The 114,007-nt window shown below is 66.1% G+C and carries 102 protein-coding genes, 1 tRNA gene and 1 pseudogene (1 of these 104 cut by a window edge); 29 read left to right on the top strand and 75 right to left on the bottom strand.

Annotated elements, in window-relative coordinates:
* Nucleotides 1–964 carry the 3' portion of a DNA-binding protein YbiB gene (gene ybiB, locus AB4061_RS07315; protein ID WP_441632291.1) on the top strand. Its footprint begins 56 nt before the window's first position, so the window shows 964 of its 1,020 coding nt (coding positions 57–1,020); its start codon lies beyond the left edge, outside the window; it ends in the stop codon at nucleotides 962–964.
* 24 nt (nucleotides 965–988) lie between these two features.
* On the opposite strand, the gene AB4061_RS07310 is transcribed toward ybiB, so the two are convergent.
* Nucleotides 989–1,864: a pirin family protein gene (locus AB4061_RS07310; RefSeq protein WP_441632289.1), complete on the bottom strand. Its 876-nt coding sequence runs from the start codon at nucleotides 1,862–1,864 to the stop codon at nucleotides 989–991.
* Between the two features lie 397 nt (nucleotides 1,865–2,261).
* Between AB4061_RS07310 and rpoH the strand changes: the two genes are divergently transcribed.
* Complete coding sequence (rpoH, locus tag AB4061_RS07305) at nucleotides 2,262–3,158, top strand: RNA polymerase sigma factor RpoH (RefSeq protein WP_006159460.1); 897 nt, start codon at nucleotides 2,262–2,264, stop codon at nucleotides 3,156–3,158.
* Between the two features lie 89 nt (nucleotides 3,159–3,247).
* On the opposite strand, the gene AB4061_RS07300 is transcribed toward rpoH, so the two are convergent.
* From AB4061_RS07300 to AB4061_RS07280, 5 genes are all read right to left on the bottom strand, one after another.
* A complete protein-coding gene (locus AB4061_RS07300; RefSeq protein WP_441632286.1) occupies nucleotides 3,248–3,874 on the bottom strand; it encodes an SCO family protein in 627 nt (208 codons plus the stop codon).
* 148 nt (nucleotides 3,875–4,022) lie between these two features.
* Nucleotides 4,023–4,958: a heme o synthase gene (locus tag AB4061_RS07295; RefSeq protein WP_441632284.1), complete on the bottom strand. Its 936-nt coding sequence runs from the start codon at nucleotides 4,956–4,958 to the stop codon at nucleotides 4,023–4,025.
* Nucleotides 4,955–6,058: a COX15/CtaA family protein gene (locus tag AB4061_RS07290; RefSeq protein WP_441632282.1), complete on the bottom strand. Its 1,104-nt coding sequence runs from the start codon at nucleotides 6,056–6,058 to the stop codon at nucleotides 4,955–4,957. Before AB4061_RS07290 ends, AB4061_RS07295 begins: the two co-directional genes overlap by 4 nt.
* Nucleotides 6,059–6,065: 7 nt before the next feature.
* Entirely contained in the window at nucleotides 6,066–6,722 is a 657-nt protein-coding gene (locus tag AB4061_RS07285; RefSeq protein ID WP_441632280.1) for an SCO family protein, read from the bottom strand.
* 109 nt (nucleotides 6,723–6,831) lie between these two features.
* Entirely contained in the window at nucleotides 6,832–7,593 is a 762-nt protein-coding gene (locus AB4061_RS07280; protein ID WP_441632278.1) for an SURF1 family protein, read from the bottom strand.
* A 78-nt stretch (nucleotides 7,594–7,671) separates the two neighbouring features.
* Between AB4061_RS07280 and AB4061_RS07275 the strand changes: the two genes are divergently transcribed.
* Nucleotides 7,672–7,881 (top strand): twin transmembrane helix small protein, encoded by a 210-nt coding sequence (locus AB4061_RS07275; protein ID WP_006159466.1) that lies wholly within the window; start codon nucleotides 7,672–7,674, stop codon nucleotides 7,879–7,881.
* 156 nt (nucleotides 7,882–8,037) lie between these two features.
* Here the strand turns inward: AB4061_RS07275 and AB4061_RS07270 are convergent, their stop codons facing one another.
* From AB4061_RS07270 to AB4061_RS07235, 8 genes are all read right to left on the bottom strand, one after another.
* Complete coding sequence (locus tag AB4061_RS07270) at nucleotides 8,038–8,898, bottom strand: cytochrome c oxidase subunit 3 (RefSeq protein WP_441632276.1); 861 nt, start codon at nucleotides 8,896–8,898, stop codon at nucleotides 8,038–8,040.
* Between the two features lie 136 nt (nucleotides 8,899–9,034).
* Nucleotides 9,035–9,247, bottom strand: a complete 213-nt coding sequence (locus tag AB4061_RS07265; protein ID WP_441632274.1) for a DUF2970 domain-containing protein — start codon at nucleotides 9,245–9,247, stop codon at nucleotides 9,035–9,037.
* A 34-nt stretch (nucleotides 9,248–9,281) separates the two neighbouring features.
* Entirely contained in the window at nucleotides 9,282–9,896 is a 615-nt protein-coding gene (locus AB4061_RS07260) for a cytochrome c oxidase assembly protein (protein ID WP_441632272.1), read from the bottom strand.
* Nucleotides 9,897–9,913: 17 nt separating this feature from the next.
* The gene (locus AB4061_RS07255) at nucleotides 9,914–10,045 is read right to left on the bottom strand and encodes a cytochrome oxidase small assembly protein (RefSeq protein WP_006159470.1); all 132 of its coding nucleotides are present in this window, start codon (nucleotides 10,043–10,045) and stop codon (nucleotides 9,914–9,916) included.
* A gap of 77 nt (nucleotides 10,046–10,122) precedes the next feature.
* Nucleotides 10,123–11,727: a cytochrome c oxidase subunit I gene (gene ctaD, locus AB4061_RS07250; protein WP_006159471.1), complete on the bottom strand. Its 1,605-nt coding sequence runs from the start codon at nucleotides 11,725–11,727 to the stop codon at nucleotides 10,123–10,125.
* 23 nt (nucleotides 11,728–11,750) lie between these two features.
* Entirely contained in the window at nucleotides 11,751–13,013 is a 1,263-nt protein-coding gene (gene coxB / locus AB4061_RS07245; RefSeq protein ID WP_441632270.1) for a cytochrome c oxidase subunit II, read from the bottom strand.
* A gap of 57 nt (nucleotides 13,014–13,070) precedes the next feature.
* Nucleotides 13,071–13,580 (bottom strand): DUF2244 domain-containing protein, encoded by a 510-nt coding sequence (locus tag AB4061_RS07240; protein ID WP_253929796.1) that lies wholly within the window; start codon nucleotides 13,578–13,580, stop codon nucleotides 13,071–13,073.
* 265 nt (nucleotides 13,581–13,845) lie between these two features.
* Nucleotides 13,846–14,793: a methyltransferase domain-containing protein gene (locus AB4061_RS07235; protein ID WP_441632268.1), complete on the bottom strand. Its 948-nt coding sequence runs from the start codon at nucleotides 14,791–14,793 to the stop codon at nucleotides 13,846–13,848.
* 201 nt (nucleotides 14,794–14,994) lie between these two features.
* Between AB4061_RS07235 and AB4061_RS07230 the strand changes: the two genes are divergently transcribed.
* Both AB4061_RS07230 and trmL read left to right on the top strand, forming a co-directional pair.
* On the top strand, nucleotides 14,995–15,744 hold the full coding sequence (locus AB4061_RS07230) for a phosphoribosyltransferase family protein (protein ID WP_441632404.1): 750 nt from the start codon (nucleotides 14,995–14,997) through the stop codon (nucleotides 15,742–15,744).
* 92 nt (nucleotides 15,745–15,836) lie between these two features.
* Entirely contained in the window at nucleotides 15,837–16,307 is a 471-nt protein-coding gene (gene trmL / locus AB4061_RS07225; RefSeq protein ID WP_043343349.1) for a tRNA (uridine(34)/cytosine(34)/5-carboxymethylaminomethyluridine(34)-2'-O)-methyltransferase TrmL, read from the top strand.
* A 21-nt stretch (nucleotides 16,308–16,328) separates the two neighbouring features.
* Here trmL and AB4061_RS07220 read toward each other — a convergent pair whose 3' ends face one another.
* From AB4061_RS07220 to AB4061_RS07200, 5 genes are all read right to left on the bottom strand, one after another.
* Entirely contained in the window at nucleotides 16,329–17,321 is a 993-nt protein-coding gene (locus AB4061_RS07220; RefSeq protein WP_441632266.1) for a Bug family tripartite tricarboxylate transporter substrate binding protein, read from the bottom strand.
* 7 nt (nucleotides 17,322–17,328) lie between these two features.
* A complete protein-coding gene (locus AB4061_RS07215; RefSeq protein ID WP_441632264.1) occupies nucleotides 17,329–18,345 on the bottom strand; it encodes an NAD(P)H-dependent glycerol-3-phosphate dehydrogenase in 1,017 nt (338 codons plus the stop codon).
* A 117-nt stretch (nucleotides 18,346–18,462) separates the two neighbouring features.
* Complete coding sequence (gene secB / locus AB4061_RS07210; protein ID WP_043343340.1) at nucleotides 18,463–18,981, bottom strand: protein-export chaperone SecB; 519 nt, start codon at nucleotides 18,979–18,981, stop codon at nucleotides 18,463–18,465.
* Nucleotides 18,982–19,144: 163 nt separating this feature from the next.
* Nucleotides 19,145–19,402, bottom strand: coding sequence for a glutaredoxin 3 (gene grxC / locus AB4061_RS07205; protein ID WP_043343338.1), 258 nt, complete (start codon nucleotides 19,400–19,402; stop codon nucleotides 19,145–19,147).
* A gap of 105 nt (nucleotides 19,403–19,507) precedes the next feature.
* Nucleotides 19,508–19,921: a rhodanese-like domain-containing protein gene (locus AB4061_RS07200; protein WP_150989682.1), complete on the bottom strand. Its 414-nt coding sequence runs from the start codon at nucleotides 19,919–19,921 to the stop codon at nucleotides 19,508–19,510.
* 140 nt (nucleotides 19,922–20,061) lie between these two features.
* On the opposite strand from AB4061_RS07200, the gene gpmA reads away from it, so the two are divergent.
* From gpmA to AB4061_RS07185, 3 genes are all read left to right on the top strand, one after another.
* Nucleotides 20,062–20,808 carry a 2,3-diphosphoglycerate-dependent phosphoglycerate mutase gene (gene gpmA, locus AB4061_RS07195; protein ID WP_441632261.1) on the top strand — a complete coding sequence of 249 codons (747 nt, stop codon included), beginning with the start codon at nucleotides 20,062–20,064 and terminating at the stop codon, nucleotides 20,806–20,808.
* Nucleotides 20,809–20,969: 161 nt separating this feature from the next.
* Complete coding sequence (locus tag AB4061_RS07190) at nucleotides 20,970–22,559, top strand: S41 family peptidase (protein ID WP_441632259.1); 1,590 nt, start codon at nucleotides 20,970–20,972, stop codon at nucleotides 22,557–22,559.
* Between the two features lie 51 nt (nucleotides 22,560–22,610).
* Complete coding sequence (locus tag AB4061_RS07185; RefSeq protein WP_441632257.1) at nucleotides 22,611–23,378, top strand: HesA/MoeB/ThiF family protein; 768 nt, start codon at nucleotides 22,611–22,613, stop codon at nucleotides 23,376–23,378.
* 15 nt (nucleotides 23,379–23,393) lie between these two features.
* Here AB4061_RS07185 and mnmH read toward each other — a convergent pair whose 3' ends face one another.
* The 12 genes from mnmH to AB4061_RS07125 form a co-directional block, all read right to left on the bottom strand.
* Complete coding sequence (gene mnmH / locus AB4061_RS07180; protein WP_441632255.1) at nucleotides 23,394–24,530, bottom strand: tRNA 2-selenouridine(34) synthase MnmH; 1,137 nt, start codon at nucleotides 24,528–24,530, stop codon at nucleotides 23,394–23,396.
* Complete coding sequence (selD, locus tag AB4061_RS07175) at nucleotides 24,530–25,597, bottom strand: selenide, water dikinase SelD (RefSeq protein ID WP_441632253.1); 1,068 nt, start codon at nucleotides 25,595–25,597, stop codon at nucleotides 24,530–24,532. The genes mnmH and selD overlap by 1 nt, the downstream gene beginning before the upstream one ends.
* 265 nt (nucleotides 25,598–25,862) lie before the next feature.
* On the bottom strand, nucleotides 25,863–26,342 hold the full coding sequence (gene bfr / locus AB4061_RS07170) for a bacterioferritin (RefSeq protein WP_006159487.1): 480 nt from the start codon (nucleotides 26,340–26,342) through the stop codon (nucleotides 25,863–25,865).
* Between the two features lie 112 nt (nucleotides 26,343–26,454).
* Nucleotides 26,455–26,751: a (2Fe-2S)-binding protein gene (locus AB4061_RS07165; protein WP_082054783.1), complete on the bottom strand. Its 297-nt coding sequence runs from the start codon at nucleotides 26,749–26,751 to the stop codon at nucleotides 26,455–26,457.
* Between the two features lie 233 nt (nucleotides 26,752–26,984).
* Nucleotides 26,985–28,760 (bottom strand): phosphoenolpyruvate--protein phosphotransferase, encoded by a 1,776-nt coding sequence (gene ptsP, locus AB4061_RS07160; RefSeq protein ID WP_441632250.1) that lies wholly within the window; start codon nucleotides 28,758–28,760, stop codon nucleotides 26,985–26,987.
* A 137-nt stretch (nucleotides 28,761–28,897) separates the two neighbouring features.
* Nucleotides 28,898–29,167: an HPr family phosphocarrier protein gene (locus AB4061_RS07155; protein WP_035861002.1), complete on the bottom strand. Its 270-nt coding sequence runs from the start codon at nucleotides 29,165–29,167 to the stop codon at nucleotides 28,898–28,900.
* On the bottom strand, nucleotides 29,136–29,591 hold the full coding sequence (locus tag AB4061_RS07150) for a PTS sugar transporter subunit IIA (RefSeq protein WP_150989660.1): 456 nt from the start codon (nucleotides 29,589–29,591) through the stop codon (nucleotides 29,136–29,138). The genes AB4061_RS07155 and AB4061_RS07150 overlap by 32 nt, the downstream gene beginning before the upstream one ends.
* Before the next feature lie 52 nt (nucleotides 29,592–29,643).
* Nucleotides 29,644–30,597: a glutathione synthase gene (gshB, locus tag AB4061_RS07145; RefSeq protein ID WP_441632247.1), complete on the bottom strand. Its 954-nt coding sequence runs from the start codon at nucleotides 30,595–30,597 to the stop codon at nucleotides 29,644–29,646.
* A gap of 29 nt (nucleotides 30,598–30,626) precedes the next feature.
* Nucleotides 30,627–31,922 carry a glutamate--cysteine ligase gene (gshA, locus tag AB4061_RS07140; protein WP_174426580.1) on the bottom strand — a complete coding sequence of 432 codons (1,296 nt, stop codon included), beginning with the start codon at nucleotides 31,920–31,922 and terminating at the stop codon, nucleotides 30,627–30,629.
* Nucleotides 31,923–32,417: 495 nt separating this feature from the next.
* Nucleotides 32,418–33,962, bottom strand: coding sequence for an ammonium transporter (locus AB4061_RS07135; protein ID WP_441632245.1), 1,545 nt, complete (start codon nucleotides 33,960–33,962; stop codon nucleotides 32,418–32,420).
* 31 nt (nucleotides 33,963–33,993) lie between these two features.
* Nucleotides 33,994–34,332: a P-II family nitrogen regulator gene (locus tag AB4061_RS07130; RefSeq protein WP_006159494.1), complete on the bottom strand. Its 339-nt coding sequence runs from the start codon at nucleotides 34,330–34,332 to the stop codon at nucleotides 33,994–33,996.
* A gap of 65 nt (nucleotides 34,333–34,397) precedes the next feature.
* Entirely contained in the window at nucleotides 34,398–35,213 is an 816-nt protein-coding gene (locus AB4061_RS07125) for a TorF family putative porin (protein ID WP_441632242.1), read from the bottom strand.
* A gap of 378 nt (nucleotides 35,214–35,591) precedes the next feature.
* On the opposite strand from AB4061_RS07125, the gene AB4061_RS07120 reads away from it, so the two are divergent.
* Together AB4061_RS07120 and AB4061_RS07115 are read left to right on the top strand one after the other, a co-directional pair.
* Nucleotides 35,592–35,855: an accessory factor UbiK family protein gene (locus tag AB4061_RS07120; protein ID WP_441632240.1), complete on the top strand. Its 264-nt coding sequence runs from the start codon at nucleotides 35,592–35,594 to the stop codon at nucleotides 35,853–35,855.
* 128 nt (nucleotides 35,856–35,983) lie between these two features.
* Complete coding sequence (locus tag AB4061_RS07115) at nucleotides 35,984–37,528, top strand: YifB family Mg chelatase-like AAA ATPase (protein ID WP_441632238.1); 1,545 nt, start codon at nucleotides 35,984–35,986, stop codon at nucleotides 37,526–37,528.
* A 309-nt stretch (nucleotides 37,529–37,837) separates the two neighbouring features.
* On the opposite strand, the gene AB4061_RS07110 is transcribed toward AB4061_RS07115, so the two are convergent.
* Nucleotides 37,838–38,488, bottom strand: a complete 651-nt coding sequence (locus AB4061_RS07110) for a LysE family transporter (protein WP_441632236.1) — start codon at nucleotides 38,486–38,488, stop codon at nucleotides 37,838–37,840.
* A 59-nt stretch (nucleotides 38,489–38,547) separates the two neighbouring features.
* Nucleotides 38,548–39,156, bottom strand: coding sequence for a hypothetical protein (locus AB4061_RS07105; protein ID WP_441632235.1), 609 nt, complete (start codon nucleotides 39,154–39,156; stop codon nucleotides 38,548–38,550).
* A 150-nt stretch (nucleotides 39,157–39,306) separates the two neighbouring features.
* Between AB4061_RS07105 and AB4061_RS07100 the strand changes: the two genes are divergently transcribed.
* From AB4061_RS07100 to AB4061_RS07090, 3 genes are all read left to right on the top strand, one after another.
* On the top strand, nucleotides 39,307–39,762 hold the full coding sequence (locus AB4061_RS07100; RefSeq protein ID WP_441632402.1) for a thioredoxin: 456 nt from the start codon (nucleotides 39,307–39,309) through the stop codon (nucleotides 39,760–39,762).
* A 123-nt stretch (nucleotides 39,763–39,885) separates the two neighbouring features.
* Nucleotides 39,886–40,440 (top strand): TlpA disulfide reductase family protein, encoded by a 555-nt coding sequence (locus AB4061_RS07095; protein ID WP_441632233.1) that lies wholly within the window; start codon nucleotides 39,886–39,888, stop codon nucleotides 40,438–40,440.
* A gap of 322 nt (nucleotides 40,441–40,762) precedes the next feature.
* The gene (locus tag AB4061_RS07090; RefSeq protein ID WP_441632400.1) at nucleotides 40,763–42,763 is read left to right on the top strand and encodes an ATP-dependent helicase; all 2,001 of its coding nucleotides are present in this window, start codon (nucleotides 40,763–40,765) and stop codon (nucleotides 42,761–42,763) included.
* A gap of 22 nt (nucleotides 42,764–42,785) precedes the next feature.
* Here the strand turns inward: AB4061_RS07090 and cmdF are convergent, their stop codons facing one another.
* The 4 genes from cmdF to AB4061_RS07070 form a co-directional block, all read right to left on the bottom strand.
* Nucleotides 42,786–44,420: a tyrosine 2,3-aminomutase gene (gene cmdF / locus AB4061_RS07085; protein ID WP_441632231.1), complete on the bottom strand. Its 1,635-nt coding sequence runs from the start codon at nucleotides 44,418–44,420 to the stop codon at nucleotides 42,786–42,788.
* Nucleotides 44,421–44,534: 114 nt separating this feature from the next.
* A complete protein-coding gene (locus tag AB4061_RS07080; RefSeq protein WP_043343292.1) occupies nucleotides 44,535–45,851 on the bottom strand; it encodes a sigma-54-dependent transcriptional regulator in 1,317 nt (438 codons plus the stop codon).
* 8 nt (nucleotides 45,852–45,859) lie between these two features.
* Nucleotides 45,860–47,845, bottom strand: a complete 1,986-nt coding sequence (locus AB4061_RS07075) for a sensor histidine kinase (protein ID WP_441632229.1) — start codon at nucleotides 47,843–47,845, stop codon at nucleotides 45,860–45,862.
* 82 nt (nucleotides 47,846–47,927) lie between these two features.
* On the bottom strand, nucleotides 47,928–49,229 hold the full coding sequence (locus AB4061_RS07070) for a dicarboxylate/amino acid:cation symporter (RefSeq protein ID WP_441632398.1): 1,302 nt from the start codon (nucleotides 49,227–49,229) through the stop codon (nucleotides 47,928–47,930).
* 420 nt (nucleotides 49,230–49,649) lie between these two features.
* Between AB4061_RS07070 and AB4061_RS07065 the strand changes: the two genes are divergently transcribed.
* The 7 genes from AB4061_RS07065 (at nucleotide 49,650) to AB4061_RS07035 (ending at nucleotide 56,101) form a co-directional block, all read left to right on the top strand.
* A complete protein-coding gene (locus AB4061_RS07065; protein WP_267605322.1) occupies nucleotides 49,650–49,970 on the top strand; it encodes a (2Fe-2S) ferredoxin domain-containing protein in 321 nt (106 codons plus the stop codon).
* A 99-nt stretch (nucleotides 49,971–50,069) separates the two neighbouring features.
* Nucleotides 50,070–50,714: an alpha/beta hydrolase gene (locus AB4061_RS07060; RefSeq protein ID WP_441632226.1), complete on the top strand. Its 645-nt coding sequence runs from the start codon at nucleotides 50,070–50,072 to the stop codon at nucleotides 50,712–50,714.
* Nucleotides 50,715–50,786: 72 nt separating this feature from the next.
* Nucleotides 50,787–51,995 carry a D-alanyl-D-alanine carboxypeptidase family protein gene (locus AB4061_RS07055; protein ID WP_441632224.1) on the top strand — a complete coding sequence of 403 codons (1,209 nt, stop codon included), beginning with the start codon at nucleotides 50,787–50,789 and terminating at the stop codon, nucleotides 51,993–51,995.
* Between the two features lie 13 nt (nucleotides 51,996–52,008).
* Nucleotides 52,009–52,314: a YbeD family protein gene (locus AB4061_RS07050; RefSeq protein WP_183032022.1), complete on the top strand. Its 306-nt coding sequence runs from the start codon at nucleotides 52,009–52,011 to the stop codon at nucleotides 52,312–52,314.
* A gap of 245 nt (nucleotides 52,315–52,559) precedes the next feature.
* Nucleotides 52,560–53,753, top strand: coding sequence for a class I SAM-dependent rRNA methyltransferase (locus AB4061_RS07045; RefSeq protein ID WP_441632222.1), 1,194 nt, complete (start codon nucleotides 52,560–52,562; stop codon nucleotides 53,751–53,753).
* Nucleotides 53,754–54,647: 894 nt separating this feature from the next.
* Nucleotides 54,648–55,625 carry an NAD(P)H-dependent flavin oxidoreductase gene (locus tag AB4061_RS07040; protein ID WP_183032018.1) on the top strand — a complete coding sequence of 326 codons (978 nt, stop codon included), beginning with the start codon at nucleotides 54,648–54,650 and terminating at the stop codon, nucleotides 55,623–55,625.
* A 5-nt stretch (nucleotides 55,626–55,630) separates the two neighbouring features.
* Nucleotides 55,631–56,101, top strand: coding sequence for a YbaN family protein (locus AB4061_RS07035; protein WP_441632220.1), 471 nt, complete (start codon nucleotides 55,631–55,633; stop codon nucleotides 56,099–56,101).
* On the opposite strand, the gene AB4061_RS07030 is transcribed toward AB4061_RS07035, so the two are convergent.
* From AB4061_RS07030 to AB4061_RS07000, 7 genes are all read right to left on the bottom strand, one after another.
* Nucleotides 56,092–57,342, bottom strand: a complete 1,251-nt coding sequence (locus AB4061_RS07030; protein ID WP_441632218.1) for a phenylacetate--CoA ligase family protein — start codon at nucleotides 57,340–57,342, stop codon at nucleotides 56,092–56,094. The genes AB4061_RS07035 and AB4061_RS07030 overlap by 10 nt on opposite strands.
* A 153-nt stretch (nucleotides 57,343–57,495) precedes the next feature.
* Entirely contained in the window at nucleotides 57,496–58,311 is an 816-nt protein-coding gene (locus tag AB4061_RS07025; RefSeq protein WP_441630697.1) for an ABC transporter ATP-binding protein, read from the bottom strand.
* Nucleotides 58,312–58,413: 102 nt separating this feature from the next.
* Nucleotides 58,414–59,748, bottom strand: coding sequence for an ABC transporter substrate-binding protein (locus AB4061_RS07020; RefSeq protein ID WP_441632216.1), 1,335 nt, complete (start codon nucleotides 59,746–59,748; stop codon nucleotides 58,414–58,416).
* A gap of 87 nt (nucleotides 59,749–59,835) precedes the next feature.
* On the bottom strand, nucleotides 59,836–60,912 hold the full coding sequence (locus AB4061_RS07015) for a branched-chain amino acid ABC transporter permease (RefSeq protein WP_441632214.1): 1,077 nt from the start codon (nucleotides 60,910–60,912) through the stop codon (nucleotides 59,836–59,838).
* A 26-nt stretch (nucleotides 60,913–60,938) separates the two neighbouring features.
* Nucleotides 60,939–61,853, bottom strand: coding sequence for a branched-chain amino acid ABC transporter permease (locus tag AB4061_RS07010; RefSeq protein ID WP_006160142.1), 915 nt, complete (start codon nucleotides 61,851–61,853; stop codon nucleotides 60,939–60,941).
* 24 nt (nucleotides 61,854–61,877) lie between these two features.
* Nucleotides 61,878–62,783, bottom strand: a complete 906-nt coding sequence (locus AB4061_RS07005) for an ABC transporter ATP-binding protein (protein WP_441632211.1) — start codon at nucleotides 62,781–62,783, stop codon at nucleotides 61,878–61,880.
* A 14-nt stretch (nucleotides 62,784–62,797) separates the two neighbouring features.
* Entirely contained in the window at nucleotides 62,798–64,768 is a 1,971-nt protein-coding gene (locus tag AB4061_RS07000; RefSeq protein WP_441632209.1) for an AMP-dependent synthetase/ligase, read from the bottom strand.
* A 238-nt stretch (nucleotides 64,769–65,006) separates the two neighbouring features.
* On the opposite strand from AB4061_RS07000, the gene AB4061_RS06995 reads away from it, so the two are divergent.
* Nucleotides 65,007–65,675 carry a Crp/Fnr family transcriptional regulator gene (locus tag AB4061_RS06995; protein ID WP_441632207.1) on the top strand — a complete coding sequence of 223 codons (669 nt, stop codon included), beginning with the start codon at nucleotides 65,007–65,009 and terminating at the stop codon, nucleotides 65,673–65,675.
* A 58-nt stretch (nucleotides 65,676–65,733) separates the two neighbouring features.
* Here AB4061_RS06995 and AB4061_RS06990 read toward each other — a convergent pair whose 3' ends face one another.
* The 5 genes from AB4061_RS06990 to AB4061_RS06970 form a co-directional block, all read right to left on the bottom strand.
* Nucleotides 65,734–67,278, bottom strand: a complete 1,545-nt coding sequence (locus tag AB4061_RS06990; protein ID WP_441632205.1) for a methyl-accepting chemotaxis protein — start codon at nucleotides 67,276–67,278, stop codon at nucleotides 65,734–65,736.
* A gap of 411 nt (nucleotides 67,279–67,689) precedes the next feature.
* The gene (locus AB4061_RS06985) at nucleotides 67,690–68,544 is read right to left on the bottom strand and encodes a 3-hydroxybutyryl-CoA dehydrogenase (protein WP_150989583.1); all 855 of its coding nucleotides are present in this window, start codon (nucleotides 68,542–68,544) and stop codon (nucleotides 67,690–67,692) included.
* Nucleotides 68,545–68,616: 72 nt separating this feature from the next.
* A complete protein-coding gene (locus tag AB4061_RS06980; protein ID WP_441632202.1) occupies nucleotides 68,617–69,039 on the bottom strand; it encodes an HIT family protein in 423 nt (140 codons plus the stop codon).
* A 123-nt stretch (nucleotides 69,040–69,162) separates the two neighbouring features.
* Nucleotides 69,163–72,459, bottom strand: coding sequence for a fused isobutyryl-CoA mutase/GTPase IcmF (icmF, locus tag AB4061_RS06975; RefSeq protein WP_441632201.1), 3,297 nt, complete (start codon nucleotides 72,457–72,459; stop codon nucleotides 69,163–69,165).
* Nucleotides 72,460–72,831: 372 nt separating this feature from the next.
* Nucleotides 72,832–73,170 carry a DUF2917 domain-containing protein gene (locus AB4061_RS06970; RefSeq protein WP_441632199.1) on the bottom strand — a complete coding sequence of 113 codons (339 nt, stop codon included), beginning with the start codon at nucleotides 73,168–73,170 and terminating at the stop codon, nucleotides 72,832–72,834.
* Between the two features lie 183 nt (nucleotides 73,171–73,353).
* On the opposite strand from AB4061_RS06970, the gene AB4061_RS06965 reads away from it, so the two are divergent.
* Nucleotides 73,354–74,760, top strand: coding sequence for an aminotransferase-like domain-containing protein (locus tag AB4061_RS06965; protein WP_441632197.1), 1,407 nt, complete (start codon nucleotides 73,354–73,356; stop codon nucleotides 74,758–74,760).
* Nucleotides 74,761–74,772: 12 nt separating this feature from the next.
* On the opposite strand, the gene AB4061_RS06960 is transcribed toward AB4061_RS06965, so the two are convergent.
* From AB4061_RS06960 to AB4061_RS06950, 3 genes are all read right to left on the bottom strand, one after another.
* A complete protein-coding gene (locus AB4061_RS06960; RefSeq protein ID WP_441632195.1) occupies nucleotides 74,773–76,167 on the bottom strand; it encodes an amino acid permease in 1,395 nt (464 codons plus the stop codon).
* Nucleotides 76,168–77,396: 1,229 nt separating this feature from the next.
* Nucleotides 77,397–78,914 (bottom strand): CoA-acylating methylmalonate-semialdehyde dehydrogenase, encoded by a 1,518-nt coding sequence (locus tag AB4061_RS06955; RefSeq protein ID WP_441632193.1) that lies wholly within the window; start codon nucleotides 78,912–78,914, stop codon nucleotides 77,397–77,399.
* Between the two features lie 55 nt (nucleotides 78,915–78,969).
* Nucleotides 78,970–80,301 (bottom strand): aspartate aminotransferase family protein, encoded by a 1,332-nt coding sequence (locus tag AB4061_RS06950; protein WP_174428040.1) that lies wholly within the window; start codon nucleotides 80,299–80,301, stop codon nucleotides 78,970–78,972.
* 355 nt (nucleotides 80,302–80,656) lie between these two features.
* On the opposite strand from AB4061_RS06950, the gene AB4061_RS06945 reads away from it, so the two are divergent.
* Nucleotides 80,657–82,162, top strand: coding sequence for an aminotransferase-like domain-containing protein (locus tag AB4061_RS06945; RefSeq protein WP_441632396.1), 1,506 nt, complete (start codon nucleotides 80,657–80,659; stop codon nucleotides 82,160–82,162).
* A gap of 39 nt (nucleotides 82,163–82,201) precedes the next feature.
* Here the strand turns inward: AB4061_RS06945 and AB4061_RS06940 are convergent, their stop codons facing one another.
* The 9 genes from AB4061_RS06940 to AB4061_RS06900 all read right to left on the bottom strand — a co-directional run bounded on the left by AB4061_RS06940 (nucleotide 82,202) and on the right by AB4061_RS06900 (nucleotide 92,312).
* Nucleotides 82,202–82,780 (bottom strand): acyloxyacyl hydrolase, encoded by a 579-nt coding sequence (locus AB4061_RS06940; RefSeq protein WP_441632191.1) that lies wholly within the window; start codon nucleotides 82,778–82,780, stop codon nucleotides 82,202–82,204.
* 356 nt (nucleotides 82,781–83,136) lie between these two features.
* Nucleotides 83,137–84,945 (bottom strand): EAL domain-containing protein, encoded by a 1,809-nt coding sequence (locus AB4061_RS06935; protein ID WP_441632190.1) that lies wholly within the window; start codon nucleotides 84,943–84,945, stop codon nucleotides 83,137–83,139.
* A 207-nt stretch (nucleotides 84,946–85,152) separates the two neighbouring features.
* Nucleotides 85,153–86,343: a M24 family metallopeptidase gene (locus tag AB4061_RS06930; RefSeq protein ID WP_441632188.1), complete on the bottom strand. Its 1,191-nt coding sequence runs from the start codon at nucleotides 86,341–86,343 to the stop codon at nucleotides 85,153–85,155.
* 79 nt (nucleotides 86,344–86,422) lie between these two features.
* Entirely contained in the window at nucleotides 86,423–87,391 is a 969-nt protein-coding gene (locus tag AB4061_RS06925; RefSeq protein WP_441632186.1) for a Bug family tripartite tricarboxylate transporter substrate binding protein, read from the bottom strand.
* 131 nt (nucleotides 87,392–87,522) lie between these two features.
* Entirely contained in the window at nucleotides 87,523–88,185 is a 663-nt protein-coding gene (locus AB4061_RS06920) for a TetR family transcriptional regulator (RefSeq protein WP_441632184.1), read from the bottom strand.
* A gap of 88 nt (nucleotides 88,186–88,273) precedes the next feature.
* Nucleotides 88,274–89,158, bottom strand: a complete 885-nt coding sequence (locus tag AB4061_RS06915; protein WP_441632182.1) for an alpha/beta fold hydrolase — start codon at nucleotides 89,156–89,158, stop codon at nucleotides 88,274–88,276.
* 13 nt (nucleotides 89,159–89,171) lie between these two features.
* On the bottom strand, nucleotides 89,172–89,831 hold the full coding sequence (gene leuD / locus AB4061_RS06910) for a 3-isopropylmalate dehydratase small subunit (RefSeq protein ID WP_441632180.1): 660 nt from the start codon (nucleotides 89,829–89,831) through the stop codon (nucleotides 89,172–89,174).
* Nucleotides 89,824–91,242 (bottom strand): 3-isopropylmalate dehydratase large subunit, encoded by a 1,419-nt coding sequence (gene leuC, locus AB4061_RS06905; RefSeq protein ID WP_441632178.1) that lies wholly within the window; start codon nucleotides 91,240–91,242, stop codon nucleotides 89,824–89,826. The genes leuD and leuC overlap by 8 nt, the downstream gene beginning before the upstream one ends.
* A 59-nt stretch (nucleotides 91,243–91,301) precedes the next feature.
* Nucleotides 91,302–92,312, bottom strand: a complete 1,011-nt coding sequence (locus AB4061_RS06900; protein ID WP_441632176.1) for a tripartite tricarboxylate transporter substrate binding protein — start codon at nucleotides 92,310–92,312, stop codon at nucleotides 91,302–91,304.
* 164 nt (nucleotides 92,313–92,476) lie between these two features.
* Here AB4061_RS06900 and AB4061_RS06895 point away from each other — a divergent pair, with 164 nt between their 5' ends.
* Nucleotides 92,477–93,397 carry a LysR family transcriptional regulator gene (locus tag AB4061_RS06895; protein WP_441632175.1) on the top strand — a complete coding sequence of 307 codons (921 nt, stop codon included), beginning with the start codon at nucleotides 92,477–92,479 and terminating at the stop codon, nucleotides 93,395–93,397.
* Nucleotides 93,398–93,401: 4 nt separating this feature from the next.
* Here the strand turns inward: AB4061_RS06895 and chrA are convergent, their stop codons facing one another.
* The 6 genes and pseudogenes from chrA to AB4061_RS06865 all read right to left on the bottom strand — a co-directional run bounded on the left by chrA (nucleotide 93,402) and on the right by AB4061_RS06865 (nucleotide 97,814).
* Nucleotides 93,402–94,763: a chromate efflux transporter gene (gene chrA, locus AB4061_RS06890; protein ID WP_441632173.1), complete on the bottom strand. Its 1,362-nt coding sequence runs from the start codon at nucleotides 94,761–94,763 to the stop codon at nucleotides 93,402–93,404.
* 363 nt (nucleotides 94,764–95,126) lie between these two features.
* Nucleotides 95,127–95,324: pseudogene (locus AB4061_RS06885) on the bottom strand (flavin reductase family protein); the annotation flags it as partial.
* Nucleotides 95,325–95,353: 29 nt separating this feature from the next.
* Nucleotides 95,354–96,472 (bottom strand): bifunctional nicotinamide-nucleotide adenylyltransferase/Nudix hydroxylase, encoded by a 1,119-nt coding sequence (locus AB4061_RS06880; protein ID WP_441632171.1) that lies wholly within the window; start codon nucleotides 96,470–96,472, stop codon nucleotides 95,354–95,356.
* 22 nt (nucleotides 96,473–96,494) lie between these two features.
* Nucleotides 96,495–96,938, bottom strand: a complete 444-nt coding sequence (locus AB4061_RS06875; protein WP_441632169.1) for a GNAT family N-acetyltransferase — start codon at nucleotides 96,936–96,938, stop codon at nucleotides 96,495–96,497.
* Nucleotides 96,939–97,200: 262 nt separating this feature from the next.
* A tRNA-Cys gene (locus tag AB4061_RS06870) sits at nucleotides 97,201–97,275 on the bottom strand.
* 119 nt (nucleotides 97,276–97,394) lie between these two features.
* Nucleotides 97,395–97,814, bottom strand: coding sequence for a hotdog fold thioesterase (locus AB4061_RS06865; RefSeq protein ID WP_441632167.1), 420 nt, complete (start codon nucleotides 97,812–97,814; stop codon nucleotides 97,395–97,397).
* 321 nt (nucleotides 97,815–98,135) lie between these two features.
* Between AB4061_RS06865 and AB4061_RS06860 the strand changes: the two genes are divergently transcribed.
* Both AB4061_RS06860 and AB4061_RS06855 read left to right on the top strand, forming a co-directional pair.
* Nucleotides 98,136–99,917 carry a putative bifunctional diguanylate cyclase/phosphodiesterase gene (locus tag AB4061_RS06860; RefSeq protein ID WP_441632165.1) on the top strand — a complete coding sequence of 594 codons (1,782 nt, stop codon included), beginning with the start codon at nucleotides 98,136–98,138 and terminating at the stop codon, nucleotides 99,915–99,917.
* 8 nt (nucleotides 99,918–99,925) lie between these two features.
* On the top strand, nucleotides 99,926–101,368 hold the full coding sequence (locus AB4061_RS06855) for an HDOD domain-containing protein (protein ID WP_441632163.1): 1,443 nt from the start codon (nucleotides 99,926–99,928) through the stop codon (nucleotides 101,366–101,368).
* 100 nt (nucleotides 101,369–101,468) lie between these two features.
* Here the strand turns inward: AB4061_RS06855 and AB4061_RS06850 are convergent, their stop codons facing one another.
* From AB4061_RS06850 to glmU, 5 genes are all read right to left on the bottom strand, one after another.
* Nucleotides 101,469–101,789: a hypothetical protein gene (locus AB4061_RS06850; protein WP_441632161.1), complete on the bottom strand. Its 321-nt coding sequence runs from the start codon at nucleotides 101,787–101,789 to the stop codon at nucleotides 101,469–101,471.
* Nucleotides 101,790–102,017: 228 nt separating this feature from the next.
* Complete coding sequence (locus AB4061_RS06845) at nucleotides 102,018–102,806, bottom strand: response regulator transcription factor (RefSeq protein ID WP_441632159.1); 789 nt, start codon at nucleotides 102,804–102,806, stop codon at nucleotides 102,018–102,020.
* Nucleotides 102,803–104,770: a sensor histidine kinase gene (locus tag AB4061_RS06840; RefSeq protein WP_441632157.1), complete on the bottom strand. Its 1,968-nt coding sequence runs from the start codon at nucleotides 104,768–104,770 to the stop codon at nucleotides 102,803–102,805. Before AB4061_RS06840 ends, AB4061_RS06845 begins: the two co-directional genes overlap by 4 nt.
* 664 nt (nucleotides 104,771–105,434) lie before the next feature.
* Complete coding sequence (gene glmS, locus AB4061_RS06835) at nucleotides 105,435–107,273, bottom strand: glutamine--fructose-6-phosphate transaminase (isomerizing) (protein WP_441632156.1); 1,839 nt, start codon at nucleotides 107,271–107,273, stop codon at nucleotides 105,435–105,437.
* A gap of 120 nt (nucleotides 107,274–107,393) precedes the next feature.
* Entirely contained in the window at nucleotides 107,394–108,755 is a 1,362-nt protein-coding gene (gene glmU, locus AB4061_RS06830) for a bifunctional UDP-N-acetylglucosamine diphosphorylase/glucosamine-1-phosphate N-acetyltransferase GlmU (RefSeq protein WP_441632154.1), read from the bottom strand.
* A 257-nt stretch (nucleotides 108,756–109,012) separates the two neighbouring features.
* On the opposite strand from glmU, the gene AB4061_RS06825 reads away from it, so the two are divergent.
* Nucleotides 109,013–109,879 carry a DUF6279 family lipoprotein gene (locus AB4061_RS06825; protein ID WP_441632152.1) on the top strand — a complete coding sequence of 289 codons (867 nt, stop codon included), beginning with the start codon at nucleotides 109,013–109,015 and terminating at the stop codon, nucleotides 109,877–109,879.
* A 27-nt stretch (nucleotides 109,880–109,906) separates the two neighbouring features.
* On the opposite strand, the gene ttcA is transcribed toward AB4061_RS06825, so the two are convergent.
* The 3 genes from ttcA to AB4061_RS06810 all read right to left on the bottom strand — a co-directional run bounded on the left by ttcA (nucleotide 109,907) and on the right by AB4061_RS06810 (nucleotide 112,317).
* Nucleotides 109,907–110,848, bottom strand: a complete 942-nt coding sequence (gene ttcA, locus AB4061_RS06820) for a tRNA 2-thiocytidine(32) synthetase TtcA (protein WP_150992013.1) — start codon at nucleotides 110,846–110,848, stop codon at nucleotides 109,907–109,909.
* Between the two features lie 157 nt (nucleotides 110,849–111,005).
* Nucleotides 111,006–111,419 carry a dihydroneopterin aldolase gene (locus AB4061_RS06815; protein WP_150992011.1) on the bottom strand — a complete coding sequence of 138 codons (414 nt, stop codon included), beginning with the start codon at nucleotides 111,417–111,419 and terminating at the stop codon, nucleotides 111,006–111,008.
* A 70-nt stretch (nucleotides 111,420–111,489) separates the two neighbouring features.
* Nucleotides 111,490–112,317, bottom strand: a complete 828-nt coding sequence (locus tag AB4061_RS06810; RefSeq protein ID WP_082054778.1) for an SDR family oxidoreductase — start codon at nucleotides 112,315–112,317, stop codon at nucleotides 111,490–111,492.
* A 15-nt stretch (nucleotides 112,318–112,332) separates the two neighbouring features.
* Between AB4061_RS06810 and AB4061_RS06805 the strand changes: the two genes are divergently transcribed.
* Both AB4061_RS06805 and AB4061_RS06800 read left to right on the top strand, forming a co-directional pair.
* On the top strand, nucleotides 112,333–113,550 hold the full coding sequence (locus AB4061_RS06805; RefSeq protein WP_441632149.1) for a class I SAM-dependent methyltransferase: 1,218 nt from the start codon (nucleotides 112,333–112,335) through the stop codon (nucleotides 113,548–113,550).
* A 38-nt stretch (nucleotides 113,551–113,588) separates the two neighbouring features.
* Nucleotides 113,589–113,783: a DUF2905 domain-containing protein gene (locus AB4061_RS06800; RefSeq protein WP_150992005.1), complete on the top strand. Its 195-nt coding sequence runs from the start codon at nucleotides 113,589–113,591 to the stop codon at nucleotides 113,781–113,783.
* Nucleotides 113,784–114,007 lie beyond the last annotated feature (224 nt).

Raw genomic sequence — 114,007 nt, 5'->3', positions numbered from 1 at the left:
GAAGTACATCAAGGAAATCGGCCGGGGCGTCAATGGCGCCCGCGCGCTGCCGCGCGAAGATGCCCAGGCGCTGTTCGATGCCATGCTGGCAGGGCGCGTGGCCGATATCGAGCTGGGCGCGGTGCTGATGGCCTATCGCATCAAGGGCGAGGCCCCGCACGAGCTGGCCGGGATGCTCGATGCCGCGCACGCCCATTGCCTGCCGCTGGCCGGCCCGGCGGACCGCGTCGTGGTGTCAATCCCCAGCTATAACGGCGCGCGCAAGCAGCCTAACCTGGTGCCGCTGCTAGCGCTGCTGCTGGCGCGCGAGGGCATTCCGGTGCTGGTGCACGGCTCCCGCCAATTCAACGGGCGCGTCACCAGCATCTCGCTGTTCGAGGCGCTGGGCATCATGCCTTGCAGCTCCGTGGCGCAGGCCGAATCCCAGCTGCGCAGCAAGGATGCCCAGCCCGGCCCACTGGCGGTGCTGCCGATCGACGTGCTGTCGCCGGCGCTGGCCCGGATGCTGGACAAGCGCATGCAGATCGGCTTGCGCAACTCTGCGCATACGGTGGTCAAGATGCTGCAGCCTGTGGGCGCGCACAGCCCGGCCGAGGCGCTGCGGCTGTATAGCTACACCCACCCCGAGTACCGCGAAACCCTGACCGATTATTTCTCGCGCGAGCCCGCCAATGTGCTGCTGGCGCGAGGCACCGAGGGCGAGGTGGTCGCGGATGCCCGGCGCAACAGCCGCATCGACTGGCTGCACGACGGGCATCAACGCACCTTGGTCGACCCGACGTCGGGCTCCATCGTTGAAGTGCCGGAATTGCCGCCCGGCAGTGACGTGGACCAGACCGCGGCCTGGATCCGCCTCGTGCTGGACGGCAAGGCGCCTGTGCCTGCCCCGATCGCCACGCAGATCGACGCCATCCGCGACTGCCTGCAGCAAGGCACGCGCGTGGCCTGGGCCAGCCCGGTCTGAGCCTGGCCCGGCAAGCAGGGGCCTTTAGCGCTTGCGCGGTGGCAGCGGAATGCGGTCGCTCTCGCCCGGCACGCGCGGGAACTGGTCATCCTCCCAGCGTTTGGAGGCTGCTTCGATTGCTTCCTTGGTGCTGGCAACGAAATTCCAGAAGATGAAGCGATGGCCGTCGGTCGGGTCGCCGCCGAGCAGCATCACGCGCGACGCCACCTGCGCCGTCAACGTCACCGGCTGGCCCGGCACCAGCACTGCCAGGTGCCGCTCGGGCAACACTTCGCCGTCCAGGGCGATGGTGCCGTCCGCCGGGTAGATGCCGCGCTCGGCGTGTTCCGCCGGAATCTCCAGGCTGGCGCCCGCGTCGAGCTCAATGGCCACGTAGAGCGTGCGGCTGAACACCTTCACCGGCGCCTCGGCGCCAAACGCATCGCCCGCAATCACCGTCATGCGTACGCCAGGGCGCTCCAGCTTGGGCAGCGTCGCGGCCGGATGGTGATGAAAGGACGGCTCGACGTTCTCGTACTCCTTGGGCAGCGCCACCCAGGTCTGGATGCCGTGCAGGCGCGGCCCGGCATCGCGGGCGGACTGGGGCGAGCGCTCCGAGTGCGCGATGCCGCTGCCAGCCGTCATCCAGTTCACGTCGCCCGGCCTGATGACCTGTTTGCTGCCCAGGCTGTCGTGGTGAAGGATCTCACCCTCGAACAGGTAGGTGACCGTGGCCAGTCCGATGTGGGGATGCGGGCGCACATCGGCGCCTTCTCCGGGCGGCATGGCCACCGGGCCCATGTGGTCGAAAAAGATGAATGGGCCGACAGTCTGGGTTGCCGCGGCGGGCAGCAGACGGCTCACGGCAAAGTCGCCGAGGTCACGGGTGTGCGGCTTTAACAAGTGCTCGATAGCAGACATGATGTTCCCCGGTTTGGTCGATGCTGGCGCTCAGCACCACTGAGACAAATGAAAAGAGTGTAGCTGCTAGCGAAACACAGCATCTCAACTGGCGACAGAACCGGCAGGGCCAGTGGCCCTCTAATCATGGTCGGATCGTTCGCGCACCCGCGTGAGATAGTGGCCTCGTCACATTCCGCAAGATGTCGGATTAAAATACTATGTAGAATAACCATTCGATTACCAGGAACTATCAACCCTATTGGTACTCCAACTTAGCAGTCCCCCGGCTTGAGTGCTAATATGTGTTGCAATGCAGTGCGAGACCCCAAAAAGGGCCGCACAAGCGGGCAACCCACCCGCCGGATGCGAAAGGAGCAATCGAGTGAACGCAGTCCTATCTGCTGACCAAACCCAAATGACCAACCGTCTGCCTACGGTGCCGCAAGGCGCCGGGACGTTTGCGCTGACCTTTCCCGGAACGCTGGGAAATATCGACAGCTATATCCAGGCTGTCCACCGTATTCCCCTGCTTACCCCCGAGGAAGAGCAGCGGCTCGCGCGCGAGTTGCGCGAGCATGATTCCGTCGATGCTGCGCGCCGCATGGTGCTGTCGCACCTGCGCCTGGTGGTGTCCATCGCCCGCCAGTACCTCGGCTATGGCCTGCCCCACGCAGACCTGATTCAGGAAGGCAATATCGGCCTGATGAAGGCTGTGAAGCGCTTCGACCCGGATCAGGGCGTGCGGCTGGTGTCGTATGCGATGCACTGGATCAAGGCCGAGATCCACGAATACGTGCTGAAGAACTGGCGCATGGTCAAGGTGGCTACCACCAAGGCTCAGCGCAAGCTGTTCTTCAACCTGCGCAGCCACAAGCAGGGTGCCCATACCTTCACGCCGGAACAGATCGACGCGGTTGCGCGTGAGCTGAACGTCAAGCCGGAAGAAGTGATGGAGATGGAAACCCGCCTGTCGGGCGGCGACCTGGCGCTCGAAGGGCAGATCGACGATGGCGAAGAGGACTTCGCGCCCATCGCCTACCTGGCCGACAACCACAATGAGCCCACCCGCGTGATCGAGGCCCAGCGCCACGACCGCCTGCAGGTGCAAGGCCTGGAAGAAGCGCTGTCCAAGCTCGACGACCGTAGCCGCCGCATCATCGAGGCGCGCTGGCTGCAGGTCAACGACGACGGCTCGGGCGGCTCCACGCTGCACGAACTGGCTGACGAATTCGGCGTTTCCGCCGAACGCATCCGCCAGATCGAAACCGCGGCGATGAAGAAGATGAAGGGTGCGCTGCAGGCTTTTGCCTAAGACTTAAGCGCGCCAAAAGTAGAACAGGGCCGGTCGCGAGACCGGCCCTGTTTTATTTTGCCTGCCGGCTTCGCCGCCGGCGGCTCGCCTCAGGACAGCAGTTGCTTGAGGTCGTGCACGATCGGCTCCGGCCCCTGGCCGTGGCGGATAAACAGGCGCAGCTTGCCGCTCGGGTCGAACACATAGCTGCCCGCCGAGTGATCCATGGTGTAGTTGTTCGGGGACGTGCCCGGCACCTTGGCGTAGAACACCTTGAAGTCCTTGGCAACCTTCTGCAGCGCGGCATCGTCGGCCGGGCGCATGCCCAGGAAGCGCGGATCGAAGGCCGGCACATACTGCGCCAGCAGCGCCTGCGTATCGCGCTCCGGATCCACCGTCACGAACAGCACCTGCACCTTGTCGGCGTCCGGCCCCAATTGCTCCATCACCGCCTTGAGCTCGGCCATGGTGGTCGGGCACACGTCAGGGCAATGCGTATAGCCGAAGAACATCACTACCGCCTTGCCCTTGAAGTCGCCAATGGAACGCACCTTGCCGTTGTGGTCGGTGAGGACGAAGTCCTTGCCGAACTCACTGCCGCCGGTGATATCGACGTTCTTGAAGGAAGCCTTCTGCTGGCCGCATGCCGCCAGCAGCAGCGCGCACAGGGCCAGCAGGCAAAACCGGCGGAAGGTCGCGAAGGTGGGGAGGAAGCCTGAAGGGAAGTGGTTTGGCATGCGAGTTCGGGTGGTGTTGGCCAGCCGGCGCCGCCCGGCAGGCGGCTGGACGCGACAAGGTCACATTAACAGATGACACGCAGTATCGCCGATCGAGGCCGTCACGCGCGCAGGCCGCGACAAGATGCCGCAAGCCTGTGCGCCCCGCTCAGGCCTGCGGCAGGAACTTGAAGTAGTGATCGACCAGCAGCGCGGCGAACAGCAGCGAGAGATACAGGATCGAGAAGCGGAAGGTGCGTTGCGCCAGCGCATCCGAGTAGTTGCGATACATCTTCCACGAGTAGGCCAGGAACCCGCCCCCCAGGATCAGCGCGGCCGCCAGGTAGATATAGCCGCACATGCCGTACACAAAAGGCAGCAGCGTGGCCGCGATCATGATCAGCGTGTACAGCAGGATATGCAGCAGCGTGAAGCGCTCGCCGTGCGTCACCGGCAGCATCGGCAGGCCGGACTTGGCGTAGTCGGCACGGCGATACAGGGCCAGGGCCCAGAAGTGCGGCGGCGTCCACGTGAAGATAATCAGCACCAGGAACCAGGCTTCCGCCGGCAGCTCGCCCGCGACCGCAGCCCAGCCCAGCGCCGGCGGCATGGCGCCGGACAGGCCGCCGATGACGATGTTCTGCGGCGTGGCCGGCTTGAGCAGGATGGTGTACACCACGGCGTAGCCAACGAAGGTGGCCACGGTCAGCCACATGGTCAGGTCGTTGGTGTAGACGTGCAGCAGCCACATCCCCGCCCCGCCCAGCACGGCGGAGAACACCAGCGTCTGGATGGTGGTGATCTCGCCGGTGGCCGACGGGCGCCACGCGGTGCGGCGCATCAGCGCGTCGACCTTCTGCTCCACCAGGCAGTTAATGGCGAAAGCGGCACCTGCCAACAGCCAGATGCCGGCGGCACCCCCGATCAGCACCGGCCACGGCACCATGCCGGGTGTGGCGAGGAACATGCCGATGATGGCGCAGAAGACGGCAAGCTGCGTCACCCGCGGCTTGGTCAGGGCGGCGTACTGGCGGACCAGGTGGCGAACCCGTCCGAAGGGATGTGTGTGGGTAGCTGTAACCACTGGGGAGTTCTTGTCTTTCATGTGGCGCGCGCGGCGGCCGGCACGTCGGTAGCAATGTCAGCGGACCGGGCCGCGAGCCCTATATTGTAGTTGAGGCGAACCAGGAGCAGCAGCAAGACCGCCGCGCCGCCGTTATGCGCCACCGCGGCGCCCAGCGGCCAGTCGAACACGATGTTCGACAGGCCAGTGGCCAGTTGCAGCGCGAGAAAGCCCAGCAACCAGCCGGCACTGCGCGCAAGGCCGCCAAGGCGGCGTGCCTGCAGCCCGAACCAGGCCAGGAAAGCCAGCACGACGAAAGCGAAGCCGCGATGCACCCAATGGATCGCCACCAGGGCCGAATGCGGGATGTAGTCGCCGTCGGCGGTCATGCCGAGCTGGCGCCACAACGTGAAGCCGTGGCGGAAGTCCATGTCCGGCACGAGCTGGCCGTTGCACAGCGGAAAGTCGGTGCAGGCCAGCACGGCATAGTTAGTGCTCACCCAGCCGCCCAGGAAGATCTGCAGCACCAGCAAGGCCAGCGCGATGCGCGCCGGCCAGCGCAGCCCCACCGCCTGCGGCGCCACCCGCAAGGGCGGATCGTTGCGCGAGCCCAGCCAGATCAACGCGGCCAGCAGGCTCATGGCAAGCATCAGGTGCGTGACCACAATGATCGGCTGCAGCTTGAGCGTGACCGTAAGGGCCCCGAATGCGCCCTGCACGCACACCAGCAGCAGCACCCCGGTGGCGAACCAGGGCGACTGCTTGAGTTCGCGCCGCTTGACCCAGGCCAGCACCATCAGCGTGGTGATCAGCACGCCGACCGCCAGGGCGAAGTAACGGTGGACCATCTCGATCCACGCCTTGGTGATGCTCACGGGCCCGCTGGGCAAGGCCGTCTCGGCGGCGCGGATAGGCTCCTGTGCCGAGTGCGGGTTGGAGTGGCCATAGCAACCCGGCCAGTCAGGGCAGCCCAGGCCGGAGTCCGTCAGCCGCGTGAAGCTGCCGAACATGATCAGGTCCAGCGTCAGGAAGGCGGTGATCCAGACCAGCTTGCGGTACTTGTTGCGGTCCCCTTTGACCAGCACGTAGCTCAAGGGGAACAGCGCGATCAGGACGCCGATGATGGCGAGTTGGAGCAGCATGCGCGCCTCACCCGATGTGAGAGTACTTGAGCAGCTTCTTCAGGTCGGAGCTCATCTTCTTGGGGTCCGGCTCCTTGGGGAAGCGCATCATCAGGTTGCCCAGCGGGTCGATCAGGAACAAGCTGTCCTCGATCCGGGCACCCGGTTCCGCCGGCAGCCATTTCTGCATGGCCTCGCGGTTGGCGCGCAGGAAGCGCACGCCGGCATAGGGCTCGTTGTAGGCGGCCGACAGGCGGGAATCGATCGGGCCTTCGTCACTGATCAGCCACACCGGCACGATGCGCTCGCGGTCCTGGCCCTGCCCCGCGCGGATCTGGCGGATGGTGAACAGTTTCCTGGCGCAGGCTTCGTCGCACGCCGCGCCATCCGCCGTCACCAGCAGCCACTTGCCCTTGAAACTATCCAGCGGCACGGACTCGGCACGCTCGTTGCCGATCTGAATCGCGGGCATGGGGCGCTGCGGCTCGATCAGCGTCCCGTAGTTGGTGGAACCGCCCGCCGGCTTGAACACGTAGTACGTCAGGTAGGAAGCGATGACAGGCGAAGCGCACACCAGCAAAAGCAGCAGCATCTGGATGCGGCCGCGACGGGTGCGGGCGTCGATGCGCGAGTCTTGCGGCGCGGCGCGGGCGGCCTGGGCCGAAGCGGGATCTGGCTGTTGCATAGTGTTTCGTCTGTCTGTCGTCTGTCTGTCGTTAGGGGCGGTTGCGCTCATCTGACCGCAACGCGCCGCTGTGGTTCGTAGGTGATACGGGTGCCACCCGCGAGAATGCTCAAGCCGTCATGCGGGCAGCGCGCCGCCAGCTCAACGCCAGCAGCAGCACCAGGGTCAGCGCCGCCAGCCCGAACCACTGGAAGGCATAACCATAGTGGCGATCCGCGCCGATGTCCRCTGGCGCCCAGTCGCGCGCCAGCCCGTCGCCGTTGTCGTTGCGCTGTTCCAGCACAAAGGGTTGCAGGGGCACGCCAAGCTCCGTTGCGTAGGCAGCGAGATCGACATTCTGGCGGATCTTCTGGCCGGCTTCGGCATTCGCGCCACGGCCCAGGCTGAAGACCCTGGGCACGGTCGCCAGCGCGGTGCCGTCCAGCTCCACCTCGCCTTCCGGCGTCGGGAACGGCGCGATATGGGTGCGATCCTGCGCATCGCGCGGCAGCCAGCCGCGCAGCACCAGCACGGCCGGCGTGGCCGCATCGCCCCCGGCAACCCGCAGCGGCGTCAGTACCATGAATCCGGCACGGCTATCGGTGCCGTTGCCGTGGGGGCGATTGTCCAGCAAAACCGTGTGCGCTGCATCGAAGCGCCCGCGCACACGCACGTGCCGCTCCGCCATCGCGCCACTCACCAGGCTGCGCCCGATCTCCAGCGGCGGCTGGGCGGCCAGCGCCTCAAGGCGCGCGGCCCGCGCCACTTTTTCATGGGCGCGATTCAGCTGCCAGTTGCCCAAGGCACAGGTGACTGCAATCACCACCAGCGCGGCGATGGTGGGCAGCGGGCTCAGTGCGCGCCACAGCTTCACGTACGGCCTCCCTGGCATTTCCCGAGGGCGTTGCCACGCGCGCCGATGCGATAATGGCACTCTATCCCTAGCAGACCCCGCGCTTGCGGGCCCTCCATGCGCATCGTCATCCTCATCGCGTTCTTCCTCATCATCGGTAGCCTGGCCTCCGCCCTGTTCTTCATGATGCGCGACCGCGGCAGGACGCCAAACATGATGCGCTCGCTGATGTTCCGGGTCGGCTTCTCGGTGGCCCTGTTCGTCTTCATCCTGTTCTCGCACTGGATGGGATGGATACAGAGCACGGGCATCCGCATGGCGCCCTGAAGCCGGCGCGGCTACGCCAGGCTCAAACCACAAAAAACAAGCGCCGCAGGCTGGCTACTTCCCCTGCGGCGCTTGTTTTTTGTTGTTCCTCGCGAAGGAGGAGAACCTCCCCCGCGATGCCGCCGGCGTGGCCGGCGGGCACTGCAATCGGGTGTCTTACAGCCAGTACACCACGATGTAGAGGAACAGCCACACCACGTCAACGAAGTGCCAGTACCAGGCGGCGCCTTCGAATGCGAAGTGATGGTCGGGCGTCAACTGGCCCTTGAGCACGCGCACCAGCACCACTGTCAGCATGATCGCGCCAAGCGTCACGTGGAAACCGTGGAAGCCGGTCAGCAGGAAGAAGGTGGAACCGTAGATTCCCGAGGTCAGCTTGAGGTTCAGCTCCGAATACGCGTGGTGGTATTCGTACACCTGGAAGCACATGAAGATCGCGCCCAGCAGGATGGTCAGCACCAGGCCCTGGATCAGCTGGCTGCGCTTGTTGGCGAGCAGCGCATGGTGCGCCCAGGTCAGCGTCACGCCGGACATCAGCAGCAAGGCAGTGTTGATTGTGGGGATCGGCCACGGGCCCATGGTCTGGAAGCTCTCCACGACACCGGCCGGTCCGAGGTTCGGCCATACGGCGGCGAAGTCGGGCCACAGGATCTTGTTGTTCAGGTCGCCGAGCCACGGCATGGCGATGTTGCGGGCGTAGAACAGCGCGCCGAAGAACGCCGCGAAGAACATGACCTCGGAAAAGATGAACCAGCCCATCGACCAGCGGAAGGACAGGTCGATATTCTTGCCGTACTTGCCCGTCTCGGATTCGTTGATCGCCTCGCCGAACCAGCTCTTGAGCACGAACAGGAACCACAGCAGGCCCAGGCCGCACAGGTATGGCCCCCAGGTCTGCCCGTTTACCCAGCCAGCAGCACCCCCAGCCGTCAGCAGCAAGCCAAAGCTAGCCGTGATCGGATGGCGCGAGGGGCCCGGTACGAAGTAGTACGGAGCGTTTGCGCGGTTCGCACTCATTCTTTTTTCTCCAGCTCAGAGTCTCTGATTCAGTAATCGTTATCCGCACATCCAGCCCTGACGAGGCCGGCGGCATGCTTTTGCCCTGCTCTTTTTACTTACTCCTGCCCTGCCCCGTGCTTTGCGCTGCGTGGCCTCACCCTACCACCACACGCACGACCGTGATCAGCACCGCGATCAGGATGGCTACCCCGATCAGGCCGGCAATGATCACATGGACCGGGTTGAGCTGTGCCATGTCACGCTCATGCTCGCTGCCCTTGCGCAGGCCGATAAACGACCAGAACACCGCGCGCAGCGTCTGCACAAATGACAGCTTGCGCTTGACCGCGTCCTTCATCTCATCCACGGCTTTTCCCCTGCAACCCGCCTCGCCTGCAAACTCAAATGCCCTTGCCCGCGCCTGCTGGCTGCGCGTCGAGGGGACCTTGCGGCGCTTGCGCCACCGGCGTCCTGATCTCGAAGAAGGTATAGGACAGCGTAATGTTCTTCACGTCTTTCGGCAGGTCCGGATCGATCACGAACACCACCGGCATCTCGCGTGCTTCCTTCGCCTTGAGCGTCTGCTCCTTGAAGCAGAAACACTCGATCTTCTTGAAATACTGCGTGGCCAGCTTGGGCAGGTAGCTCGGGATGGCCTGCGCCGAGATATCGCGTGCCTGGCCGTTCGCCACTTCGTAGACGATGGTGGTCATCTCGCCCGGGTGCACTTCCATGCTGCTCTTGACCGGACGGAAGGCAAAGGGCCCGCGCGCGTTGGAGTCGAACTCGACCGTGATCGTACGGGTTTTGTCCACCTGCGTGTTCTTGACCTGGCCACCGTACAGGTCCCGCGTGGTCACCACGTTCAGGCCGGTGATCTCGCAGATCTTCTTGTACAGCGGCACCAGCGCATAGCCAAACGAGAACATCAACGCCACCACCACCAACAGCCGCAGCATCATCCCGCGGTTGAACTTCTTGTCGGTGGCATTGCTTGACTGCTGGTTCGCGCTCATCTCAATACCCTGCAGCTTCAGCCGAGAAAGATCATCTTGGCGAAGAAACCCAAAAAGAAAACCATCACGATCGAGAAAAGGATCAGGCCGAGACGACGATTGGAGGCCTTGCGGTCTGCCTGCGATGGACTTTTGTTTGGATCCTGCATAACACCTTGCTTGCGTGGCGCGGAAGGACGGGCACTGCCCATCCTTCCGTGCCTATTGCGGCTTACCTGACTGTGGCTTACTTGACTTGCGGCGGCACTTCAAAGGTGTGGAACGGGGCCGGCGACGGCACGGTCCATTCCAGGCCCTCGGCGCCATCCCAAGGCTTGTCCCCGGCTGCCTTGCCGCCACGGTAGGACGGCAGCACCACGAAGAAGAAGAAATACACCTGCATCAGGCCAAAGCCCAGTGCACCGATCGATGCAATCGCGTTGAAATCCGCGAACTGGGTCGGGTAGTCGGCATAGCGACGCGGCATGCCGGCCAGACCCAGGAAGTGCATCGGGAAGAAGGTGACGTTGAAGAAAATCATCGAGCCCCAGAAGTGGATCTGGCCGCGGGTTTCGTTGTACATGAAACCGCTCCACTTCGGACCCCAGTAGTAGAAGCCCGAGAACATCGCGAACAGCGAGCCCGCCACCAGCACATAGTGGAAGTGGGCAACGATGAAGTAGGTGTCCTGCAGCTGGATGTCGATCGGGGCTACCGCCGGCATCAGGCCGGTGAAGCCACCGATGGTGAACACGAAGATGAAGCCGATCGCGAACAGCATCGGGGTCTCGAAGGTCATCGAGCCGCGCCACATGGTAGCGATCCAGTTGAAGATCTTCACAGCCGTCGGCACCGCGATCAGCATGGTGGCGTACATGAAGAACAGCTGGCCGGTCACGGGCATGCCGGTCGTGAACATGTGGTGAGCCCACACGATGAACGACAGGATGGCGATCGAAGCGGTCGCGTAGACCATCGAGCTATAGCCGAACAGGCGCTTGCGGGCGAAGGTCGGCACGACGTGCGAGACGATCCCGAACGCCGGCAAGATCATGATGTAGACCTCGGGGTGGCCGAAGAACCAGAAGATGTGCTGGTACATCACCGGGTCGCCGCCGCCGGCAGCCGAGAAGAAGCTCGTGCCGAAGTGACGGTCGGTCAGCACCATGGTGATGGCGCCAGCCAGCACCGGCATCACGGCGATCAGCAGGTAGGCGGTGATCAGCCAGGTCCAGCAGAACATCGGCATCTTCATCAGCGTCATGCCGGGTGCGCGCATATTGAGCACCGTGACGATGATGTTGATCGAGCCCATGATCGACGACGCGCCCATGATGTGCATGGCGAAAATCGCCATGTCCATGCCGGGGCCCATCTGCACCGACAGCGGCGCGTACAGGGTCCAGCCGGCGGCGGTGGCGCCACCCGGTGCGAAGAACGACAGCACCAGCAGCAGCGCTGCCGGGGGCATCAGCCAGAAGCTGAAGTTGTTCATCCGCGCGAACGCCATGTCGGATGCGCCGATCTGCAGCGGGATCATCCAGTTGGCGAAGCCGACGAAGGCCGGCATGATCGCGCCGAACACCATGATCAGGCCGTGCATGGTGGTGAACTGGTTGAACAGTTCCGGGCGGAAGAACTGCAAGCCCGGCTCGAACAGCTCGAGACGGATCAGCAGTGCCAGCGCGCCGCCAGACAGCAGCATGGTGAACGAGAACAGCAGGTACAGCGTACCGATGTCCTTGTGGTTGGTGGCAAACAGCCAACGGCGCCAGCCATGCGGTTGATCGTGGTGATCGTCATGCGCGTGGTCGTGCGGGTGGGCGAGCGCGTCCGGGGTAGCAGTACTCATCGCGAAAACTCCTGAAATCCTGTTCAACCTGCGGCGCGGTCGCCCGCGGCGCTGGCCTGCTTGGCAGCGGGCTTGTCTTCCGTCTTGGGCGCGGCGTCGCCGCTCGCGCCAGGTGCGCCGCCGCCTTCGCGGAACTTGCCGGCACGCGCATTCACGAAATCGCTCGGTTGAATCACTTCACCCGTCTTGTTACCCCAGTTGTTGCGGGTGTAGGTCATGACGGCAGCGAGCTCGGTATCGGAGAGGTGCTTCCACACCGGCATGGCACCCTTGCCTTCCAGCAGGATATGCATCTGGCCGGCATCCGGGCCGTTGACGATCTTGGAGCCGTCGAGAGCCGGGAAGGCGCCGCCGCCCTTGCCGTTAGGCTGGTGGCAGACCGCGCAGTTGGCGGTGTAGACCTTCTCGCCACGGGCCTTGAGCTCGTCCAGGGTCCAGGTCTTGTTGGGATCGTCCGCCTTGGCGGCGAGCTCCTTCTTCTTGCCGTCGACCCACTTGGCGTAGTCGGCGTCGGAGACGACGCGCACGACGATCGGCATGAAGGCGTGTTCCTTGCCGCACAGCTCGGCGCACTGGCCACGGTACACGCCAACCTTCTCGGCCTTGAACCAGGTGTCGCGCACGAAGCCGGGGATGGCATCCTGCTTGACGCCGAAGGCCGGGATCATCCAGGCATGGATGACGTCATTGGCCGTCAGCACCATGCGGACCTTCTTGTTCACGGGCACCACCATCTCGTTGTCCACCTCCATCAGGTAGGTGTTCGACTTGGGGGCCTCGTTGTTGATCTGCTCGCGCGGGGTGGTCAGGGTGGACACGAAGGAAATCCCCTCGCCGTCGCCCTTCAGGTAGTCGTAGCCCCACTTCCACTGGTAGCCAGTGGCCTTGATGGTGATGTCGGCGTTGGTGGTGTCCTTCATCGCCACGACCGTCTTGGTGGCGGGCAGGGCCATGCCGATGACGATCAGGAAGGGGATGATGGTCCAGATCACCTCGACGGTGATGCTTTCGTGGAAGGAGGCTGACTTCGCGCCCTTGGACTTGCGGTGCGTGAACACGGAGTAGAACATCACCGCGAACACGCCGATGAAGATCACGGTGCACATGATCAGCATCATCCAGTTCAGCCAGTGAATCTGCTCGGCGATCTTGGTGACCGGCTCGGTCAGATTGAGCTGTCGCACGGCGGGGCCACCTGGCATGTCTTCCACTGCCAGGGCTGCATGGCTGGTGAGCAGGGACGCCCCCACCAGACACGCTGCGGATGCCTTCTTCCACATTTTCATTTGTTATCTACCCAATTTACAGATTCAAATCTGTGACTCGCCGGCCCCCGCCGCCTCTCAGAGGCAGCGCAAAGCCGATGCGAGCTCCTGCGCGAACTTTCGCCGCTTGTACGGGTCCAGAAAACACCCCACCCGCACAGCGCTCTTGCCCGAGCGCAGCAACACCAGCGCCCGTAATGATTCACCCGGTTCAACCCGCACCCATAGCGGGTTGAATTCATGCCGTGTCAGCTGCCCTGCACTGACCGAAACCACTACCAGCCTGCCGTCGACGAGGCTGACGCGCTCATAGTCCGACGCATGCCGCCCGTGCACCAGCAGGGCAATGCCCAGCCCCAGCAGTTCCAGCCCGGCAAACGGAAGCACGAGCCATGACCCTCGCCACGCGAAGAACAAAGCGATGGCGAGCGAAACACTGACGATGGAGAGGTAAAACCAGCCAACCTGGCGCGGAGACAGCGAACAATTCCGCTTCATCAGCCAGTCTTTGTCCGGCGGGCCAAATCCGTCGGAACTGCCGCCGGATTTGCCTTGCGCCGTCTGGAGTGCGATACCCAAGTCTTGCATCGCCAACCTTGCATCGCCAACTACTCTGCGCTGGATGCACGCCTGGACGATTGCGCCTGGGACGCACCATTGAAGTGCGATTTCGGGCAAATTGTGCCAGGGAGACCACTGCGACAAACTGGCGCATTATAGGGCGCTTCGCCTACTCGGACAAGGCCGCTACTTGACCAAGGGGCTAGCGCGCGACAAGTTTTTGTGCATCAGTACGGTGCTCGCCATCGGCCGCTTGACTGCGCCGCCGATGCGTGCAGCAGCGCCGCGGACGTTACTTGCGCTGCCGCGCGCGCCCGATCTTGTCGAGCGGAACCACGGCGTGGCCGAGCTCATCGACAGCCTGCTTGCCGCGCGGCGCCAGCTTCCAGGCATGGCCGTAGACGATCTCGAACGTGAGCGGGATCAGCCCCTCGGCATTGCGCTGGCGCTCCAGCGCGGCCAGCAGCGCTGCATGCCAGCGGCGCCCACGCAGCCCTCCCCGGCTCGCGCCAGCCGGCAGGCGCAGCCCGCCGAAGGCCTGCACTTCGCGCAGCAGGGTCCGCGGCGACTCATAGGTGATCGTCAGGGTCTCCATGTCCATCACGGGCGTGGACCAGCCGCTGTGCACCAGCATGTCCCCGATATCGTGCATGTCGACAAAGCGCAGCGTGTGGGTGTCGCCATCGACTTCGGCAAAGGCGGCGCGCAATTGCGCCAGCGTGTCGGGCCCGAACAGCGAGAACAGGACCAGGCCTTCGTCGCGGGTGACCCGGTGCCACTCCGGGAAGACCCGGTGCGGCTCGGGGTGCCAGTGCAGCGCCAGGTTGGACCACAACAGGTCGAAGCTGGCCGGGGCGAAGGGCAATGTGGCAAGATCGCCCTGTACCAGGTCAAAGGTCGGGCGCTTGCCAAGCAGGCGCCCCAGCCACCCGGCCTGGCGCTGGGGATCGCGCTGGGCGGCCTCGTGCAGCATGGCGCCGGAAATATCCATCCCGGCGATCTGCGCATCCGGGTACTGGGCGCGCAGCGCGGCCAGGCCGCGCCCGTGGCCGCAGCCGATATCGAGCGCGCGCGCCGGCGCCAGCCGGATCATCTGCATGCGCTCCTGCATGCGCTGGCCGATCTCGCCCAGCAGGAAGTCCAGTTGGCTGAATCCGGCGCTGCGCCGGTCGAAGGCGAGGCGGGTCAGCCGCGTGGGCGGCAAATAGGCATCGGGGGAGTCGGCGTCATGCAGGGACACGGTCAAACCAGGCAGCAAGGAACAAAGAATGAGGATGACGGCCGGCGCGAGGCGGCGGCCGGGCATGCGGTGCGCGCGCCAGCGGGCGCCGCAACAGGATCGCAAGTATACGCGCCCACCGCCAGGCCTGCCGCCGACGGCTCCGACGTGCCCCATGCGGCAGCTGCCCCCGCGCCCCCCGCGCCCCCCGTGCCGTACCGCCTGGCGCGCCCGGGCGAAGGCGTCCTGCGCCACCATGCGCGGCGCTTGCTGCGCACGCTCCTGCCAGCGGCCTGCGCACTTTGCGGCACGGTGCAGGACGAAACCGTCTGCGCAGGTTGCGCGCAAGAGTTGCTGACGCCGCTGCCGCGTTGCCGCTGCTGCGCCCTGCCGCTAGGGCGCACCGCCAGGCCAGGCGTAGCCTCGCTCTGTGCCCAGTGCCGCTACGAGCCGCCGCCGTTCGACGACGCGCTGGTGCTGGGTGACTACGCCAGCCCGCAAGACGGCTTGGTGCTGGCCTTGAAGTTCGGCGGCGTGCTGCCGCTGGCGGACTGGCTTGCGGGCGAGCTGGCACGCCGCTGGCATGCCGACGAGTCCGGCAGGCCCGGCCTGGCCCTGCCCGATGTGCTGGCGCCGATCCCGCTGTCCGCGCAGCGCCTTGCAGAGCGCGGCTTCAACCAGTCCTGGGAAATCGCCCGGCCCCTGGCACGCCGGCTGGGCGTGCGCGCCGCGCCGACGCTCCTGGCGAGGCTGCGCGATACACCGGCCCAAGCCACGCTGGACCTGCCCGCGCGGCAGGCCAACCTGCAGGATGCCTTCGGCCTCGGGTCCGGCCATGACGTTGCGGGCCAGCATATCGGCCTGGTCGACGATGTGATGACCAGCGGCGCCACCTTGGGCGAAGCGGCGCGGCTCCTGAAAGCCAGCGGCGCGGCGCGCGTGACGCTGGTGGTCGCCTTGCGCACGCCGTAGCGCAGCCCATGGGCCCGGCGTGACAGCCGGCCCCCGGCAGGGTAAGCTGCCCAGCGTTTCACGGCTGCGGCGCCCCTGGCCCGCCCCTCCACATGTTCAATGTCGTCCTGGTCGAACCCGAGATCCCGCCGAACACCGGCAATGTGATACGGCTGTGCGCCAACACCGGTGCGCGCCTGCACCTTGTCAAGCCGCTCGGCTTTCCGCTGGAAGACGCGCGCATGCGCCGCGCCGGCCTGGATTATCACGAGTACGCCAGCATGCGCGTGCACGAGAACTGGGACGCGCTGATGGAAAGCGAGCGGCCCGACCCGGCCCGCATGTTCGCGCTGACCACCCATGGCTCGACGCCCTTCGGCCAGGTCAGCTTCCAGCCCGGGGACTGGTTTGTGTTCGGCTCGGAAACGCGCGGGCTGGCGCCGGAGCGGCGCGAATGGTTTCCCACCGCGCAGCGCATCCGGCTGCCCATGCGGCCGGACAACCGCAGCCTCAACCTCTCCAATACCGTCGCGGTCGTGGTGTTCGAAGCCTGGCGCCAGAACGGCTTTGCCGGCGGGGCCTGAGGCCGCCGCTGGCGCACTTTCTTATTCCGGCTGCACCCCCGCCACGCGGATCACCTTGTCCCAGCGCACCTTCTCGCTCGCCATGGTCTGGCGCAGCGATTGCGGCGCGGTGCCGGCCGGCACGAAATACTGGGCGCGCATCTTGGCGCGCACGTCCTCGCTGCCGATGATGGCCACCAGCTCGCGATAGAGCCGGTCGATCACCGGCGCGGGCGTGCCCGCCGGGGCCAGCACCGCTTGCCATGAAATCGCCTCGAAGCCGGGATAGCCGGATTCCGCCACGGTTGGCACCGCGGGCAGCAGGCTGGTGCGCCCGCTGGTGGTGACCGCGATGATGCGCAGCTTGCCAGCGGTCACCAACGGCATGGCGATGGCCGGCACCATGAAACCGGCCTGCACCTGACCGCCGACCATGGCGGTGGTGATCTGCGCAAACCCCGGATAAGGGAYGTGCTGCAGGTCGATGCCGGCGGCCGCCTTGAGCTGCTCCATGGCCAGGTGGGCAGCGCTGCCGTTGCCGACCGACCCGTAGTTCAGCACACCCGGCCGGGAACGGGCGAGGGCCACGAACTCCCGCACGTCATGCACCGGCAGGCGGGCATCCACCACCAGCACATTGGGCGAAGTTGCCACCAGCGACACGGGGGCGAGCTGGCGCACCGGGTCGTAGCCGAGATGGCGCGACAAGGTGGGCGCGGTGACCAGCGGCCCATTGATCGTGAGCAGCAAGGTATAGCCGTCCGGAGCGGCCCTGGCCACCATGCCGGTACCGATATTGCCGCCCGCGCCCGGGCGGTTCTCCACCACGACCGCTTGTCCGAGCGCCGCGGCCAGCTTCTCGGTCAGCAGGCGCGCGATCAGGTCGGGCGAGGACCCGGCCGGGAACGGCACCATCATGCGGACCGGCTTTACCGGCCAGGGCTGGGCGGACGCGGGCGCAGCCAGCGCCGTGCCAGCCACGCCAGGCATGGCACAGGCGGCAAGGGCTTTCAGGATGCGGCGACGATCTTCCATCGCGCGCTCACTCATCGCGCGCATCGCGCTGGAGCAGCCGCGCCACCGCATCGGCGGCAGGCAGCCCCTCGAAAAGCACGGCGCATACCGCGCGCGTGATCGGCATCTCGACGCCCTTGGCCGCGGCCAGCGCCGCCACGGCCTGCGCGCAGCGCACGCCTTCGGCAACGTGGCCCAACTCGGCCAGGATCTGCGCCAGCGTCTTGCCCTCGGCCAGTTGCTGGCCGACCTTGCGATTGCGCGAGAGATCGCCCGTGGCGGTCAGGATCAGGTCGCCCATGCCCGCCAGGCCCATGAAGGTTTCGACGCGTCCGCCCAGCGCCATGCCGAGCCGGGTCATTTCGGCCAGGCCGCGCGTTACCAGCGCGGCGCGCGCGTTCAGGCCCAGGCCCAGGCCATCGCTGGCGCCGGTGGCGATCGCCAGCACGTTCTTGACCGCGCCCCCCACCTCGGCGCCGACCAGGTCGTCGCTGCCGTAGATGCGCATGGCATGGTGATGGAACGCCTGCTGAGCGAACTCGGAGAGTGCCGGCGAGGTGCCCGCCACGGTCAGCGCGCAGGGCAGGCCCAGCGCCACTTCACGGGCAAAACTCGGGCCGGTCAGCACGCCGTAGCTGGTGTCGGCGAGACGGCCGGCGGCAGTGAGTTCTTCGCGCACCATCTGGTGCGGCAAGGCATTGGTGCCGGCTTCGAAGCCCTTGCACAGCCAGAGCATGCGCAAACCCCCGGCCTGGCTCGCGGCCAGCCTGCGCGTCATTTCGCGCAGGCCCGAAACTGGCGTGGCGACGATCACCAGGCCATCGGGCTCGATATCGGCATGCGCCGCGGCCCGCTCGAAATCGGGTTCCACCAAGAGCCGCCCGGACAGCGGCACGCCCGGCAGGTAGGTAGCATTGACGCGGTCGGCGCCGATCGCGGCCAGCTGGGCGGCATCTCGCCCCCACAGCACCACATCGTGGGCCGCGGCGGCATGGCTGGCGAGCGCGGTGCCCCAGGCACCTGCACCGAAGACAGTGATTTTCATGACGGTTTGCCTCGCTTGTTCGGCCTCGAAACCTTAAGCCTTGCGCGCCACGAATGACGCGAACCGGAAAGACAAAACGGGGCCGAAGCCCCGTCTTTGCGACATCCTGCAGCAGGATCAGTGACGAGCCTGGCTGCCGTCGGGCATCACGATGCCGCTGTTGCCACCTTGTGCGGTTTCCGCTTCTTCCATCGCGGCCTGCAGGCGCTGTTCGTACAGGGCCTGGAAGTTGATTTCCGACAGATGAATGGCCTGGAAGCCGGCGCGGGTGATCACGTCGGCGATATTGCTACGCAGGTACGGGTAGAGAATGGTCGGGCAGGCAATGCCCAGCAGCGGGTCGAGCTGCTCCACCGGCACGTTGCGGATATCGAAGATGCCGGCCTGGTGGGCTTCCACCAGGAAGGCAACCTTGTCCTGCACCTTGGTGGTCACGGTACCGGTCACAACGACTTCGAAGATGCCTTCCTGGAGCTGCGAGGCACCCACGTTCACCTGCACTTCCACGGCCGGCGCTTCGGTTTCGAGGAAGATGCCGGGCGAATTCGGCTGCTCGAGCGACATGTCCTTCAGGTACACGCGCTGGATGTTGAAGAACGGCTGGTCTTCCTGCTGATTGTTCTGCTGGTCGCTCATGAAAGGCTTCCGGAAAAATGGGCGTTGGGGGCCAGGCGTGCGGGACATTGGCACCCTGGGCGGGATTGGCCCAGGGTCACGGCCCGGGTCGGCACCCGGTTGGAAAACGTATATGGTACATGACGCGGGTGGCGAATTCACCCGCAGCGAGGCAGGCGGCGCGTCAGGCTGCCAGCAGCGGCACCAGTCCGCCCTGGCGATCGAGCGCCGAGAGGTCGTCGAAGCCACCGACATGGGTCTCGTCGATGTAGATCTGCGGCACGGTGCGGCGACCGGTGCGGCTCATCATTTCCTCGCGCTTGCCGGGCTCGCGGTCGATCAGGATCTTCTCGATCGCCTCCACGCCCTTGGCCTTCAGAAGGCGCTCGGCCATCTGGCAATACGGACAAACTACCGTGCTGTACATTACAACGCGGGCCATGCGCATCTCCTTGAAAAACGGAATCCGGAAGTTGGTCGGGTGCTCGCAAGCCGGGGCAGCGGCGGCAACGGAGGACGTGCCCCCGGCGCCGCTTGCCTGCGCCGCTTACTTGACGACGGGCAGACCGGCTTGCTGCCAGGCGGCAAGGCCGCCTTCGAGCGAATAGATCTCACTGTAACCGGCTTCCTTCAGGGCTGCTTGACCCTTGCCCGAGCGCTGGCCGGTCTGGCACACGACGATGATGGGGACGGACTTGTCCTTTGCAAGGCTGGCGGCACGGCTTGCCAGGTCGGAAAGTGGCGCACTCTTGGCTTGCGGCAGGTGGCCCTTGGCGTATTCGGTGGCTTCCCGGATATCCACGACCACGGCATTGCGCTTGTTGATCAGCTGGGTAGCGGCGGCCGGGTTGACGGTCTTGCCGGAGGTTCCGCGCGAGATGGCGGGCCACGCCAGCAGGCCGCCCGACACGACGGCGAGGGCGATCAAGGCAAGGTTGTTGTAGTCGGCGAAGAAATTCACGTTGGCATTCCGGTGGGTTGAGTCGGCGGCATTATAAAATAGACGGTTTGGCGCCCGCGACCCGCTATTGTCTCCTAGTTGACACATGTGCGGCGGTATGTGGCAGGGCGCACACAGGTTTCTCACGCTTTGGAAGCAGCATGTACAAACTCGTTCTCATCCGCCACGGCGAATCCACGTGGAATCTCGAAAACCGCTTCACCGGCTGGGTCGACGTCGACCTCACCGACACCGGCGTGGCCCAGGCCAAGCTGGGCGGCAAGCTGCTGCGCGAGGCAGGGCTGGCCTTCGATGTAGCGTACACCTCGGTGCTCAAGCGTGCCATCCGCACGCTGTGGCACGTGCAGGACGAAATGGACCTGATGTGGATTCCGGTCCGGAACGAATGGCGCCTGAACGAACGCCACTATGGCGCGCTGTCCGGCCTGAACAAGGCCGAAACCGCCGCCAAGTTCGGCAACGAGCAGGTGCTGGTATGGCGCCGCAGCTACGACACCCCGCCGCCGGTGCTCGAAGTGGACGATCCGCGTGCGGCTTACGACGATCCGCGCTACGCGCAAGTGCCGCGCGAGCAGATTCCGCTGACCGAATGCCTGAAGGACACGGTCGAGCGCGTGCTGCCGCTATGGAACGAATCGATCGCCCCCGACATCAAAGCGGGGAAGCGCGTGGTAATCGCCGCCCATGGCAACAGCATCCGCGCGCTGGTGAAATACCTGGACCAGATCTCGGATGACGACATCGTTGGCATCAACATCCCCAATGGCACCCCGCTCGTGTACGAGCTGGACGCCGACTTGCGCCCGCTGCGTCATTACTACCTGGGCGACCAGGAAGCAATCGCAGCCTCCCTGGCCGCCGTGGCGAACCAAGGCAAGGCAAACTGAGGCCCAGGCCGGGCGCGCGCCGCGAGGCTCGCCCGGCCGCCTCAGGCAGTGGACCAGGCCTTTTTTGCCGCTCCCTCTTATACTGTCGGACAAATCCGGCCGGTGCGATGCGCCAGGCCGGCTCCGACACAGCACAATCCTCACACGTTCAGGCAGCCCTCATGCGTAAGACGCTCAAGAACATCAGTCTTGTTACTGCCGGACTCGTTGCCGGCGTGCTCGCCACGCTGCAACTATCGGCCACGGCGCAGAATTCGCCGGGGCCGCTGCCGCTGGAGCAGTTGCGCTTGATGGCCGACATCTTCGGCCAGATCAAGCGCGAATATGTCGAGCCGGTGGATGACAAGAAGCTGCTGACCGAAGCCATCAAAGGCATGGTCGCCAGCCTGGATCCGCATTCGGCCTATCTGGACGAGAAGGACTTCAAGGAACTGCAGGAAGGCACGCGCGGACGCTTCGCCGGCCTGGGGATCGAAATCTCGCAGGAAGAAGGGCTGGTCAAGGTGATCAACCCGATCGAAGACACCCCCGCCTTCCGCGCCGGCATCCAGCCCGGCGACCTGATCACCCGCATCGACGACAAGCCCGTGCGCGGCCTGCCGCTGGAGCAGGCCGTCAAGCGCATGCGCGGCGAGCCGGGCACCAAGGTCACGCTGACCATCTACCGCAAGAGCGACGAGCGCACCTTCCCGGTGTCGATCACGCGCGCGGAGATCCGCGTGCAGTCGGTCAAGGCCAAGCTGATCGACAATGACCGCCTCGCCTGGGTCCGCCTGACCAGCTTCCAGGAACGCACGGTGGCCGACCTGGGCAAGAAACTGGACGAACTGGCCCAGAAGAACCCCAACCTGAAGGGCGTGATCCTGGACCTGCGCAACAACGGCGGCGGCGTGCTGCAAGGCGCGGTCGGCGTGGCGGCAGCCTTCCTGCCCGACGACGTGACCGTGGTCTCGACCAATGGCCAGGTGCCCGATGCCAAGCGCGTCTACAAGACCACGTTCAACAACTACCGGCTGTCCTCGCTCGAGGACGATCCGCTCAAGGACCTGCCGGCGCTGTATAAAAAGATCCCGATGGTGGTGTTGACCAACGCCTACTCGGCGTCGGCCTCCGAAATCGTTGCCGGCGCGCTGCAAGACCACAAGCGCGCGCTGATCATGGGCAAGACCACGTTCGGCAAGGGCTCGGTGCAGACCGTGCGCCCGCTCACCAACGACACCGGCATCAAGCTGACCATCGCGTACTACTACACGCCGACGGGCAAGTCGATCCAGGCCAAGGGCATCCGCCCGGACATCCCGGTCGACCAGAACCCGGAAGGCGATCCTGACGACGCGCTGATCACCCGCGAGATCGACACCGAGCGCCACCTGCACAACAAGCAGGAATCGGAAGAGCCCGAGATGAACGAGCGCGAACAGCGCCGCGTCGAGGAACTGCGCCGCCTCGAGGAAGAAAACGCCAAGAAGACGCAGGAAGAGCGCGACAAGGAACGCAAGAAGAAGCCGATCGAGTTCGGCTCGGCCGAGGACTTCATGCTGCAGCAAGCCATTGCCCAGCTCGAAGGCCAGCCGGTCAAGCGCTCCAAGTCCAAGCTCGAAGCCGTGGCCACGTCGGACAAGCCGGCCAAGCCTGCGGCAGCCAAGGCGGCTACCCCGGCCAAGCCGGCCACCAAGGCACCAGCCGGCGCGCCGCCGGCCAGCGCCCCGATGGGCACGCCGCTGGGCACGCCGACCGGCAAGGCTCCCTGAAATCCTGATGAATAACAGCGGCCCTGCGGGGCCGCTTTTGCATTGCACGCCATGAACGACGATCAACTGCTGCGCTATTCGCGGCATATCCTGCTCGACGAACTCGGCATCGAGGGCCAGAGCCGGTTGCTCGCCAGCCACGCGCTGGTGATCGGCGCGGGCGGCCTGGGCGCTGCCGCCCTGCCCTACCTGGCCTCGGCCGGCGTGGGCACCATCACCGTGGTCGATGACGACGTGGTCGACCTGACCAACCTGCAGCGCCAGGTGATCCACACCACCGCCAATGTCGGACGCCCCAAGGTGGAATCGGCGCGGGAGGGCATGCTGCGCATCAACCCGGGCATCGACGTGCGCCTGGTGCAAGCGCGCGTAGGCGCCGCGGAGTTAGCGCGCCTGGTGGCTGATGCCGACGTGGTGCTCGATTGCTGCGACAACTTCGACACGCGCCAGGCCGTCAACCGCGCCTGCGTGCAGCACCGCGTGCCCCTGGTGTCCGGCGCGGCCCTGCGCTTCGACGGGCAGATCAGCGTGTTCGACCGCCGCCAGCCAGGCGCGCCCTGCTATGCCTGCCTGTTCCCGCCCTCGCAGCCGGCTCAGGAAGTGGCTTGCGCCACCATGGGCGTGTTCGCGCCGCTGGTGGGAATGGTGGGCACGGTGCAGGCGGCCGAGGCCCTCAAGCTGCTGATGGGCGTCGGCACCACCCTGGCCGGCCGCCTGCTGATGGTCGATGCGCTTGGCATGGAATGGACCACGATGCGCCTCGCGCGCGTGGCCGATTGCGAAGTCTGCGGTGGCGCGCACGCGCAAGCCGCCCCCTAGGCGGCCTGCGCGCGTTCAGGCGCGGGTGCGCTCACGCAGGAAAGCCAGCACCGCGGCGCGCTCGCCGCGGAACACGATCCTGGCCTCGCGCTGTTCGCGCTGGTAGGCGTACATCGGGTCGTAGTATTGCTGCAGCAGCAAGGCGATCCAGCCCAGATGCAGGTCGGTCTCGCCCGTTTCCTCCTGGCGCGCCAGCGCTTGGTCCAGCAAGGCCGAGAGCCGCTCGTAGCGCGTACCGCCGAGCCGCTTGGCAATGGCCGCCATGGCATCGCGCAGGCGCGCCGCGTAAGCGGCGAAACCCGCCTGCTCACCCAGCGCCGCCATGAACTCCCCCGACAGGCCAAGCACGTAGTCTTCCAGCACGCGGCGCACGCGCGCCTCGAAGGATTCCTCCAGCCAGACCAGTGGCGCTAGCTGAATCGCCTGGTAGAAGGCCTGCGGCAGGTTGCGCGCGCCGATGAAGCGCCCCTCGTCCTCGACCACCAGCGCCGGCAGCCCGGCCGCGCGATGGCGCAGCAGCGAAATCGCCAGGCCATTCTCGAAATCGATCTGCGTGGGCTGCGCTACCGTGCGCCGGCCAAAGCTGGACCCGCGGTGCCGAGCCAGGCCCTCCAGGTCGATGGCGGCGTCCCGGCTGCCGCTCGGGCCCGTGACCAGGTCGGCGATCAGCTCGGTGATCAGCTCAGTCTTGCCGCTCCCGGTCATACCGCCCAGCACCAGCAAGCTGCATTCAGCGGCGGCCGCATCGAGGGTCTCGATCAGGAAGCTGCGCATCGCCTTGTAGCCGCCCGTCACACGCGGATAAGCGATACCGGCGTCCTCGCGCAGCCATTGCTGCACGATCTGCGAGCGCAGGCCGCCGCGGAAGCAATACAGGTAGCCGTCGGGATGCGCCCGCGCAAAAGTCGCCCAGCCCGCGGTTCGCGCCGCGCGGATTTCGCCGGTCACCAACTGGTGGCCTAGCGCGAGCGCGGCCTGCGGCCCTTGCTCCTCATAGCACAAGCCAACCTGGTGCCGCTCGGCATCGTCCATCAGCGGCAGGTTAACCGCGCCTGGAAACGCGCCGCGCGCGAACTCCACCGGCGCGCGCGCATCGAGCAGCGGCGCACCGGACACAAAGAGCTGGCGAAAGTCGGCCGTGTCCTCGCGCATCAGATCACCTCGACGGCATACCGGCCCTGCTCGACGAACTCGCCGACCGGCGCCAGTGCCAGGCCAAACTCCGCGCAAGCGCCATGGAATGCGGCCTCGCCAGCAGGCTCGACCGCCACCAGCAAGCCTCCGCTGGTCTGCGGATCGCACAGCAAGGCGCGCTGCACCTCGCTCAACGCGCCACCCTGGTTGCCGATCCCCGCGCCAATTCGCGCGCCGTAGCTATCGAAGTTGCGCTGGGTGCCGCCTGGCACGCAACCGGCCTCGACGTAGCGCAGCACTTCCGGCAGCAACGGCACGGCGGCGTGGTCAAGACGCGCGGTGAGGCGGCTGCCGTCTGCCATCTCGACAAGGTGCCCGAGCAGGCCAAAGCCCGTGACATCCGTCATGGCCCGCACACCGGCCAGCTTGCCGAAGCGGCTGCCGGGACGATTGAGCACGCACATCCAGTCGCGCGCCAGGTGGATATCCTCGGCGCGCAGCTTGCCCTGCTTCTCGGCGGTGGTCAGCACGCCGATGCCCAGCGGCTTGGTCAGGTACAGCCGGCAGCCGGCGGTCGCGGTGTCGTTGCGTTTCAGGTGCGCGCGGTCGACCACGCCAGTCACCGCAAGCCCGAAGATAGGCTCCGGCGCATCGATGGAATGCCCGCCGGCAAGCGGGATGCCCGCTTCCTCGCAGGCGCGGCGCCCACCTGCCACCACCTCGCGCGCCACCTCGGGCGGCAGCAGCTTGACTGGCCAGCCGAGGATGGCGATGGCCAGCAGCGGATCGCCCCCCATGGCGTAGATGTCGCTGATGGCGTTGGTGGCGGCGATGCGTCCGAAGTCGAACGGGTCATCGACGATCGGCATGAAGAAATCGGTGGTGGACACCACGCCACGGCCCGCTTCCAGCCCATCCAGCGCATAAACCGCCGCATCGTCGCGCGAGGCATTGCCGACCCACAGGCGCGGATCGAGATGCTGGTTGCCGCTGCCGGCAAGGATCACGTCGAGCACCTGCGGCGAAATCTTGCATCCGCAGCCGGCACCATGGCTGTACTGCGTCAGGCGGATCGGGTCTGCCATGATGCTGGCTCCGGTCGTTTGGTTTGGTTTAGCGTGGTGTAGTGTGGTGCGATGCCGATTCGGCTCCCTTCTCCGCAGCATAGGCGTATCGCGCTCAAGCTGGCGCAAGCATCGGCCCTGGCAAGGGCGGTCAGGCTGAGGGAAGAATGGGAATCTGAATGATAAGGGTTACCGCCTGGATGCGGGCGGAACCGGCAGCACCGAGTGGCGCCGCGCGGTTGCGGCCACTGGGTTCTTGCGAACTTGCGGCCGGCTGCTGGGCGGATTATTGCTCGCCCGGCTCCATCTGCGATTGCAGATAGTTCGGCAGGCCAACCTTGTCGATCAGGTCGAGCTGCGTCTCGAGGAATTCGATGTGCTCTTCGGTATCGGTCAGGATCTCGACCAGGATCTCGCGGCTGACGTAGTCGCCCACCGATTCGCAATACGTAATGCCTTCCTTGACGGTGGCATGCGCGCCTTGCTCGAGCTTCAGGTCGCACTTGAGCATTTCCGGGGTGTCTTCGCCCAGCAGCAACTTGTTGAGGTCCTGCAGATTGGGCAGGCCGTCAAGCATCAGGATGCGATCGATCAGGCGATCGGCATGCTTCATCTCGCCAATGGATTCCTTGTACTCGATATCGCCGAGCTTCTTCAGGCCCCAGTGGCGGTACATGCGAGCGTGCAGGAAGTATTGGTTGATCGCGGTCAGCTCGTTCTTCAGCTGCGCGTTCAGATGCTGGATGACCTTCTTGTCACCTTTCATTGGTGGCTCCTTGTTGCAACGGGCCCCCGCAAAAACGCGAAGCGGCGCAAGGCGCGCCGCAGGCAGTCAAAACAAGCGAATACGCGCCGCAACCTGAAAGTTGCGGGCGAGTTTAAGCAACCAGCTCAGTGCGCTGGTCGTTCGCGACTGCCGGGTCCCGAGTGTCCATTATGGCACGTGGGCCCGATGACGAACAGGAAGAAATGGGCACGACCTGGATGGTGGAGACCTTGACGTTGCGTACCGCCGCGACGCCTTCACAAAGCACCTGTTGAGCGCATTCGCGACAGCGGCCACAGCACGTGCCAACACCCAGCGTTTCAGCCAGCTCGTCGAGCGTGGACACGCCTAGATGCGCAGCGCCATGAATTTCTCGGTCGGTAACCTGATTGCAGATGCAAACGTACACAAATCCCTCCTTGGGAGAGGGGTGACACCGGCATGTCACCCGCGATGTACGCCAGAATATCAGAGATCGAAAATGATAACAATTCCCATTAAGCCACAAAGGGTACATGCCAAGAACGCGGCACTTACCCCGGGGATTGCAGAGACAGGGAACGTCACAACCAGCAAAAAAGAGACCTGGAAACCATCTGCCGGCGTTGGATTTTCGTAAAAACCTTAACGCAGTCAGGGTTGTCAGAGCAGTTTCAACGCGCAGGCGAGCTCCTCCGGCTCGTAAGCGCTCAGCACCTGCTCCACCAGCCGCTCCAGTCTTTCGCAGTCGGCATGCAGGACTTCCTGCTTGACCCGCAGCAACTGCGAGGGATGCATCGAGAACTCGCGCAGCCCCATGCCCAGCAGCAGGCGCGTCATGGCGGGATCCCCGGCCATCTCCCCACACACCGCCACCGGCACGCCAGCGCGGTTGGCCTCGCGGATGGTGCGGGCGATCAGTTGCAGCACCGCGGGGTGCAGCGGGTCGTAGAGATGCGCGACGGCATTGTCGGCACGGTCGATGGCCAGCGTGTACTGGATCAGGTCATTGGTGCCGATGGAGAGAAAATCCATGCGCCGCAGGAACAGCGGCAGCATCAGCACCGCGGCCGGGATCTCGATCATCGCCCCGACCTTGATGTTGGGGTCGAACGCCTGGCCGCGCGCGTCGAGCTGGCGCTTGGCCTGCGCGATCAGGTCCAGCGTCTGGTCGATCTCGCGGGCATGAGCCAGCATCGGGATCAGGAGCCGGACCGGGCCAAAGGCCGAAGCACGCAGCAGCGCGCGCAACTGGGTCAGGAACATGGCCGGCTCGGACAGCGACCAGCGGATCGCGCGCAAGCCCAGCGCCGGATTGAGGGCCGTCTCGAAATCGTCGCCGCGGCCATCCCGGCCGTCGCGGCCATCCAGTGGCTTGTCGGCGCCGATGTCGATGGTGCGGATCGTGACCGGCAGCCCGTGCATGGCGTCCACGGCGCCGCGGTACGCCTCGAATTGCTCTTCCTCGTCGGGCAGCTCGCCGCGCCGGTTCATGAACAGGAATTCGGAGCGGAACAGGCCCACGCCAACCGCGCCCGCGGTCAGCGCCGCGGTGGCATCTTCCGCCATCTCGATATTGGCCAGCAGGTCGATCTCGAGCCCGTCCAGCGTCACCGCGGGCGTATGGCGCAGGCGCTGCAGGCGCTTCTTTTCCAGCGCGCGCTCGCTCTGCCGGTGGCGGTACTCCTCAAGGATGATCGCGGACGGATCCACGATGACCAGGCCCGCATCGCCGTCGATGATGACCCAATCGTCCTGGCGGATCAGCTCACTGGCGCTCTGCACGCCCACGGCGGCGGGGATGTCGAGGCTGCGCGCCACGATGGCGGTATGGGAAGTGCGTCCGCCAAGGTCGGTCACAAAGCCGTGGAACACGGTGTGGCGGAACTGCAGCATGTCGGCCGGCGAGATGTCGTGGGCGACCACGATCACGCCGGGCGCGGGCTCGCCGTCGGGAGCCAGAGAGGAAGGTGGCACCGGGGCCGGGGCCAGCACGGCCGCGCCGGCCAGCACCTTGAGGATGCGCTCGACCACCTGGCGGATGTCCGCCTTGCGTTCACGCAGGTATTCGTCCTCGATTTCGTCGAACTGGCGCATCAGCTCTTCGAGCCGCGTGGTCAGCGCCCATTCGGCGTTGTAGCGCCGGTTGCGGATCAGCGCCTCGGGCTCGCGCGCCAGCGCCTCGTCATCGAGGATCATGGCATGCACGTCGAGGAAGGCGCCCAGTTCTTCCGGCGCCTCGCGCGGCAGATCCCGCTTGAGCGTGACCAGCTCGGCCCGCACCGCCRCACGCGCCGAGCGCAAGCGCTCGACCTCGGCATCAAGCCGGTCTTCGTCGACCAGGTAATGGGAGACATCAAGCGCGGCAGGCGCCAGCAAATGCGCGCGCCCGATGGCGACGCCGCGCGAAACCGGGATGCCGTGCAGGGCAAATGGCATGTACCGCTCCGTCCGGAACGTTTAAAAAGTCTGGCCAGGGCCAGCCACCTTGGAAACGGCTTCAGGATGTGCGGCGATGCGGCCCCGGCCAGGCCCGCTGCGGCGTTCGGTGCCGCCGCCTTTCATCCCCCGGCCTCCTACTCCCCTTCGCCGAAGCGATTGGCGATGAGCGCCAGCAACGCGTCCATGGCCTCTTGCTCATCGGGCCCGTCGGTCTCGATGGTCACGGTGGAGCCGATGCCGGCGGCCAGCATCATCACACCCATGATGCTCTTGGCGTCGACCTGCCGACCATTGCGCGACATCTTGACCTGACTGACGAAGTTGCCCGCCAGTTGCGTCAGCTTGGCGGAAGCACGGGCATGCAGCCCAAGCTTATTGATTATGTTGGTGTCCCTCTGCAGCATATTTGTCGGGATGATTTGCGATCTGGTTCTGGACGGTGGTGGAGCCTACCTGCAGTACACCCTGCGAGCCCCCTGCCAACGCCTTGAGGGCGAGCTGGTCGAGTTTCTCGGCACGGTAGCAGATGGCGCGCACCAGCATGGGAAGATTGACGCCGGCAAGCACCTTGACGCGGCCCGGCTCGGCGAGGCGCGCGGCAATGTTGGCCGGCGTGGCGCCAAAGATGTCGGTCAACACCAGCGCGCCGTTGTCTTCGCAGACTTCGGCCAGGCGGCGCCGGGCCTCGGCCAGCACGGCGGCGGGCTCGGCGTCTGGCATGACGTCGATCGCCTCGAGCCGTTGGGGCTGGCCGCAGTAGACGTGGGCGGCGCACTCGCGCAATGCCGAAGCCAGCGGGGCGTGCGCGATGATCAGGATGCCTGCCATGGTGGTGAATCCGTTGGATTGACGCGATTGTAGCAGGCAGCCCGCCCGTGATTCAGCGCGAACGCGCCTGTACCGCGTGCTCGAGGGCGTCGATGAACATGGCAGCCACCTGGAACCCGGTCTGCTGCGTGATTTCCTGGAAGCACGTCGGGCTGGTCACATTGACCTCGGTCAGGTAGTCGCCGATCACGTCCAGCCCAACCAGCAGCAGGCCTTGTTCCCACAGGCCCGGGGCCAGCGCCTCGGCGATCTCGCGATCGCGCGCCGAGAGCGCCTGGGCGCGGCCGGTGCCGCCCGCCGCCAGGTTGCCGCGCACTTCGCCGTCCTTGGGAATACGCGCCAGCGAGTACGGCACGGGCACGCCGCCAATCAGCAGGATGCGCTTGTCGCCGTCTTTGATCTCGGGAATATAACGTTGCACCATCAGGGTGCGCGCACCGTTTTCCCCCAGCGTCTCGATGATGGCGCCAAGATTCAGGCCATCCGCGCCAACCCGGAAGATCCCCATCCCGCCCATGCCATCAAGAGGCTTTAAAATCACATCACGATGCTCGGCGTGGAACGCGCGAATACGATCCGCGTCACGGGTGACCAGGGTTGGCGTGATGTATTCGGGATAGCGGGCAATCGCCAGCTTTTCGGAATGGTCGCGGATCGCCTGCGGCTTGTTGAACACATTGGCGCCCTGCGACTCGGCCAGCTCCAGCAGCCAGGTGCTGGTCACGTACTCCATGTCGAAGGGCGGATCCTTGCGCATCACGATCGCATCGAAGCCGGTCAGTGGCTGCAGGCCGGGCTCGCCCGCACGGTACCAGTCATGGGCGTCGCCCGTCAGCTGCAGCGGGCGCACCACCGCCTCGACCTGATGGGCCGACAGCGACAGTTGCGACTGCAGGCAGGCAAACAACTCATGGCCGCGCTCGACCGCCTCCACCATCATGGCGTAGGTCGAATCCTTGTAGGTCTTGAAGGTGTCCAGCGGGTCGGTAATAAACAGAATGCGCATGTTGGCTCGTCCCGGTCGCAGCGTTTGTCTCAGAGAATCGGATTAGGGTCGGTCTTCTCGAGTTCCAGCGACGCCGCCAGCAAAGCCAGCCGCGCCACCACACCATACATATAGAAGCGGTTCGGCACGGCCGCGCCCGGTTTGGCATGGCTGTCCGGAATGCCGTTGGGCGCGAACGCCAGCGGCACGAAATGCGCGCCCGGCGCATTCAGGTTCTCGTCGTTGCCGCGACCTGTATGGACGCGGTAGAAGCCACCGACCACATAGCGGTCGATCATGTACACCACCGGCTCGGCCACCGCCTCGTTGACCTTCTCGAAGGTGTGCACGCCTTCCTGGATGATGACGTCGTTGACCTCAAGGCCTTCCTTGACGACACTCATCTTGTTGCGTTCCTTGCGGTTCAGCCCCTTGATCTCGGACGGATCCTTGATGGTCATGATGCCCATGCCATAAGTGCCGGCATCGGCCTTGACCACGACATACGGCGTTTCCTTGATGCCATACTCGCGGTATTTCTTGGCGATCTTCTTGAGCACGCCTTCGACCGAATCGGCCAGCGCCTCCTCGCCAATGCGCTCATGGAAATCGATGCCCCCGCACTTGGCGAAGTACGGGTTGACCATCCACGGATCCACGTCGATCAGCTTGGCGAACTTCTTGGCGACTTCGTCGTAGGCCGAGAAATGGCTCGACTTGCGGCGCGTGGACCAGCCCGCGTGCAGCGGCGGCAGCAGGTATTGCTCGTTGATGTTCTCCAGGATCGGGGGAATGCCGGCGGAGAGATCGTTGTTGAGCAGGATCGAGCAGGGATCGAAGTCCTTCAGGCCCAGGCGGCGGCCACGCGCGCCGAGGCGGGCCAGCGGCTCCACCACCAGCGTCTGGCCATCGGGAAGCTCGATCGGCGTGGGTTCGGTGATGTCTTCGGACAGCGAGCCCAGGCGGACGTTGAGGCCGGCCTGGCGCATGATCAGCGACAGCCGCGCCACGTTCTGCAGGTAGAACATGTTGCGGGTGTGGCGCTCGGGGATCAGCAGCAGGTTCTTGGCGTCGGGGCAGATCTTCTCGATCGCCGCCATCGCCGCCTGGACTGCCAGGGGCAGCATYTCCGGCGCCAGGTTGTTGAACCCGCCCGGGAACAGGTTGGTATCGACCGGGGCCAGCTTGAARCCGGCGTTGCGCAGGTCGACCGAACAGTAGAACGGAGGCGTATGTTCCTGCCATTCCAGCCTGAACCAGCGCTCGATGGACGGCGTCGCATCCAGGATCTTTTTTTCCAGCTCGAGCAGCGGACCGTTCAGCGCGGTGATGAGATGCGGGACCATAAACATCCTATTGATCGTCTTTATCGTTCGCCCAGATTGTAGAGGAACGGCCAATTGGCTGCTGGCGCCGCCTGAATAAGCATATGCGAGCGCCGGCATAAGGGATAAGGGATACGGATATGGGGATGGGGGCCCGGAATAAAAGGGGGAGGCCCGAAGAGGGATCCAAAGCACTTCCGGGCGGTCTGCCAGCCGGGCCGGGAGGCAAAAAAAAGCGCGGCAGGAGCCGCGCTTTCAAATGGCCTGACAGATACGGGGAGCGTTCTGCAGGTGGAGGAAACTGCCTCACTGGCACTGTATGTGCGGCCCCCCTCAAAAACAATTGAAGCTTTTTAAGATCGGATTTAAGCACTTTACGAAAAAGCCGCCGGCTCCGCTTCCCGCCTGGGCAGCCGCCCGCGGCGGACGCCTGCAATGAAAAAAGCCCGGCACAAGGCCGGGCGAAACTCCTGAGAGAAGATTCCCAATCAGCTCTCCAGCACAACACCTTTACGATCAGGCTTCATACGCGGTCTCGCCGTGCGAGGTGATGTCCAGGCCCTCGCGCTCTTCTTCTTCCGGCACCCGCAGGCCGATCAGCATATCCACCAGCTTGAAGGCGACGAAAGCCACCACACCCGACCACACGATGGTGGTGAGCACGCCTTCGAACTGGATCCACACCTGGCCCACGATCGAATAATCGTCCGAGACCTTGTTGGCCACGTAGTCATAGACACCCGTGCCGCCGAGGCTCGGCGCGGCGAACACGCCGGTCAGCAGCGCACCCAGGATGCCGCCCACGCCGTGCACGCCGAAGACGTCGAGCGAGTCGTCCATGCCCAGCAGCTTCTTCAGGCCGGTTACGCCCCACAGGCACAGCAGGCCGGCGGCGATGCCGATCACGATCGAACCCATCGGGCCGACGAAGCCGGCCGCCGGGGTGATGGCCACCAGGCCAGCCACAGCGCCCGAAGCGCCGCCCAGCATCGAGGGCTTGCCCTTGCTGATCCATTCGCCGAAGGTCCAGGACAGCACGGCGGCGCAGGTCGCCAGCAGGGTGTTGACGAAGGCCAGTGCGGCCGAGCCGTTGGCTTCCAGCGCCGAGCCGGCGTTGAAGCCGAACCAGCCGAACCACAGCAGCGAGGCGCCCACCATGGTGAAGGTCAGGCTGTGCGGACGCAGGGCCTCACGGCCAAAGCCGATCCGCTTGCCGAACATGAAGGCACCCACCAGGCCAGCCACGGCTGCGTTGATGTGCACCACCGTGCCGCCAGCGAAGTCGAGCGCGCCCTTCTGGAACAGCCAGCCGCCCTTGGCCGTGGCTGCCGCGCCGGCTGCCGCGTCGGTGTACAGGTCAGGACCAGGCCAGAACCAGACCATGTGGGCCATCGGGATGTACGAGAAGGTGAACCACAGCACCACGAAGACCAGCACCGCCGAAAACTTGGCGCGTTCGGCGAAAGCGCCGATGATCAGGCCGCAGGTAATGGCTGCGAAGGCGCACTGGAAGGCGAAGTAAGCCAGTTCCGGCACCACCACGCCCTTGGAGAAGGTGGCAGCCACGGCATCGACATTGAGCCCCTTCATGAAGAGCCGGTCGGTGCCGCCAAAGAAGGCGTTACCCTCGGTGAAGGCGAAGCTGTAGCCGTAGATGGCCCACAGCAGCGACACCAGCGAGAAGATCACCAGGCACTGCATCAGCACCGACAGCATGTTCTTCGAGCGGACCAGGCCGCCGTAGAACAGCGCCAGGCCAGGCAGCGTCATCAGGATCACGAAGGCGGTGGAAACCAGCAGCCAGGCGGTATCGCCCTTGTTGGGCACCGGTGCGGGCGCTGCGGCAGGGGCGGCAGTCTCCGCAGGCGCAGCTGCCGCTGCCGCGGGAGCGGAGGCAGTTGCAGGCGCGGCAGTTGCAGGTGCGGTGGTGGCCGCCGGCGCGGAGGCTTCGGCCGCAGGCTTGTCCTGCGCCACGGCGTGGGTGGACAGGCCGATGCCGGCCGTGCCCAGGGCCAGCGCCATGGCGCCGGTTGTCAGGATGCGCTTGAACCAGGATTTCATTGTGATTAACCTCTTGTCGTTGGGCTGTGCGTCACAGCGCATCGCCGCCGGTTTCGCCGGTGCGGATGCGGATGACCTGCTCGATCGGTGCGACAAAGATCTTGCCGTCGCCAATCTTGCCGGTGCGCGCCGATTTCTCGATCGCCTCGATGGCCCGGTCGACCACGTCGTCCGGGACGGCCACTTCGATCTTCACCTTGGGCAGGAAATCCACGATGTACTCCGCGCCCCGGTACAGCTCGGTATGGCCCTTCTGGCGGCCGAAGCCCTTGACTTCAGTCACGGTGATGCCGGACACGCCCACGTCCGAGAGCGCTTCGCGCACCTCGTCGAGCTTGAACGGCTTGATGACGGCGATGATCAGTTTCATCCGATTTCTCCTCTGAGCGGGACGGCCCGGCCTCGCGTCCGGCGTCCGCTCAACCTGATGCGTGTTTAGAAAGTCTTGGTGATCGAAGCCCAGGCTGTGGCCTTGCCGACGTAGCGGCCCGGTACATTGGTATAGGCCGATTTGTGCGCATTGGTGTCGATATAAGCGATCGCCAGTGCGAAGCCCTTGCCCAGGTCCTTGGTCAGCCCGAGCTTCCAGTCGGTGTAGGAGGCACTGTTCACGTGCTTCACGTTCTGGTAGCCGACGTGGGCATTGAGCGTCAGGTCCCAGAAGTTCAGCGGCACATTGGCCGACAGGTCGGCGTAGTAGCTGTACTTGCTGTCAGCGAAGCCGAACAGGTTGGTCAGCGCCTGCGAGTACTTGAAGAACACCGGGCCAGCGCCAGCGCCGACATACAGTTCCGTGGTGTACGGGCGGGTGAAGCCGTTCGGGTAATCGCCCGGGTAGTAGTACTGCAGCACGCCTGCGTCATAGTTCCACTCGAGGCCGGCCAGCGTCACCGTGTTCTTGAAGCCGCCGTAGAAGTCCATCTCGATCGGTGCCGAGACTTTCGAATTGCTGTCGCCGAGCCAGCTGATGCTCGAGTTCCAGTTACCCACATAGAAGCCGCTCGAATGCGAGTAGTCGAACCCGCCCTGGATCGCCGGGCGGCGGTTGGTCTGCATCAAGCCGCGATAGCGATACTCACTGGCCAAGGTCACGTTGGCGGTGAAGGTGTGCGGCGAAGCCTCGGCGGCGGCGGCGGCGGCGGCGTCGGTAGGTGCACCGCCCTCCTGCGCATTGCTTTGGGCGAAGGCGGCGGGGGCGAGCCCGCAAAGCACAACTGCACTGGCGCTGACTGCAAGGGCCAACTTCTTCATGGGTGTGTTCTCCTTTTCCTCTGGCTCGGTACTCGTGTGTTTGAAAGTAGTTTGTAGAACGAGGCTCCTGTCACCATTACTGCAACTGCCGTGCCAGGAAGGAACCGTGGCGTGAGAGCGTCATTTTGTGCGCAAAAAGACATCGAATTGGACCAGGCCGACTGCCTCCCAGCGAACTGACTGACGTTAAAAGGTGTTACCAGCCCGCGCTGGCGCTTTCCCGGGGACGCTTGAAGCGCGATAATCGGCCCATGCCGGCGGCAAGTGCCGTGCACGCACCGCGTTTGCCCACACCCCGTTTCGGTGCACCGCGATGCAGCATGCCGAATCCCGCCCACCCAGTTATCCGCACCAAGGCGGTGCAACAGGAGAACCAGTATGAAACCCACCGATCTCTTCAACGATTTCCAGGCCAAGATCAGCGAAGCCCTGCGCAATTCGCCGGCCAAGGACATCGAAAAAAACGTCCGCAGCATGATGACGCAGGGGTTTTCCAAGCTCGACCTGGTCACCCGCGAGGAATTCGACGTCCAGTCCCAGGTGCTRGCGCGCACCCGCGCGCGCCTGGAGGAACTGGAAGCCCGTGTGCAGGCGCTGGAAAGCCGCTCGGCAGGTGGCTCCGACGCGCCTGTTTCGGGTTGAAACCGTTGCCGGGTCCCGTGTTTGCCCCGGGGGGCCGATGACCCGGGCGCAGCCCTCGACCGCCAGAATGGCCGCCGTACTCCGGCGGCCATTTTCGTTAACACTTCCTTGATGCTTTTTGGAGTGAGATGAGCCTCGCCCTCCTGCGTAGCCGGGCGCTGACCGGACTCGAGGCACCGCTGGTGTCGGTCGAGGTGCACCTGGCCAACGGCCTGCCCGCCTTCAATATCGTCGGGCTGGCCGATACCGAAGTGCGCGAGAGCCGCGAGCGGGTGCGCGCGGCGATCCTCAACAGCCGGCTGGAATTTCCCAGCCGGCGCATTACGGTGAATCTGGCGCCGGCCGACCTGCCCAAGGAAAGCGGGCGCTTCGACCTGCCGATCGCGCTCGGCATCCTGGCCGCAAGCGGGCAAGTCCCGCTGGATGGCCTGGATGCCAGCGAGTTCGCCGGCGAGCTGTCGCTGTCCGGCGAATTGCGCCCGGTGCGCGGGGCACTGGCCATGGCCATGGGCCTGGGGCGCGACAACGCGGCACGGCAAGCCGCTGGCGAAGGCCCGGCGCGCAGCTTCGTGGTCGCGGCGGCAAACGCGCCCGAGGCGGCCCTGATCGACGGCGTCACGGTATATGCGGCGCACTCCCTGCTGGAAGTCTGCGCTCACCTTGGCCCCCTGCCGGCGGACCGCCTGGCGCGTGCGGAGCCGCTGGTCGAGATCGCCGGAGGCGACCCGGCCGGCCCGGACATGCGTGACGTGCGGGGCCAGACGCAAGCGCGCCGCGCCATGGAGATCGCGGCGGCGGGCCAGCATTCGGCACTGCTGGTCGGTCCGCCCGGCACCGGCAAGTCCATGCTGGCGCAGCGCTTTGCCAGCCTGCTGCCCCCCATGACCCTGGACGAAGCGCTGGAATCCGCCGCGGTGCAGAGCCTGACCGCCGCCGGCTTCCATCCCGCCCGCTGGCGTGAGCGGCCCTACCGCTCGCCGCATCACACTGCGTCGGCAGCGGCGCTGGTGGGCGGCGGCAGCAATCCCCGGCCGGGCGAAATCTCGCTGGCCCACCAAGGTGTGTTGTTCCTGGACGAGTTGCCTGAATTTGACCGCAAGGTGCTGGAAGTCCTGCGCGAACCCCTGGAATCGGGCCGCGTCACCATCTCGCGCGCCATGCGGCAGGCCGACTTCCCGGCGCGCTTCCAGTTCATTGCCGCGATGAACCCCTGTCCTTGCGGCTATCAGGGACACCCTTCCCGTCCTTGCCGTTGCACGCCTGACCAGGTGCTGCGCTACCAGTCCAGGCTGTCGGGACCGTTGCTCGACCGGATCGACCTACAGGTGGAAGTGCCGGCGCAGGATCATCAGGAAATGCTCGACGGCCCGCCCGGAGAGCCCAGCGCCGACGTGCGCCAGCGCGTGCTGGCCGCCCGGGCCGTGCAGCAGGCCCGCCAGGGCAAGCCCAACGCCGCCCTGTCCGGTCGCGAGATCGACGAACATTGCCCGCTCGCGCCCGAGGCGCAGGCATTGCTGCGCGGCGCCATGGCCAAGCTGGCCTGGTCGGCGCGCGCCTATTTCCGCGTATTGAAGATCGCCCGCACCATTGCCGACCTGGCGGGCGCCGAGCAATTGCAGCCCAGCCATGTGGGCGAGGCTATCCAGTACCGGCGCGCCTTGCGCACACCGTAGCCATTCACGCCCGGCGCGGCGGCGCGGCCACAGGCGGCTCCGATGGCGGCGGTGGCTCTTCGATCGGAGGAAGGTCGGGCGGCACGCCCGGGGGCAGCGGATCCTCGGCCGGCGGCACGGTGTGGACCGGCCGCGCATGCAATGGAGCCTGCTGGGGGGAAGAGCTTCGCATTGCTTACCTCCGCTTGGGTCGTCTTCGTCTTACCTTCTTACCTTATTGAAGCAAACGCACTCGTGGGAAGCCAGCGATAGATAGGTATATGGATGGATCAGGACGGATCGGACCGGCGCGGAGCCGGCCCTGAGTCTTCACGCCGGATGGCGCCTGACGAAGAACAACGCCGCGCCCACGGCCACCAGCACGCTGCCGAAGATCCGGTTCTGCCAGCGCACCGCGCGCGCGTTGCGGAACAGGCCGCGCATGCGCGAGGCCAGCAGCGCGTAGCCGTGCATCACCACCAGGTCCACGCCGCACATGGTCGCGGCCAGGATGGCAAGCTGGGGCCCAAGCGCATGGGCGGGATCGATGAACTGCGGCAATACCGCGACCATGAAGATGATGCCCTTGGGGTTGGTCACATTGGTCAGCAAGCCCGTGGCAAAACGCCGGCGCGGACTCAGCGCGGCCACGCGCGGCGCTTGCGCGCCCTGCGCGGCATCGTCCTGGCTGCTGTCCACCCGCGCACGCCATTGCTGCACGCCGATGTAGATCAGGTAAAGCGCACCAATCGTCTTGACCACGGCAAAGGCGTGCTCGGAGGCCACCAGCAGCGCGCCCAGGCCACCGCCGGCCACCAGCAGGATGATGACCAGCCCGGTCTGCAAGCCAAAAATCGTGGTGGTGGTCTTGCGCAGCCCATAGGACAGGCCATGGCTCATCGACAGCACCGCGCCGGAACCCGGCGACACGGCAATCACCCAACAGGCCGCGAAATAGGCCAGCCAAACATCCCAACGCATTGCGTTACTCCTTGAAAATAAACTGTCTTGAATCTGCCTTGAAGCTTGGAGCGCCCAGGTCAGAACGGATGGAAGCCCGTCAGGAACTGGTCTATCTGTTCCGCCTGGCGCTGGTCGCGCGCGGCCTCTCCCGCCTCCAGCACGACCGCCTGGTAGACGTGCACGCCCGATGCCACCAGCCGCGCGGTCAGCCTGCGTGGCGACTGGTCCTGCGGCGATACCGCAGCCACCTGCAGCTCCACGCCCTCGAGCGCCACGGCCGGCGATGCGGCCGACATCACCGTCACCTTGCGGGTCTTGACCGCGTCGGCAGGATGCGGCCCGAGGTTGCCGAGCAAGCCCTTCTGCATGGAATCCAGCGCCGCCTGCCGCAACTCGGCGTCATCGGCGGGCAAGGTCACCACGCCCACGGCGAACAAGGTCTCGTCGACCCGGGCCGCGTCCATCGTCATGGGCAGCTTGCGCCCGGCAATCGCCACCTCGCGCGCAGCGCCGGATGGCTTGCCGGGATAAAGCGCCGCGTAGGCGCCTTCGTTGGACTGGATGGTGCGCCAGTCATAGCGGGGCGAACAGGCGATCAGCCCGGCGCCGAGCGCGCCCAGGACGATGGCTTTGGCAAGCGGGGACTGCGGCAAGCGGAAAAACCGTGGAAACCAGGCGTGGGGCATCAGGGCGGCGAATGCGGAGATAAGCCGCTATTATCGTGGAACCCGCGTGCCAGCGCTCATTCACATTGCCCGCCAATGCAAACCCAGCCATCGATCCGGCCAATGCCGCCATCCCCCCGGGGTGTTTTTGGCACCGCGCGCCGTGCTGGCATGGCGATGCTCGGCGCCATGCTGGTCGCGGCAGGCACGAGCGCCCTGGCCGCCACGGCCCACCTGCCCCCCGCCAACGATCTCGCCACCCAGGCCGCCGCTGCGGCCAGCCGGGGCGAGCCCCTGGTGGTGCTGGTAACACTGCCCGGCTGCGTGTACTGCGAAACGGTGCGCCGCAACTATCTCGGCCCGCAAGCCGCGGCGGGCGAAATCGAGGCGCGCGAGCTCGACATGACCGCCGACACGCCCCTGCGCAACGCCGATGGCAGCATGACCACCGCACGCGAATGGGCGCGCAGCCGCAATGTGGCGGTAGCGCCCACGGTGCTCTTCCTCGACGCGCGCGGCCGCTCGCTGGCCACGCCGCTGCGTGGCATGCAGCCCGATTTCTATGGCGCCTACCTTGAGCAGGCGCTGGACCAGGCCCGCTCGGCCTTGGCAAGCAAGGCGCATTGAGGCGCACGATGGCGCACCCGGCTGCGGCCAATCGTCGCATCCGCGGCGGCTCGGTGAATGCAGCCGGCAGCGCCTCGGCAGCGGCAGTAGAATAGTGGCTTGTCTGACCTGTCGGCGAGCATCATGACGACCTCCGCTTCCCCCACCGCACCCACCCCGGCAAGCACCGCCTCGCGCAAGCGGTGGCCTGTGATCGCCGCCGTGCTGCTGGTTGCCGTGCTGGGCTGGTTCGGCTATCGCGCCGTCGCCCCCGCCAATGCGGCGCCGCCCGCCACGTTCACGCTGCTGTCGGGCGAGAAGATCAGCACCGCCGATCTCAAGGGCAAGGTCTACCTGGTCAACTTCTGGGCCACCAGCTGCGTCACCTGCGTCAAGGAAATGCCGGACATGGTCCGCACCTATGACAAGTTCAAGGGCAAGGGCCTGGAGTTCGTCGCCGTGGCAATGAGCTATGACCCGCCCATGTACGTGATGAACTATGCGCAAACGCGCAAGCTGCCGTTCAAGGTGGCGATGGATTCCGACGGCGCGGCCGCCAAGGCATTCGGCGAAGTGCAGCTGACCCCGACCACCTTCGTGATCGACAAGGACGGCCGCATCCTCAAGCGCTATGTGGGCGAGCCCGAGTGGGACGCGCTGCACAAGCTGCTCGACGGCGCGCTCGCCAAGGCAGCCTGAGCCACCGCCTGGCTCACCGCCTCCGCCCAGAAAGGTGCCTTCCATGGCACCTTTTTTATTGCCAGGGCGCGGTCGGGCAATGCCCGGCTTGCGCAGCCCGGCTGTATGGATATACAGTTGCCAGCAGCTTTCCCCGCCCATGCTGGCGAGCGCACTTGCGCCCGGCATCCCCTAAGGCCCCCGCTCCGTGTTACTCGATCCCGATCCCAGCGCCGTGCTTTGCGACGCACCCGCCGTCAAGCAGCCCGATACCGTGGATGCCTGCGCCCCCGACACGCCGGCCTACCTGTCCACCCTGAACCCGGAACAGCGCGCGGCCGTGATGCATGAGTCAGCCGCGCCGCTGCTGATCATCGCCGGTGCCGGCTCGGGCAAGACCAACACGCTGGCCCACCGCGTCGCCCATCTGGTGCTGGGCGGCGCAGACCCGCGCCGCATCCTGCTGCTGACTTTCTCGCGCCGCGCGGCGTCGGAGATGGGGCGGCGGGTCGAGCGCATCGTCGACCAGGCGCTGGGCATGCAAGCCTCCGGGGCGGGGCGCGCGGCACTCACATGGTCAGGCACCTTCCACGCCATCGGCGCACGCCTGCTGCGCGAGTACGCGGAAACGCTTGGCCTGTCGCCCAGCTTCACCATCTGCGATCGCGGCGACGCCGCCGACCTGATGAACGTGGTGCGGCACGACCTGGGCCTGTCGGCCCAGGCTTCGCGGTTCCCCCGCAAGGAAACCTGCCTGTCGATCTACTCGCGCGTGGTCAACACCCAGGCGCCGCTCGAAGACGTGCTCAAGCAATGGTTCCCGCGCTATGCCATGTGGACGGATGCGCTGCGCGGACTATTTGCCGGCTATGTGCAAGCCAAGCAGAAGCAGCAGGTGCTCGACTACGACGACCTGCTGCTCTACTGGGCGCAGGCACTGGCCGAGCCCGCGCTGGCGCAGGACATGGGCGCGCGCTTCGACCACGTGCTGGTGGACGAATACCAGGACACCAATGCGCTGCAGGCTGCCATCCTGCTCGCGCTCAAGCCCGACGGGCGCGGCCTGACGGTGGTGGGCGACGATGCACAGTCGATCTACGCCTTCCGTGGCGCCACGGTGCGCAACATCCTCGATTTCCCCGCGCAGTTCACGCCGGCCGCGGACATGGTCACGCTGTCGCAGAACTACCGCTCCACCCAGCCCATCCTGGCTGCCGCCAACGCGGTGATCGGGCTGGCGGCCGAGCGCTATACCAAGGACCTGTGGTCGGAGCGCGGCTCGGCCGAGAAGCCGGAGATCGTGGTGGTCAACGACGAGGCGGACCAGGCCCGCTATGTGGTCGAGCAGATCCTGGCGCGGCGCGAGGCCGGGCTGGCGCTGCTGTCGCAGGCGGTGCTGTTCCGCGCCGCCGACCACAGCGCGCAGCTGGAGATCGAGCTGGTCCGGCGCAACATCCCGTTCGTGAAGTTCGGCGGCTTGAAGTTCCTGGAATCCACGCACGTGAAGGATGTGCTGGCGGTGGTGCGCTGGCTGGAAAATCCGCGCGACCGCATGGCGGGCTTCCGCAGCCTGCAGCTGCTGCCTGGCGTGGGGCCCAAGACTGCTGCTCGTGTGCTCGATGCCGTGGAAATCGCCACCGAGCCGCTATTTGCCCTGGAGTCCTTTGAGGCGCCGCCAGCCGCCGCCGAGGCCTGGCCCGACCTGCTGGCGCTGGCGCGCAGCCTGATGGCCCCGGCCGCGCCGTGGCCCTCCGCCTTCGAGCAGGTGGTGGCGTGGTACCAGCCGCACCTTGAGCGCCTGCACGACGACGCTCCCGCACGCGCGGCTGACCTGCAGCAACTGGAGCGCATCGCCGCCACCTACGCGTCGCGCGAGCGCTTCCTGACGGAACTCACGCTCGACCCGCCGGACGCATCGAGCGACGAATCCGGCGTGCCGCTGCGCGACGAGGATTACCTGATCCTGTCCACCATCCACTCGGCCAAGGGCCAGGAATGGAAGGCCGTCTATGTGCTCAATGCCGTCGACGGCTGCATGCCGTCGGACCTGGCCACCGGCACCACCGAGGAAATCGAGGAAGAGCGCCGGCTGCTATACGTAGCCATGACCCGCGCCCGCGACCACCTCGACATCGTGGTGCCGCAGCGTTTCTATGTGCACCAGCAGACCGCCTATGGCGACCGCCATGTCTACGCCTCGCGCACGCGCTTTCTGCCCAACCGCGTGATGCCGCTGTTCCACAGCCGGTCCTGGCCGCCGCCCCCGCCGGTGGCGGATGCGCCGGCCAAGGCGCCGCTGCCCAGGCTGGACCTGGCCGGCCGCATGCGCGATATGTGGAAATGAGGCTGCGCGGCCAGGGCGCGTGTCAGTTGACCGCCGCGCCTGCCGCGCGCACCACCTCCACCAGCGCGCCGGCGCGCAGTTGCGCGGCAATGGCTTCGATGTCGTCGGTCATGTAGCGATCCATCGCCAGGAACGGCACGCGCTCGCGCACAAAGGCAAAGACCGCGCGGCCCGCCGGCGACAGGCTCTCCACCGCGCCTGCCAGCTCGGCGGCCTGGCAGGCTGCGAGCAGTTCCACGGCGAGGATGTACTGGTTGTTGTCGATGATGCGGCGTGCATTGCGCGCGCCGATCAGGCCCATGCTCACCACGTCCTGGTTGTCGCCGTTGGACGGCACGCTCTGGATGCTGGCCGGGCTGCAGATGGTGCGGTTCTCGGCGATCAGCGCGGTGGCCGGATACTGGGCGCCGGCAAACCCGCAGCTCAGGCCCTCGTTGGCGGCCGCCAGGAAAGCCGGCAAGCCGTTATTCAGGTGCGGGCTGAGCAGGCGGTTGAGGCGGCGCTCCGACACCACGCCAAGCTGCGTGGCCGCGATGGCGAGGAAGTCCATGGCGAACGCGACTTGCTGGCCGTGGAAATTGCCGCCGTGGAACAGCTCGCCGTCGTCGAAGAACAGTGGATTGTCGTTGGACGAATTCAGCTCGCGCTCGACCACGGTGGCGCAGTGGCCCAGCGTGTCGCGCACCGCGCCCAGCACCTGCGGAATGCAGCGCAGCGTGTAGGCCTTTTGGATAAACACGCCGGTGCCGGTGTTCTTCTCGTCGCCCGCGCGGGTCTTCATTTCCCCCGCCAGCTGGCCATGCCCTGAGAGGCGCGTGGAACCCGCCAGCAGCGCGCGCAGGTTGGCCGCCGATTGCACCTGGCCCGGATGCGGCTTGGCAATATCGTGGCCGTGGGTCATGAAGGCGTCGGCCGAGGCGTTCAGCCCTTCCAGCGCCAGCGCCGCGATGATCTCGGCCTGCGTCACCTGGGCGCGCATGGTTTCCAGCAGCAGGCATGCCATGCCGGTCATGGCCGAGGTGCCGTTGATCAGCGCCAGCCCTTCCTTGTGGGACAGCTTGATCGGCTCGATGCCATGCTCGCGCAATACCTGCGCGGTGGGCGCGGTGGTGCCGTCGGCCAGCAGCAGCTTGCCTTCGCCAATCAGTGTGATGGCGATATGCGAGAGCGGCGCGAGGTCCCCGCTGGCGCCGAGCGAGCCCACCTGCGGCACGGCGGGCGTGATGCCCGCCTCGACATAACGCAGCAATTGCTCGATCACCAGCGGGCGTACCGCCGAATAGCCCCGCGCCAGCGCATTGGCGCGCGCGACCATCATCGCGCGCACCTCTTCGCGCCCGAACAGCGGGCCCACGCCGGCGCAGTGGCTGCGCAACAGGTTTTCCTGCAGGGCGCCGGCATGCTCGATATCCACCCAGTTATGGACCAGCTCGCCAAAGCCGGTGGAAACGCCGTAGATGGGGATATTGGACGAGGCAAGTTCCTCGAAACGCGCACGCGCATCCGCCACATGGGCACGCGCGGCCTGGTCCAGGCTGGCCTGGCGACGGCCTTGCGCCACCTGCGCCAGCGCCGCGGCGGTGAGTTGCTGGCCATCGACCTCGACGGCCGTGCCGCCCAGGCGGCTGGATGCGTGCTGGCTGGATACCTCGTTCATTGCGTGTTCCGGGTGAGCTGTTCGGGCCCGCGAGTGTATCAAGAGATGTCGACTCGCAGCGCACAGCGCCCGGTTGGCCCGGTTAGCCCGGAAACGCCCGAAGCGCCCGAAGCGCTACAGCCCGTAGCGCTTGATCTTGTCGTACAGCGTGGCCTTGCCCACCTGCAGCAGATCCGCCGCCTGGCTGACCGCGCCGCCGGTGCGCGCCAGCGTATCGGCAATGACGGCGCGCTCGTAGTGCTCCATGCGCTCCTTGAGCGGCGTGGAGTCGTCGAGCGCATCGGCGCGCGTGCCGCCCTCGGGCACGCCCAGCACCAGGCGGTCGGCGGCGTTGCGCAGCTCGCGCACGTTGCCGGGCCACGCGCGCTGCATCAGCGCCTGGCGCTGCAGCTCGGAGAGGATGGGCACGGGGCGCTGGTAGCGCACCGCCGCCACCAGCATGAAATGCTCGAACAGCGCAACGATGTCCTCGCGCCGCTCGCGCAGCGGGGGCAACGGGATGGTGACCACGTTGAGCCGGTAGTACAAATCCTCGCGGAACGTGCCTTGCGCCACCAGCGTCTCCATATCGCCCTTGGCCGCGGCCACGATGCGCACGTCGATGGCGATGGAGGCATTGGAGCCGAGCCGCTCCAGCGTGCCCTCCTGCAGCACCCGCAGCAGCTTGACCTGCAGCGCTAGCGGCATGCTCTCGATCTCGTCGAGGAACAGCGTGCCGCCCGAGGCGTGCTCGAGCTTGCCCACGCGGCGCTTGCCGGCGCCGGTAAACGCGCCGGCCTCGTGGCCGAACATCTCGCTCTCGAAGATGGCCTCGGGCACTGCGCCGCAGTTCAGCGCGACGAAGGGCGCTTGGTGGCGCGGCGACAAAGCATGCAGGCTGCGCGCCACCAGCTCCTTGCCGGTACCGGTCTCGCCGTTGATCATCACGGGGACATCCGTGGCGGCCACGTTGGCCACCAGCGTGCGCACCTGCTCGATGGCCGGCGAGCGCCCGATGATGCGCGTGCCCGCGGCCGGGCCGGCCAGCTCGCGCCGCAGCGCGCGGTTCTCCAGCTCCAGCGCGCGCCGCTCCAGCGCGCGGCGCACGGTCTCAGTCAGGCGGTCGGCGCCAAAGGGCTTCTCGATGAAATCGTAGGCGCCTTCGCGCATGGCCTGTACCGCCATGGTGATATCGCCGTGGCCGGTGACCAGGATCACCGGCACGCCCGGCGCCGCGTTGCGGCAGTGCTGCAGCAGGTCCAGCCCGCTGGCGCCGGTGAGGCGCACGTCCGTCACCAGCACGCCGGGAAACTCCGGCGACAGGTGCGGCATGGCGGCCTCGGCCGAGGGCAGCGCCAGCACGGAGAAGCCAGCCAGCTCCAGGCTCTGCGCGGTGGCCTGGCGCACCAGGGGYTCGTCTTCGACGAACAGGACACGCAATCCGTCTTGCATGGCAATGCTCACTCAGTATGGGTGGGAGAGATGGAAGTGGTGGCGGCGCGGGGCGCGGCACCTTCGGGCGCGGGCGCGCGCCGCAGCATCACCACGAATTCCGCGCCGCCGCCGGGCCGGTCGGCCGCGCTCAACTGCCCGCCGAACTCGCGCACGATGGACGACGAAATGGCCAGGCCCAGGCCGAGCCCCTGGCCGATCTCCTTGGTGGTGAAGAAGGGTTCGAACAATCGTGGCAAGGCGTCGGCGGCGATGCCGGTGCCATTGTCGCGCACCGCGATGCTGACCGTGCCGCCGTGCTCGCTCACCGCCACTTCCACGCAGGGCGCGCGCGGCGCCGCGGTGGCCAGCGCATCGAGGGCATTGCCGATCAGGTTGAGCAGCACCTGCTCGAGCTTGAGCTCATCGGCCCACACCGCCGGCCCGGGCGGCTGGGACAAGCCCTCCACCTTCAGCGCGACATGGGCCAGGCGCGGGGCCATGAGCGCCAGCACGTGGTCCAGCGCGGCGCGCACATGCACCGCGTGCCGCCGCTGGCGCGCCTTGCCGGCGAACAGCTTGAGCTGCCCGGTGATCTTGCCCATGCGGGTGGTGAGGTCGGCGATGGCGACGAGGTTGCCGGCGGCCGCATCGAGCTGCCCGCGCTCGAGCAGCACGCGGGTGTTGTCGGAAAACGTGCGCAGGGCCGCCAGCGGCTGGTTCAGCTCATGCGTGATGCCGGCTGCCATCTGGCCCAACGCCGCCAGCTTGCTGGCCTGCACCAGCTCATCCTGCGCCGCGCGCAGCTCGCTCTCGGCGCGGGTGCGCTCCGCGACCTCGGCTTCCAGCTGCTCGTTGATGGCCATCAGGTCGGCGGTGCGCGCCTCCACCCGGCGCTCCAGCTCATCGTAGGCGGCTTCGAGCAGGCGCCTGCCGTATTCGATATCGCGCGCGCGCTGCCGGCGCTGGCGCCAGTTGAACAGCAGCAGGCACATGCAGGCATAGGCCAGCGCCGCCCCGACGGTGGCATTGCGCGCGCTGGCCAGCACCGGGTCCAGCGCGGCCATCACCTGCATGGTCCAGTCGGCGGGGCCCACCTTGCGGCTGATCTCGAGGTAGCGCTCGGCGTTGCTGCCGGTACCAATGCGCACCAGCCGCGCGCCCTCGCCCAGCACGGTCCGGCCCAGCCATTGCGTAACGGGAGACTGCAGCGCCTCCAGCGGCAGCGGCCTGACCTCCTGGTCATGGTACTGGCGCGTGCGGTCCAGCTCGGTCTGCAGCTCGCTTGGCAGCGGCTGCAAGGTGCGGTACTGCCAGGCCGGCACCGAGGAAAGGAAGATCACGCCATGCTCGTCGCTAACCATCACCGGCTCGGCGCCGCCGGCGCCAGCGCGCTGGAACCACTCCAGGTTGAGCTTGACCACGGTCACGCCCACCACGCGCCCCCCCACCTTCACGGGCTGCGCAATGTAGTAGCCGGGCTCATCGCTGGTGATGCCGATGGCGTAGAAGCGCCCGATCTCCCCGCGCGATGCGCTCTGGAAGTAAGGGCGGAAGCGGTAGTCGGTGCCGACAAAGCTGCCCGGCTCGTCATGGTTGCTGGCGGCCAGCGCGAGGCCGTTGGCGGCAATGACATAGGTGGCCGAAGCCCGCGCGCGGCGGTTGACTTCGGACAGGTAGCGGTTGGCCGCCGCCACGCGCACGGGATCGCCTGGCGCGGCCAGCAGGTCATGGACAAAGGGATGGAGCGAGACCAGCGCGGGGAGGAACTCGTAGCGGTCGAGCGTGCTTTCCAGCGTGGCCGCGTAACGATCGGCGCGGGTGGCCGTGGCTTGCTGCAGCCCGTCGATGCCGCGCTGCATCGAAACCAGCCAGGTCAGCGAGCACAGGACGACCAGGCCGACGGCTAGCGCCGCGGCAAAGCCCCGCCAGGTTCCGCCGCCATCGCCTGGCGCATGCACCAGGCGGGCGGAAGCGGGATCATGCACGGCGAGGAAATCGTCGGAATGTGGCATCGGCGCATGCGAAGGGACACGCGCCGATGATACCCGCTGGCGGGCGGCGCCGGCTGGCGCCGCCGCTCCGGACGCCGGGACCTCAGCGGACGCCGGGGCCGGCTTCGGCAAGTTCGGCCGTTTCATCGCCGCCACGGCGCAGCATGCGGTCAAGCTGCGCGCGGTCGAGTTCGTGCTCCCACGCCGACATCACCACCGTCGCCACGCCATTGCCGATGATGTTGGTCAGCGCGCGGCATTCGCTCATGAAGCGGTCGATGCCGAGGATCAGCACCATGCCCGCCACCGGAATGTCCGGCACCACCGCCAGCGTGGCGGCCAGCGTGATGAAGCCGGAGCCGGTCACGCCGCTGGCGCCCTTGGAGGTGATCATCGCCACGCCCAGCACGGTGAGCTGCTGCAGCAGCGTGAGCTCGATGCCGGTGGCCTGGGCGATGAAAAGCACCGCCATGGTCATGTAGATGTTGGTGCCATCCAGGTTGAAGGAGTAGCCCGTGGGCACCACCAGCCCCACCACCGATTTGGAGCAGCCCAGCTTTTCCAGCTTTTCCATCAGGTGCGGCAGCGCCGCCTCCGACGAGCTGGTGCCCAGCACGATCAGCAGTTCCTCCTTGATGTAGGAGATGAAACGGAAGATGTTGAAGCCCGTCAGGCGTGCCACCGCGCCCAGCACCACTACCACGAAGACGATCGCGGTGAAGTAGAAGGTGCCGATCAGCTTGAGCAGCGGCACCAGCGAGCCCAGGCCGTACTTGCCGATGGTGAAGGCCATCGCGCCGAACGCGCCCAGCGGGGCCACCTTGGTGATCACGTGAACGATGTGGAAGAACACCTTGGAGACCTGCTCGACGAAGTCGAACACGATCTGCGAGCGGTCACCCATGGCCGCCAGCGCCGAGCCGAAGAGCAGGGAAATCAGCAGGATCTGCAGGATGTCGCCATTGGCGAACGCGCTGACCATCGTGTCCGGGATGATGTGCATGAAGAACTCGACCGTGCTCTGGCCATGCGCCTGCGTCACGTACTGCGAGATCGACTTGGTGTCGAGCGTGGCCGGATCGATGTTGAAGCCCGCGCCCGGCTTGAGCAGGTGCGCGGACAGCAGGCCGATCAGCAGCGCGAAGGTGGAGATCACCTCGAAGTAGAGCAGCGCCTTGCCGCCGACCCGGCCCACCTTCTTCATGTCGCGCATGCCGGCGATGCCGGACACCACGGTACAGAAGATGATCGGGCCGATGATCATCTTGATCAGCTTGATGAAGCCATCCCCCAGCGGTTTCATGGCTACGCCCGTAGCGGGCCAGAAATGCCCGAGCACGATGCCCACCGCGATGGCGAACAGCACCTGCACGTACAGGATCTTGTAAAAGGGTTTCCTCATGATGTCGTCCTCGGTATTTGACCGTGCCCGCCGCCGCACAGCGGCAGATTCGCGCGCCCTGCAAATGGAGCGCGTCTGCCTTAAGCCTCGCAACCGCCGTGCCAGGCCGGCCGGCGCCGCCAAGTGACTGATTTCAAAAGGAAGCTGGCAAAGCGCACGACCGTTCACTCCGATTTTCCGGAATTCTGGAAATCGGCCGTCCAGAGATCCGGACGATCCGGCCAGCCTGGGTGCGCGCTACGCCACCCGTGGCCGCGGCGCAGTGCGCGCGGCACACGCGCGGCATCGAAGCGGGTTCCCAAAGCGTCGAACCGCCCCCCATGACGCCGTATAATTCAGCCCTTCCACCCATTCCTGGCGACCGGCGCGCGCCCCGGGCACTCATTGCCTCCCGCGTTGCCGCCGCCGATACGCCCACCACGCATGCGCAGCCACTACCAGCACCACGTTTTCTTCTGCCTCAACCAGCGCGAGGACGGCGGCGCCTGCTGTGGTGCGCATAACGCCCAGGCCATGCAGGAATACGCCAAGAAGCGCTGCAAGGCGCTTGGCATCTCCGGCGGCGAAGGCCGCGTGCGCATCAACAAGGCTGGCTGCCTGAACCGCTGTGAACTCGGGCCGGTGCTGGTGGTCTATCCCGAGGCCGTCTGGTACACCTTCGTCGACGAGCAGGACATCGACGAGATCATCGAGAGCCATCTGGTGGGCGGCAAGCCGGTCGAACGCCTGATGGTCGATCACTGATTGACCTCAGTGACCTCAGCCCCGGCCTCGGCTGAAACGCTGAATCACCGAAACCACGGCGCCACGGCGCCAAAGCCAGCCACCCTGCTTCCTGTTCCCATGAACGCGCATACCCAGGTACTTACCGTCGCCGGCCCCGTCGGCGCCATCGACGTTTCAGTCGACCTGCCGCAGGCCGGCGCCCCGCGCGGGCTCGCGCTGGTGGCCCACCCGCATCCGCTGTTCGGCGGCACCAAGGACAACAAGGTAGCGCAGACGCTGGCACGCAGTTTCGTGCAGCTTGGCTACGCCACCGTGCGCCCGAACTTCCGTGGCGTCGGCGGCACAGCCGGCAGCCACGACAACGGCGTGGGCGAGCAGGACGACCTGCTGGCTGTCATCGACTGGATGCGTACCCAGTCCGCGTGGTCGCCGGATGCCGCCACGCTGCCGCTGGCGCTGGCCGGCTTCTCGTTTGGCAGCTTCGTGGCCAGCCACGTCGCCCGGCGCCTGGCCGAAGCAGGCACGCCGGTGCAGCGCCTGGCCATGGTGGGCACTGCCGCCAGCCGCTGGGAAGTCGCCCACGTGCCGGCCGACACCATCGTCATCCACGGCGAGCAGGACGATACCGTGCCGCTGGCGAGCGTGTTCGACTGGGCCCGCCCGCAGGAGCTGCCGGTGATCGTGATCCCCGGCGCCGACCACTTCTTTCATCGCAAGCTGCACCTGATCAAGCAGCTCGTCGTCAATGCGTGGGACCAGTGACGGGGGCGGCGCGCCGCCCCGCCATGTCACCGGATGCACTCCCCGCCCCTTTTTTTTGCCGGAAACTGAAACATGTTGAATAGAGCCACGCCGCTTTTCGCGTCCGCCAACACATCCGCCCTGGTCACCGCAGCCATCGTCGGCGCCGCCGTCGTGCTTGCCCCGGCTCCCGTGCGCGCCCAGGGCGTGCCGATGCCGCAGGTGGCGGCCAAGTCCTGGATGCTGTATGACGTCACCAGCGGCCAGGCCCTGGCTTCGCAGAACGCCGATGTGCGCATCGAGCCAGCTTCGCTGACCAAGCTGATGACCGCCTACCTGGCGTTCGCCGCACTCAAGGAAAAGCGCCTCACGCTGGACCAGACCGTAGTGCCGACCACGATCGTGCAGAAGGTCAAGAGCGACGAATCCCGCATGTTCCTGGAAGCCAACAAGCCGGTCAGCGTGCAGGACCTGTTGCTGGGCTTGATCGTGCAATCGGGCAATGACGCGGCGCTGGCGCTGGCCGAAGCCGTGGGCGGCTCGGAAGAAGGCTTCGTGGCGATGATGAATCGCGAGGCCCAGCGGATGGGCATGAAGAACACCCACTTCAGCAACACCGACGGCATCCCCGACCCGAACCACTACACCACGGCCATGGACCTGGCCACGCTGACCACGCGGATCATCAAGGACTTCCCCGAGTACTACAGCATGTACTCGCAGAAGGAATTCACCTACAACAAGATCCGCCAGCCCAACCGCAACCGCCTGCTTTACATCGACCCCACCGTGGACGGCCTCAAGACCGGCCACACCAAGTCGGCCGGCTATTGCCTGATCTCCTCGGCCAAGCGTCCGCTGGCCAATGTGCCTAACGGTTCGCGCCGCCTGGTCTCGATCGTGATCGGCACCACCACCGAAGCGGTCCGCACCCAGGAAAGCCTGAAGATCCTGAACTACGGCTTCCAGTTCTTCGACACGCTGCGCCTGTACGACCGCGGCCAGGTGCTGGCCACGCCCGACATCTACAAGGGCAAGGAATCCACCGTCAAGATCGGCGTCAAGGACGAGACTTACATCACCGTGCCCAAGGGCACGGGCGGGCGCATCAAGCCGGTGCTGGAGCGCCAGGAACTGCTGGTGGCGCCGCTCACCGCCGGCCAGCAGGTCGGCACGGTCAAGCTGATGGACGGTGCCACCAAGGTGGCCGAGTTCCCGGTGGTGGCGCTGGAAGACGTGCCCGAGGCCGGCTTCTTCGGCCGCCTGTGGGATACCATCCGCTTGTGGTTCAAGCGCAAGTAAGGAGGGCATTGAAATGAGCGCCGACAATTCCGACCAGGGCAAGCCGGGCGACATCCCGCCGGCCGAGTCGCTGATCGAGTACCCCAGCCATTTCCCCATCAAGGTGATGGGCAGCATGCAGGATGGCTTTGCCGAAGCCATCGTGACGCTGGTGCAGGGCTTCGATCCCGACTTCCACGCCGGCAAGATGGAGATGCGCCCTTCCGCCAAGGGCAACTACCTCGGCCTGACCGTCACGGTATGGGTCACCAGCCGCGAACAGCTCGACGAGCTGTACCGCGCGCTGACGTCGCACCCGATGGTGAAGGTAGTGCTGTAGCCGGTTGAGCGGTGTAGCGGGCCGGCGAGCTTGCCGTAATCCTCCCGCCATGCGGGAGAAGGGTGAGCGTATCCAGTGCTGCAGTGCTGGACAGAAACAATGGCTCCGCTTGTTGTGGCTCCTAGCTAAGCCACCCCTCTCCCCGCCCCTCTCCCCGTGAGGGGAGAGGGAGTAACAACAATCAGGCACTTCGGACCGGGCTGGCCTGTTCGCTCGGCTTCGTCTGGCGCCTAAAACAACAAATCATGAACACCATCACCCTCAAGCCCGGCAAGGAAAAATCCTTGCTGCGCCGCCACCCCTGGGTCTACGCCACCGGCGTGGATACCGTCGAAGGCCGCTGCGAGCCCGGCAGCACCGTGATCGTGCGCGCCGCCGACGGCCGCTTCCTGGCGCGCGGGGCGTACAGCCCCTCTTCCCAGATTCGCGTGCGGGTGTGGAGCTTCGACGAGAACGAGCCGGTCGATCACGCCATGTTCAAGCGGCGCGTGTCCGCCGCCCTCGCGCATCGCAAGCAGTGGGTGAAAGACAGCGACGCCGTGCGCCTGATCTTCGGTGAATCCGACCGCCTGCCGGGCCTGATCGTCGACTACTACGGCAGCGGCGCCAACGGCCAGCTGGTGTGCCAGTTCAATGCGGCCGGGGTCGAAGCCTGGAAGGACGCCCTGGTGCAGGCGCTCGTCAAGGAAACCGGCTGCCCGAACGTGTACGAGCGCTCCGACGCCGCCGTGCGCGAGCGCGAAGGCTTGCCGCTGGTGACCGGCGTGCTGGCCGGCGCCGAGCCCGACCCCGAGCTCAGCGTGACCGAGCACGGTGTGCGCTACTACGTGGACGTGAGGAGCGGCCACAAGACCGGCTTCTATGTCGACCAGCGCGACAACCGCAAGCTGGTGGGTGACCTGGCCAACGGCCGCGAAGTGCTCAACTGCTTCTGCTACACCGGCGGCTTCTCGCTGGCGGCGCTGCGCGGCGGCGCCACCTCGGTGACCTCGATCGACTCCTCCGGCGAGGCGCTCAAGACCGCCGCGGGCAACGTCACCCTCAACGGCTTCGACCCCGAGCGCGCGACCTGGCTCGACGCCGATGTGTTCAAGTCGCTGCGCCAGTTCCGCGCCGACGGCCGCCAGTTCGACCTGATCGTGCTGGACCCGCCCAAGTTCGCGCCATCGGCCCAGCATATCGACCGCGCCGCGCGCGCCTACAAGGAGATCAACCTGGTCGGCCTGCAGTTGCTGCGCCCGGGTGGCCTGCTGTTCACCTACTCATGCTCCGGCGCGATCAGCATGGAACTGTTCCAGAAGATCGTGGCGGGCGCGGCGACCGATGCCCGCGCCGATGCGCGCATCCTGCGACGCCTCTCGGCCGGCACCGATCACCCGATGCTGGCGGCCTTCCCCGAAGGCGAGTACCTCAAGGGCCTGCTGCTGGAAAAGATCTGACAACCAAGGGCATTGGCCGAAGCCGCCGAACGGGCCAAAGCCGCACGCCATGACGACGGCTGTCTCTCCCTCGCCCCTCAGGGGGAGAGGGCCGGGGAGAGGGGGGGCTTAGCTAGGAGCCACTTCAAGCAAAGCCCGTGGTGTTGTCCGGCACGACGCCGCAACGAGCGCCCGCCCTCTCCCCGGACCCTCACCCGCTAGAGGGAAGCAAATCGGCCATTTCGCAGGATTACGGCCGTCATCCCGTCTTCACGCGAGCGCCTTCAGTCCGTCATAAACGCCGCCTATAGTCCGCTGTGCGGATGCGGCATTGGCAGGTGCCCTCCCGCCTCTTCCTATCAGTCTTCGTGGTAGTTGCCCCGCGGCGTAGCGGGGTTTTTTTTGTTCGCCGTTCCGCCCGAGGACGTCTACAGCGTGCGCGGTGAAGGCAAGGACGACACGCTCGGCCTGCGGGCAGCCGATGTCACCGCTGGCAGCGAACACGGCCCTTCGCATCGGGCTGGCGTTATGCGGAATACCGGGTCGACAAGACGCTTGCCGAGCAAGCCATTCGGGATGATGGCGGACAGGTCAAGCAGTGCCTTGAAGGATTTGGGAGCGTGTTGGAAGTACGGGAGACGGATGGTATGGGTCATGGCTTGGCCTTTTGGCGCGGGCTCGCGAGATCGAGTGAAATCGAGTGAGATCTCGTGGGACCGCTGTTACTTGCAGCCGGCGCGGGTTCCGGCGCAGACTCGGCTCAAAGACTGTCCCCGCAGCTGGCCCCGGTGGCTGGCGCAGGTAGACAGCCCCTTCTAACGCCCGTCTAACGCCCGTCAGCCGAAACTCCCTATAATCGAACGATCGTTCATATCCAGGGCGCCACTGGCGCCCGTTCGTGGTCCAGGAGACGCCATGCCCGCCGCCAAACAATTGCCCCAGGTCCTGCAAAACCTGGCGCTGCCCGTGATTTCCTCGCCGATGTTCATCGTCAGCTACCCCGAGCTGGTGCTGGCGCAGTGCAAGGCCGGCATCGTCGGCTCCTTCCCCGCGCTGAACGCGCGCCCTGCCGAGATGCTGGGCGACTGGCTCACCCAGATGGAAGACGATCTCGCCGCCTTCCGCGCCGCCAACCCGGGCAAGCCGGTCGGCCCGATCGCCGTCAACCAGATCGTGCACACCTCCAATGTGCGCCTGGAGCACGACATCAAGGTGTGCGTGGACCACAAGGTACCCATCTTCATCACCTCGCTGCGCGCGCCGCCCAAGGAGATGATCGACGCCGTGCACAGCTATGGCGGCATCGTGCTGCACGATGTGATCAGCATCCGCCACGCCGAGAAGGCGATCGAAGCCGGCGTGGACGGGCTGATCCTGGTGGCAGCCGGCGCCGGCGGCCATGCCGGCACGCTGTCGCCGTTCGCGCTGGTGGGCGAAGTGCGCAAGATCTTCGACGGCGTGATCGCGCTGTCGGGCTCGATTGCCACTGGCGAGTCCGTGCTGGCCGCACAGGCCATGGGCGCGGACTTCGCTTACGTCGGCACCCGCTTCATCGCCTCGCAGGAAGCGCACGCCAGCGAGTCCTACAAGCAGTCGATCACCACCTCCGCCGCGGCCGACATCATCTACACCAACCTGTTTACCGGCGTGCACGGCAATTACATCCGCGAGAGCATCGAGGCCTCGGGGCTGGATCCCGCCAACCTGCCGCAGGCGGACAAGACCAAGATGGACTTTTCCAGCGGCGCGTCCAAGGCCAAGGCATGGAAGGATGTCTGGGGCGCCGGCCAGGGCGTGGGCCAGATCCACGACATCCCCACCGCCGGCGAAATCGTGGCGCGCATGAAAGCCGAGTACAACGACGCGCGCGCCCGCCTGGGGCTTGCGGTCTGAGCGCATTGCCATCCTTTACGCCCACCCCACCCACCCCTCCCGCCGTGCGCAGCCGCAGGCAACGCGCGCTGCGCGCGCTGTGGGTGGCGCTCGGCGTGCTCAGCCTGCTGCTGGGCGTGATCGGCATCTTCCTGCCGGTGCTGCCCACCACGCCTTTCGTCTTGCTGGCCGCCGCGTGCTTCGCGCGCGGCTCGGAGCGTTTCCATGCGCGGCTGACTGCGCATCCGCGCTTCGGCCCGCTGGTGCGTGACTGGCAGGCCCACCGCAGCATTCCCTTGCGCGCCAAGCAATTGGCCATCGGCATGATGTGGCTGTCGATGGGCACCACCGCATGGCTGATGCGCGAGCGCCCGCTGGCTTCGCTGACGCTGGTCGCCATCGCGGCGGCCGTCAGCGCATGGCTGCTGTGGCTGCCGACGCGCCCCGCCGGCGGCCATGCGGCACCGTCCACGGGCCGCGACCGCGCTCAGTCGTAACGCCGCGCGTCCTCGATCACCTTGCCATCCTGCGGCAGCGAGCCCGCTGCCACGAAGCGCACCTCGCCGCGCAGGCGCATCACCTCGCGCAGCGATTCGCCGATGGCCTGCGCCAGCGCCGCATCGTCGCGCGTGGCATCGCAGTGCAGGGTCATCACGTCGGCGCCTACGCTGCCTGTCACCACCAGGCGCGCGGCGCGCACCTCGGGATGGCGCCGCACCACCTCGCCCACCTGCCCGGGATGCACGAACATGCCCTTGACCTTGGTGGTCTGGTCGGCACGGCCCAGCCAGCCCTTGAGCCGCTGGTTGGTGCGCCCGCACGGGCTGGCGCGCTCGTCCGAGCCGGCCACGAACGCCGACAGGTCGCCCGTGCCGAAGCGAACCAGCGGATAGTCTCCATTGCCCAGCACCGTGACCACCACCTCGCCGGTCTCGCCATCAGGCATGGGCTGCGTGCCGCCCGGCTCGACGATCTCCACCAGCACGTTCTCGTCCACCACCCAGCCGTCGCCGCCCTGCGTCTCGTAGGCGATCAGGCCCACGTCGGCGCTCCCGTACATCTGCTGCACGCGGATGCCGCGCTCGGTGAACCAGGCGCGCAGCGATGGCGGCAATGCCTCGCCAGACACCAGCGCCTTGCTCAGGCTCCGGCATGGCTGGCCGATCTCGTCGCCTTTTTCCAGCAGCAGCTTGAGAAAGGATGGGGTGCCCGCGTAGGCCGCCGGCTGCAGGCTCGCCATCGCCTGCACCTGAGATTCGGTCTGTCCCACGCCCGCCGGGAACACACAGCAGCCCAGCCGATGGGCGCCGGTTTCCATCATCATGCCGGCCGGCGTGAAGTGGTAGGAAAAGGTGTTGTAGACGAGATCGCCCGAGCGGAAGCCCGCCGCGAACATCGCGCGCGCGATCCGCCACCAGTCGGCGCCGTGCCCGTCGGGCTCGTGGATCGGGCCGGGCGACTGGAAGATGTGGCGCAGGCCGCCCAGCGGCGTCGCATTCAGCCCGCCCAGCGGCGGCATGGTCTTCTGCCGCGCCGTCAGCTCGGACTTGCGCGTCACCGGCAGCGCCGCCAATGCGGCGCGTGAGTCCAGCGCGCGCGGATCCACGTCGCGCAGCACCTCCGCAAAATAAGGCGCATGCGCCTTGGCATGCGCAACCTGGCGCGACAATGCGTCCAGCAAGGCCTGCAAGCGGACGGCCGGGGCGCGCGTTTCAAGCGAATCGAAGTATTCAGGCATGGTGCGTAGTTCGCGTAGGTAGTCGCGTGATGAACCGTACTGTTTAAACCCGGACGCGCATCGAGAAGGGCGAAGACGCCGTAGCGAGCGGCCCGTGGCGGATTGGCCGAGCGCAGCCGTGCACGGGCCGAGCGGCAGGCTTGTCCGCGCTGCTCAGGCGAGCCAGCGCTTGCGCCGGCGATAGCTCTTTACGTCGCGGAAGGAGCTTCTCCCGCCGCCCTCTCCATCGTTCGCGGCGACGCCCAGGTAGAACTCCTTCACATCCTCATTGGTGCGCAGCGCCTCGGCCGCGCCATCCATCACCACACGGCCGTTCTCCAGGATGTAGCCGTAGTCCGCATAGCGCAGCGCCACCATGGTGTTCTGCTCGGCCAGCAGGAAGCTGACCTTTTCGCGCTGGTTCAGGTCGCGCACGATCTCGAAGATCTCCTCCACGATCTGCGGCGCCAACCCCATCGATGGCTCATCGAGCAGGATCATGCTGGGCTTGGCCATCATGGCCCGGCCGATCGCGCACATCTGCTGCTCGCCGCCCGAGGTGTAGCCCGCCTGCGATTTGCGGCGCGTCTTCAGGCGCGGGAAGTAGGCGTAGATGCGCTCCAGCGCATCGCGTGTTTCACTGCGCGACAAGCCGCGCGTGTAGGCGCCGGTCAGCAGGTTTTCCTCGAGCGTCAGGTGGGCGAAGCAATGCCGCCCCTCCATCACCTGGATCACCCCGCGCTTGACCAGTTCATTGGGCGTGAGCCGGTCGACCCGGTTGCCGCGGTACTCGATCGAGCCCTTGGTGACGTCCCCGCGCTCGGCGTGCAGCAGGTTGGAGATGGCCTTGAGCGTGGTGGTCTTGCCCGCGCCGTTGGCGCCCAGCAGCGCCACGATCCGCCCCTCGGGCACATCGAGGGAAACGCCCTTGAGCACCAGGATGACGTGGTCGTAGATGACTTCGATATTGTTGACGGACAACAGGCTCATGGTGCGGCTCGGTTGGTGGTTCCTGGCTGGCTTCATCTCCGCTCGCCCGCATGCGGGCGAGCGGAGTCGACAACAATCAACAAACGCCTTGCGGCGCCCGGATCAAGACTTCATGCACGCAGGCGAGATGCCCTTTTCTTTCGCGAACTGCGCGGCACTCGCCTTGAACAGCGGATGGATCAGGTTCTTGTTGCCTTCGATCCAATCCGACACCACGACCCACTTGGTGCCGTCCCACTGCTGGATCTTCACCTTGCCCGAGCCTTCGTGGTTGTCGCAGCTGGTCTTGATCTCCGGCAGCAAACCGGTGGCGCCCAGCTGCTGCAGGCGCGCATTGTTCACGTTCAGGTTCTCGAATGCCCAGCGCATGTCTTCGCCGCTCATGACCTTGCCCTTGCCATACTTGGCCTGCGCCACGCGGATCGCCTCCACCGTCACCACGGCCGCGGACACGCCACGGTTGTAGAGCACCGAGCCAACCTTGTTGCGGTCCTGCATATTGCCCTTGCCGGCGCCGTAGACGACCTTGTCGATATCGGCAATCAGCGGCACGCCCTTGCCCGCCACGTTCCAGGTTGCGCTCATATAGCCCTTGGCGGCATCGCCGGCGGGCACGGTGTCTTCTTCCGAACCTGCCCACCACGAGCCAATCATCTTGTCGCGCGCGAAGCCCACCTTCTGCGCCGCCTTGAGCGCGGTCTGGTTCATCACGCCCCAGCCCCAGAAGATCACGTAGTCAGGATTCTCCTGGCGGATCTTCAGCCACTGTGCGCCCTGCTCGTTGCCGGGGTGCGCCACCGGGATCTCGACCAGGTTGAACTTGCCGAGCTTGGCTTCGGCTTCCAGCGCCACGATCGGCTCCTTGCCATAGGCGGAGTCGTGATACAGGTAGACAATCTTCTTGCCGGCCAGCGAGCCGCCGTTCTTGCCCGCCAGGAACTTGACGATGGCCGAGACCTGCATCTGGTAGGTGGTGACGAGCGGGAAGGCATAGGGGAAGACCGAACCGTCAACCGCATCGGTGCGGCCATAGCCCATCATCACCAGCGGCACCTTGTCGGCCGCGGTCTTGTCCACCAGCGCGTAGGAGATGCCGGTCGACATGGTGTGGTACGCGGTGCCCTTGCTGGCCGGGCTCTTGCCCTTGAGCCGCTCGTAGCACTCCACGCCCTTGGCGTTGTTGTACTCCGTCTCGCACTCTTCCCACGACAGCTTGACGCCGTTCACGCCCCCGTCCTTGAGGTTGACGTAGTTCAGGTAGTCGACGAAGCCGCCATAAAAGGACTGTCCGTTGGCGCCATAAGGGCCGACGCGATAGCTGGGCAGCGCGACGAACTGCTCGCCGCTTTGCGCCTGCACCGCCAGCGGCGCCAGCAGCGCGGCCGACGCACCCACCGCCAGGGCTATACGCTGCAGATTGCGAATCAGGATGGTCATGACAGTCTCCTTCACCTTGGCAGGTGTGTTTGTTATGGAATACCCGTTTCTCTTGTTCCGAACCAAAAAACATCGATGCGATGAGACTCAGTGTGGGAATGGCCAGAGCCGCAGCTTCTCCTTCGCGATCTGCCACAGCCGTGCCAGGCCATGCGGCTCCACCACCAGGAAAAAGATGATCAGCCCGCCGAACACCATCAACTGGATATGCGACACGGCGGCGTTGGTAAAGGGCAGGTGCAGCAACGCGGCCAGCGGCGGCAGCGCGATGTCCAGGAAGATCGGCAGCAGCAAGATGAACGCCGCGCCCAGGAACGAGCCAAGGATGCTGCCCACGCCGCCGATGATGATCATGAACAGCACGCGGAAGGAAAGGTCAAGCGAGAAGCCGTCCGGCTCGACCGAGCCCAGGTAGCAGAACGCATAGAGCGCGCCCGCCACGCCGCAGTAGAACGAGCTGACGGCAAAGGCCAGCAACTTGGTGCGCATCAGCGGAATGCCGATCACTTCCGCCGCCACGTCCATGTCGCGCACCGACATCCAGGCGCGCCCGGTCGAGGAGCGCACCAGGTTCTTGGCCACGATGGCCAGCACCGTCACCAGCATCAGCACGAAGAGGTACTTCTTCACCGGCGTATCGATGACGATGCCAAACAGGTTCAACTGCTGCGCGGTGATCACGCCCGATGAGCTGTTGTTGGAGAACCAGGGAAACTTGGTCAGCGCCCACACCACGAAGAACTGCGCGGCCAGCGTCGCCACCGCAAGGTAGAAGCCCTTGATGCGCAGCGACGGCAGGCCGAACGCCACCCCCACCAGCGCCGCCGACAGTCCGGCGAGGATAAAGGTCAGCAGCACCGGCAGGCCCTCGATGCGCAGCTGGAAGTTGTAGGCCGCGTAGGCGCCCACCGCCATGAAGGCCGCGGTGCCAAGCGAGAGCTGCCCCGCGTAGCCCGTGAGGATATTGAGCCCGAGCGCGGCCAGCGCGAAGATCAGGAACGGGATCAGGATGGCCGAGAACCAGTACTCCGAACCCAGCAGCGGAATCGCCACGAAGGCCACCGCCATCAGCACCGCAAAGCCGATGCGGTCCTGACGGATGGGGAAGATCTGGCTATCGGCAACGTAGGTGGTCTTGAACTGGCCGGATTCACGGTAGAACATGTTTTCTCTCCTGTGGCGCGGGCCGCTCAGACACGATCGATGTGTTTCTCGCCGAACAGCCCCTCTGGCCGCACCAGCAGGAACAACAGCGCAAACACATAGGGGAACCAGCCTTCGATACCACCGAAGTTGCCGCCAAACGCGGACTGGAACACAGGCGGGATATAGATCTCGGCCAGCTTCTCCGAGGCCCCGATGATCAGCCCGCCGACGATGGCGCCGGGCACCGAGGTAAAGCCGCCCAGGATCAGCACCGGCAGCGCCTTCAACGCAGTCAGTGTCAGCGCGAACTGCACGCCATTGCGCGAGCCCCACAGCATGCCCGCCACCAGCGCCACGAAGCCCGCCACGCCCCAGACAATGGCCCAGATATGCTGCAGCGGAATCCCCAGCGACAGCGCGGCCTGGTGATCGTCCGCCACCGCGCGCAATGCGCGGCCCACCTTGGTGTACTGGAAGAACAGCGCCAGCGTGCCCACCAGGATGCCGGCGATGCCCGCCGCCGCCAGGTCGAACTTGGATACCACGATATTGAAGCGCGTCAGGATGGCTTCGATGGGCTCGTCGACGATGCCGAGGTTGATCGGGCGCACTTCATTGCCGAACAACAGCGGCCCCAGCCCTTCGAGGAAGAAGGACAGCCCGATGGTGGCCATGAACAGCGTGATGGGTGGCTGGTTCACCAGCTTGCGCAGCACCAGCCGTTCGGTGCTGATGCCGACCACCACCATCACGCCAAACGCGCCGATCACGGCCGCCCACATCGGCAGTCCCTTGTCCATCAGCCCCACCACCGCCAGCGCGGCAAAGTACACCATCGCGCCCTGCGCGAAGTTGAACACGCCCGACGCCTTGTAGATCAGCACGAACCCCAGTGCCACCAGCGAGTACATCAACCCCGACAATAAGCCGCCGATCAGGATTTCAAAGAAGAACGTCATGGTTGTCCTTGTCTTGCAGCTGCATCAGTGACCAGCGCCCAGGTAGGCGCGAATCACATCCGGGTTGGCCTTCACCGCTTCGGGCGTACCGTCGCCGATCTTCTTGCCGTAGTCCAGCACCACCACACGGTCGGAGATGTCCATCACCACGCCCATGTCGTGCTCGATCAGCACGATGGTGGTGCCGAACTGATGGTTCACGTCCAGGATGAAGCGGCACATGTCCTGCTTCTCTTCCACGTTCATGCCGGCCATCGGTTCGTCGAGCAGCAGCATCGAAGGCTCGGCCGCCAGCGCGCGCGCCAGCTCCACGCGCTTTTGCAAGCCGTAGGGCAGGCGCCCCACCGGCGTCTTGCGGATCGCCTGGATCTCGAGGAAATCGATCACCTCCTCGACCTTGCGCCGGTGCTGCATTTCCTCGTTGCGCGCCGGGCCCCACCACAGCGCATTGGCCAGCAGGCCGCTGCGGAACCTGGTGTTGCGCCCGGTCATGATGTTGTCGAGCACGGTCATGCCCTTGAACAGCGCGATATTCTGGAAGGTGCGTGCGATGCCCTGGCGCGCCGCGGCGGTGGGATGCATCTTGCGCCGCTCCTCGCCACGAAACACGATGCGGCCTTGCTGCGGGTGGTAGACCCCGTTGATCACATTGAGCATCGAGCTCTTGCCCGCGCCGTTGGGGCCGATGATGGCGCGGATCTCATGCTCGCGCACGTCAAACGAGATATCGGTCAGCGCCTTCACGCCGCCGAAAGCCAACGAGATATTCTGCAGGTCGAGTATCACGTCGCCGGCCTGCCGCACCTGCGCATGCTCCATCTGAACCCCGCCGAGCGCTTGCGCTGTTGCCCCCGCACCCGCGGACGCGCCGCTCCACACCGGCTGGCCATCGCCGCCGCGCTCCACGCCTTGCCATGCCATTTGCGTCATCCCCCTGCCCCCGCTCATGCCGCGCGCTTCGCACCGGCGGTGGCCGGCGAGAAGCGCTTTACATCGACCAGCTTCAACGTGGCCGAGACGCTGCCTTCACGCCCGTCCTCGAACTTCACGCGCGTCTCGATGAACTGCTCCGGCTTGCCGGCGTACAGCGCTTCGATCAGCGACGCGTATTTCTCGGCGATATAGCCACGCCGCACCTTGCGCGTGCGGGTGAGCTCATCGTCGTCCGGATCGAGTTCCTTGTGCAGGATCAGGAAGCGCGAGACCTGCGAGCCAGCCAGCATGGCATCGGCGGCGAGGTCGGCATTCACCTGCTCGACGCACTCGCCGATCATGGCGATCACCTCTGGCTGCGCCGCCAGGTCGATGTAGCCCGCGTAGGCCAGGTGGCGCCGCTCGGCCCAGTTGCCCACGGCTTCGAAATCGATGTTGATGAACGCGCAGACGCTGTCGCGGCCGGTGCCGAACGCCACCGCTTCCTTGATATAGGGAAAGAACTTGAGCTTGTTCTCGATGTACTTGGGCGCGAACATGGCGCCGTCGGACAGCTTGCCCACGTCCTTCGCGCGATCGATGATCTTGAGGTGGCCATCGGCGTCGATCACGCCGGCGTCGCCGGTCATGAAATAGCCTTGGTCGTTGAGCGCCTCGCGGGTGGCATCGTCGCGCTTGTAGTAGGCCTTCAACAAGCCCACGCCGCGCACCAGCACTTCGCCGTTCTCGGCAATGCGGATCTCCATGCCCGGCGCGGCGGGCCCTACCGAATCGAACTTGACCTTGCCATCCGGCTGCAGGCAGACATAGGCGCAAGTTTCGGTCTGGCCGTAGAACTGCTTGAGGTTGACGCCGATCGAGCGATAGAAGCGGAACAGGTCCGGGCCAATCGCTTCGCCCGCCGTGTAGCCCACGCGGATGCGGCTCATGCCGAGCACATTGCGCAGCGGCCCGAAGATCAGCGCCTCGCCGGCCACGTAGCGCAAGCGGTCGGCCAGCGGCACCGGATTGCCGTCGAGGATGTCGGTGCCGCAGCGGCGCGCCACGCCCATGGCCCAGTGAAAGAGCTTGCGCTTGATCCAGCCCGCATCTTCCATGCGGATCATCACCTGCGTGAGCAGGTTTTCATAGATGCGCGGTGGCGCGAAGTAATAGGTGGGACCGATCTCGCGCAGGTCGGTCATCACCGTCTCGCGTGATTCCGGGCAGTTCACGGTGAAGCCCGCCACCATGGCCTGCGCATACGAGAACAGGTTGTCGCCCACCCATGCCATCGGCAGGTAGGACAGCACGTCGTCCTTCGCGGTCAGGCCATCGAACGCGCAGCCGTTGCGCGCCGCGCCGATCAGGCCGCGATGCGAGTGGCACACACCCTTGGGCTTGCCGGTGGTGCCGGAGGTGTAGAGGATGATGGCGGTATCCTCGGGCTCGCCCGCGGCAACGGCCGCATCGAAGTATCCGGGATTGGCGCGATCGAACTCGCGGCCGATTTCCTGCAGGCGCTGGTAAGGCATCAACGCCGGATGATCGTAGTCGCGCAGCCCGCGCGGGTCTTCATAGATGATATGGCGCACCTTGCGGCCCTGCGCGGCAAGCTGCTCCTCCACCTCCAGCAGCTTGTCCACCTGCTCCTGGTCCTCCACGATGGCGAAGTCGATCTCGGCATCGTTCAGCACATAGATCATCTCGCCGGCAATGGCATCCTGGTAAAGCGGCACCGGCACGCCGCCCATGGCCTGCGCTGCACTCATGGCCCAGTACAGGCGCGGACGGTTGTCGCCGATCACCGCCAGGTTCATGCCGCGGGAAAAGCCCAGCGCAGCCAGGCCGCACGCGAGCGCGCGCACCTCCTGCGCGGTCTGCGCCCAGCTAAAGGTTTGCCAGATCCCGAGATCCTTCTCACGGTAAGCCGGGCTTCCCGGCCGCTGCTGCGCATGCGCAAGCAACAAGCGCGGGAAGGTCGTCGCCGACGGTTCCTGCATGGATGTCTCCTGTCCCTCCGGCGCGGGGGTCCGCCACCGGTGCCAAGCCTGCTGCCGCTGGTTATACTTGGCCTGTTTTGCCCGGCGGCGCTTCTGCCGCAACGCAACAAGCCCGCCGCGCCTGTCCTGGCGCGCATTTGCGGTTCGTGGTGATCGTAAGATAGTCCATGCCATTTCCCCCGGTTGTCACGCCGATGACAATTCCGGGTTAATCCCTACGGGGGAGGTTCTCCAGGTCATGCTCAACGATTTCGTCGACCGCTGCGTGTGGGCAGCCGAGCTCAGCGAAGAACAACGCGACACTGTCCGCCGCGCCATGTGCGTGCGCGAGTATAGCCAGGGCGACTATGTCTGCCATAAAGGCGATATGGCGGAGCACTGGATGGGCGTGCTGGAAGGGATCGTCAAGATCACTACCGTATCGCCGTCCGGTAAGTCGGTCACATTCACCGGTGTGCCTACGGGGGGCTGGTTTGGCGAAGGTGCCGTGCTCAAGGGCGAAATCCGCAAATACGATGTGATGGCGCTGCGGCGCTCGCGCATTGCGTTCCTGCCGCGCGAGACTTTTCAGTGGTTGCTGGATACCAGCTTGCCATTCACCCGGTTCCTGCTGACGCAGTTCAATGAGCGGCTGGGGCAGTTCATTGCCGCCGTGGAATACGAACGGCTGCTCGATATCGATTCGCGGGTGGCGCGCGCGGTGTCGTCGCTGTTCAATGAGCACCTGTACCCTGGCCTGGGGACCACGCTGGAGATCTCGCAGGAAGAAATCGGACTGCTGGCGGGCATATCGCGGCAGCGGGCCAACCAGGCGCTAAAGGTGCTGGAGCAGCAGGGACTGGTGAAGGTCGACTACGGCGTGATCGAGGTACTGGACCTGGAGGGGCTGCGGCAGTACGGCGAGTAGGGCCGCCAGGCCCCTCGCGGCCACCTTGCGGCTTGGCCCGATGCGGCGTGGCGCGCAGTCAACGGAATACGCCGACCGCTTCCACCAGCCGGTTGGCCTGCTGTTTCAGGCTCTGTGCGGCGGCCGCGCTCTGCTCCACCAGCGCCGCGTTCTGCTGGGTGATGCGGTCGAGGTCGCCGATGGCATCGCCAACCTGGCTGATGCCCGCGCTCTGCTCGGACGTAGCCAGGCTGATCTCGGCAATCAGGTCGGAGACGCGCCTGACCTGGGCCACGATGTTGTCCATGGTCTGGCCGGCGTCATTGACCAGCTGGGCCCCCGAATCGACCTTGTCCACGCTGGCGCCGATCAGCGCCTTGATCTCCTTGGCCGCGCTGGCGCTGCGCTGCGCGAGCCCCCGCACCTCACCGGCCACCACCGCGAAGCCCCTGCCCTGTTCCCCGGCCCGCGCGGCTTCCACCGCGGCATTCAGCGCGAGGATATTGGTCTGGAACGCGATGCCGTCGATSACGCTGATGATGTCGGCGATCCGCTTCGAGCTGCTGCTGATTTCCTCCATGGTCGCCACCACCTGCGACATTGCCTCGCCACCCTTGGCGGCCTCGCTGCTGGCGGAGCCGGACAACGCGTTTGCCTGGGCCGCGGTTTCGGCATTGCTCCTGACCGTGGCCGTCATCTGCGTCATCGACGACGCCGTATCCTGTACGTTGGATGCCGCCTGCTCGGTACGCAAGCTCAGGTCGCTATTGCCCTGCGCGATCTCGCTGCTTGCGCCTTGCACGTTCAGCACCTGCTCGCTCACGTCATCGATCAGCCAGCGGAACATCAGGCCAAGCTGGCTGATCGTGCGCAGCGTCATGCCGATCTCGTCCACGCGGTCCATATGCTCGACCTGCTGGCTTTCGCCGGACGCCACGCGCAGGGCCTGTTCCATGACCCGCTCCAGCGGCCGCGAGATCTGCGCCTCCAGCCAGCCGGAGACCAGCATCAGCATGGCGGCGACGATGCCGCCCAGGCCGGCCAGCGGCATCCCGCCCATGCCAAGCGTAGCCGCGCCAATGACCGAGGCCGGCAGCAAGGTCGCCAGTGCGCCGCGGATGCGCCAGCGCACCGGCATGGTCTTGAAGGCCGACGCCCACCGCTTCCAGCCGCCCTGAATGATCAGGCCCTTGTGAAAACGCCGCTGGCCGGCACTACCCTCGCGGAAGTCCTGGTAAAGCCGCCCGGCGGCGTCAATTTCCTCGCGCGAGGGCTTGGTGCGCACCGACATGTATCCCACCGGCTTGCCGTTGCGCACAAGCGGCATGGCGTTGGCGCGTACCCAGTAATGGTCGCCGTCCTTGCGCCGGTTCTTCACCAGCGCCGTCCAGGGCTCGCCGCTCTTGAGCGTGGCCCACATATCGGCGAACGCCTCGGCCGGCATATCCGGGTGCCGCACGATATTGTGGGGCTGGCCCTGGATTTCCTCGCGTGTGAAACCACTGACATCGACGAAGGCCGCGTTGGCATAGGCAATGCGGCTTTCGGTGTCGGTGGTCGACATCAGCGTCGCATTCTCAGGCAGTTCGTATTCGCGCTGCGAGACGGGTTGGTTGTTGCGCATAAAGATTCCCCATCGGTTTTCCAAAGCACGCGCGACGCACAGGCAGTGCCACGACTGCGGCGGCGCGTAGTGCATATCCGCGTTTACGGGAATATCCTTACAAAGCTTTAGCGATTAGGGATCAATGAAGCCATTCAACCGGTTTTACTGGAATCAAAACTGATTTCTCTCAGCCGCCACCGATTTTTTATCCTCACAGGCTTGACAATATTTTTTAATACGATCGTTCCAAAAAATAATTAATGATATCGATTCTTATTTATTGGGTGAGAAAACAGCAAATACCCGGGAGCCAAAACGAGCGTGCCGCGAGCGAAAAAAAAGCTGGCGGCGGATCGCTCCGTAGCCAGCTCTTCTAGCATCCCCCTCCCCGCGGGAGAGGAGGACTTTGCCTCTTTGACTGCGTCAATATTACTTGCTGTAGACGTACACACCGCGGCCCGTCTTGCGGCCGAGATAGCCCGCCGCCACCATTTCGCGCATCAGCATGGCCGGGCGGTATTTCGGGTCGGCAAATTCGGTGTACAGCACCTCCATCACCGCCAGCATCGTATCCAGGCCGATCATGTCAGCCAGCGCCAGCGGGCCGATCGGGTGGTTGCAACCCAGCTTCATGCCTTCGTCAATTTCTTCCGGCGACGCCAGGCCTTCGCCCAGTACGCAGAACGCCTCATTGATCATCGGGCAGAGAATCCGGTTGACCACAAAGCCCGGATTGTTCTTCACGGTGATGGGGTACTTGCCGAGGTTCTTCGACAGTTCTTCCACCAGCGCGTGCGTGGCATCGCTGGTCTGCAGGCCGCGGATCAGCTCCACCAGGGCCATCATCGGCACCGGGTTGAAGAAGTGCATGCCGATGAAGTTGCCCGGGCGGCTGGTGACGGCGGCCAGCTTGGTGATCGAGATCGACGAGGTGTTGGACGCGACGATCACGTTGTCGCCGACGATGCTATCGATCTGCTTGAGGATCTTGACCTTGAGGTCGAAGTTCTCGGTGGCGGCTTCGATCACGATGTCGGCGGCCTTGAGCGCGTCATAAGACGTGGAGCCCTTGATGCGCGCGAGTGCGGCGTCCTTGTCGGCTTCGCTGATCTTGTCTTTCTTGATCAGGCGATCCAGGCTGCTGCCCACGGTGGCGATGCCCTTGTTCACCGCTGCGTCGCTGATGTCCACCATCACTACGTCCAGGCCCACCACCGCGCACGCTTGCGCGATGCCGTTGCCCATGGTACCGGCGCCTACGATGCCAACTGTCCTGATTCCCATCTTGTCTTCCTTGTTGCTGGTTGCTTGATTCTGGCGTGGCGCGCTGCGGTCACGGCGCACCGAGGTATCTGCTCAGGCTTCGCCCAGCGCGGCGATGATGCGCTCGGCGTGCTGGCTGAGGATTTCCGGATCCTGCATGTCGCTGCCGTGGCCGCGCAGGGTGCGCTCGGCGTAGCGCGGCACGATGTGGAAATGCACGTGCGGCACGGTCTGGCCCGCGGCGGCGCCGTTGAACTGGCCGATCGAGATACCGTCCGGCGAGAAGGCGGCGCGCACCGCGCGGGCGACGCGCTTGGTGGTGCGGATGGCGGCTTCGGCACCAGCGTCGGAAAGGTCGAACAGCTCGGCGGCGGGTTCCTTGGTCACCACCAGTACGTGGCCGTCCGACTGCGGCATGATGTCCATGAAGGCGATGGTGTCGGCGTCTTCATACACCTTGTTGCAAGGCAATTCGCCACGCAGGATGCGGGCGAAGATATTGTTGGGATCGTACACGGTACTCCTGATTGGTCTTGGTCTTGATCTTCGCTGGCGCTCGCTGTCCGCAAGGCGACGCGGCTGGCGCAAACGTCAAGTTTAACGCAGGGGCCTCGCACGAGACAGCCCCTGGCTCACGGATCACATATTGCGGCGGTACTGGCCTCCCACCTCAAACAATGCATGCGTGACCTGCCCGAGCGAGCACACGCGCACCGCGTCCATCAGCACCGCAAACACGTTGTCGTTGTCGATCACGGCCTGGCGCAGCCGCTGCAGCATGGCCGGCGCCGCATCCGCGTGACGGGCGTGAAAGTCCGCCAGCCGCGCAAGCTGCCCCTGCTTCTCCTCTTCGCTGGAACGCGCCAGTTCGAGCGATCGCGGCGTCGCGTCGCCATCGGGATTGCGGAACGTATTGACGCCGATGATGGGCAGCGTGCCGTCATGCTTGCGCTGCTCGTAGTACAGCGATTCGTCCTGGATCTTGCCTCGCTGGTAGCCCGTCTCCATCGCGCCAAGCACTCCGCCGCGCTCGGCGATGCGCTCGAACTCCTGCATCACCGCTTCTTCCACCAGGTCGGTCAGCTCATCGATCAGGAAGCTGCCCTGGTTGGGGTTCTCGCATTTGGCCACGCCCCACTCGCGGTTGATGATGAGCTGGATCGCCAGCGCGCGGCGCACCGATTCGCCGGTGGGCGTGGTGATGGCTTCGTCGTACGCGTTGGTGTGCAGCGAATTGCAGTTGTCGTAGATGGCGATCAACGCCTGCAGCGTGGTGCGGATATCGTTGAAGTCGATCTCCTGCGCGTGCAGCGAGCGGCCGGAAGTCTGGATGTGGTACTTGAGCTTCTGGCTGCGTTCGTTGGCGCCGTACTTGTCGCGCAGCGTCACCGCCCAGATGCGGCGCGCCACGCGGCCCAGCACGCTGTATTCCGGGTCCATGCCGTTGGAGAAGAAGAACGACAGGTTAGGCGCGAAGTCATCGATATGCATGCCGCGCGCCAGGTACGCCTCCACATAGGTGAAGCCGTTGGACAACGTAAACGCCAGCTGCGAGATCGGGTTCGCCCCGGCCTCCGCGATGTGATAGCCGGAGATCGACACCGAGTAGAAATTGCGCACCTGGTGATGGACGAAGTACGCCTGGATATCGCCCATCACCTTGAGCGAGAACTCGGTCGAGAAGATGCAGGTATTCTGGCCCTGGTCTTCCTTGAGGATATCGGCCTGCACCGTGCCGCGCACGTTCTGCAGCACCCACGCGCGGATCTTGGCTTCCTCGTCGGCGGTGGGCTCGCGGCTGTTATCGGCGCGGAACTTGTCGAGCTGCTGGTCGATGGCGGTGTTCATGAACATCGCCAGGATGGTGGGCGCGGGCCCGTTGATGGTCATCGACACCGAGGTCGACGGACTGGTGAGATCGAAGCCGTCGTACAGCACCTTCATGTCGTCGAGCGTGGCGATCGACACGCCCGAGTTGCCGACCTTGCCGTAGATGTCCGGGCGTGTGTGCGGGTCCTCGCCGTACAGCGTGACCGAATCGAAGGCGGTGGACAGGCGCTTGGCGTCCATGCCCTCGGAGACCAGCTTGAAGCGGCGGTTGGTGCGAAAGGCATCGCCCTCGCCGGCAAACATGCGGGTGGGGTCTTCGTTCTCGCGCTTGAAGGCGAACACGCCTGCGGTGTAGGGGAAGCTGCCAGGCACGTTCTCGCGCAGCAGCCACTTGAGCACTTCGCCATCGTCCTCGAAGCGTGGCAGCACCACCTTGCGCACCGTGGTGCCGGACATGGTAGTGGTGGTGAGCGTGGTGCGGATTTCCTTGTCGCGGATCTTCACCACGTATTCGTCGCCGCTGTAGGCCTTGCGCATCTCCGGCCACATCGCCAGCAGCTTGCGCTCCTGCGCGCCGAGCGCGGCGTCGCGTTCGGCGGCGAGCGCCTGCAGCGCTTCGCCCTGGTCTTCTTGCCCGGAGGCCGCCAGCAGCATGCGGCGCGCCTCGCGCAGTTGCTGGCGCTCGCGCGCCAGCCGGCTTTGCGCATCCACGCGGCGATGATAAGCGCGCACCGTGTCGGCGATCTCGGCCAGGTAGCGGTTGCGCGCCGGCGGGACGATCACGTTCTGGCCGGTGGAGACGCGCCCGCTCAACTGCGGCAGCACACCGGCCGGCGCACGCATGCCGCGCGCGCACAGCGCTTCGCGCAGGCCCTGGTAGAGCATGGTTATGCCGTCGTCGTTGAAGCGCGACGCCTGGGTGCCGTACACCGGCATCTCCTCGGGCCTGGCATGCCACTGCTCGCGGTTACGCTGCACCTGCTTGGCCACATCGCGCCACGCGTCCTGCGCGCCCTTGCGGTCGAACTTGTTGATGGCGACAAAATCCGCGAAGTCCAGCATGTCGATCTTCTCGAGCTGGCTGGCGGCGCCGAACTCGGGCGTCATCACGTAGAGCGACAGGTCCACGTGCGCAACGATGGCGGCGTCTCCCTGCCCGATGCCCGAGGTCTCGACGATGATCAGGTCGAAGCCGGCCACCTTGCAGGCCGCCAGCACATCGGGCAGCGCCCGCGAGATCTCCGAGCCGGCCTCGCGCGTGGCCAGCGAGCGCATGAAGATGTGCGGGTGGTTGATCGCGTTCATGCGGATGCGGTCGCCCAGCAGCGCGCCGCCGGACTTGCGGCGCGACGGGTCGATCGAGATCACCGCAATGGACAGCGCATCGCGCTGGTCCAGCCGGATGCGGCGGATCAGCTCATCGGTCAGCGAGGATTTGCCCGCGCCGCCAGTGCCGGTGATGCCGAGCACGGGCGTCTTCACCTTGGCAGCCTCGGCGCGCAGCGCGTCGGCCAGCGCGGGATCCGCCTTGCCGTTTTCCAGTGCCGTGATCAGCTGCGCGAGCGCGCGGCGGTCGCCGCCCTTCATCGCATCGAGCGTGGTGGGGGCATAGCGCGCCAGGTCGATATCGCAGCGCTGCACCATGTCGGCGATCATGCCGGCCAGGCCCAGGCGCTGGCCGTCTTCCGGGCTGAAGATCCGCGCCACGCCGTAGGCTTGCAACTCGCGGATCTCGTCCGCCACGATCACGCCGCCGCCGCCGCCGAACAACTGGATGTGCTCGCCGCCGCGCTGGCGCAGCAGGTCCACCATGTACTTGAAATACTCGACGTGGCCGCCCTGGTAACTAGAGATGGCGATGCCCTGCACGTCTTCCTGCAAGGCCGCGCTGACCACCTCGTCCACTGAGCGGTTATGCCCGAGATGGATCACCTCGCAGCCCGAGGACTGCAAGATGCGCCGCATGATGTTGATGGAAGCGTCGTGGCCGTCGAACAGCGAGGCTGCGGTGACGAAGCGCACCTTGTTGACGGGCCCTTTCGGTCCCTGCGCCTGATGGGGAGCGCCGGGTTGAGCGCCCTTCTGCACATCGGAAAGATCGGTCATTGTCTCCACCACGTTCGGTGTTCTGGCTGGCCGCATGACGTCCATGGCTGCCGCTCTGGAGGCGGCTCGGATCTAACACGCGAGCGGTCTGGCTAGTGCCGGCGCAACGGCTTGATTATATGACGTTTACGTTAACGGCAATCAATCCACGGCGGCGCCGATTGCCGCTCGGCGCGGCGCGGCCAGCCACATGAACATCCTCGCATAGTTGGCGCGACGATGTGGAGGGAGGGAGCGAGGCATCGGGGGAGTTCGATGCCGGCAAACGGCATTCTGGCGAGCGCATGACCAGACACTTGGCCAGGCTTCTACCAATACGGATGGGAGCGGGATGACCGGACACGCGCTGCGCGCGGTCCGGCCGGGATCCTCTCAGAGGCCCGGTTCCGGGCACTGGCCGGCACCTGAGCCACGGCGCTCGCCAAAGCGGCGCTTCAGCGCACTCGCCAGCCCGCCCAGCCAGCGCCACGACGACGGGGCCGGCGTCTCGGCCAGCGTGAAGCGCGCGCCCTCGCTTTCGCCGGACAACCATACCCGGGCGCCGGCAGGCAGCGCAAAGACGGCTCCCGGCAGCAGCCAGATATCCGCGTGGTGGCCTTCCACCGTGAGCCAAAGGCGGCCTTCGACCGCCTTCACGCGCTGGCCTTCGCGGGCGCGCCAGCTCACCGGCTGGCCCAGTTCATCGAATTCGAAGATCCTTAGTTCGCGCATTTCATCACTCCTGTTCTGCATTGCGGCCATGTCTCTCGTGCCCGCCGGCCCGGCCAGTGCCGGCACTTCTGCCGCATGCCTTCCATTATTCACAGCGCAAACTACAATCCCATGAACAGTTGCGAACAGTTTGACATGAACTGTTCAGTAGTTTTTCCTGACACTTCCCCCTGCACCCTGCCGATGAAGCTGACCCTCGTTCCCGCCACCGGCGTGCCCCTGACCGACCAGATCGTCAACGAGGTCAAGGCCTGGATCAGCGCGCGCGAGGTGCGCCCCGGCGCGCGCCTGCCGTCGATCCGGCAGCTCGCGGCGGAGCATGGCATCAGCCGTTTTCCGGTGATCGAGGCCTATGACCGGCTGGTTTCGCAGGGCCTGCTCGATTCCCGCCACGGGTCGGGCTTCTTCGTCGCGGACAGCCCGCTGCTGGCGCGCGGCGCCAATGGCTGGTCGGACCCGCGTCTGGCGGAGGATTTGTCGGACCATATCCTGGAGCAGTTCAACCATCCCAGCGCCACGCTCAAGCTGGCGGGCGGCTTCGTGCCCGAGAGCTGGCGCGACGTGGAGGGGCTGACCCAGGCCATCCGCCAAGTCTCGCGCAACGACATCAACAGCGTGATCCACTACGCCACGCCGATGGGCAGCCCGGAGCTGCGCCAGCATGTGCTGACCCGCGTGCGGCAGCTCGGCATCGCAGCGGAGCTGCCGCAGGTGCTGATCACCACGGGCGCCAGCCAGGCGCTGGACCTGGTGGTGCGGCGCCTGCTCAAGCCGGGCGATACGGTGTTCGTGGAGGATCCTGGCTACTACAACCTGTTCGGCCTGCTGCGCCTGCACGGGGTGCGGCTGGTGGGGGTGCCGCAAACCCGCAACGGGCCCGACCCGGACGCCGCCGAAGCGCTGCTGCGCGAGCACAAGCCTAAGCTGTTCTTCACCAACAGCGTGCTGCAGAACCCGACCGGCTCGACCCTCTCGCCGCCGGTGGCGTTCCGCCTGCTGGAGCTGGCGCGCCGGCACGGCTTCCGTTTTGTCGAGGACGATATCTTCTCGGACTTCCAGACCAACTACACGGACCGGCTGGCCACGCTGGACCAGCTCGAGCACGTGATCTACATCGGCGGTTTTTCCAAGACGGTGTCGGCCTCGCTGCGCGTGGGCTACCTTGTGGCCGACAAGGCGCTGGTGAAGGACCTGGTGGATGTGAAGGTGCTAACCAGCGTAGCGGGCTCGCATTTCGCGGAGAGCGTGACGGCGGCGCTGCTGGAGCGCGGCGCCTACCGCAAATACATGGAGCGGCTGCGGCTGCGGGTGCGCCAGGCCACCGCGCGCGCGGTGCAGCACCTGGGCGACGCCGGCTGGGAAGTGTATTGCGAGCCAGCGGGCGGCAATTTCCTGTGGGCTCGTACGCGCGGGATCGAGGATTCGCGCGAGCTGGTGACCCTGGCCGAGCGGCATGGGGTGACGCTGGCGCCTGGCAATTACTTCCGGCCGGGCGGCGAGGGCTCGGCCTGGATCCGCATCAACTCCGCCTTTGTCGAGGAGCCACGCGCGCTGGCCTTCCTGCAAGAAGCCGGCGCGCGCGAAGGGTAACCGCAGGCGGCGTCAGGCGCCGCCGTGCAGCACCGCGTTGCGGCGCGCGTAGAGGAAGTAGATCGCCAGGCCAATCGCCAGCCACGCCAGGAAGGCCACCCAGGTCAGCGGCTGCAGGTGGGCCATCAGGAACAGGCAAAAGCCCACCGACAGCAGTGGCACCACCGGCACGCCCGGGCAGCGGAAGGCGCGTGGCAGGTCCGGCCGTGTCTTGCGCAGCACCAGCACCGCCACCGAGATCAGCGTGAAGGCGGACAGCGTGCCGATATTGATCAGCTCCGCCAGCACATTGAGCGGCACGAAAGCCGCGATGAAGGCAAACACGATGCCCACCGTCCACGTGGCGAAGAACGGCGTGGCATGCACCGGATGCACCTTCGACAGCCGCTCCGGCAGCAGCCCGTCGCGCGACATGGCAAAGATGATGCGGGTCTGGCCGAAGGTCATCACCAGGATCACCGTGGTCATGCCCAGGATGGCGCCAAGATCCACGAATCCCGCCACCCAGTTCTCGCCCGCGTACTGCAGCGCCAGCGATACCGGATGATCGATGCCCGCGAACTTGGCGAAGGGCACGATGCCGGTCATGATGGCCGCCACCGTCACGTACAGCACGGTGCAGACCGCCAGCGAGCCAATGATGCCGATCGGCAAGTCGCGGCGCGGGTTGCGCACTTCCTCTGCGGCCGAAGTCACTGCGTCGAAGCCGATAAAGGCGAAGAACACCAGCGCGGCCGCATTGAAGACGCCTTCCAGCCCAAACGGCGCGAACGGATGCCAGTTGGCCGGCTTGACGTGCCACACGCCCACCCCGATGAAGAGCAGCACCACCGCAATCTTGATGGCCACCATCACGTTGTTCAGGCGCGCCGACTCGCGCACGCCGTAGGACACGACCCAGGTGATCAGCAGCATGATCGCGGCAGCCGGCAGGTTGAACAGCGTCTGCACACCCGGCACGGCACCGGGTGCGGCGGTGAGCATGACCGGCAGGTGAATGCCGAAGCCCGCTATCAGCGACTGGAAATAGCCCGACCAGCCCACCGACACGGCCGAGGTCGCAAGGCCGTACTCAAGCAGCAGGTCCCAGCCGATCATCCACGCCACGATCTCGCCGAGCGTGGCGTAGCTGTAGGTGTAGATGGAGCCGGAGACGGGGATCGCGGACGCGAACTCGGCGTAGCAGAGCGCGGCAAACCCGCAGGCCAGTGCCGCGATCACGAAGGAGACAGTCAGCGCCGGGCCCGCCGTGAGCGCGCCGGTGCCCGTCAGCACGAAGATGCCGGTGCCGATGATGGCGCCGATGCCCATCAGGATCAGGTCGACGGGACCGAGCACCTTTTTCAGGCCATCATCGCGGGCGGCGGCCAGCATGGCCTCGATGTTCTTGGTGCGGAACAGACTCATCGGCGGGTACTCCTGGCGCGCTGGGCGGCTTTGAAAAGCGGCGTATTTTAGCGTGATGGGGTGGGCGGATTCGTCACTTTCGGGATGGTCCGTGTTTCTTTGGGCGGCGATGGTTTTTGCACCCAAGTGCCATACGACATCGTCCTGCGGGGTTGGTCGCTGTTTTTTTGATCGGCGATGGCGTTTGCACCCAAGTGCCATACGACATCGTCCTGCAGGGTTGGTCGCTGTTTTTTTGATCGGCGATGGTTTTTGCACCCAAGTGCCATACGACATCGTCCTGCGGGGTTGGTCGCTGTTTTTTTGATCGGCGATGGCGTTTGCACCCAAGTGCCCTACGACATCCCCCTGCGGGGGCTGCCGGTCACTTTTCTTTGACCGGCAAAGAAAACTAACGAAAAGAAAGCCGCCCTGCCGGGAGCAGAGCAATCAGGCTGTTTTTGCCTCGGTGGTTGCGTCGTATGGCCCGGAGTGTTGGCTGGCGTGCCTTACCGGCCCGAAGGGCATCGTAATTTCATGACCCGATGGTCACGTGGTGGTGCCCCTCATCGCTTTGCTCGGTGAGCGTTCGGGCATCTGCCGTTCGCGGTGCGTAGCACCACGATCCTGCCTGCTTTAGTGGTTTCGTGGTTTTGTCTCTGGCGGCTAGCACCGGGGTATTTGATGCCCTGCCGCACCGGCGCGGGCGGCACCTTGCTATCGCCCCCTGGTTTCGTGGTGGGCACCGTGGCCCGTYMGCGGGGGCCGCGCTCGCACCTCACRGCGCTYGYCCTCCGAGACAAAACCACGAAACCAGCCACACCCGAAACGGCGCAGCACTTCGCCCCGCGAACGGCAGATGYGGGAAYGGTCACCGCAWRCGAGGTCAGGGGCYGCACSACGTAACCAATGGGTCATGCCGTAGCGATGTCCTTTGGGCCGGTAGAATCCGCTAGCCAACACTCCGGGCCGTACGACGCAACCACAGACGCCCAAACAGCCTTATTGCTCTGCTCCCGGCAGGGCGGCTTTCTTTTCGTTAGTTTTCTTTGCCGGTCAAAGAAAAGTGACCGGCAGCCCCCGCAGGGGGATGTCGTATGGCTCTTGGGTTCAAAAACCAACGCCGCTCAAAGAGACAGCGACCAACCCCGCAGGGCAACGTCGTATGGCCCTTGGGTACAAAAACCAACACCGCCCAAAGAAACTAGCAACAACCCAAACACCCCATCATCAATCCGCCCCCAATACCCTCACTTAGCCACCGGCATCGTAAACTCCGCCCCCTTCCCAATGCTGTCAGGCCAGCGCTGCATGATGCTCTTGTACCGCGTGTAGAACCGAATACCTTCCTCCCCATAAGCATGATGATCGCCAAACAGCGAGCGCTTCCACCCGCCGAACGAGTGCCATGCCATCGGCACCGGGATCGGCACGTTGATGCCCACCATGCCTACCTGGATCTGGCGCGAGAACGCACGTGCCACGCCGCCGTCGCTGGTGTAGCAGGACACGCCGTTGCCGTACTCGTGGCCGTTGATCAGGTCCACCGCTTCGGCCAGGTCATGCACGCGCACCACCGACAGCACCGGGCCGAAGATCTCTTCCTTGTAGATGCTCATGTCCGGCGTGACGTTGTCGAACAGCGTGCCGCCCACGTAAAAACCGTCTTCGTGACCCTCGACCTTGTGGCCGCGGCCGTCGGTCACCAGCTTGGCGCCCTCTTCCACGCCCTTGGCGATATAGCCCTCTACCTTGGCCTTGTGCGCGGCGGTCACCAGCGGGCCCATCTCGGCATCGTCTTCCATGCCGTTGCGGATCTTCAGCGCGCGCGCGCGTTCGGCCAGGCGCGGCACCAGCTTGTCGGCGACATCGCCCACCGCCACGGCKACCGAGATGGCCATGCAGCGYTCGCCSGCCGAGCCRTAGSCRGMGCCGATCAGCGCGTCSACGGCCTGGTCGAGGTCGGCGTCGGGCATCACSAYCAKGTGGTTCTTGGCRCCGCCCAGGGCCTGCACGCGCTTGCCGCGCTTGGTGCCTTCGGTGTAGATGTACTCGGCGATCGGCGTGGAGCCGACGAAGGACAGCGCCTGCACGTCCTTGTGCGCCAGTAGCGCATCGACAGCTTCCTTGCCGCCTTGCACCACATTGAACACGCCATCCGGCAGGCCGGCCTGCTTGAGCAGATCTGCGATCAGCAGCGAGGGCGAAGGATCGCGCTCGGACGGCTTGAGCACGAAGGTATTGCCGCAGGCCAGCGCCACCGGGAACATCCACATCGGCACCATCACCGGGAAGTTGAACGGCGTGATGCCGGCCACCACGCCCAGCGGCTGGCGCAGGTTCCAGTTGTCGATGCCGCCGCCGATGTTGTCGGTGAAGTCGGTCTTGAGCAGGTTGGGAATGCCGCAGGCAAACTCGACAATCTCCACGCCGCGGGTGACTTCGCCCTTGGCATCGGAGAACACCTTGCCGTGCTCGCGCGTGATCAGCGCGGCAAGGTCGTCATGGTGGCGGTCGAGCAGCTCCTTGAACTTGAACAGGATGCGCGCGCGCTTGAGCGGCGCGGTCTCGGACCAGGCCGGGAACGCGGCGTGGGCCGCAGCCACGGCGGCATCCACGTCCTGCGCCGAGCCGAGCGCCACGCGCCCGGCCACGGCGCCCGTGGCCGGGTTGAAGACGTCGGCAAACCGGTCCGACGAGGCGGCGCGCACGGTCCCGCCAATGTAGTGCGCAATGTCGGCGATCTGCCGGTTCTCTGCGATGTTCACGTCAGTGTTCCTTGTCTTGTCTCCGCGGCCACGGCATTCGCTGCAATCGCGGTAATCACTGCAGTTCTTGCAGCACCTTCTTCACGGTGTCGAACATCTCTTCGATCTGCGCCTCGGTGATGATCAGCGGCGGCGAGAAAGCGAGGATATCGCCGGTGAAGCGCACCAGCACGCCGCGCTCCAGGCATTTCAGGAAGGCCTCGTAGCCACGCGCGCCGGGCTGGCCGGGACGCGGCTCCAGCTCGATGCCGGCGACCATGCCGAGGTTGCGGATGTCCTTCACATGGGGCGCGCCGCGCACGCCATGCACCGCTGCTTCGAACTTCGGCGCCAGCTCGGCGGCACGGCCGAACAGGTTCTCGTTCTTGTAGATATCCAGCGTGGCGATGGCCGCGGCCATGGCCAGCGGGTGGCCGGAATAGGTGTAGCCGTGCAGGAACTCGATGGCGCCCGGCGCCGCGGCATTGACCACGGTGTCGTGCACTTCGCGCCGCACCGCTACCGCGCCCATCGGCACGGCGGCGTTGTTGATGGCCTTGGCCATGGTGATCAGGTCCGGCGTGACCTTGAAGCGCTCGGCGGCGGTGGCCGCGCCCAGGCGGCCGAAGGCGGTGATGACCTCGTCGAAGATCAGCAGGATGCCGTGCTTGCTGGTGATCTCGCGCAGCTTTTCCAGGTAGCCCACCGGCGGCACCAGCACGCCGGCCGAGCCGGCCAGCGGCTCGACGATGACGGCGGCCACGTTGGACGGGTCGTGCAGCGCCAGGATGCGTTCCAGGTCATCGGCCAGGTGCGCCCCCCAGGTTGGCTGGCCCTTGGAGTAAGCCGCCTCGGCAATATTCAGCGTGGCCGGCAGGTGGTCCGTGCCGGGCATCAGGTTGGCCGAGAAGGCCTTGCGGTTGGGGCCGATGCCGCCCACCGCCATGCCGCCGAAACCAACGCCGTGATAGCCGCGCTCACGTCCGATCACGCGGGTGCGCTGGCCTTCGCCACGGGCGCGGTGATACGCCAGCGCGATCTTCAGCGCGGTGTCGACCGATTCCGAGCCCGAGTTGGTGAAGAAGATGCGGTCCAGCCCGGCCGGCATGATGGCGGCCACCTTGGTGGCGGCCTCGAAGGTGAGCGGGTGGCTCATCTGGAACGGTGGCGCGTAGTCCAGGGTCTGCACCTGGCGGGCGACCGCGTCCGCGATCTCCTGGCGGCAATGGCCGGCAGCGACGCACCACAGGCCGGCGCAACCGTCGAGGATCTGGCGGCCGTCATGCGAGGTGTAGTACATGCCGCTGGCGGAGTCGAGCAGGCGCGGAGCCGCCTTGTACTGGCGGTTGGCGGTAAACGGCATCCACAGGGCATCGAGATCGGGGATCACAGTCTTGGCGGCATCCATACATCCTCCTCAGGAGCAATTGGCATTGGCTTGGGCGGCGGCTGGCGCCGCCCGGGTTGTCAGGTGATTCTGGTGAATGCGGCCACTGTAGCGGCCCTGTCCGGCTTAAAGAATATACGGTCGACAGAACCTCGCCTTACCGTACAGTTAAGAGTGAGGCAACTGTACAGATCAAGAGATACCAGAACCAGGCGGCCGCACCCGCGGATCCAGCCACCCCGCTCACCATGGCGGCTAAAGTCCCGCTGGCAGCCGGATTCACGTTGCAGCGCCGCAAAGCCCGGCGCCGCCATGCGGCTTCCCACCGAACCGGTACGGCCATTAAACTGTACAGGTCCATCCTTACATGTCACGCATGCTTAACCTCGAACTTGTCCGCAGCCGGCGCAGCGGCGACACCCTCACTGAGCAGATCGTGGCGGGCATCGCCAGCCTGGTGGACCGGCGCGTGCTGCGCGCCGGCGTCGCGCTGCCGTCGGTGCGGCGCTTTGCCCAGCAGCATGGGGTCAGCACCTTCACCGTGGCCGAGGCCTACGGCCGCCTGACCGCGCTGGGTTACCTGAGCGCGCGGGTGGGCTCGGGCTACACGGTGGCACACCGCCACGCCCCCGCCGGCCAGGCGCCGGCGGCACGCTGGGAGGCGCCGGGGCTCAACGCCGCGTGGCTGCTGTCGGATGTGTTCGCCGATCATTCGGTGCCGATCAAGGCGGGTGCGGGCTGGTTGCCGGGCGACTGGCTCAACGAGGAAGGGCTGCACCAGGCCATGCGCGCCGCGGCGCGGGTGCCCGCCGCGCAGGTCTCGGGCTACGGCCACCCTTACGGCTTCGCCGCGCTGCGCGAGCATATCGCCGCCGGGCTCAGCCAGTACGGCATGCCGGTGCAGGCCCAGCAAGTGGTGCTGACCCAGGGCGCCACGCAAGCGCTGGACCTGGTGGTCCGCACGCTGTTGCGCCCGGGCGACACCGTGCTGGTGGAGGACCCCTGCTACTGCAATCTGCTGCAGATCCTGCGCCTTGCGGGCTTGCAGGTGGTTGGCGTGCGCCGCACCGCCAGCGGGCTCGACACCGACGCGCTCGACCATGCCATCCGCACCCATGCGCCGCGCGCGCTGTTCGTCAATACGGTGCTGCAGAACCCCACCGGCGGCACGCTCACCAGCATGAACGCGCACCGCGTGCTGCAACTGGCCGAGCAGTACCGGCTGCTGGTGGTGGAGGACGATATCTACCGCGAGCTGGCGCCGCCCGGCTCACCCATGCTGGCGGCCATGGACGGGCTCTCGCACGTGATCTACGTCAACGGGTTTTCCAAGACCATCACGCCATCGCTGCGGGTCGGCTACCTCGCGGCCAGCCCGGAGCTGGCCAAGGCACTCGCCCGCACCAAGATGGCCGTGGGGCTGACGTCATCGGAAGTGACCGAGCGGCTGGTGTACTCGGTGCTGACCAGCGGCCACTATGGCCGCCATGTGGCGGCGCTGGCCGAACGGCTACGCGCCCAGCAGGACCGGATCACGGAGAAGATGGAAGCCCACGGGCTGGAGGTGATGCTGCGCCCGGAAGGTGGGATGTTCGCCTGGGCAAGGATGCGGCCGGAAGACGGCGGCGACCAGGCCGCGCTGTCGGGCAACCGCCTGGCGACGCTGGCGCTGGAGCACGGCATCTGGCTGGCGCCGGGGTCCTACTTTGAACCGGAAGAAGGCGACTCGCCGTGGATACGGTTCAACGTGGCAACCAGCGATGAACCCGCGCTGTGGCGATTTTTTGACGCGCTGCGCAGCCGGCAGGCGCAAGGCGCGGAAACAGAATCCGTCTCCCGCGGCACGCGCGCCCCGCGCGCAGGCATGGTCAGGCTGGCCTGAGCGTCGTGGCCTCAGGCCAAGCCAGCCACATTTGCAGGATCAGAAGCGATAACGCACGTAACCCGTGTAAAAACCGCTGCCCGGATTGGGCTGCTTGATACCGGCGTTGGAGACGTGCTGGTAGCGGAAGCCGGCTTCGTACGCGGTCTTGGGGCCAAAGGCCATGCCCACGCCGATCATGTCGGAGAACTGGAACAGGCTGCCGGAGCGGTGCTCGTCAGAGGTGGCCTTATGGCTCATCATGCGCACGCCGACGGAGGCCTCCAGGAAAGGCACCAGCGAGCCGCCGCGCTTTTCCACGCGCAGGATCGGCGAGAAGCCGAATTCGGTCACATTCTGGTGATTGGTGCCGCTGCGGGCGTTCCATTCGGCCAGTTCGGCCTCCCACTGCAGCTTGGCCAGCCAGCCTTGCGGGTTGCCCCAGGCAAAGCCGGAGTCCCAGTTCACGCCAACTTCGTACTTGTTGAGGTTGTGGCCGGGATCGCGGCCAAAGGCCACGTGCACCCCCGGATCGGCTTGCGCGGCGGCGCATGCGCCGAGGGCAGCCATGGCGCCAAGCGCCTTGATACGTGTTGCAAGCCGGCGGGCAAGGCCGGCGTTCTTCTTATCGATGGTCATGTGCATGGTGGGTGGTAATTACCGCGAAGAATGACAAGTCCTAGCGAAAACCTTGCCACCTCCCAGCGGCAAAGCCGACCACCCGTACTCAGGACCAGAGGCGTTCCACCACCCAGCCCGCGGTCACGCAGATCGCGAGCCAGGCGCTCAGGCACCCGGCAATAAATCGGTAAGTCATGGTCAATTTCCGCAACAATCGCTTAGGGACAAGCGAATCATTACGGAATTATACATCCGTTCATGAATGTATGTTGAGGCCGGAGAAATCGGGCTAGGGCTCAACGTATCGGTGAGCGATTATGCACCTCCGGGACAGCACATGCTTGCGGCACCGCAGGAGCTGTTGCCACGCCGCGTCAATCCCCCAGCGCCACGGCGCTTTGGCCCATGACCGCGGCGAAATCCATTGCCGGCATCGGCCGGCCTAGCAGGTAGCCCTGCGCCGCGTCGCAGCCCTCCTCGGCCAGCAAGCGTTGCTGGACGTGGGTCTCCACACCTTCCGCCAGGGTTCTCATGCCCAGCGAGCGCGCCAGCGCGATGACCCCGCGAATGACCGCCAGGGCCTCGGGTGCAGTACCGAGGACCGCAACGAATGATCTGTCGATCTTGAGTGTCGCAACCGGCAGGCGCGTCAGGTAGGCCAGGCTCGAGTAACCGGAGCCGAAATCGTCCAGCGAGGCGCTGATGCCGCAGCGCCGGAGCTCGTCGAGCGCCGCCGCAGCGCTGTCGAGGTCGGTCATCAGGGTGTCCTCGGTGACTTCCACGTCCAGCAGCCCGCATGGCACCTCGTGCTCGCGTGCGAGGTCCGCCAGCAAGCCAGCCAGCCCCGGCATGACCAGCTGCCGCGCCGACAGGTTGAGCGAGATCCTGGGCACCGCCAGGCCAACACGCCGCCAGGCCGCTATCTGGCGGCACACGGCGCGCATGACCCACAGCCCCACCGCCGGCTCCAGCGGCGACTCCAGCAGCACATCGAGAAAGGCGGCAGGAGGCAGCAGGCCGCGCGTTGGGTGCTGCCAGCGCAGCAACGCTTCCGCGCCCGCCAGCCTGCCATCGGGCAGCGACCACTGCGGCTGGAAGTGAAGCACCAGATGGTCGTCTGCCATCGCGGCATGCAGGTCGGCGCGCAGCTGCAGGCGCTGCCGCAAGCCTTGGGCGAGGTCCAGGTGGAAGACGCGGAACTGGAAACGCCCCGCGGCCTTGGCCGCATACATGGCGGCATCGGCGTGGTTCAACAGGGTGTCGGCGGTGTCGCCAGCCTCAGGCCACTGTGCGATCCCTGCGCTGGCACCCAGCAGCAGCGTGTGGCCGTCCACCTGGAACGGCTGCGACACGCCGGCCAGGATGGTGCCGGCAAAGCGCTCGGCCTGTCCCGGCCGCGCGTCGCGCAGAATGAACACGAACTCGTCACCACCGACGCGCGCGACAAAAGCCGAAGGTGCCAGCAGCGCGCGAAAGCGTTCGGCGACCTTGCACAGCAACGTGTCGCCCACCGCATGGCCAAAGGCATCGTTGACTTCCTTGAAGCGGTCGAGATCGACGAACAGCACCACCACCCCGCCCGCTTGCGGTGCTTGCGCCTGCATGCCGGCCGGCAGCATAGCCGCCTGGGCTTCTGCTGCTTGTTCTGCTGCTTGTTCTCCCGCCTGCGCCACCGCGCGCGCCAGCACCTGCGTGCAGCGCCGGCGGTTCGGCAAGCCGGTCAGGTAGTCGTGATCGGCATGGTATTCCAGCTGTGCCGACTGCTGCCGCTCGCGGCTGACGTCGCGAAAGAGCACGGTAAGGCCGTTCGCATCGGGAAAGGCGCGCGCTTCGAACCAGCATGCCAGCGGGGCATAGTAGGCGGTGCAGGTGCATGATGCGCCGCTGGCAGCGGCCTCATGAAACGTCCGGTCATATGCCGAGCCAATCAGGTCCGGATAGCACTCCCAGATGCCTCGCCCGTCGAGATCCGTACGCCTGCGCTTGAGCAAGCGCTCCATGGTCTGGTTGACGTAGGCGAATCGCCACTCGCGGTCGAGCGACATGACGCCATCCGTGATGCGATCGAGCATCGCGCCAAGATGCGTGGGCAACGCCCCGGCGGGCGGCGTGTTCGCGGGATTGGCATGGCAGGGCAAAAATGGCGCGCGCTGGGGAGAGTCGTCCATGTCGAGGGGGGGCATCCGAGCACCGCATGCATCACGGTGGACAAGGCGGCAGGTGGCAGGCGTCGGCCGCATTTTATCCTCGAACGCCCCGCGCCGGTATGCCGGCGCGCGCCTTCGGCCCAAGGATTGCGCGCCGGTGCCAGCCACGATGCCCCCCGGCCACATACGGCTTCCCCCCGCTATCCCCCTGCTATCCCCACTACCCCCCGCTTGCCGCCGGCATCACGCCACGGTTGCGTAATCCAGTGTCTTTGGCGTCTTCACGATGACCTCCGGGCGCTCACCCACCACGACCGTATCGTCGAGCCGGAAGCCGCCCAGCCCATAGACATAGATGCCCGGCTCGGCCGAGTAGACCTCGCCGCCCAGCAGCGTGCGCGTATTGAAGGCCATGTCCTCCGGATACTCGTGCAGCATCAGCCCGACCGCGTGGCCGGTGCGGTGGAAGATGTACTCGCCCAGCCCCGCGCGCTCGATCACGGCTTGCGCGGCGGCGTCCATGTCGCAGACGCGCCGGCCGGTCGCCGCGGCCGCCACCGCCGCATCGGTGGCCTCCGCGGCAACCTGGTAGCAGCGTGCCTGGCGCGCATCCGGCTTGCCGCAGAACCACGTGCGCTCGTTCTCCACGTAGTAGCCATTGAGGCGCGGCAGGATCAGGTTGACGACGGTGTCTCCAGCCGCGATGCGCGCGCCGCACGCGGCGCCGTCGCCATGCGGCGAGGCCGAGGCCGGTCCCGTCAGCGTCCAGCATTTGAGGATATCGAAATCCTCGCCGGGAAAGCGGCGCGCGGCCTCCTCCACCATCAGCGCCGACATGGCATGGTCCAGTTCCTGCACCAGCCGCCCCGGCCGAATGTTCTCGCGGTAGCGGTCCTGCACCCAGTCCGTCAGGCTCCCAAGCTCGCGCATCACCTGCAGCTCTTCCGCATGCTTGACCCAGCGCATGGCGCGCATTTCCGCCATGGCCGGGCGCAGCGCGAGCTCCGGCAGGTAGCGCTGTGCCGCCGCGAGAATCGGGTGGGCCACGTCCACGGCAATGCGCGAGCCGCCCAGCCCGTGCGACGCCAGCAGCGACGCCACCACCTCGGGCAACTGCGGCGCCAGCGCCAGCCGCTGCGACACGCGCGGATGCTCGGCGTAGTACGTCACGTCGCGCAGCCAGACCTTATCCTTCTCCGTGCACAGGCGCATGTGGTTGGTGGACAGCTCGTTCATCACGGCGAAGGGTTCGCCGTTGCGCGGCACGAACACGAAAACGGGGCGCTCCCACGGCCAGACATCCAGCTGGAAATTGGTGGCGAACTGGAAGAAGTCCGGCGTGCTGAACACCAGCGCGTCAACGCGGATGCGGTCCATCAGCGCGTGCATCATCGCCAGGCGATAGTCGCGCACGGCGGTCGTGATCTGGGGCATGTCTAGTCTCCTTGGTTCCTTGAATCCTTGGTAGTGGCTGCAGGCGGGTGCAGGCGGGTGCAGGCAGATCCGGCCGGGATCAGAGGGCGATGCCGAGCTTGCGGATCATGGGGCCCCAGGCCTGCGCGTCGCGCCGCATATAGCGCGCCACCTCGGCCGGCGGTCCCTTGATCGGGTCGAGGAACTGGTTGGCCAGCTTGTCCTTGAATGCCGGCTCGTCCATGGCTGCATTGATGTCGGCGTTGATCTTCTGCACCAGCGCCGCCGGCGTGCCGGTCTTTGCGACGATGGCGTACCAGCCCGGCACCGCCACGTCGTAGCCAAGCTCCTTGAACGTCGGCACATCGGGCAGCGCGGCCAGGCGCCGCTCGCCGGTCACGGCCAGCGCCACCAGTTTCTTGCCGGCGATATAGGGCTGCACGCCCGCCACCACATTCATCATGGCCGGCGTCTCGCCCGACATCAGGCTGGTCGAGCCGCCGGCGCCGTTGAACGGCACATGCTGCAGCTTGACGCCTGCGCGCTCGGCCACCAGCTCCATGGCCAGGTGCGTGGAGTTGCCGATGCCGCCGGAGGCGTAGCTGATGCCGCCCGGCCGCGCCTTGGCGAGCCGCACAAATTCGGCAAAGCTGGTGGCGTGCATCGCCGGCGCAACCACTAGCACGAACGGCGAGTTGGCCAGCATCGCCACGCCGGTCAGGTCGCGTTGCGGCACATAGGGCAACGTGGGGTAGAGGAAGGGATTGAAGGCCAGGTTGGACACGCCCGCGAAAAACAGGGTGTAGCCATCGGCCGGCTGCTGCAGCACATAGTTGATGGCCAGCACACCATTGGCGCCGGGCTTGTTTTCCACAACAACGCTGCGTCCCCAGCGCTTGCCCAGCGTTTCGGCCAGCGCGCGCGCGAGCACATCGTTGCCCGTGCCGCCGGCCTGCGGCACGACCAGCCTGACCGGGCGCTGCGGCCAGTCCTGCGCCCAGCCGGCGGCACCGCATGCCATGCCCGCCACGGCGAGCGCGGCGCTTAGTATCAGTGTGCGTCTGTTCACTTCGATCTCCTCTCGAATCCCCTTGAGCGGCACCCTCGCATCGCGGTGCATCCGGTTTACTGTACCATGTGGTACACGGAGAGGAAAAAAATTTTCGAGGCTGCGGCGCCGATGCCGGCGCCGCGCACGGATCAGGCTTCGGGTTCGGATTTCGCGCCCGGGGCCCTGGGCGCATTCAGCATGCGCGCGAAGTATTTCAGCGCGGCAGTGGTGCCCTTGCGATCACCCGTGGTGACAAGATCCAGCAACAGGCCACGCACGGTGGCCACCTCGATGCGAGCCCGCAGCTTCGCCTCGCTCGTGCTCAATCCAAGCTGCTTGTGAAAGCGCTCGGTCAGCGCGCCGGTCCAGCTGCCTATCACATCGTCGAGGAACACCTGGAAGCGTTCGCGATCGCGAATGGCGCGGCCGTAGATCTCGAACAGCAACTGGATGATGGGCAGGTAGTTGTCCGCCGAGTAGCGCGCCCAGGCTACCTCCAGCGCCTGTGCGGGATCGGACTCGCTGGCGGCCAGGCTGGCGCGCGCATCCAGCTCGGCATGGCGGATGCGGCGCAGCACCGCCTCCCAGAACTGGTCCGCCGAGCCGAAGTAGTAGATCAGCATGCGGTGGCTGGTGCCGAGCGCCTCGGCGATATGGCGCAGCGACAAGTCGCCGATGCCGTGCTCCAGCACGTGGTTGACGGCGCCGTCGAGCAACTGGATGGCCTGGTCGCTGGCAGCGCGGCCTTGCGCAAGCCTATCGGGCCTATCGGGCGTTTCGGTGGCAACGGCGGGATTCTTGCGGGGCGGCATGGGCTGGGGAAAGCGTTCGGTTGGGCACGGGGGCGAAGACAGCGAGTGTAAGCCAGCCCGGCTCGCAGTGCATTCGCCCGTTGCGTCCTTAACCTGCGCCCAGCAGGAAGGGCAGCGTATCGTCCAGCAGCAGCTCCGGTATTTCCTCGGCCATGTAGTGCCCGCACGGCAGGCTCTTGCCGCTCACGTTGCTCGCCACCTTGCGCCACTCTTCCAGCGGCGCGAAGCAGCGGCCTACCGCGCCCTGCTCGCCCCACAGCGCCAGCATCTCGCACCGGACCTTGCGCCCGGCGGCCAGGTCGGCACGGTCGTGCTCGAGATCGATCGACGCGCTGGCACGATAGTCCTCGCACAGCCCGTGCGCCGCGCCCGGCAGGCGCAGGCAACGCAGGTACTCCGCCATGGCCGCCTCGGTAAACGGCGCCAGGCCGGCGCTGCGGCTGCCCATGGTGCTGCGCAGGTAGAGCGCCGGATCGGCCTCGATCAGCGTCTCGGGAAACGGCGCGGGCCGGATCAGGAAGAACCAGTGGTAGTAGGCCAGCGCGAACTGCAGGTTGGTCTGTTCATACATCGCCAGCGTGGGCGCGATATCCAGCGTGACCAGCCGCTGCACGGCATCCGGATGATCCACCGCCATGCGGTGCGCCACGCGAGCGCCGCGGTCGTGCGCCATCACCAGGAAGCGCTCGAAGCCCAGCGCGCGCATCGCCGTGACCTGGTCCTGCGCCATGCTGCGCTTGCTGTAGTTGGCGTGATCCGGCAGGCCGGCGGGCTTGCCACTATCGCCGTAGCCGCGCAGGTCGGTGGCAACCACCGTGAAATGCCGCGCCAGCGTGGCGGCCACCTTGTGCCAGATCACATGCGTTTGCGGATGGCCATGCAGCAGCAGCAAGGCCGGGCCCTGGCCGCCGACGACAGCGTGGATCTCGACGTCGCCACATGGAATGCGATGTTGGGTGAACCCTTCGAACACGTTCAGTCCTCCTTCAGGCGGACAGCCGCGCCATGGTCTTGGCGGCGACGTCCTGCAGCCAGGGCTGCGACTGGTGATGGCGCCGCGCGAACGCGGCGATTTGCGGCGACTGTGCCAGCGTTGCGCCGATCATGTCCAGCCCCTGGCGGAACATGGTGCGGTGGCGCTCGGCCAGCATGAAGGCAAAGCGCAGTGCGCCGGCGCTCACCGACATCGCCGCGAGGTCGATCTCGATCCGCGCGGGCACACCGCCCGACACCGCGGCCATCAGCGCATCCACCTCGGCCTGCGGCAACATCACCAGCAGCAGCCGGTTGTTGATCGCGTTCGAGTAAAAGATCTCGCCAAAGCTGGGCGCGATCACCGCGCGGATGCCGTATTGCTGCAGCCCCCAGACGGCGTGCTCGCGGCTCGAGCCACAGCCAAAGTTCGGGCCGGCCACCAGCACGCCCGCGCCCTGGTACCGCGGCTGGTTGAGCGCGAACTCCGGGCGCGCAACGCCTTGCGCGTCGAAGCGCATATCGTAGAACAGGCCACGGTCCAGCCCCGCCTTGTCGATGATGCGCAGGAACTGCTTGGGCATGATCTGGTCGGTGTCGAGGTTGCCGATGGGCAGCGGCGCGCCAAGCGCGGCGATCAGGTCGGAATCGTAGTCAGGCATGGCATCAGGCATTGGTTTGCTCCAGGCGGCGCGCATCGGTGATGCAGCCGGTCAGCGCCGCCGCGGCGGCCATGGCGGGGCTCATCAGGTGGGTGCGCCCGGCGCGCCCCTGGCGTCCCTCGAAATTGCGGTTGGTGGTGGAGGCGCAGCGCTCGCCCGGCGCGAGTACGTCGTCGTTCATGGCCAGGCACATCGAGCAGCCCGGCTTGCGCCATTCGAAGCCGGCGTCCAGCAGCACCTGCGCAATGCCTTCGTCCTCGGCCTGCTGGCGCACCGCGCCAGAGCCCGGCACCACCATCGCGCGCACGCCTTCGGCCACCTTGCGCCCGCGCACAATGGCGGCCACGGCGCGCAGGTCTTCGATGCGGCCATTGGTGCAGGAACCGATGAACACGCGCTGCACCGGCAGCCCTTCGAGCGTGGCGCCCGCCTGCAGGCCGATGTAGTCCAGCGCCTTGGCGGCGGCGCTGCGCGCCGTGTCGTCGACGGCATCCTCCACCGGCGGCACGCGCGCATCGATGGGGATCGCCTGATCGGGGCTGGTGCCCCAGCTCACATACGGCGCCACGCTGCCGGCGTCGAACACCAGTTCGCTGTCGAACCTGGCATCCGCATCGGAGTGAAGCGCGCGCCAGCAGGCCAGCGCGCGCTCGCGCAGGGTGGCATCGATATCGGCGGCGCGGGCCAGCACGTATTCGAAGGCCGCCGCATCCGGCGCGATCAGCGCGCCACGCGCGCCGGCTTCCACCGTCATGTTGCACAAGGTCATGCGCGCCTCGATCGACAATGCGGCAATGGCGCTGCCTGTGAACTCCACCACATAGCCACGCGCGCCCTGCGCGCTGATGCGGCTGATGATATGCAGGATCAGGTCCTTCGCGGTGGCGCCACGCGGCAGCACGCCGTCCACGCGGATGCGCATGTCCATCGCCACGCGGTACACCAGCGTCTGCGTGGCCAGCACGTGCTCCACCTCGGACGTGCCGATGCCAAAGCCAAGCGCGCCCAGCGCGCCATAGGTGGTGGTGTGGCTGTCGCCGCACAGCACCACCATGCCCGGCCGGATCATGCCGTGCTCGGGCGCGATCACGTGCTCGATGCCCTGCAGCGCGTCATCGGTATCGAACAGCGGGATGCCGTGCTTGACGCAGTTGCGCTTGAGGTTGCGCGCCTGCAGCGCCGAGGCGGGATCCTGGATGCGGCGCGGGCTTTCGGCGTGGGTGGGGATGATGTGGTCCACCACCGCCACCTGCTGGCCCGGCGACGGCACGCCCCGGCCCTGCGCGGCCAGCCCGGCGAAGGCCTGCGGGCTGGTGTATTCGTTCATCAGGTGCAGATCCGCGTAGAGCAGCACGTGGTCGGCATCGAGCGCGGCCACGGTGTGCGAATCCACCAGCTTGCGATAGAAGGTAAGGCCTGACATGGGACTCTGTTTGAAGTAAGTTGTAAGTCAAAAATGGCACACGGCGGCAGGCGCCGCGCTTACTCCGGCGTGATGCCGGCCTGCTTGATCTGCGCGGCCCAGCGCTTGATTTCCTTGTGCAGCATGGTGTCGGCCTGGGACGGGCTCATGGTGAGCGGCTCGAAGCCTTCCTTGAGCAGGCGCGCCTTGATCTCCGGCGCGGCCAGTGCCTGGTTCAGCGTCTGGTTCAGTTTTGCGATCACCTCCTTGGGCGTGCCGGCCGGCGCGCTGACGATGAACCAGGTCTCGAACGCGTAGTTGGGCAGGCCCGCCTCGGCAATGGTGGGCACATTGGGTAGCAGCGGCGAGCGCTTGGGCCCGGTCACCGCCAGCGCGCGCAGCTTGCCGGCCTGCACCTGCGGCAGCGCGGCGGAGAGCACCGGGAAGCTGAGCTGCACCTGGCCGGCGATGGTATCGACCATGGCCGGGCCACCGCCTTTGTACGGCACGTGCAGGATGGCCGTGCCGGATTCCGACTTGAACAACTCCGCCGCCATATGGAAGGTGCTGCCGGTGCCCGCCGAGCCAAAGCTCAACTGCCCGGGGCGGCTCTTGGCCAGCGCAATCAGTTCCTTCACATTCTTGGCCGGCAGGCTGTTGGTCACCACCAGCACATGCTGCGAGGTGCCCATGGTGCCAACCGACGCCAGGTCGCGCTCGGTGTCGAACGGCAGCCTGGCGAACAGCGACGGATTCACCGCCAGCGCCACGTTGTTGATGGCCAGCGTATAGCCGTCGGGCTTGGCCTTGGCGGCCTGGTCCATGCCGATATTGCCCGAGGCGCCCGCGCGGTTGTCCGCCACCACAGGCTGGCCGAGTTGCCGGCCCCACGCTTCGGTGACCAGCCGCGCGGCGATGTCGACGCTGCCGCCCGGGGCGAACGGCACGATCAGGCGAATCGGGCGCGCGGGAAACGTCTCGGCTCGCGCCGCCGCCGGCATGAGCGCAACTGACAAGGCGGCAGCGCTCAAGGCGAGCGGCGTCCGGCAGATCCGGCAGATCCGGCGGGCGATGGCGGTAAGGCGGTTCATGTGGGGTCTCCTGGGTGGCAGGCTGGCTGCAAGGGAACGCCCCCGGCGCCGCCGCGCTTATTCAGATTTGAGATGCCAGTTTAACCATTGAACCCATCGCTATAATTTCATCCATAGACTTTCATTCAGTCGCTTAATTCACCAATCAGGCCTCGGATCGCATCGTGGACAACTTCTCCGACCTCGCCTTCTTCGTCACCCTGGTCAAGCGCGGCAGGCTGGCCGGCGCGGCCCAGCAGTTCGGCATCACGCCGTCGGCCGCCAGCAAGCGGCTGATGGCGCTGGAAACGCGGCTCGGCGTGCGCCTGCTCAACCGCACCACGCGCCGGCTGAGCGTGACGCAGGAGGGCGAGGCCTACCTGGCGCAGGGCGCGCGCATCCTGGCCGAGCTGGAGGAACTGGAGCAAGGGCTTGGCGGCAGCCGGGTGGCGCCGCGCGGGCTGCTGCGGGTCAATGCCACGCTGGGCTTCGGCAGGCGCCACGTGGCGCCGGCGGTGGGCGCCTTCCTGCTGGCCTGCCCGGAGGTTGAGGTGCAGCTGGAACTCACGGACCGGCCGCTGAACCTGGCCGAGGCGGGCTTCGACGTCRGCATCCGCGTGGGCGATTTGCCCGATGCGCGCCTCACCGCCCGGCCCATCGCGCACAACCGCCGCCTGCTATGTGCCGCGCCGCGCTACCTGGCCAGCCACGGCGAGCCGGCGTCGCCGCGCGAGCTGCAGCAGCACCGCTGCATCGTGATCCGGGAGAGCGACGCCACCTACGGCACCTGGCACCTGCGCTCGGCCAGCCGCCAGGAAACCGTGAAGGTACGCGGGCCGGCCAGCACCAACGATGGCGAAGTGGCCCTCGGCTGGGCCTTGCAGGGCCACGGCATCTTGATGCGCTCGGAATGGGAGGTGGCGCCGATGCTCCGCTCCGGGCGGCTGCGCCAGGTGCTGCCCGACTGGGAAACGCCGCCAGCCGATGTGTTCGCGGTATTCCTTACGCGCGACCACCTCACGGCCAAGGTGCGCGCGTTCGTGGACTTCTTGGCGGAACACTTCGCGGCCCACCGCATGGCGGGCGCGCCCTATAGTGGCTGGTAGCCGTTCAGGCCATGCCGCGCAGGAACACCAGCGCCAGCCCGGCGGCGCCGCAAGCAAGGATGACCGGGATCACGCCGGCCTTGAAGCGGAACAACGCCACCGCCGCGGCCAGTCCGATCAGCGCGCAGGGCCACTCGAAGCGCCCTTGCAGCCCGGCGGGCCACAGCACGTGATAGGCAAAGAACACCGCCAGGTTGACGATCACGCCAACCACCGCCGCCGTGATGGCGGTCAGCGGGGCGGTGAACTTCAGGTTGCCATGCGTGCTCTCCACGAACGGCCCGCCTAGCAGGATGAACAGGAACGACGGCAGGAAGGTGAAGAAGGTCACCACCGTCGCCGCCGCCACGGCCGACGCCACCACCGTATCGGCGCCGAACACGGCCTGCGTCCAGCCGCCGACGAAGCCGACGAAGGCCACCACCATGATGAGCGGGCCGGGCGTGGTTTCGCCCAGCGCCAGGCCGTCGATCATCTGCGGCGCGCTGAGCCAGTGGTAGTGCGCCACCGCGCCCTGGTTGACATAGGGCAGCACCGCATAGGCACCGCCAAAGGTCATCAGCGCGGCCTTGGTGAAGAACCAGCCCATTTGCGTGAGCGTGCCCTGCCAGCCGTAGCGCCAGGCCAGCGCGCCCAGCGCCAGCCCCCAGATCGCGAGGAACACCGCCAGCACCAGCCCGAAGCGCTTCCAGGTAAAGATCGCATGCGGCGGCGTGGGTGTGTGGTCGTCCAGCAGCGCGGGGCCAAAGCCGGCCTTGCCAGCGCTGTGCCCGCCCCCGCTGGCAAAGCGCGCCGGCGCAAGCCGGCCGCCCGCGTAGCCGATCAAGGCCGCGGCCAGCACGATGACCGGGAACGGTAATTCCAGCGCGAAGATGCCGACGAACGATGCCGCCGCGATCGCCCACAGCCAGCTGTTCTTCAGCGCCCGAGAGCCGATGCGCCACGCCGCCGACATCACGATGGCCGTCACCGCCGGCTTGATGCCGTACAGCACCCCCGCCACCGCCGGCACCTCGCCAAAGCGCATGTAGATCCACGACAGCAGCATCAGGATCAGCAACGACGGCAGCACGAACAGGCCGCCCGCGATCACCCCGCCCCAGGTGCGGTGCATCAGCCAGCCGATATACGTTGCCAGTTGCTGCGCCTCCGGCCCGGGCAGCACCATGCAGTAGTTAAGCGCGTGCAGGAAACGGCTCTCGGAGATCCAGCGGCGCCGCTCGACCAGGTCCTCGTGCATGATGGCGATCTGCCCCGCCGGGCCGCCAAAGCTGATGAAGCCCAGCTTGAGCCAGTACCAGAATGCCTGGCGCAAGGTGATGGCGGCCGGGGCGGCAGTGTCTGGCGTGGTGGTCGTAGCTTGCATGGGAGCCGATGTGGGAATGGTGGCCAGCGCGGGCTGGGCGCCTAAAGATAGCAGAGGCTTGTGTCAGCAAGCTGCCAATCACCCACACGGCCGCATGGATGGTACGGCCCGCGATCATGACGGCGCATGCGATGGGCCGGCGATCGGACTAGATCCGCCGCGCAAACGCTTGAAGCACGGTTGCCAACGCAATAGCCTCCTCCGCCGAGAGCTCCACGGGGTCATCGTGTCTGGCAACCACCTTGATCTGGATGGACGAATCTTGCTCGATCCAGATCCTTATCGAACCATCGCTTGACTCGAAGTAGTCTTCATCTGACGTCTTATGCACAACCACTCATCCTTGTTGCTAAAGCAGCCGGCTCACATCTCGTCCACCGCGGTGGTCGCCGTCACCACGCCCGCCTCTTTCTCCATCGAGAACCGATCCCGCGTGGTGACGTAGAAGCTGGCCCCGAATCGTCCCACCGGAAAGTAGTTCTGCAGCCGCACGCGCCAGGCCTGCGCGTCGATCAGCTCGTCGCGCGCATGCAGCCGCAGCACGCGGCCTATGAAAATCTGGGCGGGCACTGAACCCGGGGGCGAACCGCTCAGCCCGCCGGCTGCGCCTCGCCGTCGAACAGGTGCAGGAAGCGATCGAGGATCAGTAGGTGATCCTCGAACATCTGCCCTTCCAGCGCCAGCAGCTCCTGTTGCGGCACCCAGCGCACCGCGGCCGCGTCATCGGCGGCGGCCACGGGCGGCAGCGCGTCGAGCGGCAGGTCGAAGAAGAAAGCGTGGGTCAGCGTGCGCCCGCGCTGGCTGCGCTCGGGATGATCGAACAACGCCTGGTCACGCAAGGATTGCTGCAACGCCGCCTTGGGCAGCCCGAAGCGCGTCTCCTCGTCGAGTTCGCGCAGCACCGCGTCGGCCACGCGCTCATGCTGGTCCAGGAAACCGCCGGGCAGCGCCCAGGCGCCGCGGCCGGGCTGTCCACCGCGGCGGATCAGCAGCACCTGGCCGCAGCAGCGCACCACCGCATCCACGGTCACGAAGACCGGCGGATACGGCGCGGCGGCCCAGCGGCGGCTGTGGTCCTGCAGGAAGCGGTACTCGGCCAGCAAGGTCGCAAACGCTTCGCGCCCGGCGAACTCGCGCAGGAACGCGGCCACCGGCTGCGGCAGCACGCTCTGCAGCCCCTCCAGGCCGCCCTTCTGGTCGAACCATTGCCGGCGCACGTCGGCGGCGTTGAGCTGCCCGAAGCTTGGCTGCGGCACCAGTTCCCAGCCGGGGAAGTCATTCAGGTAGCCCGAAGAGGCATCCTTGAAATGCCCGAACAGGCCAACGCGCGGCGTGCCTTGCGCGCAAGCCTCGATCGCCGCGCCCGCCACGGCGCGCACCGCCGCTGCCCAGCGCGCGCTTTCGTAGTAGTCGCGCACCACCACAAAGCGCAGGTCGGCAACGCGCGCGGCATCCCATGCCGCGACAGCGCCCTCGATCATCTGGCGGCGCTCGTCCGCGGAAAACGGATTCTTGACAGTGCGGGCGCCGCCAGYGGAACCCAGCACCACGATCACCGTGCTGGCCTGCGCCAGCGCCTGGCGCAGCATGGCGAAGTGACCGTTGTGGAAGGGCTCGAAACGGCCGATATAGACCAGGTAATCGAAGGGGACAGCGCTTGCCGGCTGGGTCGGGTCAATCTGCTTCGTCGGGTTCGTCGGGTTCGTCACGGTCATCGGCACGTCGGGTAGATCATTTCAGCTCGCAACACATGCATAGCGGCAGCGCGCCTTCTTGCTGCCGGAACTCGCGCGACGCGCGCACTTCCGGCGGCAGGCGATCCGCCGAGATCAGCGAGAAGCCGTAGCGGGCAAAGTAGCTGGGGCAACTGGCGCTCAGCAACACGGCGCGCGTGCAGCCGTTGGCGCGGGCGCGCATGAGCACGGCGGAAACCATATGGGAGGCGATGCCGCGATCGCGATAAGGCGGCAACACCGCCACCGAGCGCACGACCACAGTGTCACCATAGCCTTCGGCGCCGGCGCAACCGACAATGCCGCCGTCGAGCACCGCAATATGGAACAACGCCAGCGAGGGATCGAGATCGTCGCTGGCGAGGCCACATGCTTCAAGGACTTCCGCGATTGCCGGCCAATCGGCCGGTTGTGCGGCGCGGATACGCAGATCTCTTGTCATTGCAATTGTCTCCCCGCCACGCACGATGGCGGAGGTTGTCATGGATGGACTGCGCTGACTTCACACTACATGATTCGCGCGACTTGTTCCAGCGGGGAAAACGGCATAAGCGGCGCCTTATCCACCGAATGAATGAGGCGGGGCCGAGGCAAAATAGCCTGGCGGGAAAGGGAAAGAACAAAGGGAAATGGAAAGGAGCGCGAAGCATCGCGGCGTCTGGCTGCATGGCGCGATCGCCCTGGCCATGACCGCAATACTGGACTGGAGGCGGGGGAACGGAATTGAACCGCCGTGTACGGCTTTGCAGACCGTCGCATAACCACTCTGCCACCCCGCCGCTGCCGGGACGCCACGCTTTGGCGCCCGCTTACAGTGCGGGGCGCAGTTTAGCCGGAAATGAAAATCTCTGCACGGGGCGCACAGCGGCGCCCGCACGCTTGCCGAAGGCCGGGGTGTTCAGCGCGAAAGAATGGACATGGTGATCCGGGAGACGCACACCATCTTGCCTTCTTCGTTGCGGATCTCGATGGCCCACACATGGGTGGTGCGGCCGATATGCACCGGCGTGGCGGTGCCGGTGACAAAGCCCGTGCGCGCCGCGCGCACATGGTTGGCATTGATGTCGAGCCCGACGCAATATTGGGTCTCGCTATCCAGGCACAGGCTGGCGGCGCAACTGCCCAGCGTCTCCGCCAGCAGCACCGAAGCTCCGCCGTGCAGGATGCCATGCGGCTGCACGGTGCGGCGGTCCACCGGCATGCGTGCACTGAGCGAAGTCTCGCTGATCTCGGTGAACTCGATGCCCAGTTGCTCGACGGCGGTGTCCTTGTGGCGGGCCTGGAGTTCTTTCAGTGAGGGAGGTGATTTCCACAGCATGCGCGGTCTCCGAATGGTTTGTACCGCATTCTAAAGGCAGCAGTCCGCGGACGTTCGCGGGGCGGCGCGTACCCGGCAATTTCGGGGCGGCCACGCTTTGGCCATCGATGCATCAGACCCCACTGTGCAACGGCGCCACAAACTCTTGCCAGGCAACGCATTCGGGTGATCGCATGTCGCGGTTAAGCGTTAAACTGGCATGCGCAGCATGGGTTACATGCATCTAAAATCACTTTAATACGCGAGACAGCCAGGCACGGCAGCGCTGGCGGCGCTCGATCACCAGACGCTCAATTCGGCCCGAGTTTCAACCAGAGTTCCATGACGTCGTTTACGTATGACGCAGTTCTAGCGGACGAGCCCCGTGAATGGCCATCCTCCGACCGGAACCCACTGCTATCCGCCGGGGTATCGGCGCGGGATGCCTGGGCATTGCTCGAGGCTTCGGGCGCGCTCGCCCTGCAGATCGATGTCGCGGGCAACATCATCCTGGCAACCGAAGCCTCGGCGCAGTTGCTTGCCTATCCCCGGGAATACCTTCTTAAATCCTCGATCCTGGATGTCGTCTCGTTCGAGCAGCGCGAGCAGCTCGCCGAGCTGCTGCGTGCCTGCGAGCAGGAAGCGCCTTGCAAGACCGGCCGCATCCGCTTCTCGGGCGGGGTCGGCGAAAGCCGCTGGCTGGACCTGCGCGTGTGCCGCCACGCCGACGAAGACGGCAACCCGAGCTTGCTGCTGTTTGGCTACGACGTGACCGACTGGGTCGACAACGAAGCGCGGCTCATCGAGGCGTCCTTTCGCGATCCGCTCACCGGCGTAGGCAACCGCGCCATGGTGCGCGAACGCATTGCCGGGTACTTTGCCGAAGATGGCACGGGAAAGGCGCCATTTGCGCTCGCCCTGATGGACCTCGACGGGTTCAAGAAGGTCAACGACTCGCTCGGCCATGAATTTGGCGACGCCTTGCTCAAGCAAGTCAGCGTGCGGCTGCGCGGGGCGGTTCGCCCGACGGACATGGTCGCGCGGCTGGGCGGCGATGAGTTCGTGCTGCTGCTCGACGGGATCGCGTCGGAAGCGGCCGCCATCGGCATCGTGGAGAAGGTGATCCATGTCTGCAGGCAGCCTTTTCACCTGGCCGGCTGCCAGATCCGCGTCACCACCAGCCTGGGGCTCACCTTCGGCACGCTGGCCCATCAGTCCGAGTCGCAGTTGCTCAAGCGTGCGGACCTGGCCATGTATGACGCCAAGGCGCAGGGCAAGAATCGATACTGCGTCTACACGCCGGAGCTGGAGCATCGGCTGGACGAGCAGTTCCGGATCGAACAGAACATGTTCGAGGCCGTCCAGAACGGCGAGTTCCTGCTCCACTACCAGCCGATCGTGTGGCCCGGCACCGGCAAGGTCTGCGCGGTCGAGGCGCTGATGCGGTGGCAACACCCGACAGGGTCCGTGCCACCGGCCGTGTTTATCCCGGTTGCGGAGCATAACGGCCTCATCAACCATCTCGGGGCGTGGGCGCTGCGTTGCGCGTGCGCGCAACTGGCAAGCTGGGATGCGCTCGGGCTGGACGTGGGATACATATCGGTCAATGTCTCTCCGGTCCAGTTCAGGCACCCCGGCTTCGCGGACAGCGTCAGGCGGGCCATCAGGGATGCCGGCGTCAGCTCGCACCGGCTGGTCCTGGAGATCACGGAAGGCGCGCTGATGACCGACCCCGAGGCGGCGCAAGACTTGCTGACGGAGTTGCGCGAACTGGGCGTGCGGTTCGCGGTCGACGACTTCGGCACGGGGTACTCGAGCTTGTCCTACCTGCGCCGCTTCCCGCTCTCCGCACTGAAGATCGACCAGAGCTTTGTGGCCGACATGATGGACTCCCCGCATGCGCGGACCATCGTGTTTGCCGTGTTGTCGCTCGCGCGGGAACTCGGGCTGGTGGCCATCGCCGAAGGGGTGGAGTCGGACGAGCAAAGCCAGTTGCTGGCCGAGCAAGGCTGTGAGCTGGTGCAGGGCTGGCGCTATGCAAAGGCAATGAGCCCGGCCCAGTTCGTGGACCTGGCGCAAGCCGGCACGCTGCAGCTTGGCAATGCCCAAGTGTTCTCGAAGTAGACGCCGCCATGTCAAACCATTCAAGCAATACGTTCTTCGAGACGCTATGGAGCCGCATGGCGCAGCAAGGGGATTTCCCCACGCTGCAGTTCTGCATCGACAACGTTTTCAAGACGCTCAACAGCGACACCAGCGTCGGCGAGATGGCTGCGGGCGTGCTCTGCGATTTCAGCTTGTCGCAGAAGGTCATACGCCTGGCCAATTCCGCCATGTATCGCTCGTTCGGGGGCGAAGTCACGACGGTGTCGCGCGCCATCCTGGTCCTGGGGGTCGAAGCGATCAGCCACCTCACGCTCGGGGTCCAGTTGCTGGACTATTTCTCCGGGGTGGCCATCAACCGGCCGCAGGCTTCCACTGAACTGAAGCAGGCCCTGATCGCCGGCGAGTTCACGCGCGCGCTCAGCAACGCCCAAGGCATCAGGCAGGCGGAAGAAGCCGTGGTCTGCACGTTGATGCACCACATGAGCCGCCTGCTTCTGGTCTTCTACTTTGCCGAGGAGTGGGAACAGGTCCAGGCCATATGCAAGGGCGACTCCGCCAAGGAAAGCGAAGCGTGCCAGCAAGTGCTGGGTGTCACCCTCGAAGACATCGCGGCAGCGGCGGCGATCAAATGGAGGCTGCCCAGCCTGATCGCGACGTCGATGCTCTGCCAGCGCTTCGACGCGGATTCGGTGCTGGAATCCCACGCCGGCTGGCTGGGCGCGATTGCCAACATCTCGTCCCGGGCCGCCACGCTGGTGGCAAGGGACGCGCCGCGGGAAGAGGTCCAGGCCTTGCTGCTGGATCACGCCGAGGCACTTGGCCTGCAAGCATGCGCGGTGGAAGGCGCAGTCCTGCAGGCCCTGGCACTCAATGTCTCCATGACCAATGCGGAGTCACCCGGGACGGCCGAGGCGACCCCCGCCCTGAACGCCGGCAAGCCGAAGGATGCCCTCAAGCGCCTTCAGCAAAGCCTGCAGGAAGTACAGCGCGAGGGCGGCGAGCTGCCGGTCTCCGAGCTGGCGCCGCTGGTGCTCGAATCGGCCATGCAGGCGCTGAACTTCTCGCATTGCTTCCTCATGCTGCTCAACCCCATGGCGAAGCGTTTTGGCGCACGGGTTGGATTTGGCGAGGGCATGCGCGAGAAGATGGAAGCCCTGTCCTTCGAAGAAGGCTTCGTCCCCGATATCTTTCACTTCGCCGCCATCGGCAACAAGCCGCTGCTGTTCGAGGACTCCTTTGACAAAGAGGTGGCGCACCGCGTGCCCCGCTGGTATCGGGAACAGATGCCCGATGCCCGCTCCATCCTGCTGGCGCCCGTGATGATCAAGAATCGCTGCGTCGCCATGATCTGCGGAGACTGGGGCCCGACGCCCTGCACGGGCGGGCTGTCCGATGGGGAGATGGAAGCCATCAGCCTGCTGACGCAGGAGATCTCGGCGAGCTTCCTCAGGTCTGCCGAGCTCCGGTAGGCGCGGTGCTGGTCACCGGCATTGCGCCCCCTGGACGATGACAAGGCCCTTTGCCAGGCCAAGGCCGCAGGCAGGAACGGCGTGGCGAGCCAGGACTGATCTAGTTCGAGCCCTGCGCCGGGCCGGCGGCAGGCGGCCCGGCCGCCCCGGCTCTCGCCTTCGCGCGATTCCACGCATGGCCAATGGCAAGCCCGGCAGAGGTCGGGACATACATGCTGGAGTCCTCGGCCGTACTGCCGTCGTACTGCAGCAAGCCTGAATCCATCATCTTGCGGATCTGCCAGCGGTGAACGACCTCGTCGTTGCCTTGCGCGCCAGGTTCCACCAGCACGACGCTTGGCAAGAGCCTGCCCCAGGGATCGCGAGCAATGCGCAGGACCGCCCCGTTGGCCACTCTTCCCAATAGCTCGCTCTGCCTCATTCTTGCTCCACGCTTCTTTTGCTTCCTCTTCTTCTGCTTTTTTTTCTTCTTGCCAGGTACGGCGGGCATCAAGGCGTCCCGAGCGGCGGACGAATCCCCTAAGCCAGCCAGCCCCCTGACGGGGGGTGAGGATACAAAAATCCGCGCCGGCAAAGCTCACAAATACTCACAAAGACTCACAAAGACTCGCAAGCATGCAGAAGCTCAAAAAAGGCTCGCCGCCGGGTGCTATCCCTCAGCCTGGTCCTGCCAGCGCTGCGCCAGCAGGTAGCCGACGCCACGCACCGTGCGGATCGCCGGGCCATGCGGCCAAGCCTGCGAGAGCTTTCCGCGCAGCCGGCTGATGGCGACCTCTAGCCGGTGCTCGTCGAAGTCAAGGTAGTTGCCGCCCAGCGCTTCCACCAATTGGCGGCGGCCGGCGGGATCGGGCGCGCTGCGCCGCAAGGCCTGCAGCAGCTGGCTTTCCATGCGCGTGAGCAGGAGCGGGTTGCCATCCGGCGTGATGGCCATGAGACGGCGCGCATCGAGGCACCAGGCTGGCGCGGGCGCACCGGCCAGCGGCGGCAAAGGAAGGTCAGGCGTCGCGGGGCCGAGGCGGCGCAGCAGGTTGGCGATCACCAGCAGCAGCTCTTCCGTGCGCGCCGGCTTGACGAGATAGCCATCGGCGCCGCCGCGCAGCCCGGCGAGCCGGTGGTGGGCCATGCCGCGCGCGGTCAGCATGACGATGCCCAAGTCGGGCCGGGTCCGGCGCAGGCGCTCGCAGATCGACAACCCGTCCTCGTCCGGAAGGCCCAGGTCCAGTATCAGCAGCCGGCACGGCCGGCTCGCCAGGTGCGCGTCCAGCGCCGCTGCATTGGCCAGGCTCGCGACGGCATAGCCGGCGTGGGTCAAGTGAAAGGTCAGCTCCGTGCGCAGGCGCTCGTTGTCCTCGACCAGCGCGATGGGAACCCCTTTGGGCATCCCGGTCGGGGCGGCATCGGAAGCAGCGAGGGCGGCAAGCACGGCGGCGACAGTCATGCGGCCTCCGGCAGCCACGCCACGAAGCAGGCCCCCTCGCGCCAGTCCGGATCGCAGCGCAGGGTCCCGCCATGCAGCTCCATGATCTTGCGCGCCAGCGGCAGGCCCAGCCCTAGGCCGGGCTGGTCGGCAATCTCGCCGAGCCGGTGGAATTTCTCGAAGATCACGTCTTCCTTGCCCAAGGGCACGCCGGGCCCCTGGTCGCGAATGCGCCAGGCCACGCCGCGCACACCCTCGCGCATGCCAGCGGCGATGTCGATCAGGATGCGGCTCGCCGGGTACGCGTACTTGAGCGCGTTGTCGAGCAGGTTGAGCAAGGCGAAGTGCAGCAGGCGGACATCGCCATCGAGCTGGGGCAACCCGGCCCCGGCCTCCAGGGATACCCGGGCCGCCGCTTGCGGCTCGAGCGACGCGAGCACGTCCCGGCTGAGTTCGGCGAAGCCAAACGGCGCGGAGTCGAGCTGCTGTTCGCCGGGCACCAGCCGCTCGCGCGCCTCGGCCAGCTCCATGAGGAGCTTTAGCCGCCGCACGGCCAGCTGGATGCTCTGGTAGCGGCTCTCGCGCTGCGCGCGGTCGCCGCCGATGTCATCGAGCAGGCGCAGGCTATAGGCCGCGGCATCGATCACTGCTACCGGCGTGCGGACCTCATGCGTCATCATCGCGAGCAAACGGCTTTGCTCCTCGAACGCACGCCGCTCGCGCAGGGAAGACGCCATCGCCTCGCGGGCCTGCTGCCGCTCCCGCTTGCGCTCGCTGTCCGCTTCGCGCACGCGCAGCACAATGGTCAGGTGCAGCGCCAGCATCAGCGCCAGGTCGAGCAGGTGCACGCTTTGTGTGGTGACGGGACTCAGCGGCAACAGGCCGAACGCGCCAAGGCAGCCAGGCAGGATGATGAGGCAGTACAGCGATAGTGAGGCCGCGACCAGCCGTCCGGAAAGCCCTCCGGTGCGCCACAGTTGAAGATAGACCGGAATCGAGAGCAATTGCCCCAGCAGCACCCCGGTATAGAGCACGGAAACCGCGGTACCGTAGTGATCGCTCGATGACGACAAGGCGACCGCCAGGCCCATCAGCATGAGGCCCTGGTGATAGCGCAGCAGGCGCGGCGCGCGCTCGCGCAGCTGCAGCAGGCAGATCACGAACAGGCTGGCGCACGCCCATTGGAGCCCCACCAGGGCCTTGGCGGCCAAGAGCGGCACGGTGGCATCGTGCGGAAAGAAAAACTGGCTGGCCAGTCCGTCAGCGGCAAACCAGCGCAGGGTAGCCACGGCCACGAGCAAGGAAAAAGCCCCGTAGAGCGCGCGGCGGGTCAGCAACCAGCCGGCCAGGTAGAAGAGCACCGCCGTGGCCATGAAACCCAGGTGCATGCCATAGCCGATATTGGCGGCCGCGCTTGCCGCGCTCAGCGCCGACCCATGCCACAGCCGCAACGCCACCGCCATGGTGCCGGTGGTCCGGATGCGCAGGTAGAGCACATCGCCCGGCTGCGGCTGCGCAAGCCGGAAGGCCAGGTTGCGATAACGCCCACCGGAGCCGTCGCGGGCGTCGAAGGGCAGCGCGTTGCCGCTGCGGCGCTCCACCCAGGTGCCGTTCGCTGTTGCCTGGTACAGGCGCACATCGTCAAGCGCCCCCGGCCAGATCTCCAGCCAGCGCTCGCCACCCTGGGCCGCCGCGGACAGCACCACCTTGAGCCAGACCGCGTCGTGGGTGAAACCCTCGTTCAGGCCACCGCGCAATGGCTGGAATCCATCGGCATGGGCGGCAACCTGCGCGATCGTGAGCCGCCCGCCAGGATCGCGCAACCAGGACACATTGGGGTCTTGCAGGGGTAGCGGGCCAGCATCGGAGGCCCAGGCCCGCGCCATCAGCAGCCAGGCCAGCATGCCGATGAGACCGGCCACATGCAGGCGGCGGGCCAGCATGACGCCAGCGCCATGGTGCCAGGGCGGGTTGGCGGCGCTCATGCGGCGAAACCAGGTTGCCGGATCACAGGACCGATCCTGCGGCACCGCGTGGCGCATGACCGTGACCGCCCGCTGCCGGGATGCTGGGACAGCGAGAACAGCGAGAATGGCGAGAGTGGCGAGAGTGGCGAGGCTGCAGGCGCGTGACGCCGCCAACTGGACACACCAGCCATTCTGGGTGGCTGAAGAGCCGCCCGGCAAGCCAATCTTCAGTCATTCCCGAGGCAAGGTGTGCGGCGGGACTCCTAGAGCACCTGGTCCGCATTATCGTATTTGGTCTTTTATCTTTTTATCGTTCTGTCTTCTTCCCGCTGATCTGGTGATCTGGTGATCTGGATCTGCAGGAGGCCCGGTGCCGGGCACGCCTTCGGCGAGAACACAGCCGTGCGGGATTTTTGGCTATTGGCCGGGATTATTCAAGTCAGCCAAACGGACGAGGCGAACCGGCGACGTTAGCCGATAGCGAAGTAGGCAACTCACCGATAGCGGGCAGCGAGCCAAAAGGCCATGCTGAAACCAGCATTGGCGCGGAACCGGCCACCTGGCCGCGCGCCCTCTACCGGCAACTGGCATGCATACCCGCTTACCCATGCCGGCCATGCCGCCCGGCCGGCCAGACGTTCCTGGCCATGCCGTGCGGCGCGGCTTGCAGCTATCGCTTGCGTTACTCCACCGTGACCGACTTGGCCAGGTTACGCGGCTTGTCCACGTCGGTGCCGCGCGCGCACGCGGTATGGTAGGCCAGCAATTGCAGCGGCACCACGTGCAGGATCGGCGACAGGTCGCCGTAGTGCTCGGGCAGGCGGATGACCTGGATGCYTTCGGTGGAATGGATATGAGTGTCGCTGTCAGCGAACACATAGAGACGGCCGCCGCGGGCGCGCACTTCCTGGATGTTGGACTTCAGCTTTTCCAGCAGCGCGTCGTTGGGTGCCACCGTGACCACGGGCATGGCCTCGGTCACCAGTGCCAGCGGGCCGTGCTTGAGCTCGCCGGCCGGATAGGCTTCGGCGTGGATGTACGAGATTTCCTTGAGCTTGAGCGCGCCTTCCAGGGCGATCGGGTAATGCAGGCCACGGCCCAGGAAGAGCGCATTCTCGCGGCGGGCGAAGTCCTCGGACCAGGAGATGATCTGCGGCTCCAGCGCCAGCACGCCGTGCAGGGCCACGGGCAGGTGGCGCAGGTTGGTCAGCGCCGCGGCTTCCGCCTCGGCCGTGAGCCTGCCGCGTACCTTGGCCAGCGCCAGGGTCAGCATGTACAGCGCGGCGAGCTGGGTGGTGAAGGCCTTGGTCGACGCGACGCCGATCTCGGTGCCGGCACGCGTCAGGAAGCGCAGCGCGGTCTCGCGCACCATGGCGCTGGTGGACACATTGCACACAGCGAGGGTATGCGTGTGGCCCAGCGACTTGGCGTGGCGCAGGGCAGCCATGGTATCGGCGGTCTCGCCAGACTGCGAGATCACCACCACCAGCGCGCGCGGGTTGGGCACGGTTTCGCGGTAGCGGTACTCGCTCGCCACCTCGACCTGGGTCGGGATCCTGGCCACGGATTCGAGCCAGTACTTGGCGGTGCAGCCCGAGTAATAGCTGGTGCCGCAAGCCAGGATCAGCACGCTGTCGATCTCGCTGAACACGCTCTGGGCGGTCTCGCCGAACAGCTCGGGCGTAATGGCGTCGATGCCTTCCAGCGTATCGCCGAGCGCGCGCGGCTGCTCGAAGATTTCCTTCTGCATGAAGTGGCGGTACGGGCCCAGCTCCGCCGCCGCGGCGTGCGTCTCGACCACGCGCACTTCGCGCTCGACCAGGTGGTCGTGCACGTCGCGGATGGTGGCGCCTTCGCGGGTGAGTTCCACCACGTCGCCTTCTTCCAGGTAGATGATGCGGTTGGCGGTACCCGCCACGGCCAGCGCGTCGGAAGCCAGGAAGGATTCGTTGTCGCCCAGCGCCACCACCAGCGGCGAGCCGGCGCGGGCGCCAACCACGCGTTCCGGATGGTCCTTGGAGAACACGGCGATGGCGTAGGCCCCGTGCAGGCGCTTGGTCACGGCACGCACCGAGGCGAACAGGTCGCCGCGCGTGGCGCTGCTCGGGTAGGTGTAGACCTGATGGATCAGGTGGGCCACCACTTCGGTATCGGTCTGCGACTCGAAGCCATAGCCGGCGGCGCGCAGCTCTTCGCGCAGCGGCTCGTAGTTCTCGATGATGCCGTTGTGCACCAGCGCGATGGACTCACCCGAGAAATGCGGGTGGGCGTTGGTGGTGTCAGGCTTGCCGTGCGTGGCCCAGCGCGTATGCGCCACGCCGGTCATGCCGGCCAGGCCGGACGCGCGGGTCTGCTCGTCCAGGTCGGCCACGCGCGAGACCGTGCGTGCGCGCTCGAGCGCGTTGTCGCGCACTACCGCCACGCCGCAGGAATCATAGCCACGGTACTCGAGGCGACGCAGTCCTTCGATCAGGACCGGAACAATATTGCGCGAGGAAACCCCGCCGACGATGCCGCACATATTCTTCTCCCACAGGGCGCGGACACGGCCGCACCGGATGATTGGCGCGAGGACGGCGCTGCCGTCTCCCGCGAGTTGCCATTGCCGCCCGGCCGTATCCCGGCCAGGTGGTGGCGGGATTTATTTCTTGGCTTGCTTGACCGGGCGCTGCCACGCGTCGAGCGTCATCTGCTTGGAGCGCGACAGCGTCAGCTTGTCGGCCGCCGCATCCTTGGTCAACGTGGTGCCGGCGCCAATGGTGGCACCGCGGCGCACGGTCACCGGCGCGACCAGCTGCGTGTCGGAACCGATAAAGACATCGTCCTCGATGACGGTGCGGTACTTGTTCGCGCCATCGTAGTTGCAGGTGATGGTGCCCGCGCCGATGTTGACGCGCGAGCCGACCGTGGCGTCGCCCACGTAGGCAAGGTGGTTGGCCTTGCTGTGCGCGGCGATCTGGCTGTTCTTGACCTCGACGAAGTTGCCGATGTGCACATCCTCGCCCAGCACCGTGCCGGGACGCAGGCGCGCGTACGGGCCGATGCGCCCGGCCGCGCCGACGCTGGCATCCTCGAAATGGCAGAACGGCTGCACCCGCGCGCCAGCGCCCACGGTGCTGTTGCGCAGCACGCAGTTGGCGCCGATATGGGCGCCGTCTTCCAGGTGCACGCGGCCTTCGAACACGCAGTTCACGTCGATGGTGACGTCGCGCCCGCAGGTAAGCTCGCCGCGGATATCGATGCGCGCCGGATCCAGCAGCGTCACGCCGGCTTCCAGCAGGCGCTGCGCCAGGTTGCGCTGATGGATGCGCTCCAGCTCGGCGAGCTGCACCTTGCTGTTCACGCCCAGCGTTTCCCACAGCGCATCGGGCTGCGCGGAAACCACTTCCATGCCGTCCGCCACCGCGCGCTCGACGGCGTCGGTCAGGTAGTACTCGCCCTGGGCGTTGTCATTGCGCAGCGTGGACAGCCAGCGACGCAGGGGGCCGGTGGGCGCCAGGATGATGCCGGTGTTGATTTCACGGATGGCGCGCTGCGGCTCGCTGGCATCCTTTTGCTCGACGATGCGCACGATCTTGCCCGCCTCGCGCACGATGCGGCCATAGCCGGTGGGGTCCTCCATCTCGACCGTCAGGATGCCGAAGCGCTCGCTGCCGGCCGCGGCCACCAGGCGCTGCAGCGTGGCGGCTTCGGTCAGAGGCACATCGCCGTACAGCACCAGCGTAGGCTGGCTGTCGTCGAGCAGCGGGAGCGCCTGCGCCACGGCATGGCCGGTGCCAAGCTGCTCGGCCTGCAGGGCGAAGGCAACGTCTGGCGCGCCAACCGCCTCGCGCACGCAGTCGGCGCCATGCCCAACCACCACCACGAGCCGGGTCGGCAACAATTTTCGTGCCGTTTCAATCACATGAGCAAGCAGCGGCCGGCCAGCGAGAGGATGCAGGACCTTGGGCAGCGCGGAGTTCATCCGCTTGCCCATTCCTGCAGCGAGAATGACGATATTCACAAGGAGGGTCCTAAGTGAGTGTGTCCAGCAAACAGTATGAATCACCCCCTCGGCGAGCCCGGGGGCCGGCAGCGCTGGCCAGGGTCCTGGCCCGGACCCCGAAACCGGTGGCAAAGCCAGCAACGGTTGGGAATCGCGGGCACGATCAGCTGCCAAAACGCGCGGAAAAGGATTCTATCATGGGGGTTTTGCGCCGTTTGAGCGCAAATCCCTTCCTGCGCGGGGACCGTGTCCGGTGTCTCCTTCTGGTCACAGCCGTGGTCGCCCTGACGGCCTGCAATGCCCTGAAGCTAGGCTACCAGCAGGGCGACCGGCTCGCCTACTGGTGGATCGACAACTACGTCGACGTCTCCGCCAGCCAGGAACCCCTAACCCGCGACGCCATCGCCCGCTTCTTCGCCTGGCATCGCAAGGACCAGTTGCCCGAGATCGCCGGCCTGCTGCGCCAGGCCAAGAGCGAGGTACAGCAGCCGGTCTCTGCGGCCGCGGTGGGCAAGATCCAGGACGACGCTCAGCGCCTGGCGCGCGTTGCCTTCGACCGCTCCACACCCGACGTGGCCGACCTGCTGCTGACGCTGACCCCTGAGCAGATCGCCCGCATGGAGAAGAAATTCGCCGACGCCAACGCCAAATACCGCAAGGAATACCTGCGCCCCGACCCGGCGGCCCGCGAGGAGGCCCGGTTCGACAAGGTGATGGACTACGCGCGGCTGGTCTACGGGCGCTTCTCTAGCGATCAGGAGGCCACGATCCGCAGCGCCATGGCGCCCGTGGTGCAAGGCGCCGAAGCGCGCTACGCGGAACGCGTCAAGCGCCAGCAGGAATGGCTCGCGCTGGTGCGCCAGGTGCAGGCTGAGCATCCTCCCAAGGCCCAGGTCGTGGAGATGCTAAGGCGCTATGGCGATCACTGGCAGAATCCGCCCACGCGGGAGCGCAATGCCCGTTACGACGCCAACAACGAGGCCGGGCTGGCGCTGACCGTCACCATTGCCAACCTGACCACACCGGAGCAGAAGGCCCACGCGGCGGATCGCTTCCAGAAATGGATCGATGACGCGAACGCGTTGATGCGCGATGGCACCGCCAATGCGGCGGCGCCCCGTCCAACGCGCGCTGAGAACTGACGAGGGGCCGGGAGGCCGGCCCGTGGCCTATTCGGCGGCAGGCTGCGCCGGGCTGGCGGGCGCCGACTTCTCGAAGCGCACAAATTCCAGCTTGTTCTCTTCCATGCCGCCCGCGAAGACCAGCGGCTGCTGGGAGAAGGTGGTCTCGCCGAACAGCGAGGCCTCGTCCACCTTGGCCAGGCCGGTTGCCAGCCCGTTGAAATCGAACAGATCGGTATCGGCCAGATGCGACGGCACCACGCTGCGCAGCGCGGCAAAGATATTGTCGGTGCGCCCCGGATTGGTCCGCTCCCACTCCAGCACCATCTCCTTGACCTTCTTGCGCTGCAGGTTTTCCTGCGAGCCGCACAGGTTGCACGGGATGATCGGGTATTCCATCGCGCGCGCGTAGCTGGCGATGTCCTTCTCAGGGCAATAGGCCAGCGGGCGGATCACGATGTGCTGGCCGTCGTCGGTGGCCAGCTTGGGCGGCATCGCCTTCATCTTGCCGCCGAAGAACAGGTTCAGGAAGAAGGTCTGGATGATGTCGTCGCGATGGTGGCCCAGCGCGATCTTGTTGGCGCCAAGTTCCTTCGCGGTACGGTAGATCACGCCGCGGCGCAGGCGCGAGCACAGCGAGCAGGTGGTCTTGCCCTCGGGCACCTTCTCCTTGACGATGGAATAGGTATCCGCGTCGACGATCACATACTCCACCCCCACCGATTTCAGGTAAGCCGGCAGGATGTGCGCGGGAAAGCCCGGCTGCTTCTGGTCCAGGTTCATCGCGATCAGCTTGAACTTGACCGGCGCGCGCTTTTGCAGCGCCATCAGCACCGACAGCATGGTGTACGAGTCCTTGCCACCGGAGAGGCACACCAGCACCGTGTCGCCATCCTCGATCATCTTGAAATCGCCGATGGCGCGGCCCGTCTGCGACTGGAGATAGGTCTCCAGACGGAAGAAGTTCTTGGAATGCGTGGTGGCGGTCATGGCGATGGGGCGATGGGGCGATGGGGTACGGCAAAGCAAGGGCAAAACGGCGCGCAATGCGGCAGTTGCATCACATGCGCAAGCTGCCGGGGCCGGAGAACCCGGCATTTTACCGTGAGCTGCCACCCTGCGCCGGCAGCCCGCCAGAGCGGCTCACTTACTGGCCAACCGGCTCGCTCTTGATATGGAACACCTCGACGCCGACCGAATCGCAGTCCGGGTACACATCCGGCTTTTCGGTCGATACGCGCACGGCGCGCACCTTGGGGTGCTTGAGCATGGCGCGCGCCACGTCGTCGCACAGGGTTTCCTGCAGGTGGACGTGGCCCTGCGCCATGCGCTCGGCGACCGTATTGCGCATGAAATCGTAGTCCACCACTTCCTGCAGCTTGTCGTCCTGGGGCGTGCTCTGGGCCAGTGGCACGAACAGGTCGATATTGATCAGCACGCGTTGTTCGCCCTTTTTCTCGAATTCGTGCACACCGATATTGATCTGCACTTCGTAGTTGCGCAAGAACATGCGGCGGCAGTCTTGCAGGCTGGGATGTGTGAGGGCGGCGAGCATGGTCATGATGGGGGAGAGGAAAAAAGAGGAGGAAGGCGCGCGCGGGCTTGGCGCGCGCGCCGGATACGTTATTCGATCATTCGGTCAGGAACATCACGTCGCGCGCCAGCGGCATCAGGTGCTGGCCGCCGTCGACGTAAAGCGTGGTGCCGGTCACGGCACGCGCCTCGGCCAGGTAGGCCACCGCCTGCGCGATGTCCTCCGGCGTGGACGACTGCCCCAGCGGCGTCATGCGGTGGGCGCGCCGGAAGCCCGGGCTGGACTGGTCGCCCGAGACCATGGTGATGCCGGGCGCCACGCCCACCACCCTCAGCTTGGGTCCCAGCGCCTGGGCCAGCTGCACGGTAGCCGTCTGCAGCGCCGCCTTGGACAGCGTATACGACAGGAAGTCCGGATTCAGGTTATCCAGCTTCTGGTCGAGCAGGTTGATGACCACGCCGCGCTGGGTGTCCGACATGGCGCGGTGCATTTCGCGCGCGAGCAGCAGCGGCGCGGCCACATTGGTGCGCATATGCGTATCGAGCGAGGCATAGGAAAAGCTGGTGGCCACGTCGTACTGGAACAGCGAGGCATTGTTGACCAGGCAGGTCGGCACGCCCAGCGCATCGGTACAGGCCTTGATCAGCGTGGCGGTGGACGCCTCGTCGGCCAGGTCGGCCTGCAGCACGGCGGCACGCTGGCCACCGGCACGGATCTGTTCGGCCAGCGCCTCGGCCTCGGCCACGGAGCGATGGCAATGCACCGCCACGTCCCAGCCGCGCTGGGCCAGCTCCAGCGCGATCACACGCCCGAGCCGGCGCGCGGCGCCAGTGACGAGCGCGATGCCGCGCGCAGGGGTAGCGGAGGCTGCGGCGGCGGTAGCGCCGGCAGGCGATGCGGAGTCAGGGGATTCGGAGGCTGGCATTGCTACAATCGCGGTATGCACAAAGGCGCTAGTTTACCCCTTCCCCCCGCCGACGCACTGTCGGCGTCCGCCGCGCTGAGCGCGCACATCGGCCAGGCTATCGACGACGCGGGCGGCTGGCTCGGTTTCGACCGCTATATGGCGCTTGCGCTATATGCGCCCGGGCTGGGCTACTACAGCGGCGGCGCCGCCAAGTTCGGCCGCGACGCGCGCGATGGCAGCGACTTCATCACCGCCCCCGAACTCAGCCCGTATTTCGCCCGCACGCTCGCGCGCCAGTTCGCGCCGCTGCTGGCGCAGGGCCTGTCGCAGCTCCTGGAATTCGGCGCCGGCACCGGCCGGCTCGCCGCCGACCTGCTGCTGGCCCTGGAGCAGGAAGGCCAGTTGCCCGAGCGCTACGCCATCGTCGAGCTCTCCGGCGAGCTGCGCGCGCGCCAGCAGGCCACGCTGGCCACGCGCGCGCCGCATCTGGCCCCACGCGTCGCCTGGCTGGATACGTTGCCCGAGCATTTCGAGGGGATCGTGGTCGGCAATGAAGTGCTGGACGCCATGCCGGTGCGGCTGTTCGCCCGCAGCCACGGCCGCTGGCTGGAGCGCGGCGTGGCCCGCCGGGACGGCGATGCTGACGCATCCGACGCATCCGGCGTATCCGACGCAGCCTTCGGCTTTTTGGACCGTCCCGTGGCGGCCGACGCCCTGCCCGCATCCCTGCACGCCGTGGCCGGCGACCACGACATCGTCACCGAAACCCACGCCGAGGCCGAAGGCTTCATGCGCGCAGTAGGCACAATGCTCACGCGGGGTGCGGTGTTCCTGATCGATTACGGTTTCCCCGCTGCCGAGTACTACCATCCGCAGCGTGTCGGCGGCACGCTGATGTGCCACTACCGCCATCACGCCCACCCGGACCCCTTCCTCTACCCCGGCCTGCAGGACATCACCGCCCACGTCAACTTCAGCGGCATCGCCCACGCCGCGGCCGATGCCGGGCTGACTGTAGCCGGCTTCGCCTCGCAGGCACGCTTCCTGATGAATGCCGGCATCACCGAGCTGCTGATGGCACTGGACCCCAACGACACGCGCAACTTCCTGCCCGCCGCCAACGCGGTGCAAAAGCTGCTGTCCGAGGCCGAGATGGGCGAACTGTTCAAGGTGATCGCGCTGACCCGCGACTTTGATGCGGCGCTGCCGCTGACAGGCTTCGCACGCGGCGATCGCAGCCACGCGCTATAGTCCGCGCATTTCACCCTCTTCCCCTCAGGCACCCCAACATGCTGCGCTGGACCCTCACCATCTTCCTGGCCGTCATCGTGCTGTCGGCAGCGCTGCCCTGGCTGCAGAAGCTGGGGTTGGGGCGGTTGCCGGGGGATTTGCGGTTTCGGTTGTTTGGGAGGGAGTTTGTGTTGCCGTTTGCTTCGACGGTTTTGTTGTCGATGGTGGCGTTGGTGATTGGGAAGTTGTTTTAGGGGGGCGGGGGGGCACTGCAACTGCAACTGCAACTGCAACTGCAAAATCAGCTTCAACTGCTTAACTTCAAGGTCAAAGGCAACTGCAGTTTCACCTCCCCTGCGGGGCGGCGACCTACTTTTTTGTCTTGCCAAAAAAGTAGGCAAAAAAGGCGCGCCGGATGGGGCGACACCCCCTTGGGATTTCACGAAAAGAGCGGCCGGGACCCAAACTCCCCAAACTC

Source organism: Cupriavidus sp. YAF13 (assembly GCF_052113425.1).
GTDB lineage: Bacteria > Pseudomonadota > Gammaproteobacteria > Burkholderiales > Burkholderiaceae > Cupriavidus.
This window is presented reverse-complemented; position numbering and strand designations above follow the sequence as displayed.

Excerpts from the sequence above, each read along its gene's own strand:
- AB4061_RS07310 (WP_441632289.1), bottom strand. The coding sequence starts at position 1,864 with ATGTCTGCTATCGAGCACTTGTTAAAGCCGCACACCCGTGACCTCGGC.
- rpoH (WP_006159460.1), top strand. The coding sequence starts at position 2,262 with ATGACCAACCGTCTGCCTACGGTGCCGCAAGGCGCCGGGACGTTTGCG.
- AB4061_RS07300 (WP_441632286.1), bottom strand. The coding sequence starts at position 3,874 with ATGCCAAACCACTTCCCTTCAGGCTTCCTCCCCACCTTCGCGACCTTC.
- AB4061_RS07295 (WP_441632284.1), bottom strand. The coding sequence starts at position 4,958 with ATGAAAGACAAGAACTCCCCAGTGGTTACAGCTACCCACACACATCCC.
- AB4061_RS07290 (WP_441632282.1), bottom strand. The coding sequence starts at position 6,058 with ATGCTGCTCCAACTCGCCATCATCGGCGTCCTGATCGCGCTGTTCCCC.
- AB4061_RS07285 (WP_441632280.1), bottom strand. The coding sequence starts at position 6,722 with ATGCAACAGCCAGATCCCGCTTCGGCCCAGGCCGCCCGCGCCGCGCCG.
- AB4061_RS07275 (WP_006159466.1), top strand. The coding sequence starts at position 7,672 with ATGCGCATCGTCATCCTCATCGCGTTCTTCCTCATCATCGGTAGCCTG.
- AB4061_RS07270 (WP_441632276.1), bottom strand. The coding sequence starts at position 8,898 with ATGAGTGCGAACCGCGCAAACGCTCCGTACTACTTCGTACCGGGCCCC.
- AB4061_RS07260 (WP_441632272.1), bottom strand. The coding sequence starts at position 9,896 with ATGAGCGCGAACCAGCAGTCAAGCAATGCCACCGACAAGAAGTTCAAC.
- AB4061_RS07255 (WP_006159470.1), bottom strand. The coding sequence starts at position 10,045 with ATGCAGGATCCAAACAAAAGTCCATCGCAGGCAGACCGCAAGGCCTCC.
- ctaD (WP_006159471.1), bottom strand. The coding sequence starts at position 11,727 with ATGAGTACTGCTACCCCGGACGCGCTCGCCCACCCGCACGACCACGCG.
- coxB (WP_441632270.1), bottom strand. The coding sequence starts at position 13,013 with ATGAAAATGTGGAAGAAGGCATCCGCAGCGTGTCTGGTGGGGGCGTCC.
- AB4061_RS07240 (WP_253929796.1), bottom strand. The coding sequence starts at position 13,580 with ATGCAAGACTTGGGTATCGCACTCCAGACGGCGCAAGGCAAATCCGGC.
- trmL (WP_043343349.1), top strand. The coding sequence starts at position 15,837 with ATGTTCAATGTCGTCCTGGTCGAACCCGAGATCCCGCCGAACACCGGC.
- AB4061_RS07215 (WP_441632264.1), bottom strand. The coding sequence starts at position 18,345 with ATGAAAATCACTGTCTTCGGTGCAGGTGCCTGGGGCACCGCGCTCGCC.
- secB (WP_043343340.1), bottom strand. The coding sequence starts at position 18,981 with ATGAGCGACCAGCAGAACAATCAGCAGGAAGACCAGCCGTTCTTCAAC.
- grxC (WP_043343338.1), bottom strand. The coding sequence starts at position 19,402 with ATGGCCCGCGTTGTAATGTACAGCACGGTAGTTTGTCCGTATTGCCAG.
- gpmA (WP_441632261.1), top strand. The coding sequence starts at position 20,062 with ATGTACAAACTCGTTCTCATCCGCCACGGCGAATCCACGTGGAATCTC.
- AB4061_RS07190 (WP_441632259.1), top strand. The coding sequence starts at position 20,970 with ATGCGTAAGACGCTCAAGAACATCAGTCTTGTTACTGCCGGACTCGTT.
- AB4061_RS07185 (WP_441632257.1), top strand. The coding sequence starts at position 22,611 with ATGAACGACGATCAACTGCTGCGCTATTCGCGGCATATCCTGCTCGAC.
- mnmH (WP_441632255.1), bottom strand. The coding sequence starts at position 24,530 with ATGCGCGAGGACACGGCCGACTTTCGCCAGCTCTTTGTGTCCGGTGCG.
- selD (WP_441632253.1), bottom strand. The coding sequence starts at position 25,597 with ATGGCAGACCCGATCCGCCTGACGCAGTACAGCCATGGTGCCGGCTGC.
- bfr (WP_006159487.1), bottom strand. The coding sequence starts at position 26,342 with ATGAAAGGTGACAAGAAGGTCATCCAGCATCTGAACGCGCAGCTGAAG.
- AB4061_RS07155 (WP_035861002.1), bottom strand. The coding sequence starts at position 29,167 with ATGCTGCAGAGGGACACCAACATAATCAATAAGCTTGGGCTGCATGCC.
- AB4061_RS07150 (WP_150989660.1), bottom strand. The coding sequence starts at position 29,591 with ATGGCAGGCATCCTGATCATCGCGCACGCCCCGCTGGCTTCGGCATTG.
- gshB (WP_441632247.1), bottom strand. The coding sequence starts at position 30,597 with ATGCGCATTCTGTTTATTACCGACCCGCTGGACACCTTCAAGACCTAC.
- AB4061_RS07135 (WP_441632245.1), bottom strand. The coding sequence starts at position 33,962 with ATGAAATCCTGGTTCAAGCGCATCCTGACAACCGGCGCCATGGCGCTG.
- AB4061_RS07130 (WP_006159494.1), bottom strand. The coding sequence starts at position 34,332 with ATGAAACTGATCATCGCCGTCATCAAGCCGTTCAAGCTCGACGAGGTG.
- AB4061_RS07125 (WP_441632242.1), bottom strand. The coding sequence starts at position 35,213 with ATGAAGAAGTTGGCCCTTGCAGTCAGCGCCAGTGCAGTTGTGCTTTGC.
- AB4061_RS07115 (WP_441632238.1), top strand. The coding sequence starts at position 35,984 with ATGAGCCTCGCCCTCCTGCGTAGCCGGGCGCTGACCGGACTCGAGGCA.
- AB4061_RS07110 (WP_441632236.1), bottom strand. The coding sequence starts at position 38,488 with ATGCGTTGGGATGTTTGGCTGGCCTATTTCGCGGCCTGTTGGGTGATT.
- AB4061_RS07105 (WP_441632235.1), bottom strand. The coding sequence starts at position 39,156 with ATGCCCCACGCCTGGTTTCCACGGTTTTTCCGCTTGCCGCAGTCCCCG.
- AB4061_RS07100 (WP_441632402.1), top strand. The coding sequence starts at position 39,307 with ATGGCGATGCTCGGCGCCATGCTGGTCGCGGCAGGCACGAGCGCCCTG.
- AB4061_RS07095 (WP_441632233.1), top strand. The coding sequence starts at position 39,886 with ATGACGACCTCCGCTTCCCCCACCGCACCCACCCCGGCAAGCACCGCC.
- AB4061_RS07090 (WP_441632400.1), top strand. The coding sequence starts at position 40,763 with ATGCATGAGTCAGCCGCGCCGCTGCTGATCATCGCCGGTGCCGGCTCG.
- cmdF (WP_441632231.1), bottom strand. The coding sequence starts at position 44,420 with ATGAACGAGGTATCCAGCCAGCACGCATCCAGCCGCCTGGGCGGCACG.
- AB4061_RS07075 (WP_441632229.1), bottom strand. The coding sequence starts at position 47,845 with ATGCCACATTCCGACGATTTCCTCGCCGTGCATGATCCCGCTTCCGCC.
- AB4061_RS07065 (WP_267605322.1), top strand. The coding sequence starts at position 49,650 with ATGCGCAGCCACTACCAGCACCACGTTTTCTTCTGCCTCAACCAGCGC.
- AB4061_RS07060 (WP_441632226.1), top strand. The coding sequence starts at position 50,070 with ATGAACGCGCATACCCAGGTACTTACCGTCGCCGGCCCCGTCGGCGCC.
- AB4061_RS07055 (WP_441632224.1), top strand. The coding sequence starts at position 50,787 with ATGTTGAATAGAGCCACGCCGCTTTTCGCGTCCGCCAACACATCCGCC.
- AB4061_RS07050 (WP_183032022.1), top strand. The coding sequence starts at position 52,009 with ATGAGCGCCGACAATTCCGACCAGGGCAAGCCGGGCGACATCCCGCCG.
- AB4061_RS07045 (WP_441632222.1), top strand. The coding sequence starts at position 52,560 with ATGAACACCATCACCCTCAAGCCCGGCAAGGAAAAATCCTTGCTGCGC.
- AB4061_RS07040 (WP_183032018.1), top strand. The coding sequence starts at position 54,648 with ATGCCCGCCGCCAAACAATTGCCCCAGGTCCTGCAAAACCTGGCGCTG.
- AB4061_RS07030 (WP_441632218.1), bottom strand. The coding sequence starts at position 57,342 with ATGCCTGAATACTTCGATTCGCTTGAAACGCGCGCCCCGGCCGTCCGC.
- AB4061_RS07025 (WP_441630697.1), bottom strand. The coding sequence starts at position 58,311 with ATGAGCCTGTTGTCCGTCAACAATATCGAAGTCATCTACGACCACGTC.
- AB4061_RS07020 (WP_441632216.1), bottom strand. The coding sequence starts at position 59,748 with ATGACCATCCTGATTCGCAATCTGCAGCGTATAGCCCTGGCGGTGGGT.
- AB4061_RS07015 (WP_441632214.1), bottom strand. The coding sequence starts at position 60,912 with ATGTTCTACCGTGAATCCGGCCAGTTCAAGACCACCTACGTTGCCGAT.
- AB4061_RS07010 (WP_006160142.1), bottom strand. The coding sequence starts at position 61,853 with ATGACGTTCTTCTTTGAAATCCTGATCGGCGGCTTATTGTCGGGGTTG.
- AB4061_RS07005 (WP_441632211.1), bottom strand. The coding sequence starts at position 62,783 with ATGACGCAAATGGCATGGCAAGGCGTGGAGCGCGGCGGCGATGGCCAG.
- AB4061_RS07000 (WP_441632209.1), bottom strand. The coding sequence starts at position 64,768 with ATGCAGGAACCGTCGGCGACGACCTTCCCGCGCTTGTTGCTTGCGCAT.
- AB4061_RS06995 (WP_441632207.1), top strand. The coding sequence starts at position 65,007 with ATGCTCAACGATTTCGTCGACCGCTGCGTGTGGGCAGCCGAGCTCAGC.
- AB4061_RS06985 (WP_150989583.1), bottom strand. The coding sequence starts at position 68,544 with ATGGGAATCAGGACAGTTGGCATCGTAGGCGCCGGTACCATGGGCAAC.
- icmF (WP_441632201.1), bottom strand. The coding sequence starts at position 72,459 with ATGACCGATCTTTCCGATGTGCAGAAGGGCGCTCAACCCGGCGCTCCC.
- AB4061_RS06970 (WP_441632199.1), bottom strand. The coding sequence starts at position 73,170 with ATGCGCGAACTAAGGATCTTCGAATTCGATGAACTGGGCCAGCCGGTG.
- AB4061_RS06965 (WP_441632197.1), top strand. The coding sequence starts at position 73,354 with ATGAAGCTGACCCTCGTTCCCGCCACCGGCGTGCCCCTGACCGACCAG.
- AB4061_RS06960 (WP_441632195.1), bottom strand. The coding sequence starts at position 76,167 with ATGAGTCTGTTCCGCACCAAGAACATCGAGGCCATGCTGGCCGCCGCC.
- AB4061_RS06950 (WP_174428040.1), bottom strand. The coding sequence starts at position 80,301 with ATGGATGCCGCCAAGACTGTGATCCCCGATCTCGATGCCCTGTGGATG.
- AB4061_RS06945 (WP_441632396.1), top strand. The coding sequence starts at position 80,657 with ATGCTTAACCTCGAACTTGTCCGCAGCCGGCGCAGCGGCGACACCCTC.
- AB4061_RS06940 (WP_441632191.1), bottom strand. The coding sequence starts at position 82,780 with ATGACCATCGATAAGAAGAACGCCGGCCTTGCCCGCCGGCTTGCAACA.
- AB4061_RS06935 (WP_441632190.1), bottom strand. The coding sequence starts at position 84,945 with ATGCCCCCCCTCGACATGGACGACTCTCCCCAGCGCGCGCCATTTTTG.
- AB4061_RS06930 (WP_441632188.1), bottom strand. The coding sequence starts at position 86,343 with ATGCCCCAGATCACGACCGCCGTGCGCGACTATCGCCTGGCGATGATG.
- AB4061_RS06920 (WP_441632184.1), bottom strand. The coding sequence starts at position 88,185 with ATGCCGCCCCGCAAGAATCCCGCCGTTGCCACCGAAACGCCCGATAGG.
- leuD (WP_441632180.1), bottom strand. The coding sequence starts at position 89,831 with ATGCCTGATGCCATGCCTGACTACGATTCCGACCTGATCGCCGCGCTT.
- leuC (WP_441632178.1), bottom strand. The coding sequence starts at position 91,242 with ATGTCAGGCCTTACCTTCTATCGCAAGCTGGTGGATTCGCACACCGTG.
- AB4061_RS06900 (WP_441632176.1), bottom strand. The coding sequence starts at position 92,312 with ATGAACCGCCTTACCGCCATCGCCCGCCGGATCTGCCGGATCTGCCGG.
- chrA (WP_441632173.1), bottom strand. The coding sequence starts at position 94,763 with ATGCAAGCTACGACCACCACGCCAGACACTGCCGCCCCGGCCGCCATC.
- AB4061_RS06875 (WP_441632169.1), bottom strand. The coding sequence starts at position 96,938 with ATGACAAGAGATCTGCGTATCCGCGCCGCACAACCGGCCGATTGGCCG.
- AB4061_RS06865 (WP_441632167.1), bottom strand. The coding sequence starts at position 97,814 with ATGCTGTGGAAATCACCTCCCTCACTGAAAGAACTCCAGGCCCGCCAC.
- AB4061_RS06860 (WP_441632165.1), top strand. The coding sequence starts at position 98,136 with ATGACGTCGTTTACGTATGACGCAGTTCTAGCGGACGAGCCCCGTGAA.
- AB4061_RS06855 (WP_441632163.1), top strand. The coding sequence starts at position 99,926 with ATGTCAAACCATTCAAGCAATACGTTCTTCGAGACGCTATGGAGCCGC.
- AB4061_RS06850 (WP_441632161.1), bottom strand. The coding sequence starts at position 101,789 with ATGAGGCAGAGCGAGCTATTGGGAAGAGTGGCCAACGGGGCGGTCCTG.
- AB4061_RS06845 (WP_441632159.1), bottom strand. The coding sequence starts at position 102,806 with ATGACTGTCGCCGCCGTGCTTGCCGCCCTCGCTGCTTCCGATGCCGCC.
- AB4061_RS06840 (WP_441632157.1), bottom strand. The coding sequence starts at position 104,770 with ATGAGCGCCGCCAACCCGCCCTGGCACCATGGCGCTGGCGTCATGCTG.
- ttcA (WP_150992013.1), bottom strand. The coding sequence starts at position 110,848 with ATGACCGCCACCACGCATTCCAAGAACTTCTTCCGTCTGGAGACCTAT.
- AB4061_RS06815 (WP_150992011.1), bottom strand. The coding sequence starts at position 111,419 with ATGACCATGCTCGCCGCCCTCACACATCCCAGCCTGCAAGACTGCCGC.
- AB4061_RS06810 (WP_082054778.1), bottom strand. The coding sequence starts at position 112,317 with ATGCCAGCCTCCGAATCCCCTGACTCCGCATCGCCTGCCGGCGCTACC.
- AB4061_RS06805 (WP_441632149.1), top strand. The coding sequence starts at position 112,333 with ATGCACAAAGGCGCTAGTTTACCCCTTCCCCCCGCCGACGCACTGTCG.
- AB4061_RS06800 (WP_150992005.1), top strand. The coding sequence starts at position 113,589 with ATGCTGCGCTGGACCCTCACCATCTTCCTGGCCGTCATCGTGCTGTCG.